Raw genomic sequence first — 97450 nt, 5'->3', positions numbered from 1 at the left:
ACAGAGGCAAACAATAGAAACGTTAAAGTGATGCCTAATGCACAGTTTGGCGGATAATATGAAAGACAACTTTAACCAAGGAATAGGGTTATGCAGATTTTAATTGTTGGAGGTAGCAGGGGTCTAGGAAGGTTCTTGGCTACGAACTTACAGGGTAAAGAAACTTATACTATTTCTAGATCAAAGCTAGTTGAGGATGGAGTAGCTTCTGTTCGTATTGATGTTAGTCCGGAGAAAAAACCAGATTACACGTGCTTCAAAGGTGTAAAGTTTGACATCATAGTTTATTTGGCGTCGATGTGGGGAGAGTCTTCAAAATTGACAACAAACGAATTGATTGAGCTTATGAATGTTGGCCCGATTGGGTATCTTAATTTAGTCAATAAACTTAACGCTTTAGGTTCACTTAACGATAAATGCAATATTGTCTCTATTGGATCTACAGCAGAGCTTTCAGAAAATAGTGAATACCCTGCATTCAGCCTCAGTAAAAGATTACTCAAAGATATTTCTAGCCAGCTTCAAAACGTTTATCGTGATTACCGCTTTACTCACTTTACAATAGGTGGGATCGGGCATGCAGAAGAGGAACGTATTGAGTATTCGAGCGTTTTGGGAATTATAAATACGCTAACTAAGCTAGATCCAAACACATACCTTTCAAATATGCATATAAAGTCCAAGCTAGGAATGTAGCTCTCAAGCTGTATTACGTACCTGCTTCTATGGTTTGGCATCATGTGCATTCTTTTTATTGAGCTATGGTTATAACTCCAATGAAAGGAGTTTACTTATGTCATACATTGATGGGTTTGTCGCTGCAGTACCGACAGCGAATAAAGAAAAGTATATCGCACACGCAAAAATAGCAGCAGAAATGTTCAGGGAGTTTGGGGCCTTAAAGGTTGTTGAGACGTGGGGGAGTGAAGTACCAGATGGTGAGATCACATCATTTCCCATGGCAGTTAAAGCTGAAAGCAACGAAACCGTTGTGTTTTCGTGGGTAGTCTGGCCTTCAAAAGAAGTTCGGGACTCAGGGTGGCAGCGGATCATGGGTGATCCTCGAATGAGTCCTGAGAACAACCCAATGCCCTTTGATGGAAAGCGTCTCATTTATGGTGGATTTGATGTTATTTTGGAGCAGTAAAATACCAGAGAGCCCCAGCTTGATTCGTGACACTTGGCGCGTTAATCAGGATTACGCTTCTGATGTACATTATTCCGCGATAAGCGTTGATAAAACTCCATGTGGAGGCTTAGAGTAAAAATGGAAGGGATAAATTATTCACTGATTGTCGTATCAGCTATAGCTAGCCCCGAGCCTGCGATGGCAGGCACGTTAATGAACTACGGTCAACGCCTTGATAACCAACGGAAACCTAGACGTTGCATTACTTATAGTTCGATGAGATGTTATCCCGCAAGACGTTAATTTGGAGAAAAGAATGGATTCAAACTCACTATTATTATTTGTTGTCGCTTGTCTCGCTATCAACATGATTCCTGGACCAGATGTAATTTATATTGTTTCCAATACAATGAAAGGTAAATTATCTGCTGGGCTGAAAGCGGCTCTGGCGCTTGGTGTTGGTTACTTTTTTCATACACTAGCGGCATGTTTAGGTTTGTCAGCAATAATTCTGAGTTCATCTTTGGCTTTTAGCGTTGTTAAATGGTTAGGGGCCGCTTACCTAGTTTATTTAGGTGTTCAGTCATTACTGTCCATGTGGCGTGGAGAAAGTAAAATCGTTGAAAACAAAAATGTTGATAATAATAAAAATGTGTTTGTTCAGGGGGTTATTGTCAGCGTCTTGAATCCAAAAGTAGCGTTATTCTTCCTGTCATTTCTGCCTCAATTTATTGATACGTCTGCAAGCTCAACATCAATGCAATTATTAGTACTTGGCTTGCTGTTCAGCGCACTTGCGACGACATGTAACGTTTTGTACGCATCTGTGGGTAATTGGGTATTTAGTCGTTCACACTCTCAGCGTTACTCTAGAACTCTTGAAGGTGTTTCGGGTATTCTGCTTATCAGTCTAGCGAGTAAAGTGGCATTTAGTGATCGTTAGATACAGGGCATTTTATTCTCGTGATTTTTATATGGCTAATGTTTGCTCAACCTATACGTAAAATGAGTGCTATTGCATAGGTTGAATCACAAATTTCATAAATACCAATAAGTGAACGTATTTATTTATAGTATGGTTGGCGCGATTTTATCGTAGCTAGGTTAATAACATGAAAAATAAAGTAATTTTGTGTTCCGCATTCCTTTTGGGTTTGTCAGGTTGTGCTTCTGTTCCTACTGTTGATTCGACAGTATCAAATCAAATGAAATCATTTGAAGCACCTCAAAAGGGGAACGCAGGGATTTACATTTACCGAGAAGATGCTTTTGTCGGAGCAGCACTTAAAAAGTATGTTTACGTCGATGGAGAATGTATTGGTGAAACCGCTCCTGGTGTGTTTTTCTACCATGAGGTCGAAGGCAATAAAGAACATCAAGTAAGTACAGAGTCTGAGTTTTCTGAAAATCACTTAACTATCTTAACGGAAGAGGGTCGTAATTATTTCGTTAATCAATACATTAAAATGGGTGTATTTGTTGGTGGTGCGGGCGTGGAACTCGTAGACGAAAGCAAAGGTAAAGCAGAAGTACTAAAAGTAGACATGGCAGAAAAAGGAAACTGTCCTTCGATCTAGTTTAACTGACTGATTTTACATTTAAAAGTACTTAAAAAAACACAACTCAGCGCTTGACATGAAAAGTTCAACGTTGGGTTGCGTTTTTATGGCCAACAGCTTTTACTTGTTATTGGTAATACATAAGCGTAAATCAGCAACAAGGATGTGTAATGAAAAATAAGATGTGGATCTTCGCAATTATCTTGCTCATTGGTGGGCCTTCACTATTGCCATTTAGTCTGGAAGTTATTTCTATCATCGAGTTATTTGGGCTGTTAGGGTTGTGGACGGTTTATTCATCCTATGCTGAGTATTTGATCAAGCATCCTCGGCTCAAAAGAGGCGCATCTTTAGCTACATGTTGGGATCTTCAACCTCAAATATTATTCTCACTTCGTGATATTAAAGTATTCCCACTGCTGATATTTCATATGTTTCCTGTTCAAAGTGTGTTGTTTTGGTCGTTAATTTTTACCTTTTCGGGCAGTGTTATTTGCCATTACGTAATTTGATCTAACCCATTGTTCAAAGCATTTCCTTATTAAGTTTAATTGCTTGTTTAAGCGGTTACGCGGGGATGAAACAGGTCATTAAATAACTTGGCGATCATCAAAATGAGCATGATGTTTACCAGCATGAGTAAAGGTGTTTCGATACGATACTCCGGGGTCAAGTTAAGTGCGCCTGAGGTTAATACCACCAATAAATTGACGCCTAAGACTCTATGGATCATCAGCTGTGGTGTAGAAAATACCTCCCAAATCAAAATAATATTGATGAAATAAAATAACCCTAGTTGCCAGAGCTCAGTCATCATGGGCATCAAGAAGATGTATTGCAGCAGTATCACTGAACCTGTTCCCAAAACGCCAAAGAAGGCATCTTTAACAACGCTAGGAGGCATTGTAGGTACTATTGATGAAAAGACACCGGCCAACATAGGGAATATAAACCCACCTGGTACAGGGAGATAAATCCAAACCAATAACGAGGTGATAAACATCGATATTCCTTGTAAAACCTTTCTGCGGTCTTCTTTCAAGTGCTGTATGAAAGTCCGGTGTTCACGATGCCAAGATGTTTTCTGGTTCACTTGTTCAGTCAATAAGGTACGACCAATTAGATGCGTGGTTGGCTGAGCGATATCAAATAGCGTCAGGTTTTGAGCCACAGGTTTCCAGTCAATATCATCACAGTGGGGCTTTTCCACTTGTTCAAGTAATCGTTCTTGAATACGTTTCATCTCTTCTAGGCGCTGATGCCACAGCTTTCGATGTTCTTTGAGGTGGTAACTGCCCGTGAGCGGTAATCCCAGTAGTTGGCACATCTTCTCAATGTTTGCTGTGTTGGTTTCAAGGGCATCAATATCAATGTCATTTGGTTTGTCTATAGCTTTAAGCAACACCTCACGGCTGCTCTCAAAGCGTTGAATGAAATTCTCTTCAGTATTCACTGGCCAAACCAAACGATAAACAACGGAGAAGGTAATGATGCCAAGAATAGTTTCCTGCATTCGAAGTACTGCGAAATGGAACGTCACTTGACTATCAAATCCTCCCATACAAGCGATGATAGAGCACACCGCAAAGCCTATGGAGAACACATAACCGTACTTTTCGTCGCTCGACATGAAAATGCATACACCTAAAAATAGGGTAAAAAAAGTCAGGAACAAGAAGCGATCTTGAGAAAATACTGTGATGAGGAAAAAGGCATAGCCGATGCCCAGTAGGGTTCCCACTAGGCGATTATGACCTTTGTTTATCGAGTGAGCGAAGCTTTCATTTAATGCCATTACCGCGACGGCGATCGCTGCCCAATAGGGTTTCTCCCATTGAAACCATAAGGCGAGGCAGATTGCGATAACGATAGACAGCGCAGCTTTAATGGCTTCTTTGGTTGACGCATTAAACATACATTTCACCGCATTTATTGTTTGATGATTTTGATGGATGCCGTCATACCGACGCGTAGTTGAAAATCTTTTGGTAAGTTGTCTAATTTCACTTTAATTGGAATGCGTTGAGCTAAGCGTATCCACTGAAAGTTAGGGTTCACATTAGGCAGAAGGTCGTTACCTGTACTACCGTCTTGCTTCGCGATGCCGTAACCAATGCTCTTGATTTTACCTTCCAGCACCATTTCGTCGTGCATCATTAAGGTCACGTATGCTTTATCTTGTGGATCAACACCAACTAAATCCGTTTCTTTGAAATAGCCTTCGATCCAAAAGCTGTCTTCATCAATTAATGCTACAACTGGTGAGTTTGCGACAACTTGGGAGCCGGTGCGCAGATTAAAATTGGTGATGTAACCATTCGTTGGAGCGTACACCTTGGTGTAATCAAGGTTCAGTTTTGCTTCTTCGACGTTTGCTTTCGCCAGCTCCACGTTTGCGATTGCTGTCTCTACGGCGTTGTTCAAATTGTTCAACGTCAGCACAGATACCGCGCCAGGTGTACGCTTTTCTAGTTCCAGTGCACGTTGTTCTTCATTTTTGGCTTTCGCTAACAACGCAATGGCTTGCTTTTGAGCAGCCTGGGCTTTGTGGTAAGACGCTTTATAAATGCTTGGGTCAATCTCAAATAGTAAGTCGCCCGCATTAACTTGGGAGTTGTCTTCAACATATACCTTGATGACTTGCCCGGTTACACGGGGCGTTATAGACACAATGTACGCGCTGACATGACCATCTCTAGTCCAAGGATTGTTTGAGTATGATTGGTAGTAACTGAAAATCACAGTGCCAGCGGAACACAGTAATAAAAATGTGATTAGATAACGTTTTATCACGGAATTTGCCTCAAAAGATGGTTATGAATCGACCAATTACTCCAGTAAAAATCACAATTAGGCTCAGCTCTGCAAGTGCTGGAAACGCAACATATTTGTGTACCCCTAATTTTGTCGCAACGGTTCCAACCAAAATGGTGAGCATGTAAGCCAATGCAACAACCAGCAGCAAGGGTGGGAAGTAAACTTCACCCCACACAAGCTCATGTGGCATTGAGTTCATAGTGCTTTTCTCTATTTATTTGATGAATGCAAAGATAAGAGAAATCCTACAAATGTAATAATCGCTTTTGTAGGATCAAATCCATCAATGTATTTTTTTAGAGAGTTCATAATGAGTTACGTCTAATGTCGAACGTGCTTTTAGGGGAGTATGAGTGCGATAAGTTTTCGCATTTACGTGCGGAATAGCTACGTATCTAGTGATGAGGATAAAAGCCTCGGGTTAACCGTCGCTCTTTCGAGCTAGCATTCTCAATAACTTGTGATAGTTTAGCCATGTAGCCCTAAGATATAAGAAAACCTATGAATTTTAGTCTTGAACAACTATTGGCATTCGTTGCTGTTTACGAGGAGCTTTCGTTTAGCAAGGCTGCTGTAAAATTGAATAAGCACAGAACAACCATCGGGCAGGTTATTACGAATTTAGAAGATTTACTTGCTGTGAGCTTGTTTAATCGGGTTGGCCGTTCCGTAGAACCCACTGAAGATGCTCGCCTTCTTTACCACTATGCAAAGCAAACAATTGAACAAGCCCGTAAGTTTGACAAAGTCGCATTGAGCCTTGCTCATGGTGGCTTAGAGAGTGTCAGCATTGCCTATTCTAGTGCCATCCCACATCGTTTGCTGGTGTTACTTCGTGTTCAATTAGCGGCAGATTTTCCGATGATGCGAGTTAACTTTTTTGTTCGTAACCGTAACGAGATCAAAGAAGGTTTAGCGACTGGTGAGTACCAGTTCGGTATTGTCAATGTGCATGATAGCCGTGCAATACACAGTCTAGACTCGACGTTTTTAGGTCACTTTGAATTTGTTCCCTTTGTCCAGAAAGGTGGTGAACTGGCTTCTATGGCACCCGACCGAGTGTTAACTGCGTTGAGGAATAGCAAGCAATTTGTGTTGCGATCTTTCGTTGAAGAAGGAATGGGTGAAAAAGTTATCGTCAGTTCGAATCATGAAGAAGTCGATCAGTTGGCTCTTGTTGTAAAAATGGTTGAAGCAGGGCTAGGGTGGGCGATTCTTCCTAGAACGCTGGCTCATTCCGAATTTTCTAATAATGATATAGAGCCCGTTGAAGTCTGTGAATTACTAGAAGGCTTTAAGTTTGGTTTTGGCCTTTGGTGTCAACCCTCTAAGCAAATAGGGGATGTAAAAGACTCTATCATGAGGGTTGTTACGGCGTATCGGGAGAAGCTAATCCGCGATTTTAAAGCGACGCCATAACTGTATTCATCCAAACCACATTTATAAACAAGACTCAATTCGAGTCTTGTTTTTTACTTATTCAAGCTTCGTTCAATGAGAAAGCTCATATCGCTCAGCCGCTTTAGTTTAAGAAAGAGAGGCTGCAGTTATTTCACCTCTTGCTCTGATCTAAATAAATTGAGAACCAGTACCCCTAGAACTATAGCGATAGAAATAGAGACGAATCGAGTCATTTGAGCAGAAAATGATTCGATGCCCGTATTGTTAATAATCTGGTAAGTCAGCACAGTGAAGTTAGTAAAAAGCAATTGATAGATGGTTAAGTGTGTCTGTCGACGTATTGCAAAACACGCTAGTTGCAGGCCACAAAAGATGGTAACGCCAAGTACAACGTAAGTAGGTGCACCTGTGGCTACTGCAAGCATGCATGGAATAGTAAACAAGATCCCTAGGCTTGTAGTGATAATTCGATACCGCCCAAAGGAATGACTGTCTTGATTAACTGGGTGCTTAATCATGCTGCCAAATGTTATTGCGATCAATAGCGTTTGAGAGCTTCCAGATGATATTAGCGCGTACAAAACAACACACAATGCGGTTGCTTTAAAGACGATAAGCCCGATATGTTCGTTTGCACCATCAAGAGTGGTTTTGTCTGGTTGTATATCTTTTTCGTCCCCAGGGAATAGCCAAAAGCTAATGTATGTGGCAACCAACGCAACGATGAAACTAGTAAATAAGACCCATGGCAACCCCTCAAGCGACAATCCCATTTGTTGGCTTGTGACCACGATAATCAATACAACAATCAAAGTGAGTGTCGAAACGATGTCTTTGGGATCGCGATGACTTCGGTAATAACTCCAACAGAGAAGTGACCAAGTAAACAGTAAGAAGCCACTAGGAGAGCTCATGAGCGCTCCTGCTAAAGTTACGATGCCAAAGCTGAGAAGTGAGAGTATTACCAGCAATTTCAACATCATGTTGAACGGGGGCTTAGATGGCATCAGAGTTAGAAAAATCACAACGAATATTGGCGCGATAAAGGGAGTAGGCGCACCTGAATACTGTAAGTAAAACAGTAAAAGAATCGGAGTGAAAACCAATCTAATGATTGGATTTGCTGAACTATGAAACATAAGTCCAGATACTCAACACTCTCATCCAGAAAGAGGCCAGCCACTCTCCAAAGGTGCTTTGCTCAGTTAAAAAAGCGACCGTTGCTTTCGAACCATAACGTACGTTTTCGGGAATATCTCCGCCTTCAAAAACAATATTTACAGGATAGCGCTGTGCGTTTAAGGAATTATTGTCTGCAACCAAAAAGCCAGTTGTCGGATCGACGTCGTTACTGCCACCAGTACCCCAGCCAATGCTTTCTACTCGCCCTTCAAACACTCTGCCAGGTAAAGCATCCAACACAATCTTTGTTTTTTGTCCCGCACGAACATGCTCGAGTGAGTTTTCGCGAACAAGCGCTGATACCCACACGCCTCTCGGATCAATGAAAGTGACAAGAGGTGAGCCAGTCGTCGCTTTTTGCCCAACAGTGAGTTGTAAGTTAGAAACGATCCCCTTTGATGGAGCAATCACTTTCGTTCGTTGTAAGTCGAGTTGCGCTTTTTCTAGATTTGCTATAGCTGCGAGAATCTGGGGATTATCTTGCCCTTCGGGACCAAGATTATGCTTGGCTTGAGCTAAGGACGCTTCTGCTGCCTCTAATGTGGCTTGAGCTCGTGCTTTAGCTTCGATGGCGTTGTCTAGCTCAGATTTACTCAATACCCCTTTTGCGGCGAGCTCGGTTACGCGAGCTGCTTGTTCTCTTGCGTTGTCTCGAGCTGCGAGTGATTCAATGACCTTAGCTTGTGCCACTTCAACAGCCGCGGTGTTGGCTCCAATGTTTTGGCCAGCAATGGCTAAGTTTGCTTCGGCTGAACGCAGATTAATTTGATAGTCTCTTGGATCAATTTCGAAGAGCACATCACCAGCATTGACGACTTGATTATTGCGAACATGGATTTCAGTTAGGTTCCCTGAAACCTCTGGAGTAATACGGACAAGATAAGAATGAATCCGAGCGGTGCCAGTGATTGGTGTTACTCGATCTGCCCACAAGCTATATAGCCAAACCACAAAAACGAGGCCAATAATAATAAAGCTTAACTTTCTGGAAGATGATTCCGCTTTAGACATCCAATTCTCTCTTGTTACAATACGTTAGATAAACAATGTTACAACATGTGACATAAACAATGTTACAACATGTGACATAAACAATGCTTCTAAAAAATCAACTATTTGTCGATAAGGTTATAGGATTGTTCCAAAGGTGCCATTTAGAGAGACTGAAGCATGCTAAACGAACTTTCCAATCACATTGGCTAATATCGCCAATAAAAAAGGGGCGACATTTCGCCCCCCAGCTCGTCCATCAGGTTTTTGATTTGTGATTATCTCTTTGAGCTGTAGAGAGAAATCAACTTAGACTTTCTGTTACAACTGGCTTGTTATTTCGTTTAGCAATCCAGTACGCAACGCTACCCCAAAGCACGGTTAATGACCAAAGTGCTGTCCAATGTTGTGCGACTTGTTGCCAGGTTGCCCCCATTTGGTTTAGCGCTAAGAAAGCTTTGATCGCCCAAGTACTTGGGCTTAAATCAGCAATCCATAGTAGGGGAGCAGGAATAGCTTCAACTGGCCAAATAAAACCAGCCAAGAAAATGAGCGGCATAGAGCTCACGAGGACGACTAAGGTGACAAGTTCACGTCGAGGTAATAAGTAACCTAGCCAGAAGCCTAGTCCGCAACAACCTAAAAAGAACGGGAACAACATGGTAAGTAGTTCGCTCACATTGGCGATATGGTTTACGTTTAAACGTTCGAAGCTAAAACCAAAATAATAGGCGCCGAGTAAATAATAAATTGCCACAAATACTAACGTTCTCACAAGCAGCAGCGATCCCGTTGATACTTGAGACCAGTAGCCACGACCATGACGCTGTGTTCCCGTTTGTAATCCAACCGCCATGATCAACGTTTGTTGTAAAATCAGAACAAATACTGCTGGCACTACGTATTCGATGTAACCCATGGTTGGGTTGAACGTTGGTTTCATATTAAGCTTAATAGCAGAGTAATTATGGCTAGCCATACTCATGGGCACACCATCTATCACCATTTTACTGACTTTCACTTGGGCCCCTAATGTGCCTCCAGCTTGGGCCAATCCTTCTACCACGGTTCCGTACACGAGAAAATACGAGGCGTCCGCAGCGTAGGCCAGAGTCGGGCTTTTACCTAGCATTAGGTCTTTGTAAAAGTGTTCTGGTATGACTAAAAAACCGGTGATCTCTCGTTGTAAAAATGCTTGCTTTGCATCGGCAATCGTATGAAGTCGAGTGACTACGTTGACTTGCGGAGTGGCATCAACCATACGTTCCAGCTTTAAACTCGTCTGACTACCATCTAGATTAACAATCGCGATTGGTTGTTCACGAGGCGTTTGTTGTGCATAAGGCAAAGGGTATAAAAACGAGTAAAATACGACACCACCAAACACGGTCAACGTAACGACTGGATTGGTTAGAACGGCCTTAAGTTCCGCTTTAATCAGTTGCCACAATGTCATACCGCCTCCTTCGCTTGGCGTGTTGATGAAGCTGTTCGATGTTTACCCATCAAGGCTGCGGTAATGAGCAGGGGCACAACGTAGCCAATCATAGGCCATAGCGAGCTTAAAGATTGTGCGGCCGATGCTCCATAGCTTGCTTGACTCACTTGCACTTCAATGTAATGGGTAATCGGCAATAATGAACGCCATGCATAAGCGAGCGTGTTCATGTCAGAAACTGGGAATGTAATTCCCATGAACGCGAAGCTTGGAGCCGTAAACGCGCCAGCAAAACTCATCGCACGTGCAGGATCCATCGACAAGAAGAAGAACAACGCTCCCATAATGATACAGGCGATAACCGTCGCTAATTGTGCTAGTAGCATAACCACAAAACTGCCTTCCATTGGCCAATCAAGCACGGAATAAAACCAATACAAGAACAACGCACCTTGCGCCATAAAGACCGGAATGTACTGACTTAATAGGGAAGTGAGCCTGGCGTATGGCTTTCCACCATAAATGCGAAAGTGCGCGGCAAGAATCAAAATAGTGCTTACTACAATACATATTTGCCAAATAGCTGGCACGATAGCCGTTACCAAAAATTGTGCGTAGTCATTGTTACGGTTAAATAATGCGGTTATTTGTGTCGACACGGGTACAGCCTGTCCAGCCGCTGCTAACGTTGTGGTGTTACCCTTAGCCAAGTTTCCCATTACTTCAACCTGAGCGTCGAAATAGCCTTGTGCTTGCGCAACGGCAGAGTTGATCAGTTTCGCTACCAAAATGTACTGACTGTTGTAAAAGACAGAAAGTTGAGGTTGGCGGTGCTGGAGAATATCTTGGTCGAACTTAGATGGGATGACCGCGTAAGCGTAGATATCGCCTTCAATCATCGCATTTTTTGCTTCGCTTGCACTGGTGTAGTGATAGTTAACAGCCAGACTCGACGACGCATCCAAAGATTGAATGAGCTTTCGAGAAAGTTGGGAATGTTGTAGATCAACCACACCGATTGGCAGATCCCGGGCAATGCCCGCAGAGAACACTCCCCAAATCATCATCGCGAGCAAAATCGGTATCCAAGTAAGGCACGAAAGCAACCACTTGTCTCGTCGTAAGATATGCTGCTGTGAAATATTAATCGTCATAGCATTAACCTAGTGGTTGTGATTAAAGTTCAACGACAACACTCATTCCCATACGCAGTTCAGGTTCGGGTTGAGCTGGACGAGCTTCTACTTCAAAGGTACGAAGATCAAAACCTTGAGAAGCATCGGTTGCTCTCCACGTTGCAAAGTCACCCATAACGGCAACATGCGTTACTTTGAACTCAACATTTTTATTTAAGGCAGGCAAATAGGCATCAAAGGTTGCTCCTTTTTTAAAGTGTTGAAGGTAATCTTCACGCACATTCAGTGTCGCCCAGGCATCTTCTGTATCTATCACAGTAACTACTGGGAAGCCCTGAGGTGCTAATTCACCACTTTGAAGCAGAACTTGAGAGACTTCGCCGTCGAACCAGCTGTAGATCTGAGTATCTTTCGCATACGCTTCTACTTCGGCTACGGCACCTGATGCCATGCGCGCTTTTTCCGCCGCAGCCACTTTGGTTTCACTTCTAGCGCCTTCTTTTGCCATTTCATACATTTGAAACGCGGCACTTTCTGTGTATTTCGCTGCTTGCCATTGAGTTAAAGCTTCATCGCGTTTTTGTTCTGCAACCACGCCATCGTTATAAAGGTTATTCACACGATTGTAGGTTTTTTCCATTAAATTCGCAGAGGCTTTGGCTTTCATCCACTGATCTTTTGCTGCTTGGATTTGTTGCTCACGTGCGCCTTTCTCAGCTTCTTGAGCTAAGGCGTCCGCCGCTTTTTCACCTGCTTTTGCTTGTTCTAACTTCGCTTCAATTTCAGGACTATGAAGGGTAAAAATAAGCTGACCTTTCTCTACATCGTCGCCTTTACGTACCATGACCTCATCAATACGCCCTGGGACTTTTGAGGAAATGCTGTATTGCTGGGCTTCAATTAATCCCTGTAAGCGGATCGGTTCTGGTTGATAGGCTTGGTAAAATTGATACCCAACCCAAGAGGCAACACCCAAAGCACAAAGTGAGAGTAAAACGGGTTTTAGTGATTTAGCTGCCATGATTTATTTCACCTCTTTGGATGTTGAAGCAGGGATATAAGCGGTATTTTGATATTGTTCGAAGCTGTTCATTTCACTGCTCAATGCGAGTAGCTTGGTTAAAGATATTAAATAGCGGAAACGCGCCGCTGAACGTTGTGTTTCTATACTCGCGACATAAAGTTGTGCATCCACAACATCCAGAGAAGACGACAGACCCTGAGTAAATGCTTTTTCACGCAAGCGCAGATTTTCGTTAGCGAGTTCAATGCTAGATGCGAGCCCTTGTACTTCATCAATGGCTTGCTGAGCCTCCAAGTATGTCTTTTGGACTAACAGCGATAAGTCTTGTTTGGCTTGGGACTTTAATGAGTCGACCTGCGAGACGACGCTTTGAGCGGCTTTGACTTTTTCGCTTCGCCCTGATGATTCAATCAGTGGAATGCTGACACCAACACCAACTAACCAGTCAGGCTTCATTTGGCTTGCGAGAGAATCGTCTTCATACAAGCTGTAGTCGCCGTAAAGATAAACTTCAGGGTAGTATTTCCCTTTTTCTGCTTTGATTAAGCTAGAGGCTTGTTTGTGTTTAGCGCTCAGAAGTTCTAACCCCGGATAGGTAAGCAGCGTTTGATCGACAAAAGCGGTAAGAGGGGGAAGACTGTCGTTGATAAACAAAGATTCAGCGGGCTCTACGGCATCATCTTGCGCGAGTAATTTACCTAATGCAGCCTGAGCGATACTCAAATCGCTGGCAGCTTTACGTGTTTCTACAGATGCTTTATCTAAAGAAGCCTCGGCTTGCAGGCGCTCAACGTGCGCGATTTGTCCTTGCTCTTCAAGCTTAATGGCAAAATCTCGATGCTTTTTTAGCCCAGCTTCAACCGCTTGCCGCGTTGCGAGTACTTCCTTTGCCAGTACGACAGAAAAGTAGTACTTCGATAAATCTTCAAAACGCGCTTGTTGTTCCATTAGAAGCTGACTTTTCGCCTCATCCGTTTTGCCTTCTGCTGCTGATTGAGCCGCAGAAATTCTACCACCAGTAAAAATTGGCCAAATGGCACGAATAGACGAAGAGAAAATATCGCGCTCGGTTATGGTCGAAGTGGTATTAGCTAAGGCACCAAAAATAGGCTGAAAAGCAGGAGGTACGTTAATGTGTGCTCCTGTGCTGTCTAGGACCTGTTTTCCCGAAAGCGTGATATCGGTATCTAAACGCGTGTAATTCGCGCCAATGGTAACTTGAGGTAAGTTGAGATTGCTGGTGGCACTCTCTTGGTATTGGTAGTTCTCGACGTTTGAGCGTTGAGCTTTAAGAGAATAGTTGTTTTCTAGCAATAGCTGCCATGCGGTATCAAAAGTGATCGGTGCCGCATGACAGGCAAGGGAAATCGAGCTGCTAAGTAAGCCCAATATCCAAAACTTTCCTGTTTTTTTCATAATGGCTGCTTTGTCGTAGAGTATTAGCTCTAATATAAAGGATTCGTAACTGCGTGTTAAGTAGGAGGGAAAATTGGGCAGTAGTATGCGCCCAGTTATATTTGTGCTGGGCGCGGGAGATGTTACAAATTTATTTCGTATATGGACAGTGAAACTCCGCTCTCCACTCGAGCTGACGAGAACCTCGCATCGTATTCAATAGATCTTTTCCGCTCATTTGAGGGAATGATAACAGGACTTTGAGATCAGAAGTACCGCCTCCGTTTTTTTCATAAGCCCTGACGTGTGTAAATGTTGAATACATATTCTCTGACAGCATCGCCTTATTCAGGCATATTCCAAAGGTATCGCGTTCCATGTTTGGTGTTCCTTCTAACTATAAATGCACCTCTGTTTATAGTTTTCCAGTTTTCAGATGGTGTCTAAGTGTTTGTCATATAGTCAGTATTTGTGTTTTGTTTTATTTGTGTCCAAATCACTGACGTCAATGTTGAGCTTTTAATAGACTTCCAGCTTCACTGCTTTCAAACCGAAACTCTCATTGGTTTCGTTGATTAAAAATTATACGTTGTAAAGTCTAAAAACGCCTCAAAAACCGCTAAAATCGATGTGATCGCGATCATGATTTTAAGGGCAATTTATGTATGGAATTGAGTATCAGAGAGGAATGCTAAATTTGGTGAATGGTTGTAATTTTATGTTTCAGCTCGTCGATTAATTAACCGTAAACTCTGCGGTTTGCTTGCCTTCCTCACAGATTTATCACCGCGACAACGTCATGCTGTTAACTGAGTGTTAACGTTACGCTCAAGAGTGAATCACAAGGATGTATCAATGAGTTGGAAAACCATCAGCTTTCGTAAGCGGATGCTCATTATCATGACGCTGTCGGGGTTGATAGAGCTGTTATTGCTTGTCGCCGCAGGGTTCACTTATCTCAAAATCAATCAAGAGCAAGAAATGGGAGAAAAAGCACTGGGTGTTGCCCGTTTTTTAGCGGACTCAGCGGTTGTTCGTGAAATGATCGAAACCCAAAACCCCCAGCCATACCAACTTCGCTTTAGAGAATTAACCGAAGCCATAGGTGCTGCATTCATCGTTATTGGCGACCATAAGGGAGTACGCTTAATCCACCCTGTTGATGAGCGGTTGGGCAAGCCAATGAGAGGTGGCGACAATCGTCGAGCGCTAGAACAGGGGTTGTCTTATGTTTCGACGGCACAGGGCTCGTTAGGTTATTCAGTTCGTGGTAAAGCTGCGATTTTTGACGAGCAAGGGAACATCATTGGTGTGGTTTCGGTTGGCTATTTGCTCGACCGACTGCAAGACCGCATCGAACCATTTTTGGCCTTTTTGATTTTAATGGTCATCGTAGTTGTCGTCGCTAATGCCATTGTATCCAATTATGCGTCGAGAAAGTTTCAGCGCGCCATTTTAGGCTTTGAGCCTGAAGAGATAGGGCGGTTGTACGGCGAATTAGAAGTGACGATGAGCACTATCAAAGAGGGCGTGTTAAGCATTGATGCCCAAGGGATACTTCGCTCGATAAATCGTAGTGCCTGCCAGATTCTCGGTATTGATAGAGAGGCAGCTCTTAATAAACCGTTGACTGAGACGTTACGCGATAGTGACTTATATACGGTGCTAGAAACCGGACAGGAAGATCATGATATTGAGATATTCCTTAATCATAAACGTCTGATCGCAAACCGTTCGCCAATTTATGTGGATGGAAAAATAGTGGGGGCAGTATCGAGTTTCCGTTTAAGGGATGAAATCAACGACCTAACCGAGCAGTTATCACAAACCAAAGAATATGCAGATTTATTACGTTCGCAAACCCATGAGCATCGAAATAAGCTAAACACCATTAGCGGGTTAGTTCAGATGGGTGAGCTGGATGCCGTACAAAAGTTAATTGGGCAAGAAACCGCACACTATCAAGCGATGATCGAATTTTTAAGAGACACCGTTAAAGACCCGTTAATTGCTGGTATGTTGCTTGGAAAAACAGAACGTGCTCGCGAGTTAGGCTTACAGCTGGTGGTTGAAGAAGGCAGTCGTTTGGAGCCTCTGCCTGAGTGGCTAAATTCGGAAGACCTTGTCACCATTCTGGGCAACTTAATTGATAACGCTTTCGACGCAACGTTAACCTCGATTCGTGATGAATCGAATGTCGCATCGGAGCGCAGAAATATCGATGTGTCAGTGAGCGATTACGGAAATGAAGTGATACTTGAGGTGATAGATCAAGGCTGTGGTTTACCAAGCGATATAGAGCCGCAGGCGCTATTTAAAAAAGGGGTGTCGACGAAATCTCGTCAAAATCGGGGGGTAGGATTGCATCTTGTCAACCAGTTGGCTACTCGATATCACGGCCATGTTGAGATGATGCCCAACACAAATTATGGAACAAGAATAACGGTGTATTTACCCAAGGAAGAACAATTATGAGTATGGCGACTCGCGTAATGATCATTGAAGATGATCTGGCTATTGCTGAGCTGCACCACAAATACTTGAGCCAATTGGCAGGTTTGGAAGTGGTCGGCATTGCGACCACGAGAATAGAAGCGGAAATGCAACTCGATATTCTTAAGCCAGACCTCTTGTTGATGGATGTATACCTTCCTGATGGAACAGGGCTTGAGATACTCAATACATTACGTGCGAACAACCAAACGTGTGATGTCATTTTGATTACCGCGGCAAGGGATGTCGATACGCTACAACAGGCAATGAGAGGTGGCGTTGTCGATTACCTGTTAAAACCAGTGATGTTTCCACGCTTAGATGCCGCACTGAAAAAGTATGTGTCCCAACGCCAACAACTAGACATCGCAGAGAGTTTGGATCAGAACCTCGTTGATAAAATGCTGCAGTCTCACGCCAATCAAGACAACTTGCCGAACCGATTACCGAAAGGGATTGATGGTGTAACCTTGGATAAGATCAGAGAGTTGTTCCCAAATGGTAGTGTGCTGACCGCTGATGAGGCAGGCGAAAAGATTGGTGCGAGCCGAACAACGGCAAGGCGCTATTTGGAGTATCTGATCAGCACTGGTGAACTAGAGGCTGATTTAAACTATGGGTCGGTAGGTAGGCCGGAAAGGTGCTATAAGAAAGTGATACGGTAACGTAGATTTTGATGCTAAATACGAAATGAAAGCGATGGCTTGTTTTAAACAAACCATCGCTTTTTCGCGCTGAGGAGTTAGAAATTATATTCTAATTTCGCTTCAATAGAGCGCTCAGCGCCAAACCAACAGTTATTTTTGTCGTAACAAGAATAGTATTCTTTATCGAATAGATTGCTTGCAGAAAGGGTGACGCTAGCCCCTTTCATTGATTCAGATACTGTTGAAAAATCGTAACTTGCTGCCAAATCAAACAAGGTGTAGTCCGGTACTTTTTGACTATTCTGTGCATCAATTTGTGCTTCTCCGACATAGCGAACGCCAGCACTGGTACGAAGGCCTGAAAGATTTCCTTCAAAGAAGTAATTGGCCCATAGAGAGGCCGTTTGCTCAGGCACCCAAACCGGCGTTTTACCTTCTTGGTTGTAATAACTGTCTTCGGTAATCTCCATATCGGTATACGTGTAGCCTAGAGTGAAATCAGCTTGTGCTGTGGCTTGCCACTTTGCCTCTAGTTCAACACCCTGTGATACCACTTCGCCCGCTTGATAGTTCGGTGCATAAGGATTATTCGGATCGGTCAAGATCGCGTTTTTCTTCGTAATATGGAAGAACGCTAAATTACCCGAAATATCGCCAGACAATGGCGCGTACTTAAAACCGAGTTCCCACTGATGCCCGGTTGATGGTTCAAACGCTTTGCCTGTGGCATCTGCACCCGCAATCGGCTCAAAACTCTCGGAGTAAGTAAGGTATGGGGATAGGCCGAAGTCGAGTTCATACAAACCGCCGACTCGGAAAGATACGTTGGTGTCGTCTAACTCTTCCTTGCTGTTGGATATTGCTCCTAGGTAATCGCTCACGGCGTCTGTATTTGAATCGTATTTATCCCAACGAAGACCCGCAATCATTACAAGTTGGTCGTAACGAACTTGATCTTGGAAATAAACGCCAATCTGCTTCGTTTTGATACCTAAGTTTTGTTTGTATTGGAAATTCAGTGCATTACGATCAATGCTGTTGTGGTCAGGATTAAAAATGTCCTGAGTTAGCGAATACCCAAGCGTGTCTTTGTATTTTACATCTGAATCTAGATACTGATAATCAAGCCCGAACAATAAGTTATGTTCAAAATTTCCTGTTTTAACGTAGCCAGATAGTTGGTTGTCAATCACAAAGGATTTGGACTTTTCATCGGTTAAATAAGCATTTCGACCAACGGTACGGTTATCCGCTTCAAGTGCACCGTTATATGTGTTTTCCTGATAGGCATCGGCGGTCATGTAGCGGGCATTCTGTAGAAATTGCCAATTGTTGTTAAAGTCGTGTTGGACTTTGTAACCCATCATCAGAACTTCGCGTTCGTAAGTGTTCCAGTCCTCATCCCCCAAATAAGTGCTTGGTGACATCGAGCCAAGTGGGTTGTCAATCACTGAGCCAGACGCTGGCACGGTCGTGTAGATACCTGCTGATGGATCATTTTGATAGTAAACATTCACGTTGACTAAGGTGCTTTCTGTCGCTTGCCAATTGAAAGATGGAGCGAGGACATAACGTTCGTCTTCAGACGTATCGGCTTGACCATCTCGCTGTTTTGCGAGGCCGATAATACGGTAATCAACATTAGAATCACCAATTTGTCCTGTGGTGTCGAACGTCAGTTCTTTTAGGCTGTTAGTCCCAGTACTAATCGAGACAGAGTGCGAAGGTGTTGACTGAGGCGCCTTGGCGATAATATTGACCATACCTCCTGGTGGAATATTGCCGTAAAGAACAGACGTTGGCCCTTTAAAAACCTCGATTTGTTCAAGGGCAACGGAATCGACCTGAGGTTGAAGGTTCCAACCATTGTAAAGTAAAGGCAGACCATCATAAAAGTTGGTGTAGTTGATAAAACCACGAATATTGAATAGGTCAAGGCGAGAAACGGCACCGCCACGCAGCTCTGTATTTACGCCAGGCGCGTAACGCAATGCTTCGCTCACCGAGTTTACGCCGCGCAGGTCCATGTCATCTTTAGTGATTACCGTGATCGCTTGCGGCGTTTCTTCCGGTTCTAAAACGGTTTTAGTTGCGGTGTTTCGGTATGTTTCGCCAAGTACTGTGATAGTTTCGTGCTGAGAAGTGCTCTCAGTGGCACTGGCGTGACCAGCAATAAGCGCGGATACCACGACTGCAACCGCAGAACGATGAAATCGATTCGGACTTTCCATATTTATTAATTCCACTACTTTTATTTGTTGATAATGATTGTTGTTTGCATTCTATAGCGAAAGAAATAGGAAAAGTTAACAATTTGGTGCAAAGCCAGAACCTAAGTGCTTAGGCTTCTATCTAATAGGCGTGACTTCGTTCGGTTTGACAGGTATCCAGTAATGCATTTGGGCATTCTCGCTCTCAACATCATAGTCTTCTGGATAAACTTCTAACTCGTAGCCATCAATACCGTGATAATTGGAATAGGGGAGCCAGTGCAAAATGAACCACTCAAGCGTCGCCGCTAGATTTGATGCTTTACCTATGTGCGTAATCACTGCGTAGGTTTGCTTAGGAACAACCAGAAGATCTGGTTCTTGCGTAGAGACTTTGGATATTGAAGTTTTTGACGCTGAGTTGTACTCATAACCTGCCCAATACTCGAGTTGCTGGTTGCTTGAATACGCTTTTGTTACGTCAATCACACCAAGATAGTTTCTTTCCAGGTGAGTATGGTTGTCAGATGAGTAGAGCTGTGACCACAGCGAGGGCACCTTGGATTGGAAGTTGGGCGTTGCGGAAAACAATCCATAAATAGGTTCATGATAACCAGCAAGCACAAAAGCAGGTTTTGTTTCTATTCGAACTTCGATAAAGCACTTATGTCTATTTTCATCTTCTGGTGTATCGCGCAACGTTAAAGGTTGCCTCAAGCCCGTTAGTTGCTGAGCTTTACGATAGTCTCGAGGACTCTTTGAAAACATATTTTTGAACGCTCGACTAAATGCATGTTCAGAAGCAAACCCCATTTCTATCGCAATATCTAACGAGCGATCTGATGTATGGATTAAGCGTTCAGCCGCAAGGCTTAGTTTAAGCTCTCTAATATAGTGAGCGACGGATACGCCAGTGTGTTGCTGGAAAACGCGTTGCAGTTGCCAACGTGACCAGCAGCTTGCTTTCGAGATTTCATCCACACTAAGTGCGATATCTAGATTGTTGTGAATGTAATCAAGCACAGAGTGTATTCGGTTTATCGGGTGCAGATTCTTTGTGCTTGGTTTCATGACATTCTACTTTCGCATTAATAGTATCCTCATTATCTTTAATTGAGTATCATTATCAATAGAGTGGGAGGATAAAATTCAGGCCACATAGATCACAATAAAATTGTAATGGATTGCAAGGGTGGATAAGGATTGTCCATATTAGAGTTTTTGCTTAATTTTTGTCTTACGTTAGTGCAACTTTTTTTATCCATAAAATACAAATATTTATGATGTTTTGTGCAACTTATTTAAACGTTTGCACTGGCAAGTGTTGATGTAAATCAAATAGTCGTAGACAATACTGCACCGTGTCGGACTCTCCTCCAGCGAGTACAGTGTGTACTTTTGAGACATAAGTGACCTAAATGACCTTAATACGTCGTGTTTCCAACAGATTTGGGAGTGCTACTTCTTGAGGTTCTTTGGGCCTATAGACTTTACCTATCAACGTAATAGGTAAGACCAATTTTCTATTTTGAGGTGCCATTGATAGGGTTGGCTCATCCTTTAGCCGTATCCGGGCACACAATAAGTACCTCGTTTTTAAGGGAAAGATGATGGTAATACCAGAAAACAGCAGCATCGTTATTTTTGGTGCTTCAGGTGACCTTACATATCGTAAGCTCATTCCTGCTTTATACCACCTCTATGCGAACAAGCAGCTTCCAGAAAATTTTGCCATTCTGGGTGTAAGTCGCACTGAATACAGTGATGAGTCTTACCGCGCGAAGCTGAAAAAATCGCTTCAGGAAATGGAAAAGACTGAGCCAGAAACGCTTGATGCATTTATTAACCATCTGCACTACCAAGCTATCAATACTTCTGACACACAAGATTACAGTAAGCTATCTTCTCGTTTAGACCAACTTGCTGACGAATATCGTTTCGATCAGCGCAATACGCTTTTCTACTTAGCAACCCCACCAAGTTTATACAGTGTGATTCCTGCAAGTCTTGCAGCACACGGCCTAAACAAAGAAGAAGATGGTTGGAAACGCCTGATTATTGAGAAACCATTCGGTTATGACCTTGAATCAGCGCGTATTCTGGATAAAGAAATTCACGAGCACTTCCAAGAGCATCAAATCTACCGAATTGACCATTACTTAGGTAAAGAGACGGTACAAAACCTTCTTGTACTTCGTTTCTCAAACGCGATGTTTGAGCCGCTTTGGAACCGTAACTTCATTGATTATGTTGAAATCACGGGCGCAGAATTCCTCGGCGTAGAGGAGCGTGGTGGTTACTACGACAACTCGGGTGCCGTGCGCGATATGTTCCAAAACCACCTGCTACAAGTATTGGCGATGGTGGGTATGGAGCCACCTGCACAGATCAATGCAGATTCGATGCGTGATGAAGTCGTTAAAGTACTCCAGTGTCTAAAACCTTTGGACGAAAACGCTCTGCGTAACGATCTAGTATTAGGTCAATACACCGCTTCTGAAGTTCGTGGACAAAGTCTACGTGGCTACCGTGAAGAGCCGGGGGTTGCAGATGATTCTCGTACCGAAACTTACATCGGTTTGAAAGCATACATTAACAACTGGCGTTGGAATGGCGTGCCATTCTACGTGCGTACTGGTAAGCGTCTTCCAACACGCGTTACTGAAGTGGTTATCCACTTTAAACAAACACCGCACCCAGTGTTTGGTCAAAACGCACCAGAAAACAAGCTGATCATTCGCATTCAGCCAGACGAAGGCATTCAAATGAGCTTTGGCTTGAAAGAGCCAGGCGCAGGTTTTGAAGCGAAAGAAGTGAAAATGAACTTCCATTACGCTGACCTACAAGAAACGCAAATGCTAACTGCGTATGAGCGTCTTCTACTTGATGCTTTGAATGGTGATGCTACGCTATTTGCACGTAGTGATGCGGTGGAAGCGTGTTGGCAGTACGTACAGCCAATTTTAGATTTTAAACAAGATCCACAATCCCTCTTCGGGTACGCATGCGGCACATGGGGTCCTAAAGAGTCAGACGACCTGCTACAGCGTGATGGTCGCGCTTGGCGCTTCCCATGTAAAAACTTAACAGATACGGATTACTGTGAACTATGATCAACCATAAGATCTACCAAACAGCAGAGCAGGTAGTTGAAAGCCTAGCTAACGACATGAAAGCGTTCAGCGAAATGGGCCGACCTGTTCACATCTCTCTTTCTGGCGGCAGCACTCCTAAAATGCTGTTCAAACTGTTGGCTTCAGAGGCTTACGCAACCTCTATTCAGTGGCAAAATCTCCACTTCTGGTGGGGTGACGAACGTTGTGTCGCACCTGACGATGCGGAAAGCAACTACGGAGAAGCGAACGCGCTACTGTTTAGCCAAGTAAACATTCCAACAGAAAACATCCACCGTATACGCGGTGAAGATGACCCTAAAGTGGAAGCGGAACGCTTTGCGAAAGAGATGTCAGAGGTGATTCCGACTGAAAACGGAACCCCTGTGTTTGACTGGATCTTATTAGGTGTTGGTGCAGATGGTCACACCGCTTCTCTGTTCCCTGGCCAAACCAATTATGATGATGCGAATCTATCTCTTGTGGCGCCTCATCCTGAGTCAGGCCAGCTTCGTGTGTCAAAAACGGCACGCGTTTTAGAAGCAGCAAAACGCATCAGTTACTTAGTGCTGGGTGCAGGAAAAGCGGACATCGTTGAAGAGATCAACAGTTCACCTGCACACGCACTGCCATACCCAGCGGCTAAGATTCAAGCGAAATCTGGCCTGACGGAATGGTATTTAGATTTGGACGCAGCAGCAAAAATTGCTTAAAACGCTGCTCGTCAATGAAACAAAATTGGAGAGAAACAATGAAAGGTGATATCGGTGTAATTGGCCTAGCGGTAATGGGTCAAAACCTTATCCTAAACATGAACGATCACGGCTTCAAAGTGGTCGCTCACAACCGTACTGCTGCTAAAGTAGACGAGTTCCTGGAAGGTCCAGCGAAAGGCACGAACATCATCGGTGCATACTCTCTAGAAGAACTAGTAGAGAAGCTAGAAACGCCACGTAAAGTGATGCTAATGGTTCGCGCAGGTGATGTGGTAGACAAATTCATCGACGCGCTAGTCCCTCTACTAGACAAAGGCGACATCATCATCGACGGTGGTAACACGAACTACCCAGATACAAACCGTCGCGTTGCAGCACTACGCGAAAAAGGCATTCACTTCATCGGTACTGGCGTATCTGGTGGTGAAGAAGGTGCACGTTTTGGCCCATCTATCATGCCTGGCGGCGCTCCAGAAGCTTGGGAAGCGGTTAAGCCAATCTTCCAAGGTATCTCTGCAAAAACTGATGCAGGTGAGCCTTGTTGTGACTGGGTTGGTAACGACGGTGCGGGCCACTTCGTTAAGATGGTACACAATGGCATCGAATACGGCGACATGCAGCTGATCACAGAAGCTTACCAGTTCATGAAAGACGGTCTTGGTATGTCTGCAGACGAGATGCAAGCGGTATTCGCTGAGTGGAACAACACTGAGCTAAATAGCTACCTTGTTGAAATTACGGCTGACATCCTTGGCTACAAAGATGAAGACGGTGAACCTCTAGTTGAGAAAATCCTAGACACTGCAGGCCAAAAAGGTACAGGTAAATGGACGGGTATCAACGCACTAGACCTAGGTATTCCACTAACGCTTATCTCTGAGTCAGTATTCTCTCGTTGCCTATCTGCACTAAAAGATCAACGTGTTGAAGCTGAGAAACTGTTCGGTAAGACAATCACACCAGTAGAAGGTGACAAGCAAGAGTGGGTTGACGCACTACGTCAAGCGCTTCTAGCGTCTAAGATCATCTCTTACGCTCAAGGCTTTATGCTAATGCGCGAAGCATCAAACGAGAATGGCTGGGACCTAAACTACGGTAACGTTGCTCTTATGTGGCGTGGTGGTTGTATCATCCGCAGCGCGTTCCTAGGCAACATCCGTGATGCATACGAAGCAAACCCAGAACTAGCATTCCTAGGCTCTGATGATTACTTCAAAGGTATCCTACAAAACAGCCTAGTAGCATGGCGCAAAGTTGCAGCTAAGTCTCTAGAAGCGGGCATCCCAATGCCATGTACGACTTCTGCACTAACGTTCCTAGACGGTTACACAACAGCTCGTCTACCTGCGAACCTACTGCAAGCTCAACGTGACTACTTCGGTGCTCACACTTACGAGCGTATCGACCGTGAGCGTGGTGAATTCTTCCATACGAACTGGACGGGCACAGGCGGTAACACAGCGTCTACAACTTACGACGTTTAATCCGCAGTTAGTAAACGGATAAAAGCAAAAGGATGCCCAAGTGGCATCCTTTTTTGTGTCCGTAAGATATTGAGATATTGGTAGATTTGTAAGTTACATTAAACGTTGATTCGTCATGCACTTCTCAGAAATGGGAGAGCATGCTTTTGCTAGCAGTTTAATATTTCTTTTCGAAGATGAAGCTAAGCCGCTCTCTTGCATCTCCTCAACTACAAGGTCAAGGTAATAGAAATGACACAACAGAAGCATCCATTTTACACAGCTTTCGTGTTGCTTATTTTCATATTACTGATCATTTACTCCATTTATCGCCGTTATCATCATTTCGCTTTCGAATCTCTACCGCTTCAGCTCAGTAGTGGCTTTCAAGTGGTCTACATTGATGCGTCATATGTTTTAAGTATCGTAAGCTTACTCTTGTGTCCTACATTATTGGTTTATATTTTATTTGATCGAATGACACAGTTAGTCAAAGTGCCGATTAAAGTGATAACCATAACAGTTGTCTTGTCCCTTATCGTTGCTATTCCAGTTCAAATTTTGGAATTTGGGCGATTGAAGTATATTGCAGAAAATAATGGTTACTCAGCGTGCCCACCTTTCACAATCGCGTCCAGTGGGATGTCGATTGAAGCTATGGTGAAAGATGAGAGGCTTTGCTTGGATGCTGAGATTAATCGCATTGCGGTGTATGGCTATTTTCACGAACTCGAACGGATTGATAACTATATCAAGTCACAGGAAAATTACATTCAATAGAAAAGAGCGCCTAGGCGCTCTTTTCTGTGGTCGTTTTTTTGTTTTGATAAAACCTGTCTTTGAGGTAGAGAATTGCGCTGACCACAAGAGCTACTACAGAAACAGTAAATAGGGCATACATGCTGAGAATCCATGCGAATGTAGCCGTCAAAAACGCAATGAAGGAAAACATTCTGCTGAAAGACATCACATGGCCAAGTTTGCTACTTTTCATAAACGCCTCCCAAAGCGGAGTGGGGATAGACAAGTGTGGTCATATACCACACTTTGATTGTCTGTTCTTTTTGGGCGTTTCACACAAAAAAGCGGCTAAAGATTTCTCAAAAAAGGTGAAATATTGAACTGGTAGACAAATCCATAAACGGCTTTACAAATATATGAATGCATTTGTCTATCACTTCAAAGTTTTTGCTGTGCGGATTAAGGCCTTTTAACGCTATTATTGCAGCCTTCGAGTTTACTAGGCGTAATTTCAAGTCAATAATTCCGGGAAGCTCATCCTCATTATCAGTCACGATGAAAATCACTTTTCTTTGTTTAACAGTACTTTATTGAATATGTGTGATTGCATCAGGTTTGAGAATGAAACTAAGGTTGCAAGAAAGGCGAAAAAGAGTGCTAGGTAAGCCTTTGAACTACGCCTATAATTAGCGCCCACATGGAGGATGTTTAATAAATGAACATCCTCTATTTTTTGAAACCAGCAACAAGGATCCAGTAAAACGTGTTTTTCTGGTGTTGTTTACGTTGACCAAGAAGGTGATTAACACAACAAATTGAGGTTCTAAGATGATTCTTAACAAGTACTTTGTTTTCATTCCGGCAGAATTGGATCAGGAAATACACAAGGACAACCAAGTGATCTCTGAGAAGGAAACTCAACGTCAGGCATTAGTAAAACAGGCGCAACAACAAGGTGGCCTGTAAGCTAGGTTTCAAATAGAAAGAGCACCGCAAAGGTGCTCTTTTTGTATCTGAGGTTATGGATTAACCCAATATGCCGAGGCTTTTCAGCTTTCTATAAATTGTATTTCGACTGACGCCAAGCATACGAGATGTTTTGCTGATGTTCCCCTGATTGGCTTGATATGTTTTGAGCAGTTTGTCTTCGACGGTTGCACGCAGTTCTAACGTGGGTTCGGCAGCGGTTGTTACGTCTTGAGCCTGGCTGAGTTTCTTACTCAGGTGAGTCGGTACGTGAGTGAGCTCTAACGTTTCTTCACCTTGCGCCATTAATGCGGATACTTTGATTAAACTATCGAGTTCACGCAAGTTTCCTGGCCAAGAGTAAGAAAGCAGCAGAGAAAGTAGGTGAGGGCAAAGTTGTTGTTCAGATTCAGCGTGACGTCGATGAATATTCTCGATCAGTTGTTGCTTATCATCTCGCTCTTCGAAGCGAGGCAATTCGATGATCAAACCATTGAGGCGATAGTATAAGTCTTGACGGAACAATCCTTCGCTAACCAAGTTCTCGAGATCTTTATGCGTGGCCGCGATGATTTGCGTATCTACTTGAACACTTTGGTTTGAACCCACAGGAAGCACGGTTTTATCTTGCAATACATGCAGCAAGCGGCTTTGAGCTTCCAAGGGTAAATCTGCGATTTCATCCAGAAACAAAATCCCTTTGTGTGCTTGGCGAATTTTTCCCTGATAGCCTTTGCTGTTTGCGCCAGTAAATGCACCAGCCACGTAGCCAAACAATTCGGACTCAACCAAATCTTTTGGTAGTGCGCCGCAGTTTACGGAAACCAACGGCCCCGTTTTTCTCTGGCTGTTTTTATGTAGCGCTTTCACAAACTCATTTTTACCAACCCCAGTCTCTCCGAGAATCAGTAAACTGATGTCTTTATCGATAACGCGATTGGCTTGTTGCCAGCAATGCTCGACAGTGGAATCACCATAATGCAGATCATTGGAAGCGGTAACAGAACGAGACTTCACTTTTTTGTCGGTCAGCGGCTTTGTTTTGAACACGAAAGGGTGCTCGGCACTTTGGATAGAAAGAATGTCGTCGAGCGATTGCCCGATGACGTTTTGTTGCGCGAGGAGCTGAGAAGCGACTTGATTGTGCGCAAGAATCTGTCCATCTTCATTGGCGATGATAATCCCTTGCCACCCACTGTTCAGTAAGCCTTTCTCACATGCCAAATCCACACGAATATGCCCTTGTGGAATCAAGTTAAGCAATTGATTTTCAACTTGCTGGACCATGTTTTGTACCAGCACTTGCGTTGAGAAATCATGTTTCTTTTGTTCGCTGGTGATATCTAGCACGCCAATCAAATGACCAAGATGATCGAAAATAGGATTGGCCGAGCAGCTAATAAAACGATGATGTTGGATAAAGTGCTGATCACCAATAACAGAAACGGGCTTTGCTTCAATTATTGCAGTCCCAATCGCGTTGGTGCCTTTGACCTTTTCTTGCCAGCACGCACCAGAGCTTAGCGCAATTTCGGTCAACTTCTCGCGGAACTTAGGTTGTCCCCAACTGCCGATGATGACGCCGTCGGCATCCGTCAGAATTAAGCGGCTGTCACTATGAGCAAAAAGCTGATTGAACAGCGGGAGAGCAAACTGGGTGACGGTTTCCAATAAGAAGTTGAGTTGGTGACGCCTATCTTGAAGTGTCGCTGGTGTCACTCGAATATCTTCAGGGCGTCGACGCTGTTTTAAACCCGCCTGTTCACTTCGGATCCATGAAGTTGAAAGCCAATTGTTATCGCTAATGTGTTGAAGTTCCATGACTGTACCATTTTGTCACAGTGAGGGTGTGCCATTTTGGAACACTTGAACATTGGTGTTCACACCATACATCCGCTCAAACATCGCTCACTTGGTTTGTTATCGCTTGGTAATCATAGTTTTACATTTAATTAACAACAAGTGTGGTGTAGTTGGCGTGTGACTTGCGTAATGCTCTTTGTGAACAGTGCGATACGACACTGCAATAACACATTGAACGAGAAACAAAAGGAAGAGTTATGATCTATGCACAGCCAGGTAGTGAAAATGCCATTGTTAACTTTAAATCGCATTACGATAACTTTATCGGTGGGGAATGGGTAAAACCAACGGATGGTGAGTATTTTGACAATATCTCACCAATCAACGGACAAGCGTATTGTAAAGTTGCTCGTTCTGGCGAGGCGGATATCAACTTAGCATTGGATGCGGCACACAACATCAGAACTAAATGGGCAAAAACCAGTGTGACTGAACGCTCGAACATCTTGCTGAAAATTGCTGATCGTATTGAGCAGCATTTAGAAGAGTTGGCAGTTGCCGAAACTTGGGAAAACGGCAAACCAGTTCGCGAAACCTTGGCGGCAGATTTACCTTTAGTGGTAGATCATTTCCGTTACTTTGCTGGCTGTATTCGCGCACAAGAAGGCAGTGCGGCGGAGCTGGATGAGCACACGGCAAGCTATCACTTCCCAGAGCCGATTGGCGTAGTTGGTCAAATCATCCCTTGGAACTTCCCTATGTTGATGGCGGCTTGGAAACTGGCACCGGCACTTGCGGCGGGTTGTTGCGTGGTATTGAAGCCAGCAGAACAAACGCCAACGTCGATTCTGGTTCTTATGGAAAAGATCGGTGATCTACTGCCACCGGGTGTTATTAACGTTGTTAATGGTTTTGGTTCAGAAGCAGGCCAAGCGCTTGCAACCAGCAACCGCATTGCGAAGTTAGCGTTTACCGGTTCAACACAAGTTGGCAATCACATTCTAAAATGTGCAGCAGACAACTTAATCCCATCGACAGTTGAGCTAGGTGGTAAATCTCCAAACATCTACTTCTCAGATATTTTCGACTATGAAGATGAGTATCTCGACAAGTGTATTGAAGGTACGTTACTTGGTTTCTTCAACCAAGGCGAAGTTTGTACCTGTCCATCTCGCGTGCTGGTTCATGAAGCGATTTACGATAAGTTCGTAGAGAAATTGACGGAACGTGCGCAGTTAATCAAGCAAGGTAATCCGCTCGATACCGATACTCAAGTTGGTGCTCAGGCTTCTCAAGAACAGTTTGATAAGATTTTAAGTTACCTCGAAATCGGCCGTGAAGAAGGCGCAAAAGTGGTCTTTGGTGGTGGCGTATCTGAACAGCCAGAGTCAATCAATAAGGGTTACTACATTCAGCCAACGATGTTGGAAGGCCACAATAAGATGCGTATTTTCCAAGAAGAGATCTTTGGCCCAGTGATTGCTATCACTAAGTTCAAAGATGAAGCGGAAGCTCTGGAAATCGCGAACGACACCGAATATGGCTTAGGCGCAGGCGTTTGGACGCGTGATGCGAACGTCGCATATCGTATGGGCCGTAATATCGAAGCTGGTCGAATCTGGATTAACTGTTACCACGCTTACCCTGCACACGCTGCGTTCGGTGGCTATAAAAAGTCAGGTATTGGACGTGAAACACATAAGATGATGCTGGATCACTACCAAAATACGAAAAACCTATTGATTAGCTACAGTGTTGATCCACTAGGCTTCTTCTAAATGAAGTAGTTAACAAAGAAAAAGCAGTACTAACCAAAACCCCGAGCCTTCGGGGTTTTTTATTGCATGGGCTTGCGGGTGGGAGGGTGTATATACGTGAAATTTATATTTTGAACCCATCTATATTGCGTGCTCAGGAACGTTGAATTACGGTCACTTTTCGTTCAAGTAGTTTTTCGACCGCGGTGTTTTGCTTTTCAAGACTAAACTGCTGATCAAAATCCAAGACGCGATTACAAGACTCAAGACTCGCAAACTGGTTTAAACATTCGCTAAGTTCTCTTTTAGAGCTCATTCGAGCCAAACTGCTTTCTGATGAAGAGAGTAGGGTCACTTTGCGGCCATGAAACGTTCCTTGTGGCAGAGCATCACTTTGCTGTGCTTGCTTTACTTCATGAACCGGTAAGTTAGTGTATTTAGATTGGATGTCGTTGGACATAGAGACACCTAAACTCTTAAGTCTAAAGTTTGTGGCATCGGAGCTACCTCAGCAGTGGCGACATGAGCAGACAATAACGACTCCCACGACTCACTTTGCGTCAACAATTCCGCCAAAGCAGTTTCAAAATACTCATAATCCAGTCGCTTAATGTTAATGAGTCGGTTTAAACAGAGTACATGTCGATGATTATCTAAACTAAAGAATAATTGATGCTCAGGCCAGTGATAATTAAAGGCTAGGAAAGAACGATAGAGATCGGAATTAACGATTTGAAGACCAACAATCTCAGCTTCGAGCTGGAGGGTTGTCGATTCAGGATGAAAGATGATATGCACTCTTAGATTATCATCAAACGCTAAGCTTACTTCATTTTCCGTTAGATGCAGTGCAGGCAAGCCTATTTGATGAGCAAACTTTAGCAAAATCTCATCGATAGTTTGGCGTGCTGACATAGGAATAGTCCCTTTTGAAATTTTATCAAGGAAAATATTAGATGTATCTCTTCGTGTTTATCAATATTGGTCGGTTGTTATTATATTTTGGTTTTTAATTTCGGTGAGCTAAATAGAACAGCGATAACAAATGTGCTCTGATGCATATTGTGGTGCTTCTTAGATATTTAAATATCTTTGTTCTCTAATATACCCGCCTAATTGAAAGTGTATTAAGGTGCAGTCACGATGAGTTAAATTAAATCTAATGTTAAATATGTGTTGTTGAAGAATGCGATTTATTGTCCGCTTGTAGTATAAATATAAGTTGATCTTTTATATTTTTACATAAAGAATTGTGTGAAATTAAAATGAACTAAGTCTATAAAATAAGTTTATGGTGTCATAATGAACAATTCTATGTGGGCTGGTTTTGTCGGACTATTCCTACTAAGTGGGTGTAGTCAGTCTGTGCCGATTGTAAGGGAAGGTAGCTTTGACACAAAGAGTCAGGCGGCACTCTATGGTTGGGTTTCTGTCGATGGATACTTTCCACCTTCGATTACGTCTCTTGATGTGGAGATATGTAAAGTAATTAAAAATCAGTGCTTTAAGTCTGCATTTCAGCACTACCAAGGCGTTCAATTACCCGTACAGTATTCATTTTTAATTGCACCGATTCAAGCTGGTGACGGAAACATGAAGATAATTGGAAAGCTATACTCGAATGGGGAACTTGTAGCGGAAAAAGAAAAGAACTATTTATTTTCAGTGGAGGGAAAGCAGGAAAATTTGATGCTCGTGCCAAAAAAATAACCAGATGAAAAGTAATCGGTTACATTTAATTAGACCTTACTAAATTATTAAAAATAAAGATTTGCTCTTTCCTGTTGTGAAAGTTTTGTTGTTTTTTACAAACATTAATCACATGGTTTAAGTCATCGGGTCAGTTGTTTTTTAGACTTATACTTGTTGCAAAAATAGCATTCTTTATGATTATATCTCGCTCCTTGAACACGTTGGCTTGGCGTTTTAGGCTATAAAACATACAATTTTAAGATTTTGGAAATTTCAGTTTGTTCGATAAACGATACCATAATCTATTTAATTTTATTCTAATGTATAACAAAAATCCTAAACTTTAATAACGAAATGATATTTAAGTTTTGGCTAATAATAAACGCTATCTGATAAAAATAATAAAGACGGACAGCAGAGTTTACTAAGATAAACTTTTACCTTTAGGTAAGGGTAATGCTTAGGATATTCGCTAATTATTCGGGGGGTATGGTAAGTGATATGAACTTCTATGCTCTTTTCTTTGCTTCTTTAATTGATATAGCAGTACTTAGAAATAACAACAATCAAAGTATTGCTTTGAAAGTTTCTCAACACTCGTACTGAGAAACTCAAAATAATGAAGGGTAGAAAATGGATGTGTCAGGCCAACTAAACACAGAAAAGGTCGGCTCGAGCTCGCGAAAAATTCGTAGTTTTTCCCGCTATGAAAAATCTGACGAAGTATTTCACTCAGACCAATCTCACATTGTTGTCGTTCACAATGGTCAGCTTCGAGTTCAAACTGGTGATTGCACAATCGATGTTGCGGCAGAAAACGGGGTGTTTCTATCCCAAGGGGATTACTTATTCGAGTACTCGCCCTTAGACGGGGCATACAAAGCGTCGATTATAACCTACGACAACGAACTCGTTAGCCAGCTATTACAAAAGCACAGTGATCTTTTGATGATGCTGCCCAAGGTAGATAAAGTTTGTTCTGGCTTGTTTACTTTTGGTTTGAACATACTCGTAGAGCAAGTGCTTTCCAGCATGCAGACGCTTGAGCAACAGGCGTATCCAGATGCGATCATGTGCCTAAAATATGAAGAGTTAATCATTCTTTTGCTGCACGGCAAAGGGGGAGAATCACTCTATGCGTTGCTTTCACAACAAACGAACCGAACATCGGAACGGTTACGTCGATTTATGGAACAACACTACCTCAAAGAGTGGAAGTTGACTGACTATGCGCAAGAGTTTGGTGCTAGCTTAACGACTTTTAAAGAGCTATTTAATGAGCACTATGGCATTTCTCCAAGAGCTTGGATCAGTGAGCGTCGATTGTTGCACGCTCATAAACTCCTGTTGACGAGCAAGATGAGCATCGTGGATGTGGCGATGGAGGCTGGGTTTTCTAGTCAGTCTTACTTTACGCAGAGTTACCGCCGTCGTTTTGGAACGACGCCAAGCCGTGTACGTTCGGGAGACGATCAAGTAGCTATCGCGAAATGAAATGACTTGGGACTAAAATTTTCTGACTAATTTTGAAAGTCACTCATCAGCGTAAATTCTATTATGCGTCATGTAACAACGAACGATTAAAAATTATTACACCTCTTTCTTTCTGGATCGTTCGAGAGGGGTGCGGAGACGAACATAAATGAAAAAGCAGCATTGGCGACGCCGTTCGCTTTTTCCAGACAGCATTGTGACACAACGGAAAGTGACTGTTTTGCAGAGAGGAGCTCGATATGAAAGTGCTTCTAGATCAACGCAGGATTTCAATGTTGTGCACGTCAATCACCGACAATTGTTGAGTGAAGGCGTCATTAATTATGAACAGTTATCTTTACTTCAGCGCTTGTTGGATAGAAGCGTCGTCGATAGCCTATGCGCAAGCCAGTTGGTGAAAACGTATCAAAAGCTCGGTGCATCGCTTGACCGATTCGCCATGCGTTTATTTTTGGAAATTGGGTCGCAGCTCAGTGATAGCCGCACACTCGTGACTTTTGAACAAAGACTGGAATACATCAACGCGCGTCTTGGTTTTCGCTTCAATTTAGCGGTACCAAAAACGTTGATGCTTTGCTTTCATTTATCGTTAAACGAGTGGATTAACCGTCAAGTTGATCAAAGCGCTTTGCATGCCTCCATTAAAGTGGAACAGCTTATCAATCAGCTCGATGTTCAAAAGGAGTATTGGTCGAAACTATCGGGAGAGGATACCAGCGCGGTGTTTGTGCAACAGCAGCTCGATTTAATTGAGCGCCAACAACACCAGTTGAAAGATCAACTCGGGACGTTGAGCGAACAACAGATGCAAGTGATTGAATGTCATCGTTCGTTAATTGAGAAGTGGCAACCGTCCCTAGACGAGCTTAAAGGGTTCGCAGAGTACACTTCTACGACGGCTCAGTTTATCTCTGAGTGGAAAAAGTGGTGTTCGGAAGTTCGACTAGAGGCTCCTGAGCTGAGCGAAGTCTGGGATGCATGCGATGTGGTTTACAACGACCAAAATGCGGTTGCGAAAGTATGGCAGTGGTTCAAGAGCATGCAAATTGTTGGCGACATCGATCACTACTATTTTGACACTCAAAGCGGCCAGTGCGGCCAGGCTTGCAATCACCTCAGCCAGATTTAAATAGGGCGTTAAATGTTAGATAAGATGATGAAATCTTTAGCGGAAACGCTAAAGGTAGGGGATTTTATTGCCTCAGAAAATGGCTCTTACAACATCGAGGTTGATCAGTTGTCACTGACCATCAAACAACACGCATCATGGTTTTTATGGGAAGCAGCTTTACCCTTCCAGTTTAAAGAGCATCTAGATTATCAACAAGAACAAGCGTTACAACGTTGCATGCAGCTCTCATTAAAAACAATCCGTGAAGATGGCTGCGTACTAACAGCGAATGATGATCAGCAGCTGATTTTACAAAGCAAAGTGAGGGTCGAGGACTGTTCGATTGAGCTGTTCTCTTCTTTGCTTTCTAAGCACGTTAATCTATGTGAGCGTTATATGGCATTATTGGAGCACGAGCGCGTGAACCACACGATTAATCATAATGTGTGGTTGCCATGATGCGAAAAGTCTTTCCGAACATCAGACGTGCTGCCACAAAGATACTGTTGTGTGCTGTGAGCTTTGCTCCGTTGGGATTCGCACAAGCAACAGACTTACACTGGCCCGAACAACCATTCCGATACTATGCAGATAACGACTCATTAAAAGAGTTGTTGAATAACTTTGGCGCAAACTATCGCGTTTCGGTTTCTGTGAGTGACAAAGTTAATGATCGAGTGAGTGGACGTTTTACTCCTGATGACCCGGCTGAGTTCCTCGACTACTTATCGCAAGTCTATAACTTGATGTGGTATTTCGATGGTGCCGTCTTACATGTCTATAAGGCGACAGAAACGCGCTCACGTTTACTCCAATTAGAATTATTGACCGCCAGAGAGCTACGAAGCACGTTAATTTCCACTGGAGTGTGGGATTCGCGCTATGGGTGGAGAGCCGCTGAAAGTAAAGGGTTGGTTTATCTTGCAGGTCCTCCACGTTATGTCGACTTAGTTGTACAAACGGCCGAAGCATTAGAAACGCGCCTGCTGCAGAAATCGAATTCAACCGACGAGTTATTCGTTGAAATACTTCCTTTGAAGTACGCTTCTGCAACGGACAGAGAAATTGCATATCGAGATCAGACCATTACGGTTCCGGGTATCGCGTCGGTTTTAAAGCGAGTCGTGTCTGGTGTTCAAACTCAAGTGACGAGTGCGTCGAGTAAAGAAGTTACCAGTTCAGATAAGCCTGTAAAAAGCAATAAAACCGCCTCAGTTCATGGCGGAGCAACGGTTGAAGCAGAGCCGGGCCTTAATGCGATTATTGTTCGTGATACTCAAGCGCGATTACCGCTCTATCGCAAACTGGTCGCTCAATTGGACCAACCGCAATCAAGAATTGAAGTTGCATTATCGATTGTCGACATCAGTGCCAACGATTTAAGTCAGTTAGGCGTGGATTGGCGAGCGGGAGTGTCTGTCGGAAATAATCGAATTGTTGATATCAAAACAACAGGGGATGTGAGTTCGGGTGATGTGACTCTCGGCAGCGGACAAAATTTTAAGTCTTTGCTTGATTCAACCAATCTGAATTACCTGTTGGCTCAAATCCGATTATTGGAATCTCAAGGCAGTGCTCAAGTGGTTTCAAGACCAACACTGCTAACCCAAGAAAATGTCGAAGCGGTACTGAACAACAGCAGCACGTTTTACGTCAAGCTGGTTGGTAAAGAGACCGCAGCACTGGAAGAAGTCACGTATGGCACGTTACTGAGAATTGTCCCGCGTATCGTTGGTGACAGGTTTGCTGCCCGACCAGAAATCAATCTGAGCCTTCATCTCGAAGACGGGGCAAAGATTACCGATGGTGGTGTCGACGACCTTCCTTCCGTGCGTAAAACTGAAATCAGCACATTAGCGACGGTGAAACAAGGGCAAAGCTTACTTATCGGTGGTGTGTACCGAGATGAAGTGAGCCATCAGTTACGTAAAGTGCCATTGCTAGGAGACATCCCATATTTAGGTGCATTGTTTAGAAGTAATACCAACACTAAACGCCGCACGGTGCGCATGTTTATTCTAGAACCGCGAATCGTTGTGGATGGTATTGGCGATAGTGTATTGATTGGTAATGAGTACGATCTGCGACCAAGCATTGGCAAGCTCAACAATATTTCCAACAACAGTGCTGAATTTAAATCGGTCGTCGAAGTGTATAGCTGCACATCAAAGACTCAAGCAGAGCGCTATCAGCAAGACTTATTGTCACAGCAACAGTCGTCTCAATTGACGCAGTGCCAATTGCCGACAGGGCAAAAGGGTTGGCGTGTAAAAGTATTGGAATGCGATGACTCACAAAGTGAGTGTGTGCGTCCATCAGAGGAGCCTTAACCGCGATGCAGCAATGGAAAATTCGTATTTTATCAGGCGTGCATTCCGGAGTTGAAGTCACCTTACCTGAGGGCGCTCTTGTGCTTGGCAGTGACGACTTTATCGCAGATCTCGTGCTGTCTGATGCTGGGGTCGAAGCTAACCATTTCACGTTGGTTTGCCAGCAAGACTCGGTCATTTTACGAGGCTGCAAAGAGGCAAATATTAACGGTGAAAACATCTCTGTTGAAGATGATGGGATCGAGTTGTCACGCCATGCCGTTGTCTCTGTAGGCGTTGTGAAGTTCGCACTGGGGTACGCAGAAGATGCGTTAATCGTGAGTAACGTCAGCGACGAATCTAGCGAACAGGATACACCTGTTGTTGCTGTACAACGCTCTAGCTGGAAAAAAACAACGCTCATCGCCTTGCTTTGTAGTTTTGTCCCGAGTGTCATTTTTGCTGGTATGTGGTACAGCCAAGCTAACGGAAACAATAATGAGACTGTCACAGAAGCAGAACCCATTGTTTTGGTGCGCAATATCTTAGGCGAGCTCAAACTTAGCGACGTTCGTGTGGAATGGAATGCCGCCGCACGCCAAGCGGTTTTGGAAGGCTATGTTGAAGATCGAACTCAGAAACTCGATCTGCTTGGTCGAATTGATGTACTAGGTATCAATTACAAAAGTGATTTAAGAACGATGGAAGAAATCCGTCGCGGGGTTCGATTTATTTTACGAAACCTCGGCTATCACCAGGTGAAAGTCGAAAATGGGGATGAGACGGGCACACTGTTACTGACGGGTTATATCGATGATGCAAGCCGCTGGAACCAAGTTGAGCAAATTTTAGAGCGAGACGTACCGGGCCTCGTAGCGTGGAAGGTCGAACTGCAAAGAGCGGGTGCCTACATGGATACGCTAAAAGCCTTATTGACGGATGCGGAGCTACTGAAAAAAGTCCAGTTGGTTACCAGCGGTGATCGCATCGAAGTACGCGGGGAACTTGATGATATCGAAACGACTCGATTTTACGGTGTGACTCGAGACTTCCGAGAACAATATGGTGAAAAGCCGTATTTAGTTTTGAAATCCATACCTAAGGTGAGTAAAGGCACCAACATCGATTTCCCTTTTCGTAGCGTTAACTTTGGTCAGGTTCCATATGTGATTCTGACTGATAACGTTCGTTACATGGTTGGTGCAAGAACGCCTCAAGGCTACCGCATATCCAGTGTTACGCCTGCTGGCATTGAGCTAGTCAAAGGCGGGCGGGTGATAACAATAGAACTCGGATACGAGGGCGAGACGAACAATGACAAATCTTGAACAAATTTTAAATAACGACAAAAACGGTGCGGAAGTGCACAAGATTAAGAGCAAGCTCTTAGAAGCACAAGCGGTGGTGAAACGTCAGTTGGATTTAGGGTGCTCACCACAGCAGTACCAATTGCTACTCAAACAGTATGAAGCTTACACCGCCGCACATGCGGTCGTTGAATCATACGAAGCGAACTAAAAATACGAGGAAGTCTTATGTCATTTTACGATGCTAGTAACAGTGTAAACCTTGATGATGTTAAAACTAAGTTAGAAAAACAAGCGAAAGATGCCAACACAGAAGTGACGACTGCCATCAAGAACCTAGAAACAAACGCCGATGATCCATCTAAGCTGGCTGAACTTCAGCACGCGATCAACAAATGGTCTGTTGTTTACAACATCAATGCGACCACCACTCGTGCGATTAAAGATGTGATGCAGTCGATTCTCCAGAAGGTATAAAGCATGGAACGAGAAATGCGCCAATTGCTGGCTGAAATTGCGCTGATGGCTACCGGTATGCATCGTCATCAAGAAGCTAATACGATAGCGGACGGCCTTGAAGCAAGCTCTGGTTCTGAAGAGACCGTGGTGATGATTCGTGCAATGAGCCTTATGAATAAAGGCTTGTACGAAGAGGCTCATCAATTGCTCGAACCACTTTGCAACGCCTATCCTGATCTGATCAGTTTAGCGGCCCTTGCTTCCGCCAAAGCTGGTTTATTGAACAAAGCGGAAAGTTGGGTAGAACTCGCATCACAGGGAAGCGAAGAAAGCCAAGCATTTGCAGCAAGCTTTTCTCAGGACATTAGGAACCTTGGATGATCGTTGATTCAAGCAATCTAACTCTTCAATCACAACCTCTGCGCCAATTGGAGTCGCGCCATTATGAGCGGAGCGATGAAGACAAGATGAAAACACTCATGGGGCGAACTGACAAGCAAGCGGAAGCTTCACACGCCTCCCCAAAAGAGACGTTAGAGAAAACAGAGGCGAAACTGGCGGACATCAAAGCGTGGTATGAATCACTAAAAGACGCAGATGTTGTCAGTAAACAAAGCGTCTTATCGTCGTTGAATGAAGCGTTCTCCGATCCTCAAGTTAAACGAGAGGCAATGTGGTACGCCTTTTATGAGGCGAAGAGTGCAAAGGGCACCGAACACCCGCAAGCCGATTTATTAAAGGTGTTGAAGCAGGAGTTGCTAGGGGATTTTTCGGGCCAGCTTATTGCCGAGCCACCTGTCGATAAAGCAGCACTTAAAGAAATGTTGGCGCAGCATTTTCCACTTGGTGCCCAGAAAGAACAAGCCTTGTGGCACTGCTGGGCTGAGTTGAAGTCGTTACCTGATGTGGCATCAACACTGGACATGGTTCGTGATGAGCTTAGCTTCATGATTCAAAAAAATGCGATGGTGAAAAACATCGTCACTCATAGTCACAAGTTAGATTTGTCTTAGGAGTACATATGATAAACACGCAGTACACCGAGGTGATGCAAACCAACATTGATAAGTTGCAGGATGCGCAAGTCGAAGACGGTTTAAGCGAACGTTTTGAGCAAGCTATGTCGGTTCCCGAGGCAAATAATGGCCTGGAGGGCGGTTTGCTCGAAAACATCAGCGAGTTAAAAAATACTATCGATAACGCGAAAAGTAACCTGCAAGACAACATGAAGATGGTGGGTGATGATCCGGCGCAATTACTGCAAATGCAGTGGGCACTGACGCGCATTACTTTTCAGGAAGAGCTGATCGCGAAAACCGTGGGTAAAACCACACAAAACGTAGAAACCTTATTGAAGGCACAATAGTGATGATGAATAAAATGAGAGCGGTTTTCATCATGCTCACGTTGTTTCTGGTGGGTTGTCAGACCGAGCTGTACACCAACGTAACTCAGAAAGAGGGGAATGAGATGTTGTCGATCTTATTATCCGAAGGTGTCGTTGCAACAAAAGAACCTGACAAAGACAACACCGTCAAGTTAATGGTAGACAGTTCTCAAATCGCCTTCGCTGTAGACGCGCTGAAGCGAAAAGGTTACCCAAGAGAGCAGTTTTCTACATTGAAAGAGGTGTTTCCCAAAGACGATTTGATCTCGTCGCCATTAGCAGAACGAGCACGTTTGGTGTACGCGAAATCTCAAGAACTTTCTTCAACCTTATCTCAGATTGATGGCGTGCTGGTGGCACGTGTTCATGTTGTTTTGGAAGATCAAGATCTACGTCCAGGAGAGCGTCCAACTCCTGCATCTGCTTCTGTGTTTATTAAACACGCAGCGGATATTGCGCTTGATTCGTATGTTCCGCAGATCAAATTATTGGTGAACAACAGTATTGAGGGGTTGAATTACGATCGAATCAGCGTAGTGATGGTACCCTCATCAGAGGTACGAGTTGCTACTCAAAACAATCAATTTAAAAGCATTTTGTCGGTTCAGGTCACCAAAGAGACGGCGAATAATTTTGTCGCCATCCTGGTGTTCTTGGTAGCTGCGCTTATCGGTTCAAATATCGCTACTTTTACTTGGTGCCGCAGGAACACAAAGCGTGGTTAAACCAGAAACACCACTCGCGCAGGTACAACATCAATTTAACTACGCGCCTTGCCAATACATCCATAAAAGTTGGATAGAACAGAAACAGCCTTGGTTATTAAATATTGAAGGTTGGAGAGATAACCCCATGTTTAACCAATGGTGCATAAATGAGTGGGCGTTATCTCCAGTTCCAGAGACGGCTTTTAACAAACCTTGCCATAGCTTGGCGTTGCTCCCAGCGGATGCGTTGAATCAACTCGTATTGATGGTGGGCGGAGCTTTACATTGTGTGGCAATGCGAGGCGTTGTTTTAAAACATCCGAAACAGGTTCTGAACAACGTCTTTGGATTGGAAGGCGCTCGGTTCTTGATTCAAAACGGGCCGATGTTGTTGTCCAGTTGGCCGCAAGGTTGGCAACATCCGTTGCCAGAATCATTGGATGAGCGGTCTGTTGAAGCAAAAATGCAAGCGCTTGGGTACTCCTGGATAAGGTTTGTTTTAGTTAACTCGCCAGAAGACATTGTACTGCGTTGGCAATTCAAACTAGAACAGCAGCTCAGCGAGAGTACGGAAATGGCTAGCTGGTTGGCAAAAGATCAGCGAGATCTGGCGTATCGACTCACAAAAAAAATCGCAAAACAGGTTATTCCCCAATGGTTTCATTTGTTGAAATAAAAACAGACAACTTGCAGCTGGCACCTGGCTTAAAGGTGCTGAAAGCGAAAGATTATGCCAGTTATCTTGATTCGCAACACTTAGTTGAAGCCGCGAACTCCAAAGCTGAAAGCATAATTGCTCATGCCCAACAAGCCTACGAAACTGAAAAACAACGTGGTTATCAAGATGGCCTTGCACAAGCTAAGATTGAAAATGCGCAAACGATGGTTGAAACCTTAGCACGTTGTAATGACTACTATCAGCAAGTCGAAGAAAAAATGACAGGTGTGGTGTTAGAAGCGGTGCGTAAGATCATCGATACCTTCGATGATGTCGATACCACGGTGAGTGTCGTGCGAGAAGCGTTGCAACTGGTGAGCAACCAAAAGCAGGTCATTTTACATGTCCACCCAGAGCAGGTTGTTGAGGTGAGGGAGAAGGTGGCTGGTGTATTAAGTGATTTCCCTGAAGTCGGTTACGTTGACGTGGTAGCAGATGCGCGCTTGAAAAATGGAGGCTGCATTCTGGAAACTGAAGTCGGGATCATCGACGCCAGTATTGATGGACAGTTGCATGCATTAAAGCAAGCGATGGTGAAGCAGCTCAGTGAGCGTAAAATTACGATTCATGAATAAATCTTAAAAACTCAGCACTTGCTGAGTTTTTTCATTTTAATGCCTTTAAACAAAAAAAATCCGACCATTTCTAAAATATTCACTGCCATAAATCCTTAAGAATACACCTAAGAAAGCTGCTTAGTTGATAAGTGTTGCAACCAAGCAGCGCCTCTAAAACAACAAAAATAGGATTATTTAGTCGAATGGCTAATGGATTTATAACTTCTTTACTGACAGATTTTGCCAGCCGCTGCCAACTGGAGTCGCTGGTTTTTGATGAGGATGATTGTTGTCATCTACTCATTGACCAAAACACAGCAATCACCATTCGCGCACAAGAAGATCGCCTGACACTTATTGGGCTGATTTCAGGCGATAAGCCGAGTGATGATGCTTTGCATCAACATATGAAAGATGCCTTAACGCAAGGCTCTCCAGCGGTATTCTGGGAGGCAGAAACGGGATACATCGGTTTCATACACCTGCACCAGCAACTGTTAACTGCTTCTTTTCTTGATGAATCATTAGCGAATTTCATCGAATGGTTAAAAAGTGCGAACACGCAAAAAGTAACCAATAAAACAACCGAAGTCCCGGTAACGAGTACTACTCATTTTTCCACATTAAGGGTTTAAAACATGATCAGTTTTGGAAGTGTTAGCGCATTGCAGGCTGCCATGCCGCAAGCTCGCAACGAGATACTAAACGAAGGCAAGCTGAGTATTGGTGGCAAAGAATACCAAATCAACGCAGCGACCCAAGAATTTACTCGTACCAATCCTACTAATGGTGCGGTAGCGCGATTTTTTGAAGCGACAGGAAAATTGTTTCGCGAAGGCAGCTCACAATCGGTTGCGAAAGCCCTTACAAAAGCCGTATTTGATAATGAGCAAGGCCAAGCTCAGCGTTTACGAGCTGCTTCTTCTGTTGAGCATGGACAAATGTTCTTCAAAGATGGAAACATAAAAACCGCATCAGATGTATTAAATGCATTCGCGAAATTGGATAGCAAAACGGTCCAATCGCACTCTGCTGAGCTAAACCAGTTAGCGGAGCGAGCAATGACAGAATCAATGCTAGAAATCGATTCTGGTAAAAACCTCACATCACTGATTGGCGAAAGTGCAGCGAAGTCGCTTGCTGGACGTGTAGTAAAAGACTACGGCGGTGGTGTATCTGCAGCGCAGAAAAACCCGGCAGGTAGCATCAATCAAATGCAAGCGGTGTTTGATATGGAGGTGATGCATCTTAAATCGGCGCAACGTCATATCGAAGGTCTAGCAAGCACCGATCTAAGCCAAGGTGTATACGCTGAAGGACTGGCAGAGGACGCGTTTAACAAAAGTGGCGTCACCGATAATGTCGAACGAGCTGCGGCGTGGATCATTAATGCTTCTAACTCTAAAGGAAACGATGCCGAAAACATTACGTCTTTACTTAAAGAATACGCGTCTAATGGTAAAGACTTATTGAATATGGACAACTTAAAAGAGCTACACGCTCGATTGGTACCTGATGTTGAACGTGACTACCGAGGGCCAAATATTTCGGGTGGTACTTTGCCTTCAAGTATTGGCGGTGAGGGGATGCTAAAGGAGCACATTGAAGGATTTTTGAAAGAAAACCCAGTGGCGGATAAAGATCTGGGTAAACACTTGTTTGCAGGAGTCATTGGGTATCACGGATTCACCGATGGAAACGGTCGCATGGGGCGCATGCTATACGCGATAGCAGAACTTCGTAACGACTCATTCAATCCTTTGGCTATGAACGCAGAGAACAGCCTTCACGGCATCAAGTAATTTTTCTCTTCTATTCCAACTTTAGAGCGGCGATTGCCGCTCTTTTCTTATTTCTTTATCCAACTTATTCTTCATTTTTCTACCTCGCTAAAACGGCTAATAGCAATAAAATTGAGACGTTTAAATAAAGCTCTTGTGTCTATCACGCCATAAAATCGCTCTTATCCTTATGAGCTTATTTAAATAAGCCGTTATACCCAAGTCGTCTCGCTGCATCATATATTTCGAGGCTACTTAGGTATATTAAATTAGACAGGACACAACATGGATACAGGAAAGATTAATATGCTTCTCTCTGAACTGGGAGAAGTGCTGAACCTTGAGCGCGTGACAGCGTATGACGATCAAATGTGGTCACTGCATTTTGCTGAAAATAACAGTGTCGATGTTCTGCTTGTGGAGGAAAAAGGCGAGTTGTTGATTTCTAAAAACCTGCACATAGAACAAGAGGATATTACGTTAGACAAACTTCAAGTTTTACTTGAATACAACTTCTTATATCGAGAAACCGGCGGTGTGCAGTTTTGCGTTAATCCAACCACTAAAGATGTGGTTCTTCAGGTTGCCATCGCGGCCGAGAGTGAACTCACCAATATTGCTAACTTAACGATTCAACTGAATGAGCTAGTGGATACTTGGGCTCAGCTATTTCAGAACAATACGGTTGTAGATTTTAGCCAAACAGACGTACACGCATTTATTCAGGTTTAAGGCATCAAACATGGTCAATATTAATACATCACACATGCATTCGTTGAGTCAGTTAACGTCCCATTTGGCGACACAAAATCAAGCTGACGATAAAGAGGTTCGAGCGCATAATGGCAAAGATATTTTTGTTAAAGAAGGGGCGCCTAAAAACAAAAGCGTCAGCGCGCGTATTAGCCACCAGAATAAAGCGAAAGACATTGTGGTGAATCTGCTCACGAAGCAGGGCATTCCTAAAGACGTTGCGAAGCTGATGCTGCAAAATGTGTTGAACGGTGAAAACAAGTTAACGCTTGGTAGTCTGAAAAATCTTGAGAGATTGTCGTCTGGTCCGAGCTCACATTGGCCAGCCCCACAAACGGCGGCCTCTTCTTCCAAAACCAATAAAGCTTCATCGAGTGTCGCGCTGATCAACGAACATAAAGCTAACCTTCAAAAGCTTGGTGATTTTGCCTGTACAGACTTAAATACATTTGGTGTAAAAGGTTCGCAGTTTTATGAAACCAAAGGAAAGCCTAGACTAGAAGCGCTTCACGCGAATCAAGCGCGAATCATGCAAGATCAACGAGCGACTATGTCCGCAAACGGAGTTCAAGCTGCAGCACAAAGAGGAACCGCACCGCAATTAAGCACCCTACAGAACATTGCTAAGGCAGTACAAAACGCGAAAGCCGGCTGCTGTACTACATTTGCCTTTGCTGCCGCGGCTGAGATGATTCAAGGCATGTCAGGCACACCTGAAGGTGAGCCTAAAGTAGAAGTGGTTGCGTTTAAAAAGGGTCATTCAGGTACACACCTTTATGTACTGGTTGGTCGACAAGAGGGGAGTGATATCAAAGATCCATCAACATGGAGTAAGGATGTGAAAATTGTTGATCCTTGGGCAACATCCGCATTCGGTGCGCCAATGTTTGGAGATGCGCAACGACCACCTGTTTCGAATATGTTCCCGCCAACAGAAGTCATTTTTGATAGTCATAAACTGGGTTAGTCGCTCTGCAAAAGAAGTGAGAAACCACATAATGCTAATCATCTAACCTTGATTAAAAGAGCAGCCCTGAGCTGCTCTTTTTGATTACTCTGGCAACTCGTTTTTAGAGCGAGATTTCTGCGAAAAACCTCACAATGAAGGCGAAAAAGTGACAAAAATAAAGCCATTACCGACATCGTTCAATCTGCAATCGTTGTTCAATAGAGTTATTGAAAAAAAAGGAAAAAGTTATGAACACGATTCAACAACTGCTCTTGGAGTTTTGCCAACTCAATGAGTTACCCGAACTGAATTTTGAAGACAATGAACGTTGTCAGCTACTGGTCGATGATCGCTACATGCTGTATTTCATCGCGACAGATACGGATGATTTAATGTTGTCCGTGACGTTCGGAGGATTAGAAAAGTCGGGCGAACAAAGACTCAAAGGTTTAGAGCTTCTTGCTCATGCTAATTATCAGGGCATCGGTAGTGGCAGCCTTGCACTTGCTTTAGCCCCAAATGGTCGACAGCTTGTCTTAGCGGGACGTAAACCCGTTGAGCACCTAAACACGACGAATCTTACTGCTTGGTTTCATGAGGTTATTGAACAGACTGAATTGTGGCAAGCGCGTTTTGCAATGTTGGATCAAGCGATTCCAACCACCCCTAATCATGAACAAGCTCATGTTCAATCACTTCGTGTGTAGGAGAGAAAAATGGTCAATACAACGCAAAAAATCAGCCAAAGCCCAGTACCTGATCTAGAACAGTTTCGTGCAGTCGCTGCGCAAAAAGATGACCGAGTGATCAGTAAAAGAGGTGAGGTAAAAGAACCTTCAACGTTCCACAAAGGTCACAAGTTTGCTTCTATCCACGAAGGCGTGTTGAGAAGCAAATACACTAAGTTTTTCCAAGAAAACATCAAAACTCACCTTGATTTAAAGCAGGCGTTACTTAAGCAAGAAAAACCTGAGGTTGCGCTGTTGGCTTACTCCCTAGTGAGTCCTTCTGGTTATCGCGGTGAGCCGCTTACTGAGCGCAAAATCTTAGAAGTTGTCAGCTTGTTGGATGAAGTCAAGGTGAGCAGCGATACGTACCAGCAGCTTAAAAATACGTTTGACGCGATCAGCAAAGATCCGCGTATGCAGGTGAGTTTAGAGGCTCAGTACCCGGGGAAAATGGATGGTTTTGGTGCCGAACTGTTACAGATGGGCAAAGAAAAACTGAAAGGTTCTGGCGTTAATGCTGTCATCAACCTAGCTTTGCCTGGCGTAGGGCTATTAATTTCAACAGGACGTGAGCTGCACAAAGCGGCAGTCAATGGCGATGCTGAAGCTTACCACCATCAGCTGGAGCAAATTTCGCAGCTTCCCGGGCGAGACCAACGTCTCTCTATGCCGATGCAACAAACATTGGCTCAAGGTCATGCAATGTTATCAGCTGAAGGTGCAGTTGGGGCAACATTGGGCATGGCGACAGGGAGCTTGGGTACTTTTGGTGTGAGCTCTGTAGCGACAGCGGGTGTTACGCCGATAGCAAAAGAAGCCATTGGTTCGGCTGCCACGACTGGCATCATCAGTGGTGGTGGTTTTGTTGCGAACCAAGCTGGAGCATACGGGTTAAATACGGAAGTCAAAGAGCAACTCATGCAAGGTGAGATGTCTGGTGTTTTACCAAGGCTTGAAGTTTCTAATGCCAAAGGAGACTTTACCTTCAGCATGCAAGATCCAGTTTCTGTACGCGCATTGATGGCGTACCTTGGACCTAAAGAGAACACGGCGATGACATCACCTCAAGCGCCTAAAGAAGCACAAGAGATGGAAGCTGCTCGCTTAACGTTGAAAAAGATGTTGGGATCAGAGCCAGGTGAACACTTAGTCCCTGACGTTGATTCTATCTTGAAGCTAAGTCCAGAAGATGCGCCAAGTAAAACTGAGGCAACTGCTCATAGTGCGTTTAAAAAGCTGTTGGGCGAAGATTGGGATTGGCTCATGCCTGCAGTTCGAGCGATCGATAAAGGTGAGGCGAGTCAAATCAATGAAAAGTTGACTTACAAACTGCCACTTGATGCCGAAAATGGACGAGTATACCTTGATAAATGCCCAAACCTGAGTGACGCTCAGTTGGATGCATTAGATAAACTGGGCTCACCAAGTCAATTGCGACTGATGTACTTAGCGGAAGGTTGGGTTTAATTGAAAGTAAGGGAGCAGATGCTCCCTTACCGTATATGGTGTTTTGCCGGATGTTTATCTAGGCGTTAAATTGGCCTACTGATTTCGCTTAAAAAAGCGCTCGGCATTAGCAAATAGAGATTCACAGTGCTTTTTCTGCTTGTCGTAGTCAGCCGAACCTTCTGGCATTGCGTCTAATACTTCTTTTGCGCTGTGGTATTCTTTTACCATCAACTCAAATTTGTCTTCATAATTGCTTTTTTTATTCTTTTTTTGAAAGCTATCTCGTTTTTTTCTCATTTTTATTCCTCTAGAGCGTGTTTATTAAAGGTTAATCTAATTAACCTCTACTTTTATAGGAATAACGAAGTCAAAATGGTTTAAATTAAGTCTAAATATTCCATTGTCATCGCGCTGATTAATATATTTCACCGCTAATGACTATTCCTAAATAGTGATGATATATACACGAAGTGGCTATGCAGCGTTATGTCTTATTTTGACGCTTAATGATTGTTTTTATAAGGTTAAATTCCTTATAAACCTATCGATGTAAAGACAGCGCGTTGTGATAACCATGCTAAGAGAGCTAACTCTCGTTCGTATTTAAATCAAAACTGAGGCTATTTAATGGAAGATAAAGAATAAGTTGCTACAGGAGTTGAGTAACGAAATGACTCGAAAGAAAACTAAGAAGAGACTCGAACTAAATATTTCATCAATAGCTCACGGTTAGGAGCTGAGCTCACTATACACCGATTATAAGAAATAGATAGGACTTTCTATTTTTCTTCAGACAAAACCGTCCATGAAGGAAGCTTGCGCGTTGCAAAGCAATACCTAAAGATACAAAGGCATGCGTACATGCCTTTGTATGTGTGCGAGGCACAAATGGCACTATGGTAGGTAGGCGCCTCCACATACTGGATTGTATGTGCCCGTGATATGTCCGCTTTTTTCACTTGCCAAGTAGCTCACGGTGTTTGCTACGTCTTCAGGTGTGGCAATTTTCTGCGTTGGTGTGAACATTCGAATGGTTTCTTTAAACTCTTCAGGAGCACCTTTTGTTGCGTCTGTTTCTACAAGGCCCGGAGCAACGACATTAGACGTAATCCCGAAAGGACCAAGTTCTTGAGCGAGGTATTTACTAAAGCTATCAAGTGCACCTTTTGCACTACCATGAGCAATAAAGCTTGGTGCAGGAGCTTCTGATAAGGTGCTAGAGATAAAAATTAAGCGACCAAACTGGCTGGCTTTCATGTTTTCTACCGCCAATTTTGCCGTTTGATATGCAGCGTGCATTTCGTCATTTAGCTTTTGTGAAAACTCTTCCCACGACTGCTCAGTGAAAGGTTTAGCGGTAAAGCTCATGTTTGCGTTTGAGACAAGAACATCAACGCCACCATGTTCATTTGCGATGCTGTCGAACATTCCTTGTATTTGTGCGTCATCTCGAACGTCAGCTTTTAAAGTGTACGCCTCACCACCGGCGTTTTGAATTTCCTGAGCTAACGCTTCCGCGACCGCAGCACTATTTACGTAGTTGATAAAAACTCGGTAACCATCTGCAGCGAGTGCTTTTGCTATTGCTGCACCAATTCCACGAGCGCCACCTGTAATTAAAGCATTGCGTTTTGTCATCGTATTTCTCCAAGGTTGAGCCTGACTGTTAAACCAGCTTCTGTCGCAACGTACGCTGATAAGTTAAATTTGTCCGTTAAGCTTGCGTAAGTTCGCTACCACGCTAGAAAGTTGCTGTTTGCTGTTATCTAGGTCGGCATCAGCAAGGTTCTGTTGGGCTTCTTGCAGCACTAACGAAGCGATATTTGCACATGTATCAACGGTGTCTAAAGATTTTTCTGTTAGCACGACTAACTTACTTCGACTATCCGTTGGCGAAGGTTTCCTCTCTGTCCAACCGCGCTTTTCAAGCCCATCAATTGAGCGACTGACGCTCGATTTTTCTAAGTACAACAGTTCACAAATCTGACTTTGAGAAAGAGCACCGTTGTTTTGCAACAGCAACACGACACCCCATTGTTCTGCTGTCATATCAATACCAGCATCTTTGAAACGGGTAGTGAGTAATCGGTTAAACAGACGACTAGCAAGCCCCGTAAGGTGACCGAAAGACTGATGATGGTTGTATTGGGACATGGAGAATTTCACCAAATAACATGAATGAACAATATGGTTGTATACACAACCATATTGGGCGATGTCAAATTCGTTTGAAGAAAATGCTACTAGCTTGTGCTTATCGTTGGGTTGATGTGTCAGATTGAGGTGCTAATGAAAATTGGTGAGGTAGCTTCGAAAACTTCGGCCAGTCAAATGTTTGCGACTGATGCGCCGAGTTGGGGAGCAAGCTTCAATAAAGGTAGGGGAGTTGCAGTCCTCTCTTTATTTATTCAGTTTAAATGTGTTTTTTTATTTACATTACAAATGGTTAGATTTTCATTCTTTTCATTCTTTTCATTCTTTTCATTCTTTTCATTCTTTTCATTCGAAACACTTTTCTCAAGAAGTTCATGATAAATCAATGAGATTGATCTTTTTGATTGGCAATGATCAAATGTATCTTTACTAAAACTGTACGGTACAGTACAGTTTGTGAAAATCATAAAATGGGTTTCAAACATGAAGAAGAAAGTTATCGCCTTGTCGCTTGTTGTTGGTTCGTTATTTGCTGCTGGCTGTGCCTTATACCAGCCGAATACTGTAATGACGGATAACGCATATGTTCATTCAGACGTTACGGCCATTTCTCCTGAGGTTGGGGGGCAAGTAAGCGAAATCTTTGTCAAAGATAACCAGTGGGTAAGAGAAGGAACTCCTTTGTTTGTCATTGATGATGAAGACTTTATTGCCAACCAAGAAATTGCTCGAGCAGCACTAGATGTTGCGAAATCTGAGCTTACTGCAAATCAAATCAAAACGGATATGCAGTTAATGAAAATTGAGCAGGCGAAGCAAGGTATTCGCCGCGCGAGTGCAAATGCAGAACACCAAGCGGCGGAGTTTCAACGTCTTTCTCGTTTGGTACAAAAGCAATCTGTGAGCAAAAATCAGTTTGAAGCACAAAAAACGCGATCTATTGAAGCAAGCAGTAATCTTGAAACCGCTAAATTGGGCTTAGCTGCTGAGCAAAAACAGCTCGACACATTGATGACCGAGAAGTTGCAACTGACAGCACAGCGTAAAAAAGCAGAAGCAAACTTACGACTGGCTAATATTTCACTGGAAAGAACCACGGTGCGTGCGCCATTCGATGGCTATGTGGCAGATAGACAAGTGCAAGTCGGCAAGTTTGTACAACCAGGAATGGGGCTCATCGTGATGGTGCCAGATTATGTTTGGATAGAGGCAAACTTTAAAGAAACACAACTTGAGAACGTTGTGCCTGGGCAAGAGGTTGAAGTGGTATTGGATATGTTTCCAAACCATCCATTGCATGGCCGTGTTTCTTCGATAACCCCGGCGACTGGTGCACAGTTTAGTTTATTGCCACCTCAAAATGCGACAGGCAATTTCGTAAAAGTAGTACAACGTGTACCAGTACGTATTGAGCTAGAGATCCCTCAAGAGTTGAGTCAACGAGTCTATCCGGGGTTGTCTGCAGAAGTAACGATCGAGACCGCGGCACAAGGTTAACTGCAATGGAAAAACGTTCACCGCTGCTGATTTTGACGCTTTTTGCGATTGCTGCTTTTGGTATTAACTCCGTGATGTTTACCGAGTTATCGTATGAGATGGCGGCAACGTCAGGCTTATCTGTCGATGAAGTTGCTCTGGTTAAAGTCGGCTTTATGATTACCCAGGTATTAGGTTTTATATTCACACCAATATTGGTGCGTAGATTGGGTACGTTAATTCTCTTACATGCCATTTTATTGGTAGGTCTAGCGAGCAATCTTGTACTTTACTGGGGCGGACAGCAAGAACTGGTGTTCACTCTGACTTGGCTCTCGAGTGGCTTTTTTATGAGTATGTTAATGGTGGTATTAAACCTTTACTTGCTCCACTTCTTTGAACAGCGTTGGCTATCTGCCATTATTGCTTTAACGCTAGTATTTTCAACCTTGCTACCGATCGGCGCTTACCCTTGGGTAGTGGCCAATATTGTCGAAATCTTTGATTGGTCACTGTTGTGTGTCGTGTCGGCTTGGCTGTACTTCTCTGCCTTGGTAATTGTATGCATCTACAATCCTAAGTCGATTCAAATCGAGGCCGAAGCCAAGTCGGGCTGTTGGTTTTATTTAGTTTTTGCCCTGACAATAAGCCTCGTTGTATTTCTATTGATGAGAGGCAGTTATTACAACTGGTTTGACTCGGAATGGTTTGTTAAAGCCTCTTCGATAGCCGCGGCTCTGACTTTATTAGTGGTGTATTACTTTGTGAAAACCAGTCCTTTAAATACAGCATCAATACAGTTGCATAGTAAGTTGAAAACTAATGTTTTTATGTACAACGCTTTTTTGGCAGGTTTTGCTGTTATGGCGAGCAATGTGTTGTTTACTAGCTTTTTGAAAATGGCGTTGCAGTACAACAACCTTAATGCTGGATATGCCCAACTACCGGCATTTTATGCCATGCTAGGTGGTATGTTGGTCAGCGTGCTGGTGTATTACTTCCGGCGTCCATTAGCGGATGCAGTCGTCCCGTTTGGTGTGGTGATGATTATACTTTCGGTACATAAGTTTAGTCAGTTACCTAGCTTTGCTGGTACGGAATCTTTGCCCGTTCCGATGATGTTGCGAGGGTTTGGTGTCGGCTTATTGAATGTGTCTGTGACCATTGCAGTATTGATGTACTTCAATGTCGGGCAGCGCTTAGAAGGCATCGCCAATTTCTACCTCTTTCGTACCATTGGTGGTGTGATCGCTGGTGCCGTGTTCTCACGGGTAATGCAAAGCCATAGTGCACAAGCTGCTGGAGAGATTGGCCGAACGATAGATGATGTGAATCATGCTTTTGGTGCTTATAAAAATGCGTTGAGCAGTACGATTCTGACTCATGGACACTTGCCAAATTCGGCATTAGGAATGAGCCAAATTAGTTCTGTTGTCAAAGAACAGGCGACCACTCTCGCACTGAGTAATTCATTATTGATGTTTATTATCTCGGTCTTTGCTCTCGCGCCAATCTTAATAATCGGTAAAAAACTGGCGGCGAAGCGAGAGATTCACTAAGCCATAGAAACAAGAAGGGAGCGCTGATGCTCCCTTTTATATTCAGTGAGTTTACCTTTGGTATAGATTTAGGAAGGCGGTGACCGCTTTTTTCGTATGTTCATCTAACTCTTCATCTGTCGGAAAGTCGAAGCCAATTAGTGCCATGTTCTGGTAATCAAGCTTAATCAATGCAAGTAGTTGCTCACAAGCGAGGTCGGCATTTTCAACATCGAGTTGTGAGCTGACAGTTTCACTCTTTAAAAAGTCGATGAGGTATTGATGAATGCGATGTGGCCCTGTCTGCCAGAATTGATTTGGTACGGAATCATGTTTGTTGAAGTCAGCCGAAACGATCCGATAAAGTGATAGCATAGGATTGGAGCATACACCTTTTAGGTACTTCTTGGCGAAGTCATTCAATGTTTCTTGTAAAGGCTCCGATTGCTTGTCGGCAAGCTGGAAGACGGACTCTAAGCTGGTTTTGGTATTGTATGCTAAAACTTCAACAAATAACCCTTCTTTGTTCGAAAAATAGCGATATAACGTCTGCTTTGAGCCTCCACAAATCGCGACGATTTGATCGAGTGATGTGTCTTTGTAACCTTGTTTTATAAAAAGGTCAGTGGCAACTTTGATGATTCGAGTTCGTTTCTTTTCGGTAGATATGCGCATAAATAAATCAACCTAAGCAAAAATCCACCTTTGTTGTGGCTGGTGTGGTTTCTTACCGAGCTCTAGGTGGTTTAGAGATGAAAGTAAAACTGTCCAGTACAGTACCACTATTGACGTTAGTAAACACGACTTTTCATGAACCAAGTGCTTCATTGAGACAAGCAAAAGTAGGCAAATTCGATATGCTGAAACCTATAGCGAAGGATGACACATTTAAAAATATCATTATGTATAGAAAAGTGATAACCGTTCTTCGTACGATAGCCTTTACTCTCGAAATCATGTTAGTTCAGCGTCTTATCCGACTCCAATGATGCCAACCAACGAAGCACTTCGGCGGTTGCTTCAATAAGATCACTTGGGATGTACTGGTCGACGTTGCCGTCCGCGTATAGTGCGCGAGCAAGAGGGACTTTTTGCATCACAGGCACACCTTCCTCTTTGGCGATTGCGATCATACGTTTGGCTACCGCATCGGTTTCCATCAAGGTGATGACGGGCAGGGGCGTTTCGCCTTTTTTGTAGTACAGACCAACCGCGATATGCGTTGGGTTTGTTACCAACACATTGGAGCGTTTAACATTTTCACGTTGATTGGAGGCCTGTAGCTCTTGGTGTAGCTGACGACGTTTACTTTTGATTTCTGGGCTGCCTTCCATCTCTTTGTATTCGCGCTTCACTTCGTCCTTACTCATTTTGAGTTTCTTCGTGTGGTCAAATTTTTGGTACGCAAAATCAGCTGCAGCGATGACGATGAAACCTACCGAAGAGATAATCATTAATTGTTTAATCATGACGCCAGTAATGGTCGGGACACATTCTAACCCACAAGTTGGAATTTGCATTAAAGCGTTGATGTTACCGCGTAATGTCACCCAGATAATGCAGGAAAGAAGAGAGACTTTAAGGATCGACTTGATAAACTCAATCACACTCTTGAGGGAAAAAATGCGTTTGGCACCTTCGACGGGATTGATCTTTTTGATGTCGGGTTTAACGGATTCACCACTAAATAGGAAGCCGAACTGCCCCATATTGGAAAAGATGGCGACGAGTGCAGCAACCAGAATAATTGGAGCGAGTAGATAGGCAATTTCTTTTGCGATGGCGATAGCGACATCGACTAGCGCATCTTGGAAACCCTGATAAGCAAGCTTACTTGGTAGGAGAATAAGCGCTGAGATGTGCGACATGTAATAATCGGCGAACGCAAACAGTACAATTATGAGCGCCAAAATTAATGCAGACGATACGATTTCTTGGCTTTTGGCTACCTGACCTTTCTGCCGAGCATCGCGTAACTTTTTTGCGGTGGGTTGCTCTGTTTTTTCTGCGCTCATAAAGAATCCTAAGCGTTATTGCCAAATGGTATTGAGTTGTTCTGCGAATCGGGTAATGCCATAAAATTGCACTTCAAAGTGATCCATCATTAACCCGAGATACACGATCAGTAAAACACTCGCGATGGCACTTTTTATTGGCATGGCAAGGAAAAAAACATTCAATTGCGGTGCAAAACGACTGATAAGAGCCAGACCAAACTCAGCAAGAAACATTGCCAAAACTAATGGGGCTGACATCAGCACACCAAGCCACATAAGCTGTTCAAATTGTGCGTAGAAGAAGCTCACCCATGCATCACTAACGGTTGGGAAAAAGTCCACGATCGGCCAAGATGTGTAGCTTTTGAATAACGCATAGATAAAAGTGACAAAGCCCCCGCCAGAGAAGAACAGGGTAATCAACGTTTGGGTCAGCAACACTGCGGTTGGCGTCGATTGCGAGCCTAGCGTTGGATTAAACATACTTGCCATGGCAGCACCACGTTGGTTGTCGACCAGAAAGCCAGCCGCTTCTATTGCCCAAAAGGGGATAGCAGCAACAAACCCGATCAATAGCCCAATTAATACCTCTTTACCCAAAATCACTATCAGCCAAATACCGTCGGTTTCTGCGGGCAAGCTTTGCTGATTAATCATCGGAAATATAAACAGTGCGAGTGAGCAAAGCACACCATTTCTCACCATGGTGCCGCCTAGCATTTGCTTGCTCAAAATAGGCAAAAAGATGAAGCATGCCATTAACCGAGGTAACGTCAGGCTATACAAAAATAAAGCTTGGTGTAAGTCGTGATAACTCATCGTATTTGAGGAATTTTATCCATAGCAAGCGAGGCGAAGGCGTGGAGCTCTGCCCCTAACCACTGTGTTGTGATGAACAGCGTAATAATGACCGCGATAAGCTTGACCACAAACCCCAACGTTTGTTCTTGGACCTGAGTTAACGCCTGAATAAGCGACACCAATGTACCAACCAACGCTGCGACTAAAATCGGCGGTAACGACAAGTACAAAACTAGGGTTAATGCTTGAGTCGTGAAATGAATGATTTCTGCAGAATGCATACTTTCTCCGTGATTAACCGTAACTCAGCACTAAGCCGTGAGTGAGTTTCGTCCAGCCGTCAAGCAAGACAAAGAGTAACAATTTGAAGGGGAGGGAAATCGTCATTGGCGATACCATCATCATGCCCATGGCGAGCAAGATATTCGATACAATTAGGTCGATAGCGATGAACGGTAAGTACAATAGAAAGCCAATTTCAAAAGCACGGGTAAGCTCACTGACCGTAAACGCTGGCAGCAACAGCAACAAGCTATCTGACTCTAAACGGTCCACGTACTTTTGAGGCCATAATGTGCGCGCAGCATCGGTAAAGAATATGGCTTCGGTTTCCCGAATATGTTTTTTCAAAAACTCTCGATAAGGCTGTAAACCGCTTTCAATGAGGCCTTCTACACTTGCAGAATCTTCGAGGGAGATATCATGCTGCTTTACGTAGTCGTAGGTTTCAAAACCGACGGGAGCCATGATGAAAATAGACAAAATGATCGCCAATCCGTACAGCGCCATGTTCGGTGGAATTTGCTGTACACCGAGAGCGTTACGCAGCAGTGAGAATACAACGGCGAGTTTTACAAACGACGTCGCCATCATCGCGATAAATGGGATCAGTGCCAGCAGTGCTAAGCTGACAATGAGATTGAGTTCGTCAGGTAACTGGATCATGCTGGCTCCTGCGTACCACCAAACAGTTCCAGTACGCGCACACCTAAATGCTCATTAACATTAACCAGTTCACACTCACCGACGATTTTGCCGTTGGCACGCAATGTTACCGGCTTAGATACAGGTTGGTTTAGTTCGAATACGTACCCAGGCTGAAGCTGGTTAAGCTGTTCTAGAGTGATGGTTTGATGGCCGATATCAAACGTGAGTTCCACGGGCAGTTGCTGGTGGTCGGTTAACATTTCTGAAGTGTTTACGTCATTCATATTGGTTTCTTTTTCAATAATGTGAAGAATTTGGTCATCCAGTTGGCAGCGCCAGAGATTCTGGTTAGATACTTGAAAAATGGCTTGTTGTTGGGCGATATAACAATCGTCAAAAAAGATCACATCTCCCAGTTCGAGCGAATTAAATTCGCTTAACGTCAAATGGGTTCTTCCAAGACTTAACCACACAGGTAAAGCGAGATGTCGCGCCTGAAGAGAAGCGCTGTTTGGTAGCGCATCCAACAGCACGTTTGCTCCTTCGCTAACCCACAAACAAAGAGAGTCGTTAGGTTTATTGAGGGTTAACATCAAGGTATGTTCTTGAACTTGGCTCGACTCTAACAGTTGTAACTGGCTAAGAATGGGCAACTGACCAAATAGTGCTTTAAATGCCTCACTATGCGGTTCAATCTGAGAACTCAAAAGTGCTAACTGGAGGGAGTTAGGCAGCGACTCAAACGCAGTAGCATTCAGAGTAGACTCAAGCCATTTCTGGAGTTGCGCACGACAAAAATCCACTTGGATCGTTTGCCCTCCAATCAACGTGGTTAAACGGAATCCTTCAAATGAAGGGATTTGAGAAACAGTAATCGATACGCTCTGACCATCAGCCCCTTGGAAATGGCATTGCTTTGCACAAAGTTGATTACTGAGCGCAATACTGTCTGAATCGACTTTGGGTATCGTTAACGGCGTCATAGGTCATTCTCCGCTTGCCATTCTTCATACACGCTACGTTTCTGGCGTGAGTGTTGTTGTTCATTCTGTTGTTGATCGAACTGCTGAGTTTGTTCGCTGATCGCTAGACGAAGTGGCTGCTCACCGCCAAATCGATTTAGGCGTTCGGCAAGATCTTGTCTAGCTTGCTGGCTAATAATGGAAAGGGCATGCTCTTGTCGAATCGTCACGCTATAACCTTGCGCGTCCAACTTGATGTGGATTTCACCACCTTTTAATTGTCCTTCACTCAGAAACAGCCGAACCTCTTTGTTGTCCGATGCGGTTGGCAGCGAAACATAGATTTTGTCCACCAATTGTTGGAGTAACGTGTTTACTTCTCGAGCAGGGGCCGGCTGAGCCTGTGAAGCGACACTCTTTAAAATGACATCGCCTTGTGTTGCCGCGCTCGCAAGGTGTTGAGGATCTGCTTTTTCGTCATCCGCTTTAACGGCCACTAGTGCGATTTTCGTCTCGATTTTCTCAAGCGATTTAGTTTCAGAACGACCATCGGTTTTGTCTGACAGCTTGCCAGTGTCTTGTAGCCGCAGCGTTGCACGTTTATTGTGTGTCGTTTCGGTTAGTTTCGTCGTGAAGTTAGCATTGTTAATTGCATCTTGAGCGAGCGATTTTCCTACGGCCTTTTTAGGGAGAGAACCGTCGAGAGAAGCTTGTGCTTGAGAATGGGGAACGCGCTCAAGCGAGGATGAGCTTGGAGGCTGAGCGCTCTCAAGTTTTTTATCTTTCTCATGCAATTTACTGTTTTCAATTAGGTGTTCTTCGCTATTTGTTGCGTCGTCTTGTGGTTTCTCTACGTCCTTTTTGGTTACAATGTCACTTTTGTCTTTTAATGTGGCGGTATTTCTATAAGTGCTGGCTTCTTGGTTAGAAAGTTTCGATTGTTTGTCTAGGCTTTGAGATGCTTCATGTCTTAACGGAAGGCTCTCGTCTCTGCTCTGCGTGTCTTTTTTGCTCGCAACGGTAGATTCTTCTTCCTTGCGAGGTTTCTCCGTCATTGCACGCTCGAACTGTGACTGAAGCTCAGCCTCTCGCTCCAGGGGCTTTTTTTCTGGCGTTGATTTGTACAGCGTATTCGGTATTTCTTCTGTTGGAGTAATGCGCATAATGAACCTTTAGATAATATCGACAGTGCGAAACTCTTCTTGTTCGAGTTCTTCTTGGTATTGTCTTTCTCGCGACTGTTCCGCGAGTTCTTGTTGTTGCAACTGAACGAATTTTTCTTTGGTTTTATGGGCTTGCCGTGCCTCTTTTTGTTTTTCTTTAAGTACCGAACGTTCGTACTCAAGCGCTTTTTTTGCTTCGGCAACGCGCTGTTTAAGCTCGGCTTCTCGCTCTCTCAACAACGCGATTTCTTGTCTCAATGTTTCCAACTCTTTGAGAACGAGTGTGTGTTGCTTTGCTTTGGCAAAACGTCGTTCTTCTTCTTCCTGACGCCAAACGTGATAGTCCGCTACGGAACGTTCGGCCTTTTGAACCTGTGCTGCCGAATTTGATACTCGGTATTCTTGGCGCTTAACGGCTTTATCCGCACGTTCCGCTCGAATTTGTTTGATTTCTAGTAACCGTTCGATCATTGGTTCGCCATCCCTTTTAGTTGAGCGATAGCACCATCAAGATCACTTGGCTCATGCGTTCCTTGACGTAAAAAGGCGCGTATATCATCACTTTGTGCAATCGCCATATCTGCTCGGCTATCTGCCCCATGCTGGTACTCGCCAATTTTTATCAGTAGCTCAACTTCTTCGTACTTGGCTAACATTTCGCGAAGGTGAGCAGCAGACGCCTGATGATCAGGTTCAACGATTTGATTCATCACGCGGCTTGCTGATCGGAGTACATCAATGGCGGGATAATGGTTCATTGCCGCAAGTTTGCGCGAGAGAATGATGTGCCCATCTAAAATGGAGCGAGTTTCATCGGCGACAGGCTCTGTCATGTCGTCGCCTTCAACCAACACGGTGTACAGCGCTGTAATTGACCCTTTGTCAGATTGACCGGCTCGTTCCATCAGCTTTGGCAAAGCGGCAAAAACGGAAGGCGGATAGCCACGTCGTGTTGGTGGCTCGCCTGCGGCTAGTCCAATTTCTCTCTGTGCGCGGGCGAAACGCGTTACAGAATCCATCAGCAGTAACACGCGTTTACCTTGGTCACGAAAATATTCAGCAATAGAAGTGGCAACAAAAGCGGCTTTGGCACGCTCCATGGCTGGGCGATCGGATGTCGCGACCACTAAAACTGACTTAGCCATACCTTCTTCGCCCAAGTCATGCTCAATAAACTCGCGCACTTCGCGTCCGCGTTCACCAATCAAGGCGAGAACGGTCACGTCAACGTCTGCGGATCGAATCAGTTTTGCGAGGAGGGTACTTTTACCACCGCCAGCCGCTGCAAAAATGCCCATGCGCTGACCTTCACCACAGGTCAGTAGTCCATCAATGGATCGAACCCCAAGAGAGATTGGCTTTTCAATCAGTTTACGTTGCATTGGTGGCGGTGCATCGCGATAAACCGGATACCAAGCACTTGGTTCCTGGCTTTGCGTACCATCGAAAGGACGCCCAAGCCCATCAAGCGTTGTACCTAACAGGTGATCGCCAACACCGACTTCATGCATTTTTCCCATTGGGCTAACTTCTGTATTTGAGGAAATTCCAAACATATTTCCTAACGGTGTGAGCAGAGCGTGATGCTGTTGAAAGCCAACGACTTCCGCTAATAAAGACAGAGTTTGATCAGGATTACGCAACTCACACAGCTCACCAACACGAACGCCGGGGACAACGGCCTTGATGATGGTGCCGGTTACTTGCGTAACGCGCCCGCGAATTTGGATCAGACGAGTTTGCCTGATCGCAGATTGTTGGATATCAGTGATGTATGAGAAATCGTTCAAGGTAAAAATATGCGCAATGATTGATGTTGGGAGGATAGAAAGGATGAGGGAGTATTTATAGTGAATATCAGTCGGGAGTTTTTAGAAAACTGAAAACGCACTAAAAAAACACGTCTGATTTTGACAGCTTCGAGAAAGCGCACTTCCTATAATTCGCCTGTATTGTACGGAAGGAGTGCAAGTGAATGAGTATTATCAACAATCATATCGCAACAAACCCAAAGTTTGATGCGTCTATCCAAAACGGGTTGGAATCGTCTCGTACCGACGCTTCACGAAAAGGCAATTATCGCGGTGAAACGGTCCGTGTTCACAATGCCACACAATCACTTTTTGATGCGATGGAAGAGCTCACTTCACTCGGTTCCGAAAAAGCAGAAAAAGATTTGACCAAGCGTAAAGTGAAAGACAGTGGCGTTCGAGTTAATGAAGCGCACGAACTCGTTTCTGACTATCTGCGAAAAGTCCCTGATCTTGAAAAGAACCAAAAGATCAAAGATCTGGCTGCAAAAATGGCGGGAGGAAATATCTCGACCATCGCTCAATTGCAAGCTTATTTGAATGGATTTTCAGAGGAGAAAAGCCATCAATACCTTGCGTTAAAAGCCGTTAAAAAGTTTTTGAGTGCGAGCCCAGAAAGTAAACATCTACTAGCGCTGATTGACCAAGCGATTCTGAGAATCGAGCAAAACCCAGATTCTTGGGCTCAAATTGATACGGAAATTCGCGTCTCAAATTTTGCTGATGAGTACAGCCAAGAGCAAGAGTTTAGCTCATTACACCAGCTGCGCGGTTTCTATCGCGATACCGTTCATAGTTATCAAGGGCTCGGAGCCGCTTATCAAGACGTAGTGGCGCGCTTTGGTGAGCAGGAGGTATCGACCGCTGTTGACTTTATGCTGCAAGGCATGAGTGCAGATCTTAGTGTTCAAGGCAGCAGTATCGACTCGGTCAAGTTGCAGTGGTTGATGTCCGATATGCAAAAACTCAAAACTCTGAATACGTTGCAAGATCGCGTGAGTCAGTTGTTCCAAATGTTTAAACCGGAAAGGACGAGTTATGGCTTATCAAGTTGCTAATTTGATGGCTGATGTGATTGCGTTGGTAGAGCAGCGATGGGTAAGCAGTGATGAGATTTGGAAAGTCGCTAACGCAATGGAATTGACGGCGGTACAACAAAAAATCGATTTTTTTCGAGAGTTCCACAAGTTAGTTCGCGCGATCCCTATTGACGTATTCGCCGATGAAGAACAACGACAGAATTTAATACAAGCGGTACAAAAGGCGCTAGACGAAGCCATTGATATAGAAGAAGAGGAAGCGTGGGAAGATGAGTTGGATTGATGCATCCGTCAATGAATTTTGCCGAGGAATGGGGCTCGATGCCGTCGATTTCTCATCAGCTGGACGGGTGCAGCTGGATTTTGAGCAAAGCGGTACACTACATATTGAGCGACACGGGGAGCAGCTATTCTTGATGTTGTCTCAAGCGTTATCTTGGCATCAAACCAGTGACATCATTCAAAGCGCACTCAGTTTGTGTCATGCCGATCAAGGCTGGCCTTTCGAAATTAAAACCGGCTTGTTAGATGAGCAAACTTTGGTTTTTTCCGCGAGGTTAAACGGAGAAGAGGTCACGCTTCCGACTTTAGAACAAGCGTTTACGCTTTTGGTTCGTCTACATAACGATGTGGCAACCTCATGACTCGAGTAAGCACTTTAAACGTAGGCATAGAAGCCTTCACGCATGTTACTCATAGTGAGGTTAAGGCCGATTTCCCTGAACGGTTTCAATTACTTCCTGATGGACAGGCGGTCGCTACGCATTTAGAGAAGCTCTATGACCTCAGGCCTTCAGACCAATACCTAATCGCGTTAACCAAGCCAAAATTGTTGCACTCAGAATTGTTGCGTCCAGAAAAGTACCGCCAACAGTTCGATGAAACGTTAGCTCAGTTGCAAGTTCTTGCACAGGATTCAGGCTCCGCTTCTTTTATCAAAGCATCCGAAACGTTACAAAGCACGCAACTGGATCAGCGCTACCTCACCATGGCGCTCAATCTTCTTATCCAGGTCTAACCAACATGTTGAGATCCAAAGACATTGAACTGTTGCTTGTTCACGCGGCACTACAAGTTCAATACCAAAAGCCAGAGCATGCTATCTCTATTCTCGACGCGGTTTTAGAGATAGACCCGCAACACAAAGAGGCGATGCAAACGCTCGCAGTGGCGTGTTTACAAAGTGGTCGATATGCCCGTGCTGTTGAGGTATGTGAGCACTTATTAAAATCCGACCTTAAACCTGATTCGGCAGGACTCTGGTTTTGCTTAAGCCAAGCTCGTTGGAAACAAAATGACGTCGATGGGGCACGCCAAGCGCACCGACGCTATCTGCAATCTTTAAATAGTGAATCACATGAATAAGTTGATCGATATTTTGAACAAGGTAGGGCAACGCAAAGACATCATGCTTGCTGTGATGTTGCTCGCGATCGTCTTTATGATGATATTGCCACTGCCTACCGCGCTGGTGGATGTGCTGATTGGCACCAACATGAGCATTGCGGTGGTGCTGCTTATGTTAGCGATTTACATCACTACGCCGCTTGAGTTCTCTGCGTTTCCCGCAGTGCTACTGATCACGACATTGTTTCGTTTGTCTTTATCCATCACGACAACCCGTTTGATCTTGCTGCAAGGCGATGCTGGTCAAATCGTTTATACATTCGGTAACTTCGTTGTGGGCGGTAACTTAGTGGTCGGTATCGTTGTGTTCCTGATCATTACCATTGTTCAGTTTATGGTGATCACCAAAGGCTCGGAGAGGGTTGCAGAAGTTAGTGCGCGATTCTCACTTGATGCGATGCCTGGTAAGCAGATGAGTATTGACGGTGACATGCGCGCTGGGGTGATTGACGTACACGAAGCACGGCACCGACGATCACTGATTGAAAAAGAAAGCCAAATGTATGGCTCGATGGATGGCGCGATGAAGTTCGTTAAAGGCGACTCCATTGCTGGTTTGGTCATCATTGTGGTCAACATCTTAGGTGGCGTCACGATCGGGGTAACGCAAAAAGGCATGAGTGCTTCTGAAGCGCTTGAGTTGTTTGCGATTTTGACCGTTGGCGATGGTTTGGTGTCGCAAATTCCGGCTCTGTTTATCGCGATTACGGCCGGTATTATCGTGACGCGTGTTTCTCATGAAGACTCTTCTGATCTTGGTTCGGACATTGGTGGGCAGGTCATTGCTCAGCCACGTGCGCTTCTTATTGGCGGTGTGCTTTTGGTGCTGTTCGCACTGATTCCTGGTTTTCCAAAAATTACTTTTCTGGTCTTGGCCACAGTGGTTGGTGGTGGTGGTTTCTTCCTTTTCTATCAACAGAAAAAACAGGCTGAATCAGATAGTACCGACTTACCAAGCTTTGTTTCGCAAGGGGCGGGTTCACCAGCAGCGAAGCCAAGCAAACCAACCCCATCTAGAAACAGTAAAGGCAAATTAGGTGAGCAAGAAGAGTTCGCCATGACGGTCCCGCTCTTAATTGATCTTGACGCGAGCCTTCAGGAAAGCTTGGAAGCGGTCGCATTGAATGAAGAGCTAGCAAGGGTGAGGCGCGCACTATATCTCGACCTCGGCGTGCCTTTCCCGGGTATCCACCTGCGTTTTAACGAGGGGATGCAAAATGGCGAATATTTAATTCAGTTACAAGAAGTTCCGGTTGCACGAGGACGAATTGTTAAAGATCAACTCTTGGTGACAGAAGGGAATGAACAGATTGATTTATTAGGCGTGCCTTATGAGCAAGATGAAGATTTTCTACCTGGTATTTCTAGCATTTGGGTGGCACAGAGTTATGAGCAAAAACTCGTAGCCAGTCATGTCGGTTTTCTCACACCCGACAGGATTTTAACGTACCACTTGTCTTATGTTCTCAAGGAGTACGCACAAGACTTTATTGGTATTCAGGAGACGCGTTATCTGTTGGAGCAGATGGAAGGCAGTTATTCGGAGCTCGTTAAAGAGGCCCAGCGTATTGTTCCGTTGCAAAAAATGACGGAAATCTTGCAACGCTTGGTTTCTGAAGACATTTCTATCCGAAACCTTCGCGTGATCTTGGAAGCCATGGTTGAGTGGGGCCAAAAAGAGAAAGATGTTGTACAGCTGACGGAGTACATTCGTTCCAGCTTAAAACGTTACATTTGCTACAAATACGCGAGCGGACAAAACATGTTGCCCGCTTACTTATTGGATCAAAGCCTCGAAGACACAATACGCAGCGGTATTCGTCAAACCTCAGCAGGGAGTTACTTGGCGTTAGACCCGTCAGTAACGCAACAATTTGTCAGTGATGTGAAACAGACCGTTGGTGACTTAAGCCGTATGCCGAATAAGCCTGTGTTAGTTGTGTCTATGGATGTACGCCGATATGTGCGAAAGCTTATTGAATCGGAATACTACGATCTGCCTGTTTTGTCATTTCAAGAACTAACCCAGCAAATCAATATTCAGCCACTTGGAAGGGTGGGGATGTAATGAAAACAAAACTAATGCTCTCGCTTGCGCAAGCGGGGATCGAAGTGACGCCATACTTTTGGCAAAAAAGTGAAATTCAACTTGGTTATCGAATTGAAGTTGAGGGCTTAGAGCTCGTTTTTCGGGTGGAGGACGGTGAAATCATCATCGTTCTTCTGAAACGCGTTCGTCCAAAATTGGGGTTGAGTAACCCCTTTGCCGGCTTATTTCTCTTGGCTGAACATGCCATTCAACTTTATCCCTCCGATTGGGTCATTCGCGGCAACGTCGATGTGTTACGTGGTAGCAACATGAGCAGCCAGCGATTAGCACAGTTCTATCTAAAAGCATGCGGTGCAAGCCATGATGAGCTAGAAGACTGGTACTGTTTACGCCTAGCAGATTATAGACCTTTGAAAAAGTTGAAAAAGTTGAAAAAGTAAAAACTCACGACTGTTACTGACAGCACCGATGAGATGACCCGCTTTAAGATAGGAATCAAGATGAAGCAACCGTTTACCGATGCGATTGAGAACGCTGAGCTTGCCATTAGAAAAGCTGAAGACAGAACCGATATTTTTAACGAGCTATTGGAAGGCTTAGGTGTTGGTCCTGTTGCGGGTGATGTTTTACTTGGCGGCATAAAAGCGCCAGTAAATACCATGAAACGTGCAGAGCAAGAGCTAATAGACGAAGTCCAGCGCCGCCGGCAACAACAAAATCAGCTACAAGGTACGTCAGGTAAACGCAGAAAGCGTCCCACAGTGATGCGCGGCATGATGATTTAGAGGTTTGGAAATGACGAATATGAAAACGACTGGCTCTACGACAGGAGCAACAGACACAGCTGCGAGTAGTGCACCATTACCCACTTTCCAACAAAACTTGATAGAGGCATTTACCCCTGTACTGGGTGAAGCAGAGACTCAGCAACTTGCCTCGATAATCTCTTCATTGCCAACTATCTCGGGACAAACGGAATCACAAAGCATCGCGCTTTATGTTGATACGCTTGAAAACCTAAAAGCGAAAAATAACGCGTTTGCTGATATATCATTGACCGACACCGCATCTGTTTGGATAAAGTCTCTACAAAGTGCTAACTCAGATGGCGAATTAACCACAGCCGAGTTTAATGCTCAAACAAACCAAACGCTATCAAATCAGTTTCAGGCTTGGTTTAGTAAGTTACTGAAGGAAAACGTAGATAGCTCGTTATCTACTGAGTTTGTTAGTCAATTTAGTTTGGGGACTCAGAGTAACCAAGCGGAGCAGATCGCCAACCTCTCCGAGACAGGTCTGGCTAATGCCACCAAAGAAATTTCTCTTTTTGTTGCAGAGCTTGCTAATCAAATGGGCTCCCGTGAAGTGAGAGATGCTTCTATTTCTTTTCTTCGCAATGCCTTTAGTAGCTTAGGTTCCGTTAATCTCGCGCAACTGAAGAGCTCGGACTTTCTGTTGACTAAAGAGAGTTTCGCTCTTCAAGTCTCAGCTCAATTAAAAAGTAGTTTTCAAGGCATCGGTATTACTTTAAGCACCGATGACGCAAGTGCGCTAGCTAGCAGAATTACCTGGACTCCTGGTATTTCTAAACAGCAGCTTAAAGAGGCGTTAAATGAAATGGCCGCTCAAGTGAAAGGCCAATATAGCGCAGCTTATGGAGATGCGGCTGGAACAAACAACCTAAAAGCAGCACTTAACACCGTTATTGGCGGAACCGAACCTTTGACGCTTTCTGGCTTGTTCGCCAACTTCGCCGTGAGTTTAACAAAGATAGAAATCGACAACTTTTACCAAGATAGCGCGATAGACGATGTCCAAAAGACACAAATAACGCCAGCTCAAGTTAATTTGATCAAAGAAAACACCGAACGAGACATCCGATTACAGTTTGAAAAAATAGTAAAAGGTGAATCTACCGGGGCTTCATTTACTGAGCGATACGAGGCATTGCGCAAGAACTTAGGGGCATTGAAAGAGCGTCTACTCAATATCACCGACAAAGAGAAAGCGGATCGCGAGGTGAGAGCAGAGCACTCTCTAACGGCTCGTGATTTGCTGGCTGTCGTTGAGTCTAGCATTGGCGACCGCTTTGATGAGCAAGTGCTGCTTGCACTAAATGAGCGTCGTGTTAACCGTTTAGAGAAACGTAATGACCAGAAAGAGGCATTAGAGGATCTCACAATACAGCTTAAAGTTTTTGGTGTTGTGCAATCAAAAATTCACTCAAAGCAAAGTGTGGATGGGACTTACACACCGGGGAGCAATCTATTTAGCGCTTCTGATTTTAACTACAGCTCGGAAGCAGAATTCAAAAAATCACCGGAATACAAGTATCTCGAACAAAACGGCATTAAAACCCACACCGACTTTTTTGATACACAGGGCATCGCCGTTGAGAGCACAAGTTTCAAAGACGAAGAGAAGAGTAAAAAGCTCTCTAATTTCTCTAGCTCGGTCAGTGACAAATCCAAACTACTCAACGACGAAGTTCAAATTAAAACGACAGAGCTAAATGATACTAGCTCCCAATACAACTCTACCGTTGAAGCAATGAACAAGTTTGTTCAGAAGTACCACAGTATTTTACAAGAAATCCTACGAGCCATTTAAGGATAACAACCATGACTAAAACAAACGCGACCGATCCATCCCAAATGCAAGCAGAAGAGCTGCTGTCTTTTTTGGAAGAGGGAGGCACGCTAAAAATGTTGCACGATGTGTCTCAGGACACCATCGAACACATTTATGCCGTAGGTTACAACTTTTTCCAATCGGGAAAGATTGAGCAAGCAGCGAAAGTATTTCAATTACTCAGCATGCTTGATCATTATCAGGCGCGATTTTTCATTGGCCTTGGCGCGGCTCGTCAGGAGTTGGGTGAGTATCTGCAGGCAATAGACGCCTACAGCTACGCAGCGCTAGTGGACGTAAATGATCCACGCCCACCTTTTCACTCTGCTGAATGTCACCTGAAACTGGAACAACTGACAGAAGCAGAGAGTGGGTTTTATAGCGCGAAGGAGATGTCTGCCGGAAAATCACAATATGCAGATTTGCATGAGCGTGCAGGCATCATGTTAGAAGCGGTGAGAAATAAAAAGGAGTAATTAGACTATGAGTTCTATTGCACTTGACCGCATCCAGACACAGGTTTATAGCCCTGAATCTGGCCAAGCCACGTTAGATAACGTGCAGAAAACGGCGTCTACAGCGACGCCTTCTGTGACGGTAGAAAACGTGAAGAGTAAAGATGCAGATGTACTGAACACCGGAAAAGTAAAAGTTCAGTTAGATGCACCTAACGCAGCTGTTAGCGACAAAGTGAATGATTTGACGCTAAAAGCCATGGCACAGCTGCAAAAGATCGTCGATACCATTGCAAAATCTCTCCATGCAGTTGCAGATCAAACAGGTTCGATTGCAGTCAAAATCATCGCAGGTTCTGCTGATGATTTTGAAGTAGAGCTTGCTGCTATCACGGATAAACTGAAAAGTGCTCAAAACGAGCTGAAAATTCAGGAAGTGAAGGTCGCAAAAGCTAAGCACGAAAAAGAGATGGTTGAAAACCAAGACAAAATCAAAGAATCGGAAGCCGCTGCAAAAGAAGCCCAAAAATCAGGCTTAGCAGCGAAGATCTTTGGTTGGATCAGTGCGGTGGTTTCTATTGTTGTTGGTGCCGTAATGGTGGCAACGGGTGTTGGTGCAGCAGCTGGTGCTCTTATGATCGCTGGTGGCGTCATGGGAGCAGTGAGCATGGCGCTGCAAGAGCCAGCCGTTCAAGATGCGCTAAAAGAAGCGGGCGTAAATGTCGATGTGCTAAACAAAGTCGTAATGGCATTAGAAATCGCAGTCGCGGTTATCGGAGCTGTTGTGACGTTTGGTGGTGCAGTAGCTGGCGGTATCGCGAAACTTGCAGCAAAAGGTGCTGGCAAGATAGCTCAAAAGGTCACAGAAATCGCTACGAAAACAGCTGCAAATATGGCGAAAGTGGCGGACATGGGCTCAAAAGCCGCGACAACGACCGCAAAAGCGATTCGTTACGGAGCAGAAACTGTCGATATTGCCGTCAACGTAGGTAAAGGCGCTACGGACAGTGTTCATGCCGCTAACAATGCTCACGTAACTGAGATTCAGGCAGATATCACGGACCTTCGCGCCAAAATGACCTTAAGCCAGGCCGTCATCGACAAGCTTAAAGAAGAAATTGGCAAGTTGATGGAAGATTTCCAAGAGCTGATGAGCGTCATCATGCAAATGATCCAAGCGAAAAGTGAAACCATGCAAACGGTGTTAAGCCGTCCTGCAACGGTATAAGGAGTTTATTATGCTAGATAAAGTAGGCGGAACGGGACGCGGCGAACTGTATGGTTTAGGCGATACCATTAAAACCAACAAAGCAGAAAAAGCGCCGGAAACAAAGCTTGAAGCAGGCGCCGTTAAAAGCCAAAGTGAGTCAGGTGTTTCTGGTGCAGCACGCTACCAGTTAGAGACGCCTAAAGCTCCTACAGTGAGTAACCAAGCTCAAGTTGTTGCAAACCTAATGAGCGCTCTTGCACCGACGGTGAGCTCATTAATGAGCACAACGATGAAAGCGCTTAACGGTGAGGAGGTGATCAAGTCACCATCAGATGCGGTATCACAATCGTTGACGCTATTAACATTGTTGTATCAAGTATCAAAGCTGAGCCGTGAGCAGCAAGTGCTACAACGTGAAATTGCTGTTGAAGCAAACGTCGCGAGTTTAGAAAGCCAAGCGGCAGAACTAAACAACTCGGCAAGTGCGATGATCGCGATGGCAGTCGTTTCGGGTGTATTAGCGGGAGCAACAGCCATTATTGGTGCCCTTGGTTCTTTCAAAGCAGGGAAAGAAATCAAGAATGAAATGGCGAGCAATAATGTACTGAAAACGCAAAAAGCTGGCTTCGATCAAGCAGAAGAGTTATTGAATAACAATAGCTTGTCTAAAACTCAGCAAGATCAGGTTAAGCGTGCGCACTCACTAGCGAAAGACAATATCGCAGACACGACAGCGCAGCTGACAAGTGGTGGCCGTAAGTTCGATAAGTTGATGAGCTCAAACCAAGCGAAGAACGCTATTCTTCAAGCTTTGGGCCAGATGGCAAACTCAGCATCGAATGTAGAGCAAACCAAAGCGCAAGCGCGCAGCAAAGATGATGAAGTACAAGCGACTCGCGCACAAGCAGCCAAACAGAAAGCCGATGAAAACATTGGTTTCCAAGAAGGTTTATTGAAAGAACTACGTGACTTGTTCCGTTCTATCTCAGATAGTCAGAACCAAGCGTGGCGAGCGTCAGTCCCAACGGTGTAACCGTCCATCTCACTAACTACAAAGCGTTGTTTATACAACGCTTTTTTTGTGTGATTCAAGTATAGATATTATTTATCAGTAGGTTACGTTGATAAAAAAGTACATATCTATAATTCAACCTTCAAAGATGAGAACTCAAACGTTATCAAATTGTTAACGGTTGCTATACTTAAACGGTCATCAACACAGGTAAAAAGGATGTTCAATGTTTAAGTTTAAGCAAATCGCACTTGCTGCTTCTTTAGCGGCACTCACAACAGGCTTTTCTGCGTCTGCGGAAGAAACGTTTGTCACGATTGGTACTGGTGGCGTAACAGGGGTTTATTATCCGACTGGTGGAGCAATTTGTCGCTTAGTCAATAAATCGCGAGAAGAGCACGGTATTCGTTGTTCGGTAGAAAGTACCGGGGGATCGATTTATAACATCAACACTATTCGTGCTGGTGAATTGGATCTCGGTATCGCTCAATCAGACTGGCAATATCATGCTTACAAAGGAACCAGTAAGTTTAAGGAAAGCGGGCCTTTTAAAGAACTACGCGCCGTATTCTCCGTTCATCCAGAACCGTTCACTGTCGTTGCACGTAAAGACGCGAACATCAAAACTTTTGATGATTTGAAAGGTAAGCGCGTCAACATTGGTAACCCTGGCTCTGGTCAACGAGGTACCATGGAAGTGTTAATGAGCCAGTATGGCTGGAGTAACGATGACTTTAAGCTTGTGTCTGAGTTAAAAGCAGCAGAGCAATCAAAAGCACTTTGTGATAACAAAATTGATGCGATGATTTATACCGTTGGTCACCCAAGTGGAGCGATTAAAGAAGCCACTACGTCGTGTGATAGTAATATCGTAACGGTAGCTGGACCTAATGTAGAAAAATTGATTGCAGACAATAGCTTCTATCGTGTCGCAAATGTACCGGGTGGTATGTATCGTGGCACAGATAGTGATGTTCAAACCTTTGGTGTGGGTGCGACGTTTGTTTCCTCTACTGCGGTACCAGAAGATGTGGTTTATAACGTGGTCAAAGCGGTATTTGAAAACTTCGATGATTTCCGCCGTCTCCACCCAGCGTTTGCGAACTTGAAGAAAGAGGAAATGGTAAAAGACGGTTTATCTGCGCCTCTTCACCCAGGTGCGCTTAAATACTACAAAGAAGTAGGGCTGATTAAGTAACCGTTACTTTCGCTTATTATTGATGTAAAACGCCATCTTTCGCGACTAATGCCACTCGTTTAACAGCGAGTGGCATATTTATGTCTCTCGTCATCCTGTACAGCGACGGAGGAGCGTGATAAAGGATCTTCTATCCGAGCACTTTATGGTCAAAATAGTTTCATTAGCCGCTCAGCGTACTGCTATTAGATTCCTAGTCTCGCCAAGGCTCGCTGGAATGACACAAAAACATCGTTAAGCGATCAGCATTAATCTTTCGCGATGGCGTTTTTTGTTGGGGTGTTATCTACTTGTGCAAGCTTTGTTTAAGCATAAACATCAATGAAAAAGTAGATAGTGATCAGAATAGAAGAAAGAGCAACAAACCCTTTAACATGATTGGGATTAAGTTGACGAGATACACGAGCTGCAAGATAACCACCCACCAACGTACCGACCAAAACAACGCTACCTGTGCGCCAGTCAATGGAACCATTCGCAACAAAAATCACGATAGCAATGAGTGAAACACACGTAGATACCAGCAATTTCAAACCGTTCATTAAATTAATATCTTGGTGACCCGCTACTACCAGATAACTCAGAACAATAACCCCTAAACCTGCGTTGAAAAAACCACCGTAAGCAGAGACACCAACAAGTAATAGACCCAAAGCGATTGCTCCGAGTATTCCTGCGTGTTTGTGCTCTTTCGCGACAGTTTTGATAAGCATTGTTAAACGAGAACCAGTCAGGAAAAGCACGGTGGCAAACAAGAGTAGCCAAGGAATGGCTTCCAAAAATAGCGACTCTGGTGTGTTGAGCAGCAGATATGCTCCGACAGCGCCACCTACTAAACTGAATGAGACTGTGAACAACAGTTCTTGTTTGTTCTTCATGATCTCTTCTCTGAAGCCAACGGCTCCGCTAATGTACCCCGCACATGAAGCATAAGTATTTGTTGCATTGGCCATAATTGGAGGCACACCAACCGCCAATAGGGCCGGAAAAGTAATAAAGCTTCCGCCTCCCGCAATGGAGTTAATGATCCCACCAACTACGCCGGCAACGAATAAAAGCGCTAGTTCTAAAAGCATAAACAATCCTTGTTATGTTCTTTTTCATTGTTAGAGCTTTAGATGGCCCATCCCACATGCTCTAGTGTTCTGATATGAAGTTTACTTTACCCGCTCTAAAACAAAATTGTTCAGTTCTGTGACGTTTTTGATGACATGAACGGTTTTACTTTGAGAGTACCCTTCGAGACGAGACATGAAGTCATCATTCCAGAATGCAGGGCATTGCTGAAGAACTTTGTAGCTTTGTAATGTCCCTTTAAATACCGAACTGCCATCAGGCCAACCTTCGGGTTTAATAAATAGTCCTTTAAGGAGACGTTTCGTCACAAACCAATAGCTTACGGAGTATGGTAGATCAATATAAACGAGAGTATCGGCTGCATCTAAACGAGCATTAAAGGAGCTGATAGGCCCCAGACCATCTATAATCCAACGATCTGAGTGAAGTATATTGCTATGTGCCTCATCAAAAACGTTACGCTCAACGGGCTCACCGTTTGGTTTATAGACTATGGAATCTAATTGATGAAGAGGGAGATCGGTAGCAGACGCGATTGCTTTACTTATCGTCGATTTTCCGCTGCCGGGCTTACCAAAAACCGCTACTTTTTGCATGTGACCGCCTCCAAGAGAGTATTTCCCATACGGTAGAGACAGAAAACCCACCGCTATGGGTGGGTTCGATAAATATTGAGCGCATCAAATATCCCACCATTCCTATGGAATGATGATAATTCGTTGGTTAAGTTGCGCTAAGTGTGTATTCATGCAACTACTCTTATATATAGGCGATGACTTGTCAATATTATTTTGCTTAATAAGTGAACGATTTGATAGGAGAAAGAAAAGCCATCGCGATGGATGGCTTTATCAAGGTTGTAAGAGACAGTTATTACTGCTCAACGCTCACTGGTTGTGCTTTAAACTTTTGAATCAGCTTTACGATTAGTGGGCTTGCCAGTACCAATACGGCCAAAACAGTAAAGGTAAGGGTAATAGGGCGCTCCCATAGGAAACTCAATTCGCCGTCTGAAATCATTAATGCGCGGCGTAAGTTCTCTTCCATTAATCCCCCAAGGATGAAACCAAGCAATAAAGGCGCAAGTGGGAAGTTAGCGAGTCGAAGTGCAATGGCAGCCATAGCGACAATCAGCATCACGAACACATCCATGGTATTGAATGAGACCAAATAAACTCCGGTGATTGAGAAGAATAAAATCATCGGCAGAAGTACCGTTCTTGGAACCGCCAAAAGCTTTGAAATGTACGGAATCAACGGTAAGTTCAGGATCACGAGTACGATGTTGCCGAAGTACATGGAAATGATCACCGACCAGAACACATCTGGATGTTCAACAAACAGGCGAGGGCCTGGCTGAATACCGTAAGCGATCAGCGCGCCGAGCATAATAGCTGTCGTACCAGAACCTGGAATGCCAAGCGTTAGCAGTGGAACAAATGAACCACTAGACGCTGCGTTGTTCGCTGATTCTGGCGCGACTAAACCACGGATACTGCCTTTACCGAACTCTTCCTTTTTCTCTTTAGGTGCGAGGTTGCGCTCCATACCATAGCTTAAAAAAGCCGCAATGGTTGCTCCTGCGCCAGGAAGAACGCCAGTGAAGAAACCTAATATTGAAGAGCGAATTGAAACAGGCGCAACGTCTTTGATTTCTTCCTTCGTCACTTTCATTGAGCCAATGTTACTCAGCTTTTCCTGTTCTTCATCGCTGGTGTCTTTTGATGGTTTAAGAATGCCCATCAGCGTCTCACCCAGTGCGAATGTCGCCATTGCAAGCAACAAGAAGCTAAAGCCATCCATTAAATCCGTTAAACCGAAGGTAAAGCGTTCAACGCCTACGCCTTTATCGATTCCAACTGTAGATAGCATCAAACCAAGAATGGTCATCATCCACGCTTTGATGACCTGACCTTTCCCCGCAAAAGCCGCGACTGCTGATAACCCAAGCAGCATCAACGCAAAATAGTCCGACGATTGGAAGCTAAGTGAAACGCTAGCCAATGCTGGTGCTGCGACAAGCAACATAATGGCAGATAGCGTACCGCCAGTGAAAGAAGAATAAGCTGCCAAAGCTAATGCTTTACCTGCTTGGCCTTTTTGAGCCATCGGGTAGCCGTCGAATGCTGTCACCACGGTTGAAGAACAACCCGGCGCGTTAATTAAAATCGACGATGTAGAACCACCAAATACCGCACCGTAATAAACACCCGCCATCAAAATAAGGCCAGAAGAGGGCTCTAGGCCATAAGTAATTGGGATCATCAAAGCAATGGCTGAGATCGGCCCAAGCCCAGGTAACATGCCGATAAATGTACCGACGAAGCAACCAACGATCACCATCATGATGTTCATTGGCATTACTGCAGTGGATAAACCTTGTAGAATTCCATCTAACATAATTCAGTCCTTTCTTTGACTACCAGATGGTGAAAATCAAACCCGGTTCGAGATAGATGTCCAAACCTTGAGTGAGTAATAAATAGAACGCGATCACGAATGGAAACGACGCGCCGAACAGAACGGGTTTACGTCTTTCCCCCAGCAGATAAAAGCCAGCCAATAAAAAGAAGCCAGTAGCTATAACAAAGCCTAGGTAAGTCAGGCCCACACCGTAAAGCGCCATCAAAACCAAGAAAGCGATCAGTAACTTCCAATTAAAGGTCAGCACCGCGCCACTTTGTTTATCTGGTTGTCCTGTTGCCAGTAACAACAGAGAAAGGCCAGCACCAACGTAAGTCAGGATGGTTGGCAAAGTACGTGCGGTGAACGGTTCGTATTCATCACCAGGGAACAATGGAATTTGCGAGGTTTGATAACCGTAGCAAAGACAGAAGAGTAGAAAGATCATTGCGCCGACACGGTCACGACAGAGCAAATATTCTTTGGTGAAAAAGTTGGTTGAACGAGGCATATTCAACTCCTAACAAAAATAAAAAAGACCGCATATGGACGTTAATGAATAAACTAAACCATTAACAATTAAGCATTTCGCTGCTAGTCGAGCTGCTTTGGGTATATAAACAAAGGAGAGTGCATGCCGATTGTCGACAATATCCATATACGGTGAAACTTAGAGTGCAAATACAGTTGGGGAAATACCAACCCCACGTTATTGGGTGAGGTTGGAATCTAAGGAACCCAGTTCGACTGTTACTTTAGGAAGCCTAACTCGCGCATTAAGTCACCCATTTGCTGCTCTTGCTCTTCAAGGAACGCGAAGAACGCTTTGTCCGCCTTGTAGTTGTCTATCCAACCATTGCGGTCACGGACGACTTGCCATTCGTCAGTGTTGTACATTTTGGTAAATGCTGCATTCCATTCATCCAGCTTTTCTTGGCTAGTACCTGGTGCAGCAAAGAATCCACGCCAGTTAGCGAAGACCGTTTCGTTACCATATTCTGTTAGCGTAGGGATGTTTGGTGCGGCTTCTAGGCGTTTTGGTGCAGTTACCGCTAGCACTTTGACTTGACCAGATTTTGACATCTCCAGTACTTCACCTAGGCCCGTAGAGAGCAGTTGAGTTTCGCCTGAAAGAAGGGCTGCCATGGCTTTACCGCCCGCATCGTAAGCGATGTAACGCACTTTACGCGCATCAAATCCTTCGCCTTTAAATGCGGCGGCAACGACGAGGTGGTCCATAGAACCACGAGCAGAGCCACCCGCGATTTTCACTTTGCGAGGGTTAGATTCAAATGCTTTTACTACGTCTTCCCAAGAATTGTATGGCGAATCAACAGAGGCTACGATGGCACCGTAATCCGCAATGGTGGCTGCAACGGGAGTGAGATCTCTAAAGGATTGAGGGAAAATACCTGTTAGAGAGCGAACGACGATCGGCGTTGAATTCACCATCAGTGTATCTTCTTGACGATCTGCCGTTTCAATCAAGTGCGCAATGGCTTTACCGCCGCCGCCACCAGAAAGGTTTTGAAAAGATACCGTCTCAACGATGTCTGATTTGAGTAGCACATCACCTGTACCTCGTGCGGTCATGTCCCAGCCGCCACCGGCACCTCCAGGGATCAAGAAATGCATTTTTTCTACATCAGCAGCAAAAGCGTTAAATGAAAATGAAGCTGCGATGATAGATGCGGCGAGCGTTGGTTTGATTACCTTTAACATGTTCACGTTCCTTATGTTGGTGACTCTATTTTTTGATGAGTCTTATTTTTGTTTCAGCATTTAACTCGAACTGGATGCTGATGTATCAAAGGTTAATCAAGTGTTAAATCGATGTCTTTAAAACGTCGATAAAGAGAATATTGAGCATAACGGGTATTTTGTTCATAAAGTTCACGCTGAAAAATTGGTTGCACATCACGCGTGCGTGCTAACAATTGCGTCATAATGGAATGACATCAAACGAATAAGGAAACAGAGAATGAAAGGGACATGTTTGTGCGGTGCTATTGAAGTGATCGCAGATGCTAAGAATGAAGTGAGTCTATGCCACTGCTCGATGTGTCGAAAATGGTCGAGTGGAGCACTCCATGCTGTGCATTGTGGTTCTAACGTAACGTTTAAGGGGGCCGAGCCAAAGCGCTATCAATCGTCTGACTGGGCGGTGAGAGGTTTTTGTGGCGAATGCGGTACAAACCTTTTCTATCATTTGTTACCGACAGGCGAGTACATTCTCTCCGCTGGTTTGTTCGACAATCCAGATTTCAAACTCTCATTAGAGATCTTTACCGATGAAAAGCCCGCGTATTATGACCTCAATCCCACCTCACAAAAGATGACATCGCAGCAAGTTTTTGAGCAATTTTCACCTAAAGAATAGCCTTTTGTATCCTTAATTGTTCGACAGCTTAATTATTTTTCTTTTATATCATGATGTTAAGAGGTGTTTTGCTGTCGACAATTTATTTTTCCCTTCGCAATTATCCCTCCATTAAGCCCGTAACAGACGATTTTCTTCGATTTAAATTACGACCTTAGTCTAAATTGTCGACAATTTACTTGATTGTCGACACTTTGATCGACTACTTTATATTCAGGTTAAGAAATTGTAGACATTTTGATGTCGGTAACGTGAGTATCTGAGTATGAACTCTGAGTTGAAAACTCGTTATAAAGTACTGGGTTCTGAGAAAGAACACACCAAGTCAGAAACACTGACAGAAACACTGATTGAAGTCATTGTGAATGGCGATGTTAAGCCTGGTCATAAAATCTCGGAGCCTGAACTGGCGAAGAAATATCAAGTCAGCCGCGGCCCTTTGCGTGAAGCATTAATGCGTTTAGAGGGGCTAGGGCTCATTGAACGTATTCCTCATGTCGGGGCTAGAGTGACCACTTTTTCTCCAGAAAAGCTGATAGAACTCTATGCGGTTCGCGAAGCGCTAGAAGGTATGGCGGCAAGGTTAGCAGCGCGACATATTACGCAAGAAGAGCTCTTGAGCTTGGAAATGCTATTGTCGACACATTCTAAGCACATCGATCAAGTGGAGGGAGCCTCTTACTTCCATCAGCATGGAGATTTTGATTTTCACTATCGTATCATCCAAGCAAGCCGAAACAGCAAGCTGATTTCTCTGCTGTGCGACGAGCTTTACCACTTGTTACGCATGTATCGCTATCAGTCACCGCGCGCGCAATCTCGTCCAAATGAAGCGCTGACTGAACACAAATTCATTCTGGAAGCCATCCGTAATCGCGATGAAGAGCTTGCAGAAATGCTGATGAGAAGACACATCTCAGGAAGTCGAAAGCTCATCCAATCGCAAATTATACATACAGAAAGTTTAGACAAAGACTAGAAGGAATTCGTCATGAGCTTAACACCGGGAGCGAAGTTCAGACTCGCTATTGAACAAAACAATCCGCTGCAAATTGTTGGCACCATTAACCCTTACTGCGCCATGATGGCGAAAAATTTGGGGCATCAAGCGATTTATTTGTCTGGCGGCGGTATTGCAAACGCGTCATACGGATTGCCGGATCTCGGTATTACAACATTGAACGACGTACTGGTCGATGTTGACCGCATCACTAACGCGTGTGATTTACCGCTATTGGTTGATATCGACACTGGTTTTGGAGGCGCATTTAATATTGCTCGCACGATCAAAGCAATGGAAAAGGCGGGGGCTGCTGCGGTTCATATGGAAGACCAAGTCGCACAGAAACGTTGTGGGCATCGTCCGAACAAAGCAATTGTGAGCCAGCAAGAGATGGTTGATCGCGTAAAAGCCGCGGTTGACGCACGAAATGATGAAAGCTTTGTGATTATGGCTCGTACTGACGCGCTAGCTGTTGAAGGTATGGACAGTGCAATTGAGCGTGCGATTGCCTGTGTGGAAGCTGGCGCAGATATGATCTTCCCAGAAGCAATGACCAAGCTGGATCAGTACCTTCAGTTCTCAAACGCACTTGAGCAAGCAACTGGAAAGCACGTTCCTATTCTGGCGAATATTACCGAGTTCGGCGCAACGCCACTGTACGGCTGCGACGAGCTTGCAAAAGCGAAAGTCGATATGGTGCTTTACCCATTAAGTGCGTTCCGTGCGATGAACAAAGCCGCTGAAACGGTTTACAAGCATTTGCTAGAAGTGGGCAATCAGGAAGCTTTGGTTGATTCAATGCAAACACGCAAAGAGTTGTATCAGCACCTGAACTACCACGATTACGAAGACAAACTTGACCAGCTATTCTCTGAAGGAAAATAGCGGGAAAAGAAAAGATAGACGGAAGCCCAAGAAAAGATAATCGGAATTTATCTAATTCAATAACGTGAAATTCGTCTGGCTAAAAAACGCTCCAAAGAGGGCAAAGCCAGACAGAAAAGGAGTTCAAACAATGTCTCAAACTGCAGAAAAAAAAGCAGAGTTAGGTGGTGCAGGCCTACGCGGTCAAAGCGCTGGAAGCACAGCTTTATGTACTGTCGGAAAAACGGGGACCGGTCTGACTTATCGAGGTTACGATATTACTGACCTTGCCAATAATGCTCAATTTGAAGAAGTTGCACATCTTCTGTTACGCGGTCACTTGCCAACTCAGAAAGAACTGGATGAGTACAAGACACATCTCTTAAACCTTCGCGGCTTACCAGCTGAGCTTAAGCAAGCGTTAGAGCTTATTCCTGCTACTGCCCATCCAATGGATGTGATGCGTACTGGTTGTTCTGTGTTAGGAAACCTAGAGCAAGAAATGAGCTTTGATGAGCAATTGCATTCGACGGAACGTATGCTAGCGCTTTTCCCTGCTATCATCTGCTACTGGTATCGTTTTAGTCACGATGGCGTTCGTATCGATACGGAAGATCAAACCGAAGACTGCATCGGCGGTTACTTCTTGCGATTGCTTACAGATAAAGAGCCATCAGCGCTACACAAGCAAGTGATGCACTGTTCCTTAATCCTTTACGCTGAGCATGAATTCAACGCATCAACTTTTGCAGCGCGTGTTTGTGCATCAACGTTGTCAGACATTCATTCTTGTATCACAGCAGCAATCGGTACGCTTCGCGGGCCACTTCATGGCGGCGCAAACGAAGCAGCGATGGAAATGATTGAAGATTGGCAAACGCCAGACGAGGCGGAAGCGAACATCATGAAAATGCTGGCCAACAAAGACAAGATCATGGGCTTTGGCCATGCTATCTATCGCGAAAGTGATCCTCGCAACGCGTTGATTAAGCGCTGGTCGAAAGAGCTGTCACAGCAAGTCAGTGATACACATCTATATGCTGTTTCTGAGCGTGTAGAGTCAGTGATGAAGCGAGAGAAAGGTCTGTTCTGTAATGCGGACTTCTTCCATGCATCGGCTTACCACTTCATGGACATTCCAACCAAGCTGTTCACACCAATTTTTGTGATGAGTCGTTTAACGGGCTGGGCGGCACACGTTTATGAGCAACGTGCCAATAACCGCATTATTCGCCCAAGTGCTGATTACACGGGCCCAGACCATCAAGAATGGGTACCTATCGAGAATCGCTAGCGCGAAGGTCAATTAGGGCACATACGCTTTGATTGACCACCTCCTTCCTTTGTACCTCTCTCTGACAGAGGAAGGAGTCCCTCTCATCACGATGTTTCTGGAGCAATGGAAAAACGTTGATGAAGGCAAGATGTACAGACTGAATGGAAGCAAACCATGAACACAAATATTAATACCCAATATCGTAAGCCGCTTCCGGGAACTCAACTGGATTACTTTGATGCACGCGAAGCCGTCAATGCCATTTCTCCTGGAGCCTATGAAAAACTCCCTTATACCTCCCGCGTGCTAGCCGAGCAACTGGTCCGTCGCTGTGAACCGAACACATTGACGGATAGCCTAAAACAGTTAATTGAACGTAAGCGTGATCTTGATTTTCCTTGGTATCCAGCACGCGTTGTTTGTCATGACATTCTTGGTCAGACCGCTCTAGTCGATTTAGCGGGTCTGCGCGATGCTATTTCGGATCAGGGTGGCGATCCTGCAAAAGTGAACCCTGTGGTTGAGACTCAATTGATCGTTGACCATTCTTTAGCGGTTGAGCATGCGGGCTTTGAACCTGATGCCTTCGACAAAAACCGCGCGATTGAAGAACGTCGTAATGAAGACCGATTCCACTTTATCGAGTGGTGTAAAACAGCGTTTGAAAACGTAAGCGTGATTCCTGCGGGTAACGGCATTATGCACCAAATCAACTTGGAGAAAATGTCTCCTGTGGTGCAAGCGAAGCAGGGTATTGCCTACCCAGATACCTGTGTGGGTACGGACAGTCACACGCCGCACGTTGATGCATTGGGCGTTATCGCGATCGGTGTTGGTGGTCTGGAAGCTGAAACCGTAATGCTTGGCCGACCATCAATGATGCGTCTACCTGATATTGTCGGTGTAAAACTAACGGGGAAACGTCAACCAGGCATTACCGCAACGGATATTGTCCTCGCGATTACTGAGTTCCTACGTAACGAGCGTGTGGTCTCTTCATATCTTGAATTCTTTGGTGAAGGTGCACGCGATCTAACGATCGGAGACCGCGCAACTATTTCAAATATGACACCAGAATACGGCGCGACAGCTGGCATGTTTTATATTGATGAGCAGACCATCAATTACTTGAAACTAACTGGTCGAGATGAAGAGCAAGTTGCTTTAGTAGAAAAATACGCAAAACAAACTGGTCTTTGGGCTGACGATCTAGATACTGCCGTTTATGAGCGCGTACTTGAGTTCGATTTGTCATCAGTCAGCCGTAACATGGCTGGTCCTTCAAACCCGCACCGCCGTTTGCCAACTTCTGAATTGGCACAACGTGGTATTTCTGGTGCTTGGGAAGAGAAAGAAGGCGAGTTACCAGATGGTGCAGTTATCATTGCAGCTATCACATCATGTACAAACACCAGTAACCCAAGAAACGTGGTTGCGGCTGGTCTTGTAGCGAAGAAAGCCAATGAGCTCGGCCTTGTACGCAAACCTTGGGTGAAATCGTCTTTTGCTCCGGGTTCTAAAGTTGCCCGCTTGTACCTGGAAGAAGCGGGCCTATTACCAGAGTTAGAAAAGCTTGGCTTTGGTATCGTCGGTTACGCATGTACCACTTGTAACGGCATGAGTGGCGCGTTGGATCCAAAAATCCAGCAAGAGATCATTGATCGCGATTTATATGCGACAGCCGTTCTGTCTGGTAACCGCAACTTCGATGGCCGAATCCATCCTTACGCAAAACAAGCTTTCCTTGCATCACCACCATTGGTTGTCGCTTATGCGCTAGCAGGTACCATTCGTTTTGATATCGAGCGCGATGCTCTGGGTACTGACCAAAACGGTAAACCAATTTACTTAAATGATTTGTGGCCAAGCGACGAAGAGATCGATGTTGTGGTCGGCAAACACGTTAAGCCAGAGCAGTTTAACCAAGTTTACATTCAGATGTTTAAGCTGGATGACGCAGAGAAAAGCTCTAGTCCGCTTTACGACTGGCGTCCGATGAGTACCTACATTCGCCGTCCACCTTACTGGGAAGGTGCGCTGGCGGGTGAAAGAACACTGTCTGGCATGCGTCCATTAGCGATTCTGGGCGACAACATCACGACTGACCACCTGTCACCATCCAACGCGATCATGGCGAGCAGTGCGGCGGGTGAATACCTTGCCAAAATGGGCGTTCCGGAAGAGGACTTCAACTCTTATGCGACTCACCGTGGCGATCACTTAACGGCGCAACGTGCGACCTTTGCTAACCCGAAACTATTTAACGAAATGGTGAAAGAGAACGGTGAAGTGGTGCAGGGGTCTCTGGCGCGAATCGAACCAGAAGGCAAAGTGGTTCGAATGTGGGAAGCGATTGAAACCTACATGAATCGTAAACAACCACTGATCGTGGTGGCTGGTGCGGATTACGGTCAGGGTTCATCTCGTGACTGGGCAGCAAAAGGCGTTCGATTGGCGGGCGTAGAAGCCATCGTTGCCGAAGGCTTTGAGCGTATTCACCGCACTAACTTGGTTGGCATGGGCGTGCTGCCATTGCAATTCAAGCCAGGTGTAAACCGCAATACGCTAGAACTGGACGGGACGGAACTTTACGACGTAGTTGGTGAGATTAAACCGGGCGCTGATCTAGCCTTGGTTATTACGCGTAGCAACGGCGACAAAGTCGATGTTCAGGTTACCTGCCGCCTAGACACCGCTGACGAAGTTCACGTGTACAACGCAGGCGGTGTTTTGCAGCGTTTCGCGCAAGATTTCTTGGCGCAATAAGGAGCGGTTATGGAAAGCAAAACTCCGAATCAAATGAGCCAAATCAAAGTGCCGGCGACGTACATGCGTGGCGGCACGAGTAAAGGTGTCTTTTTCAACCTTGAAGATTTGCCACCAGAGGCGCAAGTGGCGGGGGAAGCGCGTGACAAACTTTTGTTGCGTGTTATTGGCAGTCCGGATCCTTACGCTAAACAAATCGACGGCATGGGCGGCGCGACGTCAAGTACCAGTAAAACGGTGATTGTTTCGCGCAGCAGCCGTAACGACCACGATGTTGACTACTTGTTCGGACAAGTATCCATTGATAAGCCATTTGTGGATTGGAGTGGGAACTGCGGTAACTTGTCTGCCGCTATCGGGCCTTTTGCTATCCATGCTGGCCTGATCCTGCAAGATCGTATTCCAGAAAATGGCATTGTGACGGTGCGTGTCTGGCAGGTGAACATCAGCAAAACTATCTTGGTGCATGTGCCGATTGTGAACGGATTCGTGCAAGAAACCGGAGAGTTTGAGCTCGACGGTGTGACGTTCCCAGCAGCAGAGATTCAGGTGGACTTTGTTGACCCGGCAGATGGGGAAGGCAGCATGTTCCCAACAGGCAACTTAGTTGATGATTTAGTGGTGCCGGATGTGGGTACGTTCAACGCGACCTTTATTAACGCGGGCATACCAACCATTTTTATTGATGCTGAATCGATTGGATATCAGGGCACCGAGCTGCAAGACGATATCAACAACGATGACACAGCATTAGCGATGTTCGAATCCATCCGTGCACATGGCGCATTAAAAATGGGGCTGATCTCTGAACTTGAAGAAGCTCAAACACGCCAGCACACACCAAAAATCGCGTTTGTATCCAAGCCGAAAAGTTACCAGTCCTCAAGCGGTAAAGCGGTAAATGAGTCGGAAATTGATGTGTTGGTTCGTGCGTTGTCGATGGGCAAACTTCACCATGCAATGATGGGAACCGCAGCCGTTGCGATTGCTTCGGCGGCCTGTGTACCGGGAACATTAGTCAATTTGGCTGCTGGTGGAGGCGAAAAAGAGTCAGTGACTTTTGGCCACCCGTCAGGAGCGTTAAAAGTTGGAGCACAAGCGAAGCAAGCTGAACAGGGCTGGGTGGTACAAAAAGCCATCATGAGCCGAAGTGCGAGAATACTAATGGAGGGATTTGTGCGTGTACCCTCTGATGTCTTTGAGTGAAAAGAACGGTCTTTGAATAGAACGAGAGCAATGTCAGGACATACTGGAGGAAGCAATATGTCTTCATACGAAAAAGAATATTTATGGGCGAAGAATGAACCGGAGAGTTTTTGGCGCGCTCAAGCGGAGAATATCGATTGGTTCGAATCTCCTAAAACCATCTTGAAATCTGATGAGAACGGCATCGAACGTTGGTTCCCAGATGGAGTAATGAATACGTGCTGGTTAGCATTGGATTACCATTGCGAGCAAGGACGGGGTGATAATACGGCACTCATTTATGACTCGCCAGTAACCGGCAATAAAACCACGTATACCTATAGTAACCTGCGTGACCAAGTGGCAAAAATTGCCGGCATGCTGTCTGCCCAAGGCGTTGAAAAAGGCGACCGAGTCGTTATTTACATGCCGATGATTCCAGAAGCCGCAATGGCGATGCTAGCCTGCGCGCGTTTGGGGGCGATTCACTCCGTTGTATTTGGTGGTTTTGCACCTAATGAGCTTGCTGTACGAATTGAAGATGCAGAGCCGAAAGTCATCATGACGGCGTCGTGTGGGATTGAGATCAACAAAGTTATTCCATATAAGCCAATGGTAGACAAGGCCATTATGGACAGCCGATGGAAGCCTGAAAAAGTATTTATATTCCAGCGTCCTGAGTGCGAAGCCGATCTAAACCAAGAAAGAGATCTGGATTGGCAGCAAGAGTACAACCAAGCGTTGCCACACGGTTGTGTTCCGGTGTTAGCAACCGATCCACTCTACATTCTTTATACGTCGGGTACGACAGGTAAGCCAAAAGGCGTTGTGCGTGACAACGGTGGCCATGCCGTCGCGATGAAGTACTCCATGAGCGCAATCTACAACATTCCTCAAGATGGCGTATTTTGGGCGGCATCTGATGTTGGCTGGGTAGTAGGGCACTCTTACATTGTTTACGCTCCACTGATTCACGGTTGCACAACAATCCTATTCGAAGGTAAGCCCGTCCGAACACCGGACCCTGGCGCATTCTGGCGAGTGTGTGACGAATACAAAGTAGATGCGTTGTTCTCTGCCCCGACAGCGTTCCGTGCGATCAAGAAAGAAGACCCAGAAGGTGAGTTTTTAAAACAGTATGATCTCTCTAAATTGAAAACCATCTTTATGGCAGGAGAACGCCTTGACCCTCCAACACTGGAATGGGTTCAGAGCAAAGCAGACAAACCCGTTATTGACCACTGGTGGCAAACGGAAACGGGTTGGGCTATCGCGGGCAACCCAACAGGTGTTGAAATGATGCCAGTTAAAGCGGGTTCTTCGACGAAGCCAATTCCGGGTTATCAGGTCGAGATTCTGAATGAACTTGGAGAGTCGGTCGGGCCTAACCAACAAGGTTTTGTCGCATTAAAACGTCCGTTGCCACCGAGTTGTCTGCCAACGGTTTGGCGTAACCATGACCGTTTTGAAACCGGTTACCTCAGCCAATTCCCTGGCTACTATGTGTCAGGTGATGGTGGCTATTTGGATGAAGACGGTTACCTGTTCATTATGGGACGTATTGATGACGTGATTAATGTCGCGGGGCATCGTTTATCGACAGGCGAAATGGAAGAAATTGTCGGTGGTCATCCGGCGATTGCGGAATGTGCAGTGGTGGGTATTCACGATGATCTGAAAGGGCAACTCCCACTTGGCTTTGTGGTACTGAAAGACGGCGTAAAAGTGGACGAGCTTGATCTTGAAGGTGAGCTTGTTGGCAAGGTACGTAGTGAGATCGGTGCGGTTGCCTGCTTTAAGCATGCATTGGTTGTGGATCGCTTACCGAAAACACGTTCGGGTAAAATTCTGCGCCGAACCATACGTCAAATAGCCGATGGTGAAAAATACACCGTTCCGTCAACGATTGATGACCCAAGTAGCTTGAACGAAATTGAACGAGTGTTAAGACGCTAATTAAAACTCAATTCTAACTAACCCCTGATCCTCGAACTCTGTAGGTTGGTTCTGCCTCTGTACGTTTATTAAGTGCAGGGGCTTTTTTGCTTGTAGATCGCGTAAACGTCTCGTGCAGGCAATTTTGTGACTTGCCAATACAGCATTTTCCTCACAAACTACAGCCATTCAATTTTTAGTGACCCTTTGTATGACCACGTTTGTAATTAAATCTGCGTGTTTTAGCGACCTTGAGTCGCTCAACGACCTTATGTTTGAGCTGCATGATGAGCATCATCTTCAATCTCCTGAGCTGTTCAAAACTGCAGAGGAGATAGAGCAAGAAAAAAGTATTGCTCGATACATTGATGATCCTGAATGTCTTGTTTATGTAGCAAAACAAGGAGATGAAATTATTGGTTTTATCTCTGGTCATTTCTGTGAACTTGTTTCTACCGTCAGTCAGCCGGTTATGATGGGAAGTGTGGATGAGCTCTATGTGTTACCTGAGTTTCGGAAACAAGGCACGGCTCAGGCATTGATTAACAAAATTGAGTCAACGTTCTCTGATTACGGTGCAAAACAGATGTTTGTTGAAGTATGGCACTTTAACCAGGGTGCAATCTCTTTGTATGAAAAACAAGGGTTTGCACACCATATTCACTATCTAAGAAAGCCGTTGAGCTAATGGCCATGCTTAACTTTAATATTGTGATACACATTCTAGCGAATTGAAATCATTCAGTTCGTCAATAGACTTTTCTCTATAAGTTGCTCGCAATGTTAGTAAATTAATATGCGCCCACATTGGTATTGGCGTTTTTGTCTGCTTGTTTATTAGTAGCACGAGGATCGTGCTTACAAAAACAAGAGGACAATATTTTGAAACTAACAAAATCGTTACTTGCGTTGGCTGTTTTGCCAATGTTCGCAAGTGCTGATGATTTGTCACAGACACAAAATCACACTATACAACCCCAGATCGTAGGCGGCATCACTGCTGATCCTAGTGAGTGGAGATTCTACACCCAAATTGTTAGCCGTTATGGTAACCGATCATATTGTGGTGCCAGTTATATTGGGAATGGCTACGTCCTGACTGCGGCACACTGTGTCGAGGGTGATTCACCGAATCAGATTGCGGTTAAAATTGGTGGCGTCGTTTACAATGGCACTGACGGTGTTCGAGCTAACGTGAGTGAAATCCACATGCACCCGGCATATCGCCGAGCAACGCTTTCTCACGATCTCGCAGTATTAAAGTTGGACTCTGTACCTCAAGGTGTTGCTGCGGTTGAAATTGCCGATGGCAGTCTAACGCAATACGCCAGCATCGGAGATTGGCTTACAGTCGCAGGTTTAGGGAGAACCTCTGAAGGAGGAAGCTCTCCATCTCGATTGCAAGAAGTTGACGTTCCGCTCGTGTCGGACACTACTTGTCGTCAAGCCGGTGGTAATTACACAACCGTTGGAGAGGTGTCTTTCTGCGCGGGAATTCCTCAAGGTGGGATAGATTCCTGTCAGGGAGATAGCGGTGGCCCAATCGTTATTAATCGTGGTGGCGTAATTACTCAACTTGGTGTGGTCAGTTGGGGGATAGGTTGTGCTCGTCCGGGTATGTATGGTGTTTATAGCGATATCGCCGCCATGCGCAATTTTGTTAATGGTGTCATTGGCACGACTACACCTCCGAAAGAGAATGTTTCTGTTGGGTATACCACCGAACAGACATTGGCATCATTTAATGTTGGCGAGTTGCAGCAACATAGTTTTGTTATCAAAAATTCAGGTAACACGACGTTCACTGTAGAAAACGTTCGCGCGTTTGCTTCTGGCGTTGCTGATGCTGCCGTTATTGCAAATGATCAGTGTTCTCAGGCGACGTTAGCAATGAATGCAAGCTGTCGTGTCGATGTCGAATTTGGAGCAGCTCAGGCGGGAGAAGCAAGAGTTGCTTTGAACTTCAACGTTGATAAGACCAGTACACAATATCAGGCGCTAGTGTCGGCTCAAGCGAAAACAGTGACAACGCCTCCAACAGATAACTGCGCAGCAGAATGGCAAGCGAGTACGGTGTATCTCAAAGGGGATAACGTTACTTGGAATGGCAAAGTGTGGCAGGCGCAGTGGTGGACTCAAGGCGATAACCCAGCAGACTCTGGACCTTGGGGTGTTTGGCAAGAAGTTCGCGACGCACATTGCAAGTCTAACTAACCATCAAGCATTCAAAAGCTGATTCGTTGGTGACTTGAGGTAGAATTCATTCTTGGTTTCAACGAGCAGCGCATAGTTATCATAAGCAGGGTTTATTGTTTTCGAATAATAAGCCCTTTTTTATTGTTCCAACTTTGAGAACCCATAAAATGTGTATGACTTTATCCTGACGCTACCTTCATATAACTGGCAGAATTGCGATCAACATTTCATGTTTTGTCTGATTTTTGTCAGGTTTGCATTAAATTACTCTCCAATGAGCTTCAAGATCATGCTTTATTCGATCAACGTTGTTTGGCATAACTCGTTACTTAATTTTTATCGAAAAAGATAAGATTAACTGCCATTATTCATTGGTTATCATAATGTTTACTTAAGGTCATATTTTGTGTTGAGACAGCTGTTATTACTCATCCTTTGTTTTATTTTGTTACCTGTTTCACCAATCTCTACGGCTAAAGCTGCCGCGAGCGAAGTAAAAGGGGCGCTCTGCGTTGTTCGTGCTGACGACAAGTTAGTGCTAGTTCATGAAATATTGACGGATAAGATTTCTCTACCTGGTGGGACAATTATTGATGGAGAATCTCCCAAAGTTGCTGCGCAAAGAGAAACGTGGGAAGAAACGGGTTTAGTGGTCACGGTTGGGGAGGAACTTGGCAGAACAGACACCGCGGTTTATTACGATTGCATATCAGATTCTGAGGTTATTGCTTTTTCGATGAACAATTCCTTAGGTGGGAATGAGTTACCTATTTGGTTTGCTCCTCACTACGGAGTAGAAATCGCATCTGCAATGTTACTTGGACCATCCGAGCTGCCATCATTTTTGTACCGCTATCCCGCTCAATGGCCACAAGCCATTCAGTTTTTTGAACAAGCTACTCAGCAGTCCGCATCTTATGTGACTCAGCTGATCGAATCCGCGCCTTCATTTCGTCAGATTGAATTGAGGTGGATGAAAGACTTACAAAGCTGGGTAGGGGCTTTATCAGAAACGAGTTTCGAGGTAGCGAATCAGATCTCAAATCTTGTTATAGAACTGACAGAACCTACGATACTGCTTTTTCTATTTCCGTTAGTAATGATGCGGTTTGGCAGTCGATTTGTATTCCGACTCTTTTTCGCTATTAGCGCGACGTCCCTGATGGTACTTGTAGCTCAACAGGGCTTTGCGCTTCCTCGCCCGCATGTCTATATACCAATGATGGAGTTAACACACAGCTTTGGATTTAGTTTTCCAAGTTTGCCTATTGCCGTTTGGTTTTGTGTTTTAACCTTTTTATTTCAGAGAACACATTATTTCGGTTTGAATGGTACGACCGCTGTTATGATGCTCATCACGCTTACTATTATGTTATGTAAGTTTTTCCTTGGTAGCGCCTTTTTCTTAGATATGTTGTTTGGTGCGCTGTTAGGAAGCTTGGTGGCCTGGCATGTTCTGCGATTGGAAACAAATCAAGACGTGAATGTTGATCAAGTGCTGAGCTCAAAAGGCGTCTGGTTCATTATGACTGCGGTAACGGCGGTCATCTCTGTTATCTGGCCATTACCTGTGTTTGGTCGTTGGTTGGCTATTTTAATTACGGCATCAGCATTGGTTATGACGTTTAGAGAGTCAAAAGTGCATTTGGATTCTCGTCAGATGATTTTTGTAACGCTTGCGTTGGTATTCGTTGAGCAACTTTATTTGTACTCAAGCTCTGTTGTCTCGTTTAGTGGTTTGTGGTCATTGGTATTGTCGACGTTGCATTATCCATTGTTGATGTTGCTGTTTATCTTGCTTGCAAGAAAGCTGATTCATGAAAAACAACAGAGAGAAACAGTGCTAGATTGATGGTTGTATGTTTTCTTTCTCAGGCATACGAGTAAAAAGAAAGCCTTGCTTTACAGCAAGGCTTTTTTGTATGTTGAGTAGCTCAACAATGTGGCTTTGCGTATATCTGACGCCATGGCTGAGTTAAAGGTAATAACGTTGATGCCATTGCGGCGGAGAGAATTAAGCGTTAAGGACGAATTTTTCAATCGCTTTAGCTACACCGTGTTCATCATTACTTGCCGTAATGTAATCAGCGATTTGTTTGGTCTCTTCCATTGCATTTGCCATCGCGATGCCAAGGCCAGCGTACTTCAGCATGTGGTGGTCATTTTCAGCATCACCCATACAGATCACTTCTTCCGGTTGAATACCTAGATACTCAGCAATTGCAGCAACACCAATACCTTTGTTGCTCGCTGGGTTAAGAAATTCCAGGAAGAACGGGGCGCTTTGAACCACCGTAAACTCTTCACGCATTTCAGACGGAAGCGCAGCGATGACCTCAGTTAACTTACTTGGCTCGGCAACCATCATTGCTTTGATGATTGGATGATCATCTTCTAGCGATTCAAAATTAATCTCTGTTACATTTAAGCCATTAATGTTGGCTTCGATGTCAGTGTATGGGTTTTTCTCATTGGTGATCAAGCCATGTACTTGGCTGAATGCGTGCACATAAGCGCCTAATTCTTTCGCTTTACGAGCGACTAATTTAGCTGCCTTACCATCAATGATTTGCTGGTGGATGATTTCATTTGTTCCTACGTTCTTAACCATAGAGCCATTGTAGAAAAGGACAAAATCTTTATCGGAATGGATATTCAGTTCGTCGAGCTTGCCTTGCATTCCTTCTAATGGGCGACCAGAAGCGAGAACGACAGTAACGCCTGCTTCTCGAGCCTTTGCGATCGCTTGTTTGTTTTCTTCAGAGATTGCTTTATCACTATTGAGCAGTGTGCCATCCATATCTAATGCGATCAGTTTATACATCATTTCTTACCTTAAAGTTTTTGGGAACTGTAAGTGAATAAGGTTTGGTATAACGCGAACCAGAAACCTACGCTCACCGCGACTATGAAACTACAAAATGGTCTATTTTAACAATTAATTTTTGGTTTAAATTGACCTAGACACGTGTGTCCATTAAGGTCTTCGCCTCGAAGTATTATGAGTTGAGTGAGTTCTACGTTGTATAAGCTAAATGAGATGTTTGAAACCATCCAAGGGGAAGGGGTTTTCACTGGAGTACCTGCTGTTTTTGTTCGCCTTCAAGAGTGTCCGGTTGGTTGCTCATGGTGCGATACCAAACAAACGTGGTATGCAGATGAGAATGACCAACGTCAAATTGGTGATATTTTGGTGAAGACGGAAGATTCTCCGACATGGTGCGTCGCATCTGCCGAGAACATCGTAGAGCAATATCAACTGCAAGGCTTTAATGCTAAACATATCGTGATTACTGGTGGGGAGCCTTGTATTTATGATCTACGCCCTTTAACAGAGGCGTTTGAGGATATGGGTTGCCAATGCCAAATCGAAACCAGTGGCACATCAGAAGTCATCACGTCAGAAAATACATGGGTGACCGTGTCACCAAAAGTGGCGATGAAGGGTAAACTGCCAGTTCTCAATAGCGCGTTAGAGCGTGCGAATGAGATTAAGCACCCTGTTGGTACACAAAAAGACATCGACCACCTTGATGAGCTATTGGCAAATGCGAATGTCGCGGTTGAGACTGTCATTGCATTGCAGCCTATTAGCCAAAAGCCTCGTGCAACGCAATTGTGTATTGAAACGTGCATTGCTCGCAATTGGCGCTTGTCTGTTCAAACTCATAAATATCTAAGTATTGCTTAAGAGCGGAGAGAGAAATGAAAAAAGCCGTTGTTGTTTTTAGTGGTGGTCAGGATTCCACGACTTGTCTGGTTCAAGCACTTAAAGAGTTTGATGAAGTTCATGCCATTACTTTTGATTATGGTCAGCGCCACAAGTTAGAGATAGAAGTGGCACAAAAGATCGCAAAGGATCTTGGCGTCAAAGCGCATAAAGTGATGGATGTTGGCCTTTTAAACGAACTTGCGATTAGCTCTCTCACGCGTGATGACACCCCTGTCTCACACGAATTGCAAGAAAACGGCCTACCAAACTCTTTTGTTCCTGGCCGTAACATTCTATTTTTAACGCTCGCAGGAATCTACGCCTACCAAATTGGGGCTGAAACCGTAATTACTGGCGTGTGTGAAACTGACTTTAGCGGTTATCCAGATTGTCGTGACGATTTTGTGAAAGCAATGAACACGGCTTTGGTGAAAGGGATGGACCGTAACCTGACGATCAAAACACCGTTAATGTGGCTAAATAAAGCAGAAACGTGGGCGTTAGCTGATCAATATGACGCGTTGCAACTGGTTCGTGAAAATACGTTGACCTGCTACAACGGGGTCATTGGTGATGGTTGCGGTGATTGCCCATCGTGCGATTTGCGCAAAGCTGGCTTAGATGATTACCTAAACAATAAAGAGACCGTAATGCAGTCTCTTGTGAACAAGCAGGCTGCTGACGTTTAGTCGTGCCTTGCTTTACTGGCTAACATAGTCAGAACTTAGGCTAATTGGCTCATTGTATGCGTCTATAATGATGTTTTTTCCCTGCTTTTTAGCCTGGTATAAAGCTTGGTCTAGTATCGAATAAAGTTCATCAAAGTTGGTAAGCGGCATTGATGTTGAGAGATAGGCCAAGCTAGCAGTTACACTCAAATCACTATTATTTACCGTGCGTACGCACTTCTCTGAAATCGTTTTGTGTAGGCTTTGCACCCGGAAAGGAACGTCAATTTCATCGACGTTTTTCAATAATAAGATAAACTCTTCTCCACCCAAACGGCCGATATACTCTCCCTTATTGAGCTTAGCTTTAAGCACTTGGCAAACTTGCTGTAACACCAAGTCGCCAGTCGGATGACCGTATTGATCATTTATCGTCTTAAAGTCATCAAGGTCGATTAATGCTAAAACATAGCGGAAGTCTTCGTCCGCTTTGGAGGTTTGACCTTTGATGGTCTCTATAATTGCCGCTCTATTCAACGCACATGTTAGACTATCTATTTTGGCTTTTTGTCGTGTTTGTCGCTGAAGTATCAATGCCAGAATGAGCAAGACCAACAAACAGGAAACCACAAAATTATAAGTGCGCTTTTGATCGGTAAGCTTCTCAAATTGATGCTGATTTAAGCTTTTTTCATTATTCAACCGAGCGACTTGAAGATCATATTCGTACTCTTTCTTTGTGAGGTCTAATGCCTCTAATGCTTTAATATTGCTAGCGTCTCGGTTGGCCAATTCAATGGTTGAATAGGCTTCGTGGTGCTCTAATGCCAGTTTATAATCACCTTGGGCTTGGTATGCTTCGGAAAGGAGTAATTGAGCTTGTGCCTGTAATAATGGTCTAGAGTTATTGATCGCTAGTGTTAACGCGACTTTGCCATGTGCAATCGATTTTTCAGTAGCATGGTTTTTCAAATACGCGAACCCAGCAGCTAAATGCCCTTCCGTTTCGAGGTGCGTATTTTCATACGTTTCAGCAATGTCTAAAGCTTTTCTAATGTAATCTACTGCGGTATCCAGTTGCCCACTTTCGGCTAAAACCGCAGACAGCCCTAAGTAGCTTAACCCTTGACCATATGGGTATTGGAGCTGGTTGAGTATTGTTAATGCATTTTGATAATGATTGATGGCTTTATCGAATTCTTTGGATTTCTTATACATTGCCCCAAGGCTATGTTCGACTTGGGCGACTTTGAGTGGTGTCCCTTCATCTTGACGAGCGAGTAGGGCTTGGATGAGATATTGTTCTGATTGTTCAAACTGCCCAAGCTCTGCAAGTAAATTTCCGACGTCATTGTAAATGCCAGAAGGATCGCTTTGAGCAGACATGTTCGCCAGCAGCTTTCTATAAAGACTCAGCGCTTTTTCATAGTCGCCACGATAGTTATAATTGTTCGCTACCACACGTAACGCGAGATCAATAGGGAAGTTTTCTTGGTGTTGTTGACTTAGATGGCTTTCTAACGACGAGCAATAAAAGTTTGCTTTGTGATAACGACCTTGTTGATTCAAGGTATAACAGAGCTGATAGTTCATCAAAGCTTTGCCTTCAGAATCTGAAGTCTGCTTCATTTTTTTTCGCAACGAAGAAAAGCTATTTACTGAGGCGTCATAACTACCATGCTTACGTTCATTTAAGGCAAGAATGTACTCTGACTCCAACTGAGCAAAGTTATTGTTGAGAACTTGGCTGCTACCATAGTACGGCTGTTTTATGTTCGACATATATTCATAAATCAGCCCGCTGACGTAGAGTTTTTCGCTGTGCGATTTCGCTGTGTGGTATCGATCTTGAAGCATGCTTAATGCTGAGTCAGGATTACTTCTCAATGTGGTTTGATAAACGGCGTGCCACTGCGTGATATTTTGTTCTGGCTCAATATCTTGAGTGTCACTAGCATATACCGGGGCGAGTAAGAGTGACGCAAGCAAAGGATAGAGCGTGCGCATATTTAAACGTGCCTTATGTTCTTTTGTTGCTTTGGAATTGGAGAATCATAGCGCTATTAATTGATCAGCGTTGTGATTGAGTTGGGTGTACGAAGAAAAAGAATAGGAAAACTATGCACTTGGTCGATATATCAAAAAAGAGCATAAAAAGAAAGACCCCAACATAAAGTTGAGGCCTAGAAGTCGTTACGCAATGTAAAGCTTAGCTAGATCTTGAGGCTCCATTTCTTTGCCTTCTAGCTGATCGTTCCAGTTAGTACCAACAAGAACACCATCTTCTGCAAGAGTTAAAAGCCAATCTTCAACAAAGATATCTAGTGGGATTTCTAGTACAGTGAAGTCAGCCCATTCTTCAACATTGTGCGCTTCTGCATCTTCTTTAGAAGACCAGAAAGGCATGACTTCACTGTTTTGGAATTCAGTTGAATCGCAAGATAGCCAACCTTCTTCATTGCGTAAACCCCAAACCAGTTGGTTTTCTTTTGTTTCTGCAACAAAAAGGTCAAGGTTTGCTTGGATATCTGATGTAAGTTTGCTCATTTCAAAACTCTCGTTGTTATGACGCCGCTAGGGTAACACTAAAGTGCCGATTCCTAAAGCATAATACGGTTATTGCAATGAGTAAAAATAAAGGAGCCGAAGCTCCTTTTCTTATGTCATTCTAGGTTTATTAATGCTTGTTTGAACAAACATTAATACAGATATTTTTACCTTTCAGGGAGGGTAGTGAATATTGTCCACTCTTTTTTAATCTCGCCTTTATAACCAACGACAGAAGCAGTTACTCGGCGGTTTAAAGCGTGGCTGACTTCATCGGTACCTTGTTGCGCTAGGTGAGTATCTCCAAAGCCAACAATACGAACTCTGCTCGGTTCGATGTTGTAGCTCAATAGCGCCTCACGGACATTGCGTGCTCGTCTCTCTGATAGATCTTGGTTGTGTTGAGAGCCACCAACTTTACTCGCGTAGCCGTGCAGTTCGATCGACGTAGTAGGGTATTCTTTTAAAAAATCGGACAGTTCACGTACTTGTCTTCTGAACACGGGATTGATTTCATCAGAATCATTGGCAAAAAGAATTCTTACTTGCATGTTATCTGATGCTTTAATGTATTCGCCGCAACCGTCATTATCGACTTCTGAGCCTTCCGGTGTGCCAGGGCACATATCTCGAGCGTTGATGACGCCATCGTTATCTTCATCTTGAAGGTCAGCAATTTGCTCTGCACTTGGTACAGGTCGATAGTCATACTCGTCTTCAGCAGCAACCTGTTGAGTAACGGCGAGAAGACTTAATACAAATAGAATTTTCATTGGTTTCATGATCAGTACTCCACCTTTTCATTCCATTCCGTAGGCACATCGACTCGCAAGGCATTTAACAATTGGCCGGTCGCATTCATTACACGGTATTTCGCGTATTGCTCTGAATATCGAGCATCCAAGTAGTTTTTTCTCGCTTCAAATAACTCGTTTTCAGTATTTAACAAATCCAAAAGGGTTCGTTTACCGATGCGATACTGTTTCTCGTAGGCGATAACAGTTTCAGATGCCGAATCTACGTGATCCGCCAGAAACTCTTTTTGCTGAAGCGTTAAATCTAACGCGCTCCATGATAGACGAAGCCCTTCTTCAACGCTACGGTATGCGCGTTCTCGTAAATCTTTGGCTTTGTTTAGTTGATAGGCAAAGTTTTCAGCATTGGCGACATCACTACCACCATTAAAGAGGTTGTAACGCATACGCAGCATCGCTGTCGTTTCATCACTGCTTCCTTCGATACCGCTTGCATCATCACGCCACGTTTGAGCCGCTTCTACAGATATCGTTGGATAGTAAGTTCCCTTAGATTGCTTATATTGGAACTTAGCTGAGTCTACATCTGCCATCGAAATTTTGATTACTGGATGCGATTCAAATGCCAAGTCAATTGCTTCATCTATGGTGTAGGGAATAAAGTTCTGGTCCGCTCGCGGAAAAATCAATCCTTGTGGGGACTGTCCGACAAGGCGTGTAAACGTGGTGTGGCTGTCATATAAGTTGTTCTGAGCCGCCACCAAGTTACCGTGAGCTTTTGCTAAACGAGCTTCTACTTGAGTTAGGTCAGCAGTAGACCCAAGTCCTGAGTTAACTCGCTTTTTAATGTCTTCGTAGATCTTCTTATGAACCTTCAAGTTGTTTTCTGAAAGTGTAAGAATTTCATAAGCTTTTACTGAATCTAAGTAAACCTTTGCCACTTCGAGTGCCGTGTCTTGAGCATCAGCGAGCAGTTGATAACGAACTGATTCTGCGTCAGCTGCTGTTCGATCCATATCGTTAAGCGTCGCAGAACCGTCCCATATCAGCTGGGTTAGTGTCACGGTGGCTTCTTTTCTTGTCAGATCCGTTGAATCTCGCCCTGATTCTGCTGGGTTAATGCCTTCATAACCGATACCGGCGTCTAAATCTACGGATGGGAGGTAAGCACCGCCAGATGCTTCATTCACATACTGCTTGCTAACGAATTCATTGAACGCACTTTTGATGTCAGGATTGGTTTTTAATGTGTTTTCAACCGCTTGCTCTAGTGTTTGCCCCAAAGCATGACTAGCTGCGAACACACCAATGCAAAAGGCGTTGGCACGAGTCCACTTCACTGTGATTCTCCTAGATAATAATAAAATTTCTCGAGGTGAGAGGGCTTATAAGTGGGATACCTATAAGGTCGTCAATAATTTAGCGCACAATAACATTAATACACGATGAAGTAACCTGTTGATTCATTGT

At 44.4% G+C, this 97450-nt stretch carries 99 protein-coding genes; 61 read left to right on the top strand and 38 right to left on the bottom strand.

Annotation, left to right across the window (positions count from 1 at the left end; translation table 11 throughout):
• The first annotated feature begins 90 nt into the window (after positions 1 to 90).
• The 5 genes from LIX84_RS16340 (at position 91) to LIX84_RS16320 (ending at position 3200) form a co-directional block, all read left to right on the top strand.
• Entirely contained in the window at positions 91 to 696 is a 606-nt protein-coding gene (locus LIX84_RS16340) for a hypothetical protein (RefSeq protein WP_226421753.1), read from the top strand.
• Positions 697 to 793: 97 nt separating this feature from the next.
• The gene (locus tag LIX84_RS16335; RefSeq protein ID WP_226421752.1) at positions 794 to 1147 is read left to right on the top strand and encodes a DUF1428 domain-containing protein; all 354 of its coding nucleotides are present in this window, start codon (positions 794 to 796) and stop codon (positions 1145 to 1147) included.
• A 298-nt stretch (positions 1148 to 1445) separates the two neighbouring features.
• The gene (locus LIX84_RS16330) at positions 1446 to 2072 is read left to right on the top strand and encodes a LysE family translocator (protein WP_226421751.1); all 627 of its coding nucleotides are present in this window, start codon (positions 1446 to 1448) and stop codon (positions 2070 to 2072) included.
• A gap of 169 nt (positions 2073 to 2241) precedes the next feature.
• On the top strand, positions 2242 to 2706 hold the full coding sequence (locus LIX84_RS16325) for a DUF2846 domain-containing protein (protein ID WP_005397344.1): 465 nt from the start codon (positions 2242 to 2244) through the stop codon (positions 2704 to 2706).
• A gap of 152 nt (positions 2707 to 2858) precedes the next feature.
• The gene (locus LIX84_RS16320; RefSeq protein ID WP_226421750.1) at positions 2859 to 3200 is read left to right on the top strand and encodes a hypothetical protein; all 342 of its coding nucleotides are present in this window, start codon (positions 2859 to 2861) and stop codon (positions 3198 to 3200) included.
• 47 nt (positions 3201 to 3247) lie between these two features.
• On the opposite strand, the gene LIX84_RS16315 is transcribed toward LIX84_RS16320, so the two are convergent.
• Genes LIX84_RS16315 through LIX84_RS16305 form a run of 3 tightly spaced genes read right to left on the bottom strand, consistent with a single transcriptional unit; the run spans position 3248 to position 5704 of the window.
• The gene (locus tag LIX84_RS16315; protein WP_226421749.1) at positions 3248 to 4603 is read right to left on the bottom strand and encodes an FUSC family protein; all 1356 of its coding nucleotides are present in this window, start codon (positions 4601 to 4603) and stop codon (positions 3248 to 3250) included.
• A gap of 14 nt (positions 4604 to 4617) precedes the next feature.
• A complete protein-coding gene (locus LIX84_RS16310; RefSeq protein WP_031780619.1) occupies positions 4618 to 5481 on the bottom strand; it encodes an HlyD family secretion protein in 864 nt (287 codons plus the stop codon).
• Between the two features lie 10 nt (positions 5482 to 5491).
• Positions 5492 to 5704: a DUF1656 domain-containing protein gene (locus tag LIX84_RS16305; protein ID WP_170903376.1), complete on the bottom strand. Its 213-nt coding sequence runs from the start codon at positions 5702 to 5704 to the stop codon at positions 5492 to 5494.
• Between the two features lie 302 nt (positions 5705 to 6006).
• Between LIX84_RS16305 and LIX84_RS16300 the strand changes: the two genes are divergently transcribed.
• Complete coding sequence (locus LIX84_RS16300) at positions 6007 to 6924, top strand: LysR family transcriptional regulator (protein WP_226421748.1); 918 nt, start codon at positions 6007 to 6009, stop codon at positions 6922 to 6924.
• A 128-nt stretch (positions 6925 to 7052) separates the two neighbouring features.
• Here the strand turns inward: LIX84_RS16300 and LIX84_RS16295 are convergent, their stop codons facing one another.
• The 7 genes from LIX84_RS16295 to LIX84_RS16265 form a co-directional block, all read right to left on the bottom strand.
• Complete coding sequence (locus tag LIX84_RS16295; protein WP_226421747.1) at positions 7053 to 8045, bottom strand: DUF2955 domain-containing protein; 993 nt, start codon at positions 8043 to 8045, stop codon at positions 7053 to 7055.
• Positions 8035 to 9099, bottom strand: coding sequence for an HlyD family secretion protein (locus tag LIX84_RS16290; protein WP_046875202.1), 1065 nt, complete (start codon positions 9097 to 9099; stop codon positions 8035 to 8037). Before LIX84_RS16290 ends, LIX84_RS16295 begins: the two co-directional genes overlap by 11 nt.
• Positions 9100 to 9382: 283 nt before the next feature.
• Complete coding sequence (locus tag LIX84_RS16285) at positions 9383 to 10534, bottom strand: ABC transporter permease (protein WP_226421746.1); 1152 nt, start codon at positions 10532 to 10534, stop codon at positions 9383 to 9385.
• Positions 10531 to 11670 carry an ABC transporter permease gene (locus tag LIX84_RS16280; RefSeq protein WP_226421745.1) on the bottom strand — a complete coding sequence of 380 codons (1140 nt, stop codon included), beginning with the start codon at positions 11668 to 11670 and terminating at the stop codon, positions 10531 to 10533. The genes LIX84_RS16285 and LIX84_RS16280 overlap by 4 nt, the downstream gene beginning before the upstream one ends.
• 22 nt (positions 11671 to 11692) lie before the next feature.
• Entirely contained in the window at positions 11693 to 12673 is a 981-nt protein-coding gene (locus LIX84_RS16275) for an HlyD family secretion protein (protein WP_226421744.1), read from the bottom strand.
• Positions 12674 to 12676: 3 nt separating this feature from the next.
• Entirely contained in the window at positions 12677 to 14092 is a 1416-nt protein-coding gene (locus LIX84_RS16270; RefSeq protein WP_226421743.1) for a TolC family protein, read from the bottom strand.
• 130 nt (positions 14093 to 14222) lie between these two features.
• Positions 14223 to 14450: a hypothetical protein gene (locus LIX84_RS16265; RefSeq protein WP_005377125.1), complete on the bottom strand. Its 228-nt coding sequence runs from the start codon at positions 14448 to 14450 to the stop codon at positions 14223 to 14225.
• Positions 14451 to 14926: 476 nt separating this feature from the next.
• Between LIX84_RS16265 and LIX84_RS16260 the strand changes: the two genes are divergently transcribed.
• Positions 14927 to 16546, top strand: a complete 1620-nt coding sequence (locus LIX84_RS16260; RefSeq protein ID WP_226421742.1) for an ATP-binding protein — start codon at positions 14927 to 14929, stop codon at positions 16544 to 16546.
• The gene (locus LIX84_RS16255) at positions 16543 to 17229 is read left to right on the top strand and encodes a response regulator (protein WP_114322274.1); all 687 of its coding nucleotides are present in this window, start codon (positions 16543 to 16545) and stop codon (positions 17227 to 17229) included. The genes LIX84_RS16260 and LIX84_RS16255 overlap by 4 nt, the downstream gene beginning before the upstream one ends.
• A gap of 77 nt (positions 17230 to 17306) precedes the next feature.
• Here the strand turns inward: LIX84_RS16255 and LIX84_RS16250 are convergent, their stop codons facing one another.
• The gene (locus tag LIX84_RS16250; protein WP_226421741.1) at positions 17307 to 19442 is read right to left on the bottom strand and encodes a TonB-dependent siderophore receptor; all 2136 of its coding nucleotides are present in this window, start codon (positions 19440 to 19442) and stop codon (positions 17307 to 17309) included.
• Positions 19443 to 19559: 117 nt separating this feature from the next.
• Entirely contained in the window at positions 19560 to 20492 is a 933-nt protein-coding gene (locus LIX84_RS16245) for an AraC family transcriptional regulator (protein ID WP_226421740.1), read from the bottom strand.
• 539 nt (positions 20493 to 21031) lie between these two features.
• On the opposite strand from LIX84_RS16245, the gene zwf reads away from it, so the two are divergent.
• The 4 genes from zwf (at position 21032) to LIX84_RS16225 (ending at position 25493) form a co-directional block, all read left to right on the top strand.
• Positions 21032 to 22534, top strand: coding sequence for a glucose-6-phosphate dehydrogenase (gene zwf, locus LIX84_RS16240; protein ID WP_005397367.1), 1503 nt, complete (start codon positions 21032 to 21034; stop codon positions 22532 to 22534).
• The gene (gene pgl, locus LIX84_RS16235; protein ID WP_152814862.1) at positions 22531 to 23247 is read left to right on the top strand and encodes a 6-phosphogluconolactonase; all 717 of its coding nucleotides are present in this window, start codon (positions 22531 to 22533) and stop codon (positions 23245 to 23247) included. The genes zwf and pgl overlap by 4 nt, the downstream gene beginning before the upstream one ends.
• 38 nt (positions 23248 to 23285) lie before the next feature.
• Entirely contained in the window at positions 23286 to 24734 is a 1449-nt protein-coding gene (gnd, locus tag LIX84_RS16230; protein ID WP_015296824.1) for a decarboxylating NADP(+)-dependent phosphogluconate dehydrogenase, read from the top strand.
• A gap of 231 nt (positions 24735 to 24965) precedes the next feature.
• Positions 24966 to 25493 (top strand): hypothetical protein, encoded by a 528-nt coding sequence (locus tag LIX84_RS16225; protein WP_226421739.1) that lies wholly within the window; start codon positions 24966 to 24968, stop codon positions 25491 to 25493.
• Between the two features lie 10 nt (positions 25494 to 25503).
• Here LIX84_RS16225 and LIX84_RS16220 read toward each other — a convergent pair whose 3' ends face one another.
• Positions 25504 to 25707: a hypothetical protein gene (locus tag LIX84_RS16220; RefSeq protein ID WP_005397371.1), complete on the bottom strand. Its 204-nt coding sequence runs from the start codon at positions 25705 to 25707 to the stop codon at positions 25504 to 25506.
• A gap of 575 nt (positions 25708 to 26282) precedes the next feature.
• Between LIX84_RS16220 and LIX84_RS16215 the strand changes: the two genes are divergently transcribed.
• A complete protein-coding gene (locus LIX84_RS16215; protein ID WP_012841759.1) occupies positions 26283 to 26420 on the top strand; it encodes a hypothetical protein in 138 nt (45 codons plus the stop codon).
• 60 nt (positions 26421 to 26480) lie between these two features.
• On the opposite strand, the gene LIX84_RS16210 is transcribed toward LIX84_RS16215, so the two are convergent.
• Entirely contained in the window at positions 26481 to 28241 is a 1761-nt protein-coding gene (locus tag LIX84_RS16210) for a sigma-54-dependent Fis family transcriptional regulator (protein WP_226421738.1), read from the bottom strand.
• 239 nt (positions 28242 to 28480) lie between these two features.
• On the opposite strand from LIX84_RS16210, the gene exaC reads away from it, so the two are divergent.
• On the top strand, positions 28481 to 30001 hold the full coding sequence (gene exaC, locus LIX84_RS16205) for an acetaldehyde dehydrogenase ExaC (protein ID WP_226421737.1): 1521 nt from the start codon (positions 28481 to 28483) through the stop codon (positions 29999 to 30001).
• Positions 30002 to 30134: 133 nt separating this feature from the next.
• Here exaC and exsE2 read toward each other — a convergent pair whose 3' ends face one another.
• Both exsE2 and exsC read right to left on the bottom strand, forming a co-directional pair.
• Positions 30135 to 30440: a T3SS regulon translocated regulator ExsE2 gene (gene exsE2, locus LIX84_RS16200; protein ID WP_005397379.1), complete on the bottom strand. Its 306-nt coding sequence runs from the start codon at positions 30438 to 30440 to the stop codon at positions 30135 to 30137.
• 8 nt (positions 30441 to 30448) lie between these two features.
• Entirely contained in the window at positions 30449 to 30895 is a 447-nt protein-coding gene (gene exsC, locus LIX84_RS16195; protein WP_005397386.1) for a type III secretion system regulatory chaperone ExsC, read from the bottom strand.
• Between the two features lie 387 nt (positions 30896 to 31282).
• On the opposite strand from exsC, the gene LIX84_RS16190 reads away from it, so the two are divergent.
• The 20 genes from LIX84_RS16190 to LIX84_RS16095 all read left to right on the top strand — a co-directional run bounded on the left by LIX84_RS16190 (position 31283) and on the right by LIX84_RS16095 (position 47399).
• Entirely contained in the window at positions 31283 to 31690 is a 408-nt protein-coding gene (locus LIX84_RS16190) for a YscW family type III secretion system pilotin (protein ID WP_226421736.1), read from the top strand.
• Between the two features lie 615 nt (positions 31691 to 32305).
• Positions 32306 to 33166, top strand: a complete 861-nt coding sequence (locus LIX84_RS16185; protein WP_226421735.1) for a helix-turn-helix transcriptional regulator — start codon at positions 32306 to 32308, stop codon at positions 33164 to 33166.
• A gap of 148 nt (positions 33167 to 33314) precedes the next feature.
• Positions 33315 to 34295, top strand: coding sequence for a T3SS regulon anti-activator ExsD domain-containing protein (locus LIX84_RS16180; RefSeq protein WP_226421734.1), 981 nt, complete (start codon positions 33315 to 33317; stop codon positions 34293 to 34295).
• Positions 34296 to 34307: 12 nt separating this feature from the next.
• Complete coding sequence (locus tag LIX84_RS16175; RefSeq protein WP_226421733.1) at positions 34308 to 34736, top strand: YscB family type III secretion system chaperone; 429 nt, start codon at positions 34308 to 34310, stop codon at positions 34734 to 34736.
• Positions 34733 to 36607: a type III secretion system outer membrane ring subunit SctC gene (gene sctC / locus LIX84_RS16170; protein ID WP_230417925.1), complete on the top strand. Its 1875-nt coding sequence runs from the start codon at positions 34733 to 34735 to the stop codon at positions 36605 to 36607. Before LIX84_RS16175 ends, sctC begins: the two co-directional genes overlap by 4 nt.
• Before the next feature lie 5 nt (positions 36608 to 36612).
• Positions 36613 to 37914 (top strand): type III secretion system inner membrane ring subunit SctD, encoded by a 1302-nt coding sequence (gene sctD, locus LIX84_RS16165; protein WP_012841765.1) that lies wholly within the window; start codon positions 36613 to 36615, stop codon positions 37912 to 37914.
• Positions 37901 to 38104, top strand: a complete 204-nt coding sequence (locus LIX84_RS16160; RefSeq protein WP_012841766.1) for an EscE/YscE/SsaE family type III secretion system needle protein co-chaperone — start codon at positions 37901 to 37903, stop codon at positions 38102 to 38104. Before sctD ends, LIX84_RS16160 begins: the two co-directional genes overlap by 14 nt.
• Before the next feature lie 17 nt (positions 38105 to 38121).
• The gene (sctF, locus tag LIX84_RS16155; protein WP_047009831.1) at positions 38122 to 38370 is read left to right on the top strand and encodes a type III secretion system needle filament subunit SctF; all 249 of its coding nucleotides are present in this window, start codon (positions 38122 to 38124) and stop codon (positions 38368 to 38370) included.
• A 3-nt stretch (positions 38371 to 38373) separates the two neighbouring features.
• The gene (locus LIX84_RS16150) at positions 38374 to 38733 is read left to right on the top strand and encodes a YscG family type III secretion system chaperone (protein ID WP_226421731.1); all 360 of its coding nucleotides are present in this window, start codon (positions 38374 to 38376) and stop codon (positions 38731 to 38733) included.
• Positions 38730 to 39365, top strand: coding sequence for a YopR family T3SS polymerization control protein (locus LIX84_RS16145; protein WP_226421730.1), 636 nt, complete (start codon positions 38730 to 38732; stop codon positions 39363 to 39365). Before LIX84_RS16150 ends, LIX84_RS16145 begins: the two co-directional genes overlap by 4 nt.
• A gap of 8 nt (positions 39366 to 39373) precedes the next feature.
• Entirely contained in the window at positions 39374 to 39718 is a 345-nt protein-coding gene (vscI, locus tag LIX84_RS16140; RefSeq protein ID WP_005377202.1) for a SctI family type III secretion system inner rod subunit VscI, read from the top strand.
• Entirely contained in the window at positions 39718 to 40464 is a 747-nt protein-coding gene (gene sctJ, locus LIX84_RS16135) for a type III secretion system inner membrane ring lipoprotein SctJ (protein WP_086015689.1), read from the top strand. The genes vscI and sctJ overlap by 1 nt, the downstream gene beginning before the upstream one ends.
• A complete protein-coding gene (gene vscK / locus LIX84_RS16130) occupies positions 40457 to 41122 on the top strand; it encodes a SctK family type III secretion system sorting platform protein VscK (RefSeq protein WP_114322286.1) in 666 nt (221 codons plus the stop codon). The genes sctJ and vscK overlap by 8 nt, the downstream gene beginning before the upstream one ends.
• Complete coding sequence (locus LIX84_RS16125) at positions 41101 to 41739, top strand: HrpE/YscL family type III secretion apparatus protein (protein ID WP_226421729.1); 639 nt, start codon at positions 41101 to 41103, stop codon at positions 41737 to 41739. Before vscK ends, LIX84_RS16125 begins: the two co-directional genes overlap by 22 nt.
• 131 nt (positions 41740 to 41870) lie before the next feature.
• A complete protein-coding gene (locus LIX84_RS16120; RefSeq protein WP_226421728.1) occupies positions 41871 to 42356 on the top strand; it encodes a CesT family type III secretion system chaperone in 486 nt (161 codons plus the stop codon).
• 3 nt (positions 42357 to 42359) lie between these two features.
• Positions 42360 to 43523 (top strand): VopS family T3SS effector adenosine monophosphate-protein transferase, encoded by a 1164-nt coding sequence (locus LIX84_RS16115; RefSeq protein WP_226421727.1) that lies wholly within the window; start codon positions 42360 to 42362, stop codon positions 43521 to 43523.
• Between the two features lie 264 nt (positions 43524 to 43787).
• Entirely contained in the window at positions 43788 to 44234 is a 447-nt protein-coding gene (locus LIX84_RS16110; RefSeq protein ID WP_226421726.1) for a type III secretion system chaperone, read from the top strand.
• Positions 44235 to 44244: 10 nt separating this feature from the next.
• Positions 44245 to 45222 (top strand): type III secretion system effector VopR, encoded by a 978-nt coding sequence (gene vopR / locus LIX84_RS16105; RefSeq protein ID WP_226421725.1) that lies wholly within the window; start codon positions 44245 to 44247, stop codon positions 45220 to 45222.
• A gap of 230 nt (positions 45223 to 45452) precedes the next feature.
• Positions 45453 to 45911 carry a CesT family type III secretion system chaperone gene (locus LIX84_RS16100; protein ID WP_005395137.1) on the top strand — a complete coding sequence of 153 codons (459 nt, stop codon included), beginning with the start codon at positions 45453 to 45455 and terminating at the stop codon, positions 45909 to 45911.
• A 9-nt stretch (positions 45912 to 45920) separates the two neighbouring features.
• A complete protein-coding gene (locus LIX84_RS16095; RefSeq protein WP_226421724.1) occupies positions 45921 to 47399 on the top strand; it encodes a CesT family type III secretion system chaperone in 1479 nt (492 codons plus the stop codon).
• 75 nt (positions 47400 to 47474) lie between these two features.
• On the opposite strand, the gene LIX84_RS16090 is transcribed toward LIX84_RS16095, so the two are convergent.
• The 3 genes from LIX84_RS16090 to LIX84_RS16080 all read right to left on the bottom strand — a co-directional run bounded on the left by LIX84_RS16090 (position 47475) and on the right by LIX84_RS16080 (position 49535).
• Positions 47475 to 47678 carry a hypothetical protein gene (locus LIX84_RS16090; protein WP_005395134.1) on the bottom strand — a complete coding sequence of 68 codons (204 nt, stop codon included), beginning with the start codon at positions 47676 to 47678 and terminating at the stop codon, positions 47475 to 47477.
• Positions 47679 to 48275: 597 nt separating this feature from the next.
• The gene (locus LIX84_RS16085) at positions 48276 to 49019 is read right to left on the bottom strand and encodes an SDR family NAD(P)-dependent oxidoreductase (protein ID WP_226421723.1); all 744 of its coding nucleotides are present in this window, start codon (positions 49017 to 49019) and stop codon (positions 48276 to 48278) included.
• A 63-nt stretch (positions 49020 to 49082) separates the two neighbouring features.
• A complete protein-coding gene (locus LIX84_RS16080; protein ID WP_226421722.1) occupies positions 49083 to 49535 on the bottom strand; it encodes a MarR family winged helix-turn-helix transcriptional regulator in 453 nt (150 codons plus the stop codon).
• Between the two features lie 483 nt (positions 49536 to 50018).
• Between LIX84_RS16080 and LIX84_RS16075 the strand changes: the two genes are divergently transcribed.
• Together LIX84_RS16075 and LIX84_RS16070 are read left to right on the top strand one after the other, a co-directional pair.
• On the top strand, positions 50019 to 51032 hold the full coding sequence (locus LIX84_RS16075) for an HlyD family secretion protein (protein ID WP_104974067.1): 1014 nt from the start codon (positions 50019 to 50021) through the stop codon (positions 51030 to 51032).
• A 5-nt stretch (positions 51033 to 51037) separates the two neighbouring features.
• On the top strand, positions 51038 to 52570 hold the full coding sequence (locus LIX84_RS16070) for an MFS transporter (RefSeq protein ID WP_226421721.1): 1533 nt from the start codon (positions 51038 to 51040) through the stop codon (positions 52568 to 52570).
• A gap of 51 nt (positions 52571 to 52621) precedes the next feature.
• Here the strand turns inward: LIX84_RS16070 and LIX84_RS16065 are convergent, their stop codons facing one another.
• The 9 genes from LIX84_RS16065 to vscN form a co-directional block, all read right to left on the bottom strand.
• Positions 52622 to 53224, bottom strand: a complete 603-nt coding sequence (locus LIX84_RS16065; RefSeq protein ID WP_041852950.1) for a TetR/AcrR family transcriptional regulator — start codon at positions 53222 to 53224, stop codon at positions 52622 to 52624.
• Positions 53225 to 53508: 284 nt separating this feature from the next.
• Complete coding sequence (gene vscU / locus LIX84_RS16060) at positions 53509 to 54564, bottom strand: SctU family type III secretion system export apparatus subunit VscU (protein ID WP_048626449.1); 1056 nt, start codon at positions 54562 to 54564, stop codon at positions 53509 to 53511.
• 15 nt (positions 54565 to 54579) lie between these two features.
• Positions 54580 to 55365 carry a type III secretion system export apparatus subunit SctT gene (gene sctT / locus LIX84_RS16055; protein ID WP_031780447.1) on the bottom strand — a complete coding sequence of 262 codons (786 nt, stop codon included), beginning with the start codon at positions 55363 to 55365 and terminating at the stop codon, positions 54580 to 54582.
• Positions 55362 to 55628 (bottom strand): SctS family type III secretion system export apparatus subunit VscS, encoded by a 267-nt coding sequence (gene vscS, locus LIX84_RS16050; RefSeq protein WP_152814910.1) that lies wholly within the window; start codon positions 55626 to 55628, stop codon positions 55362 to 55364. The genes sctT and vscS overlap by 4 nt, the downstream gene beginning before the upstream one ends.
• Before the next feature lie 13 nt (positions 55629 to 55641).
• Positions 55642 to 56292 (bottom strand): SctR family type III secretion system export apparatus subunit VscR, encoded by a 651-nt coding sequence (vscR, locus tag LIX84_RS16045; RefSeq protein ID WP_005377232.1) that lies wholly within the window; start codon positions 56290 to 56292, stop codon positions 55642 to 55644.
• Positions 56289 to 57257 carry a type III secretion system cytoplasmic ring protein SctQ gene (gene sctQ, locus LIX84_RS16040; protein ID WP_226421720.1) on the bottom strand — a complete coding sequence of 323 codons (969 nt, stop codon included), beginning with the start codon at positions 57255 to 57257 and terminating at the stop codon, positions 56289 to 56291. Before sctQ ends, vscR begins: the two co-directional genes overlap by 4 nt.
• Positions 57254 to 58399 carry a type III secretion system needle length determinant gene (locus LIX84_RS16035; protein WP_226421719.1) on the bottom strand — a complete coding sequence of 382 codons (1146 nt, stop codon included), beginning with the start codon at positions 58397 to 58399 and terminating at the stop codon, positions 57254 to 57256. The genes sctQ and LIX84_RS16035 overlap by 4 nt, the downstream gene beginning before the upstream one ends.
• A 9-nt stretch (positions 58400 to 58408) precedes the next feature.
• Positions 58409 to 58870 carry a type III secretion protein gene (locus LIX84_RS16030; protein ID WP_048626446.1) on the bottom strand — a complete coding sequence of 154 codons (462 nt, stop codon included), beginning with the start codon at positions 58868 to 58870 and terminating at the stop codon, positions 58409 to 58411.
• On the bottom strand, positions 58867 to 60189 hold the full coding sequence (vscN, locus tag LIX84_RS16025; protein ID WP_005395117.1) for a SctN family type III secretion system ATPase VscN: 1323 nt from the start codon (positions 60187 to 60189) through the stop codon (positions 58867 to 58869). The genes LIX84_RS16030 and vscN overlap by 4 nt, the downstream gene beginning before the upstream one ends.
• Positions 60190 to 60374: 185 nt before the next feature.
• Between vscN and sctW the strand changes: the two genes are divergently transcribed.
• The 13 genes from sctW to LIX84_RS15960 all read left to right on the top strand — a co-directional run bounded on the left by sctW (position 60375) and on the right by LIX84_RS15960 (position 71213).
• Entirely contained in the window at positions 60375 to 61268 is an 894-nt protein-coding gene (sctW, locus tag LIX84_RS16020; protein ID WP_053807473.1) for a type III secretion system gatekeeper subunit SctW, read from the top strand.
• Positions 61249 to 61533 carry a TyeA family type III secretion system gatekeeper subunit gene (locus tag LIX84_RS16015; RefSeq protein ID WP_053807472.1) on the top strand — a complete coding sequence of 95 codons (285 nt, stop codon included), beginning with the start codon at positions 61249 to 61251 and terminating at the stop codon, positions 61531 to 61533. Before sctW ends, LIX84_RS16015 begins: the two co-directional genes overlap by 20 nt.
• A complete protein-coding gene (sycN, locus tag LIX84_RS16010; protein WP_012841776.1) occupies positions 61520 to 61894 on the top strand; it encodes a type III secretion chaperone SycN in 375 nt (124 codons plus the stop codon). Before LIX84_RS16015 ends, sycN begins: the two co-directional genes overlap by 14 nt.
• Positions 61891 to 62268: a type III secretion system protein VscX gene (gene vscX, locus LIX84_RS16005; protein ID WP_005377246.1), complete on the top strand. Its 378-nt coding sequence runs from the start codon at positions 61891 to 61893 to the stop codon at positions 62266 to 62268. Before sycN ends, vscX begins: the two co-directional genes overlap by 4 nt.
• Before the next feature lie 5 nt (positions 62269 to 62273).
• Entirely contained in the window at positions 62274 to 62615 is a 342-nt protein-coding gene (vscY, locus tag LIX84_RS16000; RefSeq protein ID WP_005395110.1) for a type III secretion system chaperone VscY, read from the top strand.
• Positions 62599 to 64725 carry a SctV family type III secretion system export apparatus subunit VcrD gene (gene vcrD / locus LIX84_RS15995; protein ID WP_329958996.1) on the top strand — a complete coding sequence of 709 codons (2127 nt, stop codon included), beginning with the start codon at positions 62599 to 62601 and terminating at the stop codon, positions 64723 to 64725. The genes vscY and vcrD overlap by 17 nt, the downstream gene beginning before the upstream one ends.
• A complete protein-coding gene (locus LIX84_RS15990; protein WP_104974071.1) occupies positions 64725 to 65147 on the top strand; it encodes an LcrR family type III secretion system chaperone in 423 nt (140 codons plus the stop codon). Before vcrD ends, LIX84_RS15990 begins: the two co-directional genes overlap by 1 nt.
• 60 nt (positions 65148 to 65207) lie before the next feature.
• Positions 65208 to 65492, top strand: coding sequence for an LcrG family type III secretion system chaperone (locus LIX84_RS15985; RefSeq protein ID WP_054867031.1), 285 nt, complete (start codon positions 65208 to 65210; stop codon positions 65490 to 65492).
• Positions 65493 to 65502: 10 nt separating this feature from the next.
• Complete coding sequence (locus tag LIX84_RS15980) at positions 65503 to 67317, top strand: virulence-associated V antigen (protein ID WP_329958995.1); 1815 nt, start codon at positions 65503 to 65505, stop codon at positions 67315 to 67317.
• A gap of 11 nt (positions 67318 to 67328) precedes the next feature.
• A complete protein-coding gene (vcrH, locus tag LIX84_RS15975) occupies positions 67329 to 67814 on the top strand; it encodes a SycD/LcrH family type III secretion system chaperone VcrH (RefSeq protein ID WP_005377258.1) in 486 nt (161 codons plus the stop codon).
• Between the two features lie 7 nt (positions 67815 to 67821).
• Positions 67822 to 69021: a type III secretion system translocon subunit VopB gene (vopB, locus tag LIX84_RS15970; RefSeq protein WP_226421716.1), complete on the top strand. Its 1200-nt coding sequence runs from the start codon at positions 67822 to 67824 to the stop codon at positions 69019 to 69021.
• Between the two features lie 10 nt (positions 69022 to 69031).
• Positions 69032 to 70036 (top strand): type III secretion system translocon subunit VopD, encoded by a 1005-nt coding sequence (vopD, locus tag LIX84_RS15965; RefSeq protein ID WP_005377262.1) that lies wholly within the window; start codon positions 69032 to 69034, stop codon positions 70034 to 70036.
• Positions 70037 to 70241: 205 nt separating this feature from the next.
• Complete coding sequence (locus tag LIX84_RS15960; RefSeq protein WP_226421715.1) at positions 70242 to 71213, top strand: TAXI family TRAP transporter solute-binding subunit; 972 nt, start codon at positions 70242 to 70244, stop codon at positions 71211 to 71213.
• Positions 71214 to 71518: 305 nt separating this feature from the next.
• On the opposite strand, the gene LIX84_RS15955 is transcribed toward LIX84_RS15960, so the two are convergent.
• From LIX84_RS15955 to LIX84_RS15935, 5 genes are all read right to left on the bottom strand, one after another.
• Complete coding sequence (locus LIX84_RS15955) at positions 71519 to 72289, bottom strand: sulfite exporter TauE/SafE family protein (RefSeq protein ID WP_005395076.1); 771 nt, start codon at positions 72287 to 72289, stop codon at positions 71519 to 71521.
• Between the two features lie 81 nt (positions 72290 to 72370).
• A complete protein-coding gene (locus tag LIX84_RS15950) occupies positions 72371 to 72886 on the bottom strand; it encodes an adenylate kinase (RefSeq protein ID WP_182019351.1) in 516 nt (171 codons plus the stop codon).
• Positions 72887 to 73163: 277 nt separating this feature from the next.
• On the bottom strand, positions 73164 to 74690 hold the full coding sequence (locus LIX84_RS15945) for a tripartite tricarboxylate transporter permease (RefSeq protein ID WP_048626439.1): 1527 nt from the start codon (positions 74688 to 74690) through the stop codon (positions 73164 to 73166).
• 19 nt (positions 74691 to 74709) lie between these two features.
• On the bottom strand, positions 74710 to 75204 hold the full coding sequence (locus LIX84_RS15940; RefSeq protein WP_168187800.1) for a tripartite tricarboxylate transporter TctB family protein: 495 nt from the start codon (positions 75202 to 75204) through the stop codon (positions 74710 to 74712).
• A gap of 239 nt (positions 75205 to 75443) precedes the next feature.
• Entirely contained in the window at positions 75444 to 76415 is a 972-nt protein-coding gene (locus LIX84_RS15935) for a tripartite tricarboxylate transporter substrate binding protein (protein ID WP_005395072.1), read from the bottom strand.
• A 259-nt stretch (positions 76416 to 76674) separates the two neighbouring features.
• On the opposite strand from LIX84_RS15935, the gene LIX84_RS15930 reads away from it, so the two are divergent.
• From LIX84_RS15930 to LIX84_RS15885, 10 genes are all read left to right on the top strand, one after another.
• Positions 76675 to 77073: a GFA family protein gene (locus LIX84_RS15930; protein WP_085343805.1), complete on the top strand. Its 399-nt coding sequence runs from the start codon at positions 76675 to 76677 to the stop codon at positions 77071 to 77073.
• Between the two features lie 265 nt (positions 77074 to 77338).
• Complete coding sequence (locus LIX84_RS15925; RefSeq protein ID WP_005395069.1) at positions 77339 to 78052, top strand: GntR family transcriptional regulator; 714 nt, start codon at positions 77339 to 77341, stop codon at positions 78050 to 78052.
• A gap of 12 nt (positions 78053 to 78064) precedes the next feature.
• Positions 78065 to 78961, top strand: a complete 897-nt coding sequence (prpB, locus tag LIX84_RS15920; RefSeq protein ID WP_005395068.1) for a methylisocitrate lyase — start codon at positions 78065 to 78067, stop codon at positions 78959 to 78961.
• A gap of 130 nt (positions 78962 to 79091) precedes the next feature.
• Entirely contained in the window at positions 79092 to 80234 is a 1143-nt protein-coding gene (gene prpC / locus LIX84_RS15915) for a bifunctional 2-methylcitrate synthase/citrate synthase (protein ID WP_226421714.1), read from the top strand.
• A gap of 156 nt (positions 80235 to 80390) precedes the next feature.
• Entirely contained in the window at positions 80391 to 82982 is a 2592-nt protein-coding gene (gene acnD, locus LIX84_RS15910; protein ID WP_226421713.1) for a Fe/S-dependent 2-methylisocitrate dehydratase AcnD, read from the top strand.
• A 9-nt stretch (positions 82983 to 82991) separates the two neighbouring features.
• Positions 82992 to 84188 carry a 2-methylaconitate cis-trans isomerase PrpF gene (prpF, locus tag LIX84_RS15905; protein WP_170903343.1) on the top strand — a complete coding sequence of 399 codons (1197 nt, stop codon included), beginning with the start codon at positions 82992 to 82994 and terminating at the stop codon, positions 84186 to 84188.
• 57 nt (positions 84189 to 84245) lie between these two features.
• The gene (locus tag LIX84_RS15900; protein ID WP_170903342.1) at positions 84246 to 86123 is read left to right on the top strand and encodes a propionyl-CoA synthetase; all 1878 of its coding nucleotides are present in this window, start codon (positions 84246 to 84248) and stop codon (positions 86121 to 86123) included.
• A 190-nt stretch (positions 86124 to 86313) separates the two neighbouring features.
• The gene (locus tag LIX84_RS15895; RefSeq protein ID WP_046874942.1) at positions 86314 to 86790 is read left to right on the top strand and encodes a GNAT family N-acetyltransferase; all 477 of its coding nucleotides are present in this window, start codon (positions 86314 to 86316) and stop codon (positions 86788 to 86790) included.
• Positions 86791 to 86984: 194 nt separating this feature from the next.
• A complete protein-coding gene (locus LIX84_RS15890; RefSeq protein ID WP_226421712.1) occupies positions 86985 to 88316 on the top strand; it encodes a trypsin-like serine protease in 1332 nt (443 codons plus the stop codon).
• 388 nt (positions 88317 to 88704) lie between these two features.
• A complete protein-coding gene (locus LIX84_RS15885) occupies positions 88705 to 90150 on the top strand; it encodes a bifunctional NUDIX hydrolase/phosphatase PAP2 family protein (protein ID WP_226421711.1) in 1446 nt (481 codons plus the stop codon).
• Between the two features lie 162 nt (positions 90151 to 90312).
• Here LIX84_RS15885 and LIX84_RS15880 read toward each other — a convergent pair whose 3' ends face one another.
• A complete protein-coding gene (locus tag LIX84_RS15880; RefSeq protein ID WP_046874945.1) occupies positions 90313 to 91122 on the bottom strand; it encodes a Cof-type HAD-IIB family hydrolase in 810 nt (269 codons plus the stop codon).
• Between the two features lie 216 nt (positions 91123 to 91338).
• On the opposite strand from LIX84_RS15880, the gene queE reads away from it, so the two are divergent.
• Both queE and queC read left to right on the top strand, forming a co-directional pair.
• Complete coding sequence (queE, locus tag LIX84_RS15875) at positions 91339 to 91989, top strand: 7-carboxy-7-deazaguanine synthase QueE (RefSeq protein ID WP_031780442.1); 651 nt, start codon at positions 91339 to 91341, stop codon at positions 91987 to 91989.
• Between the two features lie 14 nt (positions 91990 to 92003).
• On the top strand, positions 92004 to 92699 hold the full coding sequence (queC, locus tag LIX84_RS15870) for a 7-cyano-7-deazaguanine synthase QueC (RefSeq protein WP_226421710.1): 696 nt from the start codon (positions 92004 to 92006) through the stop codon (positions 92697 to 92699).
• A 12-nt stretch (positions 92700 to 92711) separates the two neighbouring features.
• On the opposite strand, the gene LIX84_RS15865 is transcribed toward queC, so the two are convergent.
• The 4 genes from LIX84_RS15865 to LIX84_RS15850 all read right to left on the bottom strand — a co-directional run bounded on the left by LIX84_RS15865 (position 92712) and on the right by LIX84_RS15850 (position 97320).
• Positions 92712 to 94685: a tetratricopeptide repeat-containing diguanylate cyclase gene (locus LIX84_RS15865; RefSeq protein ID WP_226421709.1), complete on the bottom strand. Its 1974-nt coding sequence runs from the start codon at positions 94683 to 94685 to the stop codon at positions 92712 to 92714.
• A gap of 186 nt (positions 94686 to 94871) precedes the next feature.
• Entirely contained in the window at positions 94872 to 95225 is a 354-nt protein-coding gene (locus LIX84_RS15860) for a DUF2750 domain-containing protein (RefSeq protein WP_104969426.1), read from the bottom strand.
• Between the two features lie 167 nt (positions 95226 to 95392).
• Positions 95393 to 96007, bottom strand: a complete 615-nt coding sequence (locus LIX84_RS15855; protein ID WP_012841789.1) for an OmpA family protein — start codon at positions 96005 to 96007, stop codon at positions 95393 to 95395.
• 2 nt (positions 96008 to 96009) lie between these two features.
• Entirely contained in the window at positions 96010 to 97320 is a 1311-nt protein-coding gene (locus LIX84_RS15850; protein WP_226421708.1) for a TolC family outer membrane protein, read from the bottom strand.
• Positions 97321 to 97450 lie beyond the last annotated feature (130 nt).

It is taken from the genome of Vibrio sp. E14, assembly GCF_020515785.1.
Lineage (GTDB): Bacteria > Pseudomonadota > Gammaproteobacteria > Enterobacterales > Vibrionaceae > Vibrio > Vibrio diabolicus.
This window is presented reverse-complemented; position numbering and strand designations above follow the sequence as displayed.

Bases quoted from the DNA above. Each gene is read 5' to 3' on its own strand.
- LIX84_RS16340 (WP_226421753.1), top strand. From the start codon at position 91: ATGCAGATTTTAATTGTTGGAGGTAGCAGGGGTCTAGGAAGGTTCTTG.
- LIX84_RS16335 (WP_226421752.1), top strand. From the start codon at position 794: ATGTCATACATTGATGGGTTTGTCGCTGCAGTACCGACAGCGAATAAA.
- LIX84_RS16330 (WP_226421751.1), top strand. From the start codon at position 1,446: ATGGATTCAAACTCACTATTATTATTTGTTGTCGCTTGTCTCGCTATC.
- LIX84_RS16325 (WP_005397344.1), top strand. From the start codon at position 2,242: ATGAAAAATAAAGTAATTTTGTGTTCCGCATTCCTTTTGGGTTTGTCA.
- LIX84_RS16320 (WP_226421750.1), top strand. From the start codon at position 2,859: ATGAAAAATAAGATGTGGATCTTCGCAATTATCTTGCTCATTGGTGGG.
- LIX84_RS16315 (WP_226421749.1), bottom strand. From the start codon at position 4,603: ATGTTTAATGCGTCAACCAAAGAAGCCATTAAAGCTGCGCTGTCTATC.
- LIX84_RS16305 (WP_170903376.1), bottom strand. From the start codon at position 5,704: ATGAACTCAATGCCACATGAGCTTGTGTGGGGTGAAGTTTACTTCCCA.
- LIX84_RS16300 (WP_226421748.1), top strand. From the start codon at position 6,007: ATGAATTTTAGTCTTGAACAACTATTGGCATTCGTTGCTGTTTACGAG.
- LIX84_RS16295 (WP_226421747.1), bottom strand. From the start codon at position 8,045: ATGTTTCATAGTTCAGCAAATCCAATCATTAGATTGGTTTTCACTCCG.
- LIX84_RS16290 (WP_046875202.1), bottom strand. From the start codon at position 9,099: ATGTCTAAAGCGGAATCATCTTCCAGAAAGTTAAGCTTTATTATTATT.
- LIX84_RS16285 (WP_226421746.1), bottom strand. From the start codon at position 10,534: ATGACATTGTGGCAACTGATTAAAGCGGAACTTAAGGCCGTTCTAACC.
- LIX84_RS16280 (WP_226421745.1), bottom strand. From the start codon at position 11,670: ATGACGATTAATATTTCACAGCAGCATATCTTACGACGAGACAAGTGG.
- LIX84_RS16275 (WP_226421744.1), bottom strand. From the start codon at position 12,673: ATGGCAGCTAAATCACTAAAACCCGTTTTACTCTCACTTTGTGCTTTG.
- LIX84_RS16270 (WP_226421743.1), bottom strand. From the start codon at position 14,092: ATGAAAAAAACAGGAAAGTTTTGGATATTGGGCTTACTTAGCAGCTCG.
- LIX84_RS16265 (WP_005377125.1), bottom strand. From the start codon at position 14,450: ATGGAACGCGATACCTTTGGAATATGCCTGAATAAGGCGATGCTGTCA.
- LIX84_RS16260 (WP_226421742.1), top strand. From the start codon at position 14,927: ATGAGTTGGAAAACCATCAGCTTTCGTAAGCGGATGCTCATTATCATG.
- LIX84_RS16255 (WP_114322274.1), top strand. From the start codon at position 16,543: ATGAGTATGGCGACTCGCGTAATGATCATTGAAGATGATCTGGCTATT.
- LIX84_RS16250 (WP_226421741.1), bottom strand. From the start codon at position 19,442: ATGGAAAGTCCGAATCGATTTCATCGTTCTGCGGTTGCAGTCGTGGTA.
- LIX84_RS16245 (WP_226421740.1), bottom strand. From the start codon at position 20,492: ATGAAACCAAGCACAAAGAATCTGCACCCGATAAACCGAATACACTCT.
- zwf (WP_005397367.1), top strand. From the start codon at position 21,032: ATGGTAATACCAGAAAACAGCAGCATCGTTATTTTTGGTGCTTCAGGT.
- pgl (WP_152814862.1), top strand. From the start codon at position 22,531: ATGATCAACCATAAGATCTACCAAACAGCAGAGCAGGTAGTTGAAAGC.
- gnd (WP_015296824.1), top strand. From the start codon at position 23,286: ATGAAAGGTGATATCGGTGTAATTGGCCTAGCGGTAATGGGTCAAAAC.
- LIX84_RS16225 (WP_226421739.1), top strand. From the start codon at position 24,966: ATGACACAACAGAAGCATCCATTTTACACAGCTTTCGTGTTGCTTATT.
- LIX84_RS16220 (WP_005397371.1), bottom strand. From the start codon at position 25,707: ATGAAAAGTAGCAAACTTGGCCATGTGATGTCTTTCAGCAGAATGTTT.
- LIX84_RS16215 (WP_012841759.1), top strand. From the start codon at position 26,283: ATGATTCTTAACAAGTACTTTGTTTTCATTCCGGCAGAATTGGATCAG.
- LIX84_RS16210 (WP_226421738.1), bottom strand. From the start codon at position 28,241: ATGGAACTTCAACACATTAGCGATAACAATTGGCTTTCAACTTCATGG.
- exaC (WP_226421737.1), top strand. From the start codon at position 28,481: ATGATCTATGCACAGCCAGGTAGTGAAAATGCCATTGTTAACTTTAAA.
- exsE2 (WP_005397379.1), bottom strand. From the start codon at position 30,440: ATGTCCAACGACATCCAATCTAAATACACTAACTTACCGGTTCATGAA.
- exsC (WP_005397386.1), bottom strand. From the start codon at position 30,895: ATGTCAGCACGCCAAACTATCGATGAGATTTTGCTAAAGTTTGCTCAT.
- LIX84_RS16190 (WP_226421736.1), top strand. From the start codon at position 31,283: ATGAACAATTCTATGTGGGCTGGTTTTGTCGGACTATTCCTACTAAGT.
- LIX84_RS16185 (WP_226421735.1), top strand. From the start codon at position 32,306: ATGGATGTGTCAGGCCAACTAAACACAGAAAAGGTCGGCTCGAGCTCG.
- LIX84_RS16180 (WP_226421734.1), top strand. From the start codon at position 33,315: ATGAAAAAGCAGCATTGGCGACGCCGTTCGCTTTTTCCAGACAGCATT.
- LIX84_RS16175 (WP_226421733.1), top strand. From the start codon at position 34,308: ATGTTAGATAAGATGATGAAATCTTTAGCGGAAACGCTAAAGGTAGGG.
- sctC (WP_230417925.1), top strand. From the start codon at position 34,733: ATGATGCGAAAAGTCTTTCCGAACATCAGACGTGCTGCCACAAAGATA.
- sctD (WP_012841765.1), top strand. From the start codon at position 36,613: ATGCAGCAATGGAAAATTCGTATTTTATCAGGCGTGCATTCCGGAGTT.
- LIX84_RS16160 (WP_012841766.1), top strand. From the start codon at position 37,901: ATGACAAATCTTGAACAAATTTTAAATAACGACAAAAACGGTGCGGAA.
- sctF (WP_047009831.1), top strand. From the start codon at position 38,122: ATGTCATTTTACGATGCTAGTAACAGTGTAAACCTTGATGATGTTAAA.
- LIX84_RS16150 (WP_226421731.1), top strand. From the start codon at position 38,374: ATGGAACGAGAAATGCGCCAATTGCTGGCTGAAATTGCGCTGATGGCT.
- LIX84_RS16145 (WP_226421730.1), top strand. From the start codon at position 38,730: ATGATCGTTGATTCAAGCAATCTAACTCTTCAATCACAACCTCTGCGC.
- vscI (WP_005377202.1), top strand. From the start codon at position 39,374: ATGATAAACACGCAGTACACCGAGGTGATGCAAACCAACATTGATAAG.
- LIX84_RS16125 (WP_226421729.1), top strand. From the start codon at position 41,101: ATGGTTTCATTTGTTGAAATAAAAACAGACAACTTGCAGCTGGCACCT.
- LIX84_RS16115 (WP_226421727.1), top strand. From the start codon at position 42,360: ATGATCAGTTTTGGAAGTGTTAGCGCATTGCAGGCTGCCATGCCGCAA.
- LIX84_RS16110 (WP_226421726.1), top strand. From the start codon at position 43,788: ATGGATACAGGAAAGATTAATATGCTTCTCTCTGAACTGGGAGAAGTG.
- vopR (WP_226421725.1), top strand. From the start codon at position 44,245: ATGGTCAATATTAATACATCACACATGCATTCGTTGAGTCAGTTAACG.
- LIX84_RS16100 (WP_005395137.1), top strand. From the start codon at position 45,453: ATGAACACGATTCAACAACTGCTCTTGGAGTTTTGCCAACTCAATGAG.
- LIX84_RS16095 (WP_226421724.1), top strand. From the start codon at position 45,921: ATGGTCAATACAACGCAAAAAATCAGCCAAAGCCCAGTACCTGATCTA.
- LIX84_RS16090 (WP_005395134.1), bottom strand. From the start codon at position 47,678: ATGAGAAAAAAACGAGATAGCTTTCAAAAAAAGAATAAAAAAAGCAAT.
- LIX84_RS16085 (WP_226421723.1), bottom strand. From the start codon at position 49,019: ATGACAAAACGCAATGCTTTAATTACAGGTGGCGCTCGTGGAATTGGT.
- LIX84_RS16080 (WP_226421722.1), bottom strand. From the start codon at position 49,535: ATGTCCCAATACAACCATCATCAGTCTTTCGGTCACCTTACGGGGCTT.
- LIX84_RS16075 (WP_104974067.1), top strand. From the start codon at position 50,019: ATGAAGAAGAAAGTTATCGCCTTGTCGCTTGTTGTTGGTTCGTTATTT.
- LIX84_RS16070 (WP_226421721.1), top strand. From the start codon at position 51,038: ATGGAAAAACGTTCACCGCTGCTGATTTTGACGCTTTTTGCGATTGCT.
- LIX84_RS16065 (WP_041852950.1), bottom strand. From the start codon at position 53,224: ATGCGCATATCTACCGAAAAGAAACGAACTCGAATCATCAAAGTTGCC.
- vscU (WP_048626449.1), bottom strand. From the start codon at position 54,564: ATGAGCGCAGAAAAAACAGAGCAACCCACCGCAAAAAAGTTACGCGAT.
- sctT (WP_031780447.1), bottom strand. From the start codon at position 55,365: ATGAGTTATCACGACTTACACCAAGCTTTATTTTTGTATAGCCTGACG.
- vscS (WP_152814910.1), bottom strand. From the start codon at position 55,628: ATGCATTCTGCAGAAATCATTCATTTCACGACTCAAGCATTAACCCTA.
- vscR (WP_005377232.1), bottom strand. From the start codon at position 56,292: ATGATCCAGTTACCTGACGAACTCAATCTCATTGTCAGCTTAGCACTG.
- sctQ (WP_226421720.1), bottom strand. From the start codon at position 57,257: ATGACGCCGTTAACGATACCCAAAGTCGATTCAGACAGTATTGCGCTC.
- LIX84_RS16035 (WP_226421719.1), bottom strand. From the start codon at position 58,399: ATGCGCATTACTCCAACAGAAGAAATACCGAATACGCTGTACAAATCA.
- LIX84_RS16030 (WP_048626446.1), bottom strand. From the start codon at position 58,870: ATGATCGAACGGTTACTAGAAATCAAACAAATTCGAGCGGAACGTGCG.
- sctW (WP_053807473.1), top strand. From the start codon at position 60,375: ATGAGTATTATCAACAATCATATCGCAACAAACCCAAAGTTTGATGCG.
- LIX84_RS16015 (WP_053807472.1), top strand. From the start codon at position 61,249: ATGGCTTATCAAGTTGCTAATTTGATGGCTGATGTGATTGCGTTGGTA.
- sycN (WP_012841776.1), top strand. From the start codon at position 61,520: ATGAGTTGGATTGATGCATCCGTCAATGAATTTTGCCGAGGAATGGGG.
- vscX (WP_005377246.1), top strand. From the start codon at position 61,891: ATGACTCGAGTAAGCACTTTAAACGTAGGCATAGAAGCCTTCACGCAT.
- vscY (WP_005395110.1), top strand. From the start codon at position 62,274: ATGTTGAGATCCAAAGACATTGAACTGTTGCTTGTTCACGCGGCACTA.
- LIX84_RS15990 (WP_104974071.1), top strand. From the start codon at position 64,725: ATGAAAACAAAACTAATGCTCTCGCTTGCGCAAGCGGGGATCGAAGTG.
- LIX84_RS15985 (WP_054867031.1), top strand. From the start codon at position 65,208: ATGAAGCAACCGTTTACCGATGCGATTGAGAACGCTGAGCTTGCCATT.
- LIX84_RS15980 (WP_329958995.1), top strand. From the start codon at position 65,503: ATGACGAATATGAAAACGACTGGCTCTACGACAGGAGCAACAGACACA.
- vcrH (WP_005377258.1), top strand. From the start codon at position 67,329: ATGACTAAAACAAACGCGACCGATCCATCCCAAATGCAAGCAGAAGAG.
- vopB (WP_226421716.1), top strand. From the start codon at position 67,822: ATGAGTTCTATTGCACTTGACCGCATCCAGACACAGGTTTATAGCCCT.
- vopD (WP_005377262.1), top strand. From the start codon at position 69,032: ATGCTAGATAAAGTAGGCGGAACGGGACGCGGCGAACTGTATGGTTTA.
- LIX84_RS15960 (WP_226421715.1), top strand. From the start codon at position 70,242: ATGTTTAAGTTTAAGCAAATCGCACTTGCTGCTTCTTTAGCGGCACTC.
- LIX84_RS15955 (WP_005395076.1), bottom strand. From the start codon at position 72,289: ATGCTTTTAGAACTAGCGCTTTTATTCGTTGCCGGCGTAGTTGGTGGG.
- LIX84_RS15950 (WP_182019351.1), bottom strand. From the start codon at position 72,886: ATGCAAAAAGTAGCGGTTTTTGGTAAGCCCGGCAGCGGAAAATCGACG.
- LIX84_RS15945 (WP_048626439.1), bottom strand. From the start codon at position 74,690: ATGTTAGATGGAATTCTACAAGGTTTATCCACTGCAGTAATGCCAATG.
- LIX84_RS15940 (WP_168187800.1), bottom strand. From the start codon at position 75,204: ATGCCTCGTTCAACCAACTTTTTCACCAAAGAATATTTGCTCTGTCGT.
- LIX84_RS15935 (WP_005395072.1), bottom strand. From the start codon at position 76,415: ATGTTAAAGGTAATCAAACCAACGCTCGCCGCATCTATCATCGCAGCT.
- LIX84_RS15930 (WP_085343805.1), top strand. From the start codon at position 76,675: ATGAAAGGGACATGTTTGTGCGGTGCTATTGAAGTGATCGCAGATGCT.
- LIX84_RS15925 (WP_005395069.1), top strand. From the start codon at position 77,339: ATGAACTCTGAGTTGAAAACTCGTTATAAAGTACTGGGTTCTGAGAAA.
- prpB (WP_005395068.1), top strand. From the start codon at position 78,065: ATGAGCTTAACACCGGGAGCGAAGTTCAGACTCGCTATTGAACAAAAC.
- prpC (WP_226421714.1), top strand. From the start codon at position 79,092: ATGTCTCAAACTGCAGAAAAAAAAGCAGAGTTAGGTGGTGCAGGCCTA.
- acnD (WP_226421713.1), top strand. From the start codon at position 80,391: ATGAACACAAATATTAATACCCAATATCGTAAGCCGCTTCCGGGAACT.
- prpF (WP_170903343.1), top strand. From the start codon at position 82,992: ATGGAAAGCAAAACTCCGAATCAAATGAGCCAAATCAAAGTGCCGGCG.
- LIX84_RS15900 (WP_170903342.1), top strand. From the start codon at position 84,246: ATGTCTTCATACGAAAAAGAATATTTATGGGCGAAGAATGAACCGGAG.
- LIX84_RS15895 (WP_046874942.1), top strand. From the start codon at position 86,314: ATGACCACGTTTGTAATTAAATCTGCGTGTTTTAGCGACCTTGAGTCG.
- LIX84_RS15880 (WP_046874945.1), bottom strand. From the start codon at position 91,122: ATGTATAAACTGATCGCATTAGATATGGATGGCACACTGCTCAATAGT.
- queE (WP_031780442.1), top strand. From the start codon at position 91,339: ATGTTTGAAACCATCCAAGGGGAAGGGGTTTTCACTGGAGTACCTGCT.
- queC (WP_226421710.1), top strand. From the start codon at position 92,004: ATGAAAAAAGCCGTTGTTGTTTTTAGTGGTGGTCAGGATTCCACGACT.
- LIX84_RS15865 (WP_226421709.1), bottom strand. From the start codon at position 94,685: ATGCGCACGCTCTATCCTTTGCTTGCGTCACTCTTACTCGCCCCGGTA.
- LIX84_RS15860 (WP_104969426.1), bottom strand. From the start codon at position 95,225: ATGAGCAAACTTACATCAGATATCCAAGCAAACCTTGACCTTTTTGTT.
- LIX84_RS15855 (WP_012841789.1), bottom strand. From the start codon at position 96,007: ATGAAACCAATGAAAATTCTATTTGTATTAAGTCTTCTCGCCGTTACT.